The organism is Paenibacillus sp. URB8-2 (genome assembly GCF_013393385.1).
Lineage (GTDB): Bacteria > Bacillota > Bacilli > Paenibacillales > Paenibacillaceae > Paenibacillus_AQ.
Window position 1 is genome coordinate 2,362,338 of sequence record NZ_AP023239.1, and the last position, 115,343, is coordinate 2,477,680.

Sequence of the window (115,343 nt, forward strand, 5' to 3'; positions counted from 1 at the left end):
TTGCCGAATTATCCGATTTGGATGTGCCCAAAATTTATTTTCCGGGCGTGAGTTCGGGAGAATTGCTGCCCACTCTTTCCGGACTTCAAGCGGATGTGATCGGACTAGACTGGCGGGTGTCGCTGGATGAAGGCCGCCGCAGAACCGGAGGCAAATTCGCGGTGCAGGGCAATCTTGATCCTTATATCCTGACCGCTCCGATGGAACTGATCAAGGAGCGCGCCAAAGCGCTTATTGACGAAGGCATCCGTGAGTCCGGCTACGTGTTCAATCTCGGACACGGTCTGTTCCCCGAGGCGTCGCTGGAGAAGCTGAGTGAATTGACGGAGTTCATCCACGGCTATTCCAAGGAAGCGCTGGCGCTCCGGAAAGCCGCAAGACCGCGCTCTTAAATATCCGCTCATCATTAATCGCTAAGAGGTGATCCATACGTGACAACGAAAATCGGTGTACTCGTCATGTCATACGGCACTCCCGAAAGCCTGGAGGGTGTTGAGTCTTATTACACGCATATCCGGCGCGGCAATCCGCCATCGGCTGAACAGCTGAAGGAACTGAAGGACCGCTATGAAGCGATCGTAGGCGGCGTATTCCCTTTGCGAGAAAATACGGACCGTCAGACGGTGGCGCTTCAGGATGCGCTGAACCGGGATAATGAGGATAAAGATATCGAATATATTTGCTGCCAGGGGCTGAAGCACGCTCATCCGTTCATCGAGGACGGGGTGCATCGGCTGGCGGAGGGCGGAATCAAGCAGGCGGTAGGCATCGTGCTTGCGCCGCATTATTCCGCCATGAGCGTCGGAGGCTACATAAAGCGCGCCAAAGAACAAGCGGAGAGCCTTGGCATCCAAATGGTCTTTGTGGAAAGCTACCATCTTCATCCGCAGCTGATTGACGCTCTCAGCCGCCGCGTGTCGGCAAGGCTGGATCAGTATGAGGAAGCGGGAGCGAAACGGGAAGACGTACGGGTGCTCTTCAGCGCCCACAGCCTGCCGGAACGGATTCTCGCCATGGGCGATCCGTACCGGGACCAGCTGCTGGAAACCTCGAAGGCGATTGCAGAACAGGCAGGCGTAACCTCTTGGCAGTTCACCTGGCAAAGCGCTGGAAGAACGGCAGAGCCGTGGCTCGGGCCGGATATTCTTGATACGCTCCGCGAGCTGAGCAAGGAACAGGTGGAATACGTGCTGTCCGCCCCGATCGGATTTGTATCCGACCATCTTGAGGTGCTGTACGATCTGGATATCGAAGCACAGGCCATTGCGGCCGAGCTGGATATGCGCCTGCTGCGGATCGAATCGCTGAATAGCGACCCGGCCTATATAGCGGTGCTGAGCGACGTGGTGCGGACCCGGGCGGTCGAACTGAAGGCGGGACGCCAATGAGCGGAACTTCACGCAAGGTCGTCATTATCGGCGGAGGTCTCAGCGGATTAAGCGCCGCTTTCTATGTCCGCAAATATTATAAGGAAGCGGGAGTTCAGCCGGAGATCGTGATCCTCGAGAAAGAGCGCAGCCTCGGAGGGAAAATCGAAACCCTGCACAAGGATGGCTTCGTTATCGAAAAAGGACCCGATTCATTTCTGGCCCGCAAGAAGGAAATGAGCGACCTGGCGAAAGAATTGGAGATCGATCATGAGCTGGTGACGACGAATCCGAACGCCAAAAAAACGTATATTTTGCAGCGGGGCAAGCTGCATCCAATGCCGGCCGGTCTTGTGCTGGGCATTCCGACGGATCTTAAGCCCTTTATAGGGACGAGGCTCATTTCCTTTCCCGGCAAGCTGCGGGCGCTGATGGATTTTGTTATTCCTCCCCGGCGGTCGGAGGAGGACGAGCCGCTTGGAGAGCTGATTGAGCGCCGTTTCGGCACTGAGGTGCTGGAGAACTTGACGGAGCCGCTGCTGGCCGGTATTTATGCGGCGGATATGCGCAAAATCAGCCTACAGGCGACCTTTCCGCAGTTCGGCGAGATGGAGCGGCAGTACGGCAGCTTGATTCGCGGCATGTTGACGGGCAGGAAGCCCCAGGAAACGCATACCGGCACGAAAAAGAGCATGTTCCTAACCTTCCGTCAGGGGCTGCAAAGCCTCGTCCACACGCTTGTGCATGAGCTGCATGATGTGGAGCAGCGCACGGAAGCCGCAGCTGTGGCCATTCACGACCGGATTGCCGATACCTTCGCCGGAACGGCCGATATTAAGGAAGGCTCTCCGGGGTTGCCGGATTCTCCGCAGCCGCGATACGCGGTGGAACTGGGCACCGGCGAGCGGCTGCCTGCGGACGACGTCTATATCACGGTGCCCAACTTCACGGCGGCCGAGCTGCTGCGGCCTCATGTCGATGTATCTGCGCTGGACGCGGTGAATTACGTGTCGGTCGCGAACGTGGTTATGGCCTTTTCCGGCGATGAGTTGGACGGCAATTTTGACGGCTCGGGCTTTCTCGTTTCCCGCAAGGAAGGGCGCAATATTACGGCCTGCACCTGGACTTCGGTGAAATGGCTGCATACAAGTCCAGAGGACAAAGTGCTGCTGCGCTGTTATGTGGGGCGTGCGGGGGACGAGCAGAACGTCCAGCTGCCGGACGCTGCGCTGGAAGAACTGGTCCGCAAGGATCTGCGCGAGGTTATGGGTGTTACGGCGGAGCCGCTGTTCACGGAAATTACGCGTCTGCCGGACTCAATGCCGCAGTATCCTGTCGGACATCCTTCGGCAATCGCCGGACTCCGGAGCGACCTGGGCGCCATTCTTCCGGGTGTGTATGTATTTGGCGCAGGGTATGACGGCATCGGCATGCCGGACTGCATCAAATTTGCGAAGTTGACGGCGAAGGCGGCAGCCGAAGGCCTTCAAGGGAACTGATTTTCATACTTTTATCATCGGAGCATGTTGTCGGAATGACGGCGAAGCGAGGGTTAAGCCCGCGCTTCGCCGTTTATTTTTGCGGCTTTTGAGTGAACGTCCGGCCTCTATAGGCCAGATTCCTGCTTTTCGGGGAGGATTGATAGATATGATATAATAGAGCGAGTTTAGCAGGAAAAGGAGCCCGAACACCAATGTATTCCCCTAGATCCAGCAGAAAAAGGAACAAAACGACCAGAAAACAGAAAAGAAACCGCATCTGGTCATGGATCAACATCAGTCTGCTGTTGCTGATTACGGTTATGCTATTTTATTTCTTCTACAACGGAGAGGGCCGCGGAAGCGTTCCTCCATCCGCAGCGGGGTTGGCTTCGCCTTCGCCAGAGGCATCGGTGGAAGCGGGAACCGGCTCCTCCGCGGAGCCTGGAGCCGCTGGCGGAGCGTCGGCCGCTCCATCCGTGGAGCCGCTGCGGTCCGCTTCGCCGGAAGCGGCTACTGGCGCCACGCCGTCGCCGTTACCCGAAGCAGGCGCGGGCAGCGCGGCGCCCTCGGCCTCGGCAAGCGCCGAAGCTTCCAGCCCGGCCCTTGACAGCAGCCCCGCTGCCGATGGATCCGGGGACCAGACAGTCGGGCTGCCTGCCGGACAGGAGGGAAGCGGAAGCACGGTGACGCTGAATTTTGCCGGAGACGTCATTTTTGCCGGCAAGGTCGGCGAGCTGCTGAAGCAGAAGGGCTACGATTATCCGTACGCCCGCCTGAACGGCCTGTTCCTGAAGGACGATCTGTCGGTCGTCAATCTGGAAACGCCCGTCACTGTCCGGGGCGCTGAGGCGAACAAGACCTATGTGTTCAAGTCGACTCCAGAGGCTCTGGATGCGCTGAAGGCGGCTGGAGTGGACGCCGTCAATCTGGCGAACAACCATACGCTGGATATGGGCGAGCAGGGACTCCGGGATACGCTGGATAATCTGGACGCTAGAGGCATTCCGTTCGTCGGAGCGGGCGTGGACGCCGCTCAGGCGTACTCGGCGCAATATTTTACCCGAAAAGGAATAACCGTCGCCCTGCTCGGCTTTACGCGGGTCATGCCCGAAGCGGGCTGGGCGGCCGGAGAAGGCAAGCCCGGTGTAGCCTCCGTTTACGACAGCGGTCCGGCGCTTAAGGCGATAGCCGAAGCCCGGAAGAAAGCGGATATTGTCGCCGTTGTCGTCCATTGGGGACAGGAACGGATGAATGAGCCGAATGCGGTTCAGCAGTCGCTGGGCAGGAGTTTTATCGACGCCGGGGCGGATATTGTCATCGGTGGACATCCCCATGTCCTTCAAGGTCTTGAGCCGTATAAAGGAAAGTGGATCGCCTACAGCACGGGCAACTTTATTTTTACAAGGTCAACCTCGAAGAGCACCTGGGAAACGGCGATATTTCAGGCCGAATGCAGCGTTAAAGGACAATGCTCGATGAAGTTATCGCCTGTCGACGCCGAACTGGGCCAGCCGGTGCCGATGAGCGCACCCGATGGGCAAAAGCTGCTGAAGCGGATAGAATCGCTGTCTGCCGGCAAAGTCAGGGTCGACGAAGAGGGCAGAGTAACGGACGCCAGGCGTTAACCGAATTAGCTGTTGACTACGTGCTGACCTTTGACAAGGAAGTAATCCGCTTTTTAGATTGATTGGAAACCATAAAGCAACTTATTCGTTAATCGGGGTCCCCGCAAAGATTCTGGGCAGGCTTCGAAGCCGGCTGGACCTTATGCGGGGCTATTTTTACGGGAGGGCTGCTCTATGATGAACAACTTGTGCGTCGCCCATCGGGGGTTTTCCGGCAAGGCTCCGGAGAATACGTTTGCCGCAATCCGTATGGCGATGGAACTTCCGTATGTATCCTGGATTGAAATCGATGTTCAGCTGACGAGAGACGGGGTTCCCGTTGTGATCCATGATTACAGTTTGGACCGCACCACCAACGGCCACGGCAAAGTGAAGGATATGGATTGGAGCCAGTTGCGGCGGCTCGACGCCGGAGGGTGGAAGAGCCGTATTTTCCGAGGCGAAAAGATTCCGTCGCTGGAGGAAGTGCTGGAGCTGTGCAAAGAACGGCTGCGGCTTAATATCGAGCTGAAGAATGCAGGCAACCTGTATCCCGGCATTGAAAAGACGGTCACAGACCTGCTCGCCTCCAAGGGGATGACAGGTGAGGTCGTGCTGACCTCTTTCGATCCCGGGACGCTGCGCAGATGCCAAGAAGCCGATCCCGCTGTCCGCCGGGGACTGATCTTTGATTCAAGGTGGGGCGATCCGGCCGGGCGTGTGCGGGACCTGAACTGTTCTTTTTTGTCCATCGGCTTTTCCCGTCTGTCTCCAGGATTGGCCCGATTTTTGTCGGCCCGCGGAGTGGAAATCATGGCCTGGACGGTGAACAAAGCGAAGGAGATGCGTCGCCTTGCGGACATGCATTCTGATATAATGATATGTACGAACCGTCCGGATGTATGGGGCGATACGTTTTTGGGAGTATGAATGATAAACAAATCCAGTGGAAAGAGAGCTGAATGTCAATGTGCGCTGCTGTAAAGACCTTATACTGTGTGGGACGAAACTATAAACTCCATGCGGAGGAGCTCGGCAACCAAGTGCCGGCAGAACCGCTGATTTTTTTGAAGCCGTCCCATGCCGCCGTTCCTCTCGACAAAAAAACCATTCAGCTGCCTCAGGGTTCTGGACAGGTGCATTATGAAGGGGAGCTTGTGCTGCGCATCGAGCGCGACTACGTTCCGGGCATCAGCGTGGAAGAGCTGGTGGATACCATGGCATTGGGGCTTGATTTCACGCTTCGGGACATCCATAACGATCTGCAAAAAAGAGGACTTCCCTGGACCCCAGCCAAAGGTTTCCGGAATGCTGCGCCTCTGAGCCCTTACATCGCTTTTCCTTCCAAGGAAGAACTGGAAAATACCGATTTTACGGTCCGCAAGAACGGGGAAGAAGTACAGCGAGGGAATGTGAAGAACATGATCTTTTCGCTGCAGACGATTGTGGACTTTATCGGCACTCGCTACGGGCTGGGCAAAGGCGATGTGATCTTTACCGGGACGCCTGCAGGCGTCGGTCCAACCCTTCCGGGCGATACGTTCGAGCTGTATTGGGGCGATCGGCTGATGGGCACCTGCCTGATCGGCTAATGGGATCTTGGGACATATTACTGGAGCTGAAGCCATGCAGTGGGTAATCGGCATCTTGGGCGCATTGTTTGTTGCCGGAGCCGCGTATATCAAGGGATCGCTGAGCCTCTCCGGCACGCTTGCCGCCGTGGTCATGGGCGCTATTTATTTTGGAGCGGGCAACGCTTTTTGGTTCGGGATACTGCTGCTGTTTTTCATCTCCTCCAGCCTGCTGTCGAAACTCAGAGCCGAGCACAAGGAGGAGCTGGAACGGTCGTACGCGAAGACGGGCAGGCGGGACGCGGGCCAGGTATTCGCCAACGGCGGCCTCGGCATGCTGCTTGTTCTGCTGAACGCCTTTAATCCTCAGTCTGCGTGGGAACTGCTCTTCGTCGGCGTAATGGCGACGGTGACCGCAGATACCTGGGCGACAGAAATCGGCACCTTGAGCGGAAAGCCGCCGCGCTCGATATTGACCGGCAGAAAGCTTCCGACCGGGGCATCCGGCGGCGTTTCGCTTCCAGGCACACTTGCGGCAGCGGCGGGCGGCGTCATCATCGGCGCGGCTTCGTGGATTCTTCAGCAGCTGTCGGGAATGACAGGGCAGTCTTTCACTGCCTTGGCGGCAGCGGGCCTCTTCGGAGGATTCGTTGGCGCTTTTGCCGATTCCCTGCTTGGCGCAACGGTTCAGAAGATGAACCGCTGCACCGTATGCGGGCGCGAGGTGGAAAGCGAGGTCCATTGTGGCATCCCTACCGTGCATGCCAGAGGCTGGCGGTGGATGAGCAACGATACCGTGAACGCGATCAGCTCAATCGCCGGTGGAGCTGTGGCGCTGCTGATCGGCAGGCTGATTTGATTATCAGTTTCAAATATATAGGGAAGGCGAACAACAACCATGAATATTATGACCGTGGAGCACCTTGTCAAAAGCTACGGAGAAAAAGTGCTGTTCCAGGACGCATCCTTTGGAATGGAAGACCGTGACAAGATCGGCGTCATCGGCGTGAACGGGACCGGCAAATCGACGCTTCTGCGGATTATCGCCGGACTTGAAAGTCCCGACGAGGGGCAAATCGCCATCGGCAATGATGTGCGCGTACAATTTCTGGCGCAGAACCCGCCTTATAACCCTGAATATACCGTGCTTCAGCAGGTATTCGCCGGGGACAATCCGGAGCTGGCCGTCATGCGGCGGTACATGGAGACGACGGCCCGGCTGGAAGCCGATCCGGGCAATAACGAATTGGAGCAAGAGCTGATCCGCCAAGGTCAGGATATCGACGCCGCGGGAGTCTGGCATCTGGAGAGCGAAGCGAAAAGCGTGCTGTCCAAGCTTGGCATCCAGCAGTTCGACGCGAGCATGGAGTCGCTCTCCGGCGGACAGCGCAAGCGGGTCGCACTGGCGGCGGCCCTGATTACCCCGTCGGAGCTGCTCATTCTGGACGAGCCCACCAACCATATCGACACATCCTCGGTCGCCTGGCTGGAGCAGTATTTGCAGAAGCGGCGCGGCGCGCTGCTGATGGTTACCCATGACCGCTACTTTCTGGAGCGGGTGGCGGGTGTTATGCTGGAGCTGGATCAGGGACGGCTGTTCCGCTATGAAGCGAACTATTCCCGCTTCCTTGAACTGAAAGCCGAACGCGAAGAGCGGGAAGCCGCTTCCGAACAGAAACGGCAGAATCTGCTGCGCAGCGAGCTGGCCTGGATTCGGCGCGGCGCCAAGGCCCGGTCCACGAAGCAGAAGGCGAGAATAGACCGCTTCGAGAAGCTGAAGGATCAGCAGGGCGTATCCTCCGGCAGCCAGCTGGAGATTTCCGCCGCCTCGACGAGATTGGGACGGAAAATACTCGAAATTGAGGATCTGACGATGTCCCGGAGCGGACGGACACTCATCAAGAACTTGAGCTATATCGCCGTTCCCCAGGATCGCGTAGGCATCGTCGGCCCGAACGGCAGCGGCAAATCGACGCTGCTGAACCTGATAGCAGGCAAGCTTCAGCCGGACAGCGGCGAGGTTGTGCTGGGTCCGACCGTGAAGCTGGGGTATTTTACCCAGGAGCATCAAGACATGGACGTTTCACTGCGGGTGATCGAGTACATCAAGGAAGAGGCGGAGGTCGTGCGTACGGCGGACGGCACCGCCATTACCGCGGCCCAGATGCTGGAGAGGTTCCTCTTCCCGCCCGCAATGCAGTGGACGCCAATCTCGAAGCTGTCCGGCGGAGAGAAGAGAAGACTGTATCTTCTGCGCGTACTGATGAGCGCTCCCAATGTGCTGCTGCTGGACGAGCCGACCAATGATCTGGACATCGGCACACTTGCTATCTTGGAGGACTATCTGGATGAATTTCCGGGAGTCGTCCTGACTGTCTCGCATGATCGGTTCTTCCTGGACCGGACGGTGGACAAGATCATCGCGTTTGAGGACGGGGGGATCCGTGTTCATGTCGGCGATTACAGCGAGTATGAAGAGTGGCTGGCCAAGAACGCGCCGGCCCGCGGTTCAGCAGCCGTCGGGAAAGAGGATGCGGCGCCCAAACGGAGCGACAGCGGTCAATCTTCCCAAGGGAACAGCGCTCAGGCGCCGGCCCGGGAAAAGCTGAAATTTTCTTTCAAGGAACAGCGGGAGTATGAAGAGATCGACGGTCTCGTCGAGAAGGCCGAGCAGCGTTTAGGCTCCATTGCGGCGCAGATGGAAGCGGCTTTTGCCGATTCCGCGAAGCTGCAGGAATTGGTGGAAGAGCAGCGCGCGGCCGAGGCTGAACTTGAACGGCTGATGGAGCGCTGGACGTACTTGAACGAACTGGCGGAGAAGATCGCAAACAAATCGTAACGGGTCCGTTCGCGCAATAACGAAGGAGGCGGATTTATGCGATCGATGCTTGACGATGCGGTTCGGTTGCGCGAAGAAGGGCGGGCTGAAGCGGCGAAGGATAAGCTTCTCCTGCTGCTTCAGCAATATGAAAGCATCATGGCTGCCGGACACAATCCGTCCATTCGGCAAGCTCTTTACGAAGCCGAAACCGGAGCGGAGAAAGCAATGAACGGACAGGACCCGTTCTACGCCGAATTGCTCTATCAAATCGCCTGGACACATGATGTACTGGGATTGGAGAGCGCCGCCGTTCCTTTTTATGAACAAAGCTTGTCTGCCGGGTTGGCCGATAAATGGAGACCTGGCGCTCTTTTGGGACTGGGCAGTACATATCGAACGCTTGGCCAATACGAACAATCGGAGAATGTGCTGAGGCAGGCGATCGAAAATTATCCGGAGCACAAAGAATTTCAGGTGTTCTATGCGATGACGCTGTACAATTTGCGGCAAAATGACCAGGCAATGGGAATCCTGCTGCATTTGCTTGCAGATACATCAAGCGATCCAGGTATTACCGAATATGCCCGTGCCATTAACTTCTATGCCGATAAACTCGACTTGATCTGGTAAGAGAGGAATAATGGAAGCGGCGGATAAAGAAAATACGATAACTTAAAGATGGGGTGAGTGCATTGACAAAGTATGATTTTGACCGTGTCCTGGACCGTAGCAATACGCATTCCTACAAATGGGATCAGGCGGAAAAACTGTTCGGTAACAAAGATATTTTGCCGCTGTGGGTGGCGGATATGGACTTCGAGAGTCCTCCGGCCGTAAAAGAAACGCTGGTTCGCCGCGCCGAGCACGGCATTTACGGATACTGCGTCCCCAGCAGCTCGTACATAGAGTCGATTGTCGGATGGTTCCGCCGCCGACATGATTGGGAGATATCCAAGGATTGGATCGCCCAATCGCCCGGTATCGTGACTACACTCAGCCTTGCGGTCGAGCTGTTCAGCGAGCCGGGAGCCGAGGTTATTTTGCAATCGCCGGTATATTATCCATTCTATGATGTCATCAAAATGAACGGCCGCAAAGTTGCAGACAATCCGCTCGTGCTGCGAAACGGACGCTATGAGATGGACTATGAGCAGCTGGAGGGGCTGATGAAGGGCGGCGCCAAGCTGCTGCTGCTGTGCAGCCCGCATAATCCCGGAGGACGGGTATGGGAACGCGAGGAGCTGCTGCGGCTTGGGGAGTTATGTCTGCAGTATGGAGTCACCGTCGTTTCCGACGAAATCCACTGCGATCTGGCGCTGCCCGGGTACAAGCATATTCCGTTCGCTTCGCTGTCCAAGGAACTGTCGGACATTACGCTGATGGCGCTGGCTCCAACGAAAACCTTCAATTTGCCCGGCATTCATTCCTCTTTTATCGTGGCGTCGAGCCCGGAAATCAAGCGGAAATTTGAGACGCGGATCAAAGCGCTCAGTCTGCACATGGCCAGCTTTTTCGCCCAGGATGCGGTTGAAGCGGCCTATAACGAAGGCGCTGAGTGGGTCGACGAGCTGATCTCCTACATCAACGGCAACATCGACTACGCTACCTCGTATCTCGCAGAGCACCTGCCACAAGTAAAAGTCATGAAACCCGAGGCTACCTACCTGCTGTGGATCGACTGCCGGGCGCTGGGCCTTAACGGAGCAGGACTCAAAAAGCTGATGTATCAAGAAGCCGGCGTTGCCTTCAATGAAGGGTCGGTATACGGAAGCGAAGGGGAAGGTTATCTGCGGATCAATGTGGCCTGCCCGAGGTCGATTTTGGAGACTGCTCTGGAGCGTTTCTGCGCTGCGGCGGCAGCTTATCCCGTCAAATAATTTGAGATCCGTTCAAAAAGTAATAAGCCTGCACATCCCTACGGGGGTATGCAGGTTTTTTTATTAACCACGCTGAGTTTGTTTGAACGAGGAGCGCAGGAAGAAGTGCTGCCATGGTGCCAGCAGGAAAAGGTGACGACCTTTCTGTACAGCAACCTGTACCGCGGTTTGCTCTCCGGTTCAATGATGCTGGACCGGCAGTTTAAGGGTGTCGATATGCGCGGCGGGATGGACCCGAAATTCCAGGAGCCCAGATTCGGTCAGTATTTGGCGGCGGTCGACCAACTGACCCGGCTGGTCCGGGAAAAATACGGCAGATCGATGATCGAGTTGGCCGTTCGATGGGTGCTCGATCAACCGGGCACCGGAATCGCTCTCCGGGGGGCGCGGCATCCGGAGCAGCTCGAGACGCCGGGAAAAATCGACGGCTGGCATCTGACGGATGAAGATATGCAGGAAATCGATCAAATTCTCCGGCAGACGATTTCTGAACCGATCGGTCCGGATTTCATGGCGCCTTCGACAATAAAACAGATGAAGGCGATGGCACGTTGAGTGAGTCGAGTCAATGACAGGAAATAACCGCGCAAAAAGCCGGCGCCCGGAAAACCCGGACGCCGGCTTGCTGGAGTTCAATTAAATTCCGCTATACCGCAGCCTTCAGCAGTCTCTAAGGATTTCTTTCAGTTCGCTCCCACATAAGCCGCAAGCAGCTTGGCCGTATTGAATACGGCCTGCTTGTGCGTACGCTCCATGGAGTGGGATGCATGAACACCGGGGCCAATCAGCGCGGCCCGGATATTGGCGCCGCCATGAAGCGCCGCGGAGGCGTCGGAACCGTAATGCGGATAAATATCGACCGCATGAGGGATGCCGAGGCCCTGAGCCAGCTCGATCAGCCGTCCGGTCATCGTATAATCGTACGGGCCGGTGGAATCCTTGGCGCAGATGGATACATCGGTCTCCTTGCAGCTCAAATCGTCGCCCAGGACGCCCATATCGACGGCGATCAGCTCGCTGATTTCGCCGGGAATCCAGGACGCGCCGTGGCCGACCTCTTCATAATTGGAGATCAGCAGAGACAGGTTGTAGAGCGGCTTCCAGCCTTCGCGCTTGATGCTTTCCAGCAGGCCGAGCAGGGCGGCGACGCTCGCTTTATCGTCCAGATGGCGCGACTTGATATAACCGCTTGGCGTGAACACGGGCCGGGCGTCAAACGAGATGAAATCGCCCACGGCGATTCCCAGCTTCAGCACATCTTCCTTGCCTGAGACCACTTCGTCAATGCGGACCTCCATATTTTCTTCCACGCGCTTAATATCACGGGCATCGGCGGGGTAGGCGTGGGCGGAAGGACGCGTCGACAGAATCGTTCCGGTATAGGTCTTTCCGCTGCGCGTGTGAATAACGCAGTATTCATTTTCGATGCTGTACATCGTGAAGCCGCCGACGGTGGTCAGTCGCAGAGTGCCGTCCGGACGGATGGAACGGACCATCGCCCCGAGTGTATCGACATGGGCGCTCAGTCCGACGGTGCGGGAAGGATCAAGACCGTCTACACTCAGGATAAGTCCGCCTTTTTCGTTCCAGGACATGTTTACGTCAAGCGCCGCAGCCTCCTCGGCGACGAGCTTCAGAACGGCATGGGTGAAGCCGCTTGGGCTCGGCGTTTCCAGCAGTTTTTTCAGAGTGTTCAGAATGTAATCTTCATTGGGCTGAATCGTAAGGATTGGCAAAGGGGGTCCTCCTGTCTATTATCAATTAAACGTGGTCGTTCCTTCGGAAAGGGGGCTGTCGGGTACCGTAACCGCTGTGTTTGCCGCTTCAAGGCCGGCAATTCTTTCCTGCGCCTGCGCCAGCTCGGCAGTCAGCGATTTGATCTTTCTCTGCTGCTTGTACTGGCGGAAAATACCGTACGAGCCCACAATTACCCCGCCGATCAGCGCGCAGCTGAGTATAACCAGAATCAAGGGGAGCGATACGATGCTGAAACCGAAGTTCACCTGAACCGGATCTACGTTAATGACGGCAAAAAGGGCAATCAGCAGCGCAAAAATCAGGCCGAAAATTATAGACCATTGCATTCTCATAATAAACTTCCTCCTCGGGCAATTTGCGAACCACCGATCTAGGGGCCGCTTTACATTATAAAATCCCTTACCCCAAAAAGGGGCAAGGGACGACATGGACTTGCAACCGAAAACGCCTTGGGGCACACGTTTTACTTAGTTAACTGTTCCATCTGTTCGATCACATTCTCGAATACGCTCATAGCTTCGCGGATTGGCTGAGGCGAAGACATGTCAACGCCCGCTTTTTTCAGAATATTGATCGAATAGTCACTGCCGCCGCTCTTCAAGAAACCGAGATATCGGTCAACCGCCGGTTTGCCTTCCTCCAGAATCTGTTTGGAGAAGCTGGTGGCCGCCGAGAAGCCCGTCGCATATTTATAGACATAGAAGCTGTTATAGAAATGCGGAATCCGCGCCCATTCCATCTCGATGTCCTTATCCACGACCATGTCCTTGCCATAATATTTGAGGTTCAGATCATAGTAGATGGCGGACAAATCCTGCGGAGTGAGCGATTCTCCCTGCTCGGCACGTTCGTGAACGATTTTTTCGAACTCGGCGAACATCGTCTGCCGGAACACCGTTGTGCGGAATTGATCCGCGTAATAGGTAAGCAGATACATTTTTTCCTTCTTATCCGTCGATTTTTCCAGCAAATAATGCATCAGCAGCGCTTCGTTTGTTGTGGAAGCCACCTCTGCAAGGAAGATCGTATATTGGGCGTCACGGTATTTCAGCGTATTATCCGAATAGTACGAGTGAAGGGCGTGCCCCATTTCATGCGCCAGCGTGAACATGCTGTTCAGGTTGTCGTTATGGTTCAGCAGCACATACGGATGCGTGCCGTAGGCTCCCCAGCTGTAAGCTCCTGTGCGCTTGTTCTCGTTCTCGTATACGTCGATCCAGCTGTTGTCGTAGCCTTCCTGGAGCGCCTTCAAATAATCCTCGCCAAGCGGCTTGAGGCCATCCTTCGTGATTTTTTTGGCTTCGGCAAAAGGAATATCCATCTTGTATTCGTCCACCAGCGGCGCGAACAGGTCGTACATATGGAGCTCATCCACGCCGAGCAGTTTCTGGCGCAGCTTCATATAACGGTGCATCAGCGGCAGACTCTCGTGGATCGTATCGATGAGATTCGTGTAGACCTCTTTGGAAATATTGTCGCCGAACAGCGACATTTCCAGCACGGAAGGATATTTCCGCACTCGCGAATAAAAGACGTTCTTGTTCACGTTGGCGCTCAGTGTTGCGGCGATCGTGTTCTTTTGCTTGGCATACGTTTCGTAAACCGCTGTAAAGGCGTTCTTGCGGACTTCCCGGTTCGGGCTCTCAAGGAACTTTATGTAGCTGCCGTGGGTCAGTTCGACTTCCTTGCCGGATTCGTCCTTGATTTTCGGGAATTTAAGATCGGCGTTGTTCAGCATGCCAAAAATATTTTGCGGCGCCTGGGACAGCGTGCCGACCTGCGCGAGCAGCGCTTCTTCCGCTTTGGACAGGACATGGGCCTTTTGGCGCTTCATTTCGGTCAGCGTGAATGTGTACTCCGACAGCGCCGGATCGGCGATGAACTCGTCAAGCTTCTCCACGGGCAGCGCCAGGATTTCCGGCGTCACATAGGAGAGGGCTTCCCCAGCGTCCACACTGAGCTTCTTCGCTTTCTGGGACAGCGCCTGGTAGACCGGATTGGCGGTATCTTCATCCTGGCGCATATGGGCGTATACATACAGACGCTCGGTCTTGAGCGACAATTCGTCGTCCAGTTCAAAACATTCTTTCAGCGCGGAAGCAGTGCTCAATTTGCCCTGGAATTTGGAGGCTTCCTCAATCAACTGCTTCGTTTGATCATAAGTTTTGTCCCATTCCTGCTGTGAAGCGAACATATCTTCAAGCTTCCAGCGGTTCTCGACAGGCACTTCGTTTCTCTTCAATAATTGTTCCATGGGAATCCTCCTTAATAGATGGGATGATGATTGCGCGGGCTGCCGTCCGGCCGCGGCGGAGGACAAGACCCCCTGCAGCAGGCCAAGCGCGAGCAGCAGTGAAAGAGATCGGGCGGCGAATGGCATGGCTGCGGCCTCCTTAAACTAAAGGTCCGCCTAGTATTCCCCGGCAATCCATAATTATGAATCTATTTCTGCGCTGTTTGCCAACCGTGAACTCGTTAAAGTGTCAGGTCAGCAAGTCAATGATGACGAAAACAAACGCCAGCGCAATCATAATAACCGTGATAAGCGCCATGCTCCTTCTCATTTTGGGGGCAAGGCGGTCCTTGCCCATAATCAGCACGGCTCCCAGACACAGGACGGCGACGACATAAATTGCAAGACTCTCGTTGTTCACCAATTACACCTGCTTGAACGCTTCAATGATGCGATTATACTCTTCCTGATTATCTTTATAGGATTCCTTGTTGAACCGGTTATTCACCCACTGCATCATGGCAGGACGGCTCATGAAAGTGTGCGTTTCTTCGCCCCATTGGTCCGATATTTCCCGGAGAATGATATAGCGGCCCTGGACTTCAACAGTCATCATATTCCATTTGTCCGTTTTGTATATTTCGTGTTTTTTGATCATAGTAGTCCCACCCTGGCGATATTTGGTTTTGGGTAAATGATAACGCACCGGGGAAGGGAAAAGCAAATAATTCACGCTCAAGTAAAAGATGGATTGCATTGCCCGGAAGAGTAAAGTATAATGTAGATATTCGCCATATATGGCGGTATTTTTAGGAGGTTGTTCACTTGAAAGGTACAGTAAAATGGTTTAACGCAGAAAAAGGCTACGGTTTCATCCAAGTTGAGGGCGGCGAAGACGTATTCGTTCATTTTTCCGCAATCCAAGGAGATGGCTTCAAGACTTTGGAAGAAGGTCAAGCTGTTGAATTCGATATCACTGAAGGCAATCGTGGAGCCCAAGCTGCTAACGTAACTAAACTGTAATACAAAGCGGAAGGGATTAACTCTTCGCTCTGAATATACTTGATATGGTAAGCTTTTATTAAGGCGCTATCCAACAACGTATAACTCAAGACACAGTTCTCGAATGGGAGCTGTGTTTTTTATTGCTTCTAGAGTTTGATAGAAATATAAAAATCAGGGCACCGCCAGTCTCTTGAAGGAGACAGCGGGGCCCTTTTGTGTCCTGCGTTTTGCGGGATTTACTCGACAATGGTCAAAATCTCATCGATCTCTTTGCGCGCAATCATTTTTGGCTGAACGACGGGATGTCCAAGCGCAACGGCCATATTGATCTGACGGTCCTCGGGAATGTTCAAGTATTCTCTAAGATCCTGTTCCGCCAGCAGTACGGGTCCGGTCATCGGGCAGGTAGCAAGCCCTTTGGCGTGTGCGGCGAGCATCAGATTTTGAACGGACAGGCAGCTGCTCTTGATTCCTTCCTCTGCCCAGATCTCCGGACTGCCGAACTCGAGCGGGTCAAAGATACGTTCCCGGAATTTTGAAGTGTAGGGGGTGGCCAGGCAAATAATCATCGCCGGAGCGCTCCCGAAAGCAGTCGCGTAGGGGCCGAACGACTTCACCATCAGCTTGGCCTCCCGTGCCAGTCCGCGGGTTTCCGCCGCAGCCGCAATTTCGCCCAGCCGTTTCCAGGTAAAGGCTTCGATCGTTTTAATTTTGTCGCGGTTCATCACGGCGATAAATTCCCAGGTCTGCGAGTTGGTGTCGCTGGGAGCAAAGCGGGCGCAGTCGATAATATCCCTTACGTCTTCCGGAAGTACGTCTTCTTCGCTGAAATCCCGGATACTGCGGCGGGACTGAGCCAACTGCTTGAAATCGTCAAAAGTCATTGCGGAATGCCCCTTCCAATATTGTTACCAGGTACTAACACCTGCTGCTTAGTCTATTATAACGTAACTTCTTACAGGTGAGAAGCATCGGCAGGGGTATGTGAAGCAGGCGCTTCCGGACGCTTCGCCCGGCCGAGCCGTTTCCATGGAACAAGCGCGGACTCGCTGTCCGAATCAACCCAATATTTTGCAAAAAAACCGGCACAGGCAACGATAGAGAGCAGCATCGCTATCCGATAGAACGGCGCAAGTCCCGCTTCCTGAAAAATAATCCCTCCAAACGTTCCGCTGAGCAGTCCAGATACGCTCGACCAGATGACGGTGAAGATAGCCATTCCCGTCGCCCGCAGATGATCCGGAATAATGCGCGTAATATAGCGGACGGCTGTTACATAAAAGACTCCGAACGTGATGCTGTGCATCAGTTGAATGGCAATCATTCCGCCCGGATCGTGAACGGACGACATGAGCAGAAACCGGACGGCGTACATCAAGCTGGCCAAAGCGAGCAGAGGCAGCTCCTTGAAACGGTCTCCGTATTTTCCCAGCAGAAACAATACCGGAATCTCGCTTAGGGCTGAAAACAGCAGCGCCCAGCCAATCAGTTCCGCCCCGGCTCCGAGCTGCTTCATGCTTACCGTCAGAAAAGCCTCATTCATCCGGTGCCCCAGGGCAAGCACAAATACACAGCCGAAGAACCAGAGAACTTCCCTTTTAAAGAGAATCTGTCTTAAGCCGTCCGATTTGACGCCGGTCGGCGGTGCGTCTTCCATTGCGGATTTATTTGTTGTCCGGTTCTGTTTCTCCGGTTTCGTATCCTGAAGCATCCATGCAGTAAACAGAGACATTATAATGATAATGATACATAGATATACGCTCCACGACGTGCCGAGCGCTCGAAGCAGATAGCCGATTGATAGGGCAAAGAAAGCGTACCCTATCGAACCGAACACGCGTATCGAAATAAAATTCCGGCCCCGCCGCTCCGCGATTTTGATAGCCATTGTATCCGACAGCGGAAAAACCGGGTAATAGAAGAAATAAAAGAAGGACAAAATAACCATAACCGAAGAAAATTCGGACGCTTGGGACAGCAGCACTGCTGTGGCGAGCTGGCCGCCAAGCAGGATGACCATAATTTTTCGAATGGTACCGAGCCGGTCGCTGATCATACTCCAGAACAGGTTGGAGAGAATTGAGATAAGCGGGCCGAGAGAATATAAATAGCCGACCTGAGCGCTGCTGAATCCCAAATGGCTGTAAAAGAGCGGGAAATAGGATACGGCAAGTACGCTGGTTCCGTAAATGGTGAACATAAACGAACGCAGCCAGTTCTGATCGGTGAAACTTCCGTCTCTTTGCTTCATAGCTGCATTCCTCCCGATACTTGGCATAAGGACGGATGCACGCATAAGCTGACGGTTAAATTCATGTAAGCACTCCTCTGAAGATGAAATACGGATAGTATATCATAAAGTAATGATAGATTATGTAGTTAATTTGCCTTATCCATGAAAATTCATGGAAGTATCCGAGTGATTTTCTTGTTTGTACAAACGTTTGGATCATATTATAATAATTATGATTTGGATAAGGAGACAACAATGTGGAGGCACCGTCATTGAGTGAATTTGAGCAAGGCCGTTCCCTGAGTCCGCGCGGCCCGATTGGATTAATGAGCAGGGTCTACAAGTACGTGCTGCCAGAGGTAAGGAACTGCCTTAATGTCTGGCGCAAGGATGCGGAAGGGATTCCCGATCCCGAGCTTCGGAAGCAAGCGCTCGCAAGTATCGAAACGAAACAGTTTCATTGCGAAGGCGGAGGCATTTACGCCGCGGGCAATTTGCCGATGAGGCATATCCTCATCCCGCTGATTGTCGCCTATCAGACGATAAGCGATTATTTGGACAATCTGTGCGACCGCAGCACTTCTATGAACGCCGAAGACTTCAGGCTGCTGCACCAATCAATGCTGGATGCGATTACACCGGGAGCTGAACCGGTTAATTATTACGCGCTCCGCAGCGAACAAGATGATGGCGGATATTTGCACCGGCTGGTCCGCACTTGCCAGGAAATGATCTCAAGGCTTCCCGGATACGCGTCCGCGGCCCCGGAGATTTCTGAACTGGCCGGATTATATACGGATCTTCAGGTCTATAAGCATATTCGTCCCGATTTAAGGGAAGCTGCGCTTAAGGAATGGTGGGAGAAGAAGCGAAGCAGGGCGCCGCAATTATATTGGAATGAATTTGCGGCGGCGACAGGATCGACGTTGGGTGTTTTTATGTTGTTTTTGGCTTCCTGTGACTCCAGGCTGAGCAAGCCGGACGCTTCATTGATTCGAGCCGGGTATTTCCCTCATTTATGCTGTCTGCATATAATGCTGGATTATCTGATCGATCAGGATGAGGACCGCGCCGGCGGCGATCTCAATTTCTGCAATTACTACGACAATACGGATACCATGCTGAATCGGATTGCTTCAATCGTGGAGTGGGCACGAAAAGATGTTCGGAACATACCTGAGACTCCCCTGCACCGCATGGTCATCGAGGGGCTGCTGGCATTGTATTTATCCGATCCGAAAGTCAGCGAACAGCGGGAGGTTCGCTCTGTCTCTAGAAGGCTGATGAAGAGAAGTCCTCTTACCAGACTGTTTTTCTTTGTCAACAGCCGGTGGATACGCAAGCATTTGTATTAGCATTCTAAGGAGGAAACCATTCGTATGGCAGAAGTAAAGAAAATCGCAGTTTTGACAAGTGGCGGAGATTCGCAAGGCATGAACGCCGCTGTCCGCGCAGTAGTGCGCAGCGCTCTTTTTTTCGGAGTTGAGGTATTCGGTATTCAACGCGGCTATCAAGGGCTTCTGAACCGGGATATTTTCCCGATGGATATCCGCAGCGTAGGCGACATTATCCAGCGGGGAGGCACGATCCTGCAATCCGCGCGATGTCTGGAGTTTATCCAGCCGGAGGGACAACAGAAGGGTGCCGAAATTTTGCGTGAATACGGAATTGACGGCCTTGTCGTAATCGGCGGCGACGGTTCCTACAACGGTGCCAACAAACTGAGCAAGCTCGGCATCAAGACGATGGGGCTGCCAGGTACGATCGACAACGATATCTCTTTCACCGACTATACCATCGGCTTTGATACGGCTGTCAGCATAGTCGTTGACGCCATCAACAAGCTGCGCGACACGATGTCTTCCCATGAACGTTCTTCCGTGGTCGAAGTCATGGGACGCCATTGCGGCGATATTGCCCTGCATGCGGGACTGGCTTCCGGAGCGGAGACGATTCTGATACCGGAAATGCCATTCGAACTTGACGAGGTTGCCGACCGTATGCGGGAGAACTTTGCCAAAGGCAAACGCCACAGTATCGTTATTGTGGCCGAGGGCGTAGGTAAGGGTGAAGACATCGCCCAGGCGCTCAAGGACCGCCACGCATCGATCGATGCGCGCGTAACGGTGCTCGGCCATATTCAGCGCGGCGGCAGCCCGACTCCCGCCGACCGTAACCTGGCCAGCCGGCTCGGCGATTTCGCCGTACGCAAGCTGATCGAAGGCGAATCAGGTAAAGCATGCGGCATCATCAACGGCGAGCTTACCCTTACGGATATCGATAAGGTTGTCAATACGAAGAAGGATTTCGACCTTGAGCTGTACAACCTTGCTTCGCGTCTCTCCCAGTAATAATATACGGACAGGCCCTGCGTGTAATGCGCAGGGCTTTTTTTTGTGGCAATAAAGCCGGCTTCTATCGCCGGACAGGGTAATCAAGGAAGCGGTAGACTGCTGGTCAAAAGTCGTTGTTACCCTGTGTTGACGCTTAATGCCGCCAAGCGTGCATCCGCAGCGGAATGCAAAATACCGCCTCTTTCGCAGATGTTCTGCGGAAGAGGCGGTATTTTTTGTGCGGCATCGAAAGCATTGAGATGCACTTTATAGAAGCGGCATAAGGGAATCAACCTTCCGCTTTAGATGCGGTGTACTCGGCCGTAAAGCGGCGCTGAACCTTGACCAGCCGCGACAGCAGCAGAACCGCGCCGATGGCAAGACCGGTAATCAAGCCGATCCAGTAGCCGTACGCGCCCAGATCCGTATATTCGGCCAAAACATAGCCGACGGGAAGGCCGATAATCCAGTAAGCGATAAAGCAAATAATAAAGGCTGGATTTACGTCCTTGTAACCGCGCAGAACGCCTTGGATAGGCGTAGCGATGGCGTCGGATATCTGGAAAAAAATCGCAAAAATCAGAAAATGCCGGATTAGCCCGATCACTTCCGGATCGGTGGAGTATAAGCCGGCCACATGCCTGCCGGCAAAGAGAAGCACCATCGCAGTCGCCAGCGACATGGCGGCGGCTGAGCTTATCCCAAGAACACTGTATTGGCGTGCATCCTTCAACCTGCCCGATCCCGCCTCGAAACCGACCAGAATGGTTAGACTCATGCAGATGCTGAGCGGAATCATGTACAGTGTGGAAGCGAAGTTGATCGCGGCCTGATGGGCGGCAATCGTCATCGTATCGAATCGGCTCATCAGCAGAGTAACCGTGGAGAAGACGGCCGTTTCAAAAAAAATGGAGAAGCCTATTGGGACTCCGATTACGAGCTGCTCCTTGATGACTGCCGGAGAGAGCGAATGGAATTTACGGAGAATCCGCAAGCTTTTGAAGGGCTCCGCCCGGTAGATAAATAGAAGAGCAACACTAAAAATAACCCAGTAAGTGATCGCCGAAGCCACTCCGGCTCCGACACCGCCCAGGCGGGGGAATCCAAAGTTTCCGAAGATCAGCAGGTAGTTCAGTCCGACATTGACGGGCAGGGCAATCAGAGTAATAAACATGGACACCCGGGTTTGTCCGGTCGCATCAATGCAGCTTCGAAGCACCGTATATCCGAACAACGGAATTATGCCGAAGGAGATGGCGGCCAGAAAGCGAAAGGCGATGGTGCGTACTGCGGGTTCAAGGCTCATAAAATTGAGGATTGGCCCCAAAGACAGCGCTCCAAGCACCAGCACGAGAGCCGATACGATAAGCGACAGCCAGATGCCCTGCATGACTTTGTAGGCGACTTCGCCTTCGCGTTTTTTGCCTATCAGCTGCGAGACGATCGGAGTGAGGCCGATTAATATACCGTTCAGTCCGGTTTGGACGGGAATCCACAGGCTGGTTCCGATAGCGACCCCGGCCAGATCGGCGGTGCCGAATTTGCCGGACATGTTCATATCGAAGAACGCAATTGCCGAGAGGGCAATTTGAGTGACAAGAATGGGAAATAATATATGGAGGAACTGGATTGACTTCTGGCCTAATGATGTCGTTGGTTTCATGAAAGTTTGCCTCTTTATCTAATAGTTTGCAAAATGGTTAGCATGAACGGGCATGCGGCGCTTCGAGCGCGTTTTTCCAGCAAAGAACCCGGCCTCGGAGCCGGGTCCTCACTTAGCTGTATTCGGTATAGTTGAATGAAGCCGGATAAGTTCAGTATACGTTATTTCTCGTAGTCGACGCCCGATGTATAACGGTTGCTGGCGTTCCATAACAGGAATTCATCGACGTTCTGCTCTTTCAGAGCGCGGATCTGGTCTTCCACCTGCAGCTTGCCGTATTTGATATAATGCCCGCCGCCGAGCCAACTGGCGGTGAAATCCTGAATCCAGGGACGGATCACCGGTTTATAGCTTCCAAGCGGGTTCAGCTTCTTATGGGTGTCAACCATCGAGCCTTTTATAGTTGCATAAGGATTTTTGTCCGGATCTTTAACGTCAAACCAGCCGGTGGAATAATGGCTCGGGTAAACCATGGGACTGATGACATCTACGTTTTTGGAAATCTTTACAAAGTCCTGACCGATTCCCTCGGCTGCCGGAACCGATGCGGCATAACCGAAGATATCGACAGATACGCGCACGCCGAGCGGATTCAGCTCCTGCTTCGCATATTTGACGAAGTCCGAAACGATTTGAACCCGGCTTTTACCGGCGACTTTGGTATATTTCAGCGAATCCGCGCGCTTTTCAAAACCTTCGGGGAAGCGAACGTAGTCGAACTGGACTTCCTTAAAACCGAGCTTGACGGCTTCTTTGGCAATTTCGACATTGTATTTCCATACGTTCTCATTGTAAGGATTGACGAAGCTGTCACCGCCTTTGTTATGCCATACGGAGCCGTCGCTCTTTACGAAGGACAATTCCGGATGTTTCTTCGCGAGGACGGAATCCTTGAAGACAACGATGCGAGCGATGGGATAAACTTCATGTTTCTTGAGCCGCTCCATCAGCTTGCCTATATCCCGGATGAACGGCTGCGGCTTGCCCATTTGCTGCAGTTCGGCGTTATCCGTCTTGTAGGTAATATAACCGGCGTCGTCCTTGATATCGATTACCATTGCGTTCAGTTCCGTTTGATCAATCAAATTCATGAGCGTATCCATCCGCGAGCCGCCTGCGCTGTACGCTGTGACGTAAACTCCCTTGACTTTGGGAGCGTCCGGCTGAGGATCGGCCATTGGCGGCGCGCCATCGGCTGATGCGGTTGCACCGGGCAAAGCGGATGGAGCCGGAGTAGCTGTGCCGGCGGCTGTTCCGGTGCCGGAGGATGACTCCGGAGCCTCTGTAGTACCGTTCTGATTCGAGACGATGGCCGTGTTGGCGGCGGATTGAAGCACAGAGGCTACGTCAGCATCTGCCTGAACATTTTGAACGCCTACGCTTCCCAGGGCCATCATTAATATAGCCCAAGTGATGTTCATTGTTTTCTCCCCTTTTATGTACGTTAGCTTAAATTATATAAGAACGATAAATGTTAAAAAGAACAGGTTTGTAACAATAGTAGAACATTTATCTTTTCCTTTTGTTTATAAACAAAGACAGTGTGATTATAACGGTAAAATAAAAAGTAAATGCCGCCTGAACCGGTAAAACGCCGGTCCAAGCGGCAATCTAAAACCTTGTAATTCTTATTGAAGATACGCAGAATCCTGATGCTCGCAAATGCTGTACTGAATGATGTCCATCGCATCAGCAGAGTCCAAAATGCTCAGCCCGTCCCGCAGAACGATCATGGAATCGAGTTCGTCCTGCTTGAGAAACGGCATCATATCTGGATACCACTTCATGACAATTGCTGACAGTTTTACCGTTTCCATTTCCACAGTAATCACCCTTTCCTTTTTCGAATGTTACTGAACTTGCATTCAGGTTTCACCCAGAAAAACGACAAGTGCCTGGAAAAGAGGGCAAAGAAGAATCTTCATGAGCATTGTATTGACTTCTGCGCATCATTAATATATCACAATTTTAAAGTAAGTGCATCCTTTAACAATCATCTTTTGCGGAAAGAGCCCAGGATGCCAACGGTTTCCAAAATATTGACAAAAGCCTGCGGATCGCTTTCTTTGATTATCCGTTTGAGCTCGGCCAGCTCGTATCGGGTCGTTACAGTCATAAGCATATCCTTTTCCGTGTGGGAATACGCGCCTTCGGTCTTGATTTTGGTTACGCCTCTTTGGAGACCGAGCAGATGCTGAAGCATTTCGTCCGTCCGGTTCGTTACTATAAATACGGTCACTTTGATATGGCTAACATGGATGAGATCGACCACCCGGCCGGTTACATACATGGAGGCCATGGAGGCCAACGCGATATTCCAGTTGTTCTCAAGATAACCCGCGGCGAGGATGACGAGCGCATTCAGGGAAACGAGTACGTTGCCGATCGGAAAATCTCTGTGCCGGCTGATAATCGATCCCAGAATGTCGAAACCGCCGGACGAACCGCCGACACGGAACGAAATCCCGCAGCCGATTCCGACGAGCACTCCGCCGAATACGGAAGCGAGCAGCATGTCCGAGACGAGCGGTTTGACGGGAATCATTTCAATGAGCCATGTCGCGGCGGCGACCGACGCGATGCTGAAAACGATGAAGCGCCGGCCGAGCTGAAACCATCCGGCGATCAGGAGCGGAATGTTGAACAGCAGATACAGCGGACTGACGCCCAGCGGTGTAAAGTAGCTTGCCAGCATGGAGAGGCCGGAAACACCCCCGCTCAACAGACGGTGGGGAATCAGGAACAAATTGAAGCCAGCGGCAATCAGCCCGGAGCCGAATACGACGGCAAGAAGGTTTAAGCAGTATCTAAGCAAGCAAATCACCTACCGAAGTATAATGTAAAAAAGTATGCAAACGATGTAAAAACGAATGAAAGGAATACGCTGGTATTCCTCTTCGAGTTTGTGATATAATGTATAGGATATTCTTGAGTAGAGCGTTACAATGAACTTTTTGCATTGTTTCGAATGTGAAGCTACTGTTGTTCGGGCCAATTGGAGCACCTGATGAAAGGACGGCCTGCCGTCCCCTTACGCGAAACCATGCAGAGTTTTCGGCATGATTGGACACCATATAAATGTTTGCCGCTACTTAAGAATACAGACAAGCATGTGGAATGTCCACTGTATAGAAGGAGCATGAATAATTTGAAAACATTTGCAGAATTTGACTTGGAACCAAAAGTGTTGCAAGCCATCACAGAGTTGGGATTTGAAGAGGCGACCCCGATTCAATCGCAGTCGATCCCAATCGCGATGACAGGAAGAGACCTGATCGGACAAGCTCAGACCGGTACCGGGAAAACGGCAGCCTTTGGAATTCCTCTTATCTCTAAAATTTCCCGTGACGAAGAAAAAATCGCGGCGTTGATTATGACACCGACCCGTGAACTTGCCATTCAGGTGGCGGAAGAAATCGGCAAGCTCACCCGCTTCAAGGGGCTTCGTTCCCTGCCGATTTATGGCGGACAAGACATCGGCCGTCAGATCCGCGGTCTCAAAAAGAAACCGCAGATCATTATCGGTACGCCCGGCCGTCTGCTTGATCACATCAACCGCAAGACGATCCGTCTGGACGACGTACAGACCGTCGTGCTTGATGAAGCGGACGAAATGCTGGATATGGGCTTCATGGAGGATATTCAGTCCATCCTGAAGCTGGTTCCGGAAGAACGGCAGACGATGCTCTTCTCGGCCACGATGCCTCCGAACATCCAGCGTCTTGCCCAGCAGTTCCTGAAGAACCCCGAGCATGTATCCGTCATTCCGAAGCAGGTCAGCGCGCCGCTGATCGACCAGGCTTACATCGAGGTTCCGGAGCGCCAGAAGTTCGAAGCGCTCAGCCGTCTGATCGACATGGAATCGCCTGAGCTTGCGATTGTGTTCGGCCGTACGAAGCGCCGGGTTGACGAACTGTCGGAAGCTTTGCAAAAACGCGGTTATTCCGCAGACGGCCTGCACGGCGACTTGTCGCAGAACCAGCGCGACGCGGTTATGCGTAAATTCCGGGACGGCAGCATCGACGTACTGGTCGCTACCGACGTTGCGGCCCGCGGTCTTGACGTGTCGGGCGTAACGCATGTCATCAACTTTGACCTTCCGCAGGACCCGGAGAGCTATGTTCACCGGATCGGCCGTACCGGACGGGCCGGCAAAGAAGGCTCGGCTTGGTCGTTCGTGACTCCGCGTGAGATCGATCACCTTCGTCTGATTGAACGTGTAACCCGTCACCGCATTACGCGTAAACCGCTGCCGACGATGGCCGAAGCGATTGAAGGCAAGCAGCGCGTTACAGCCGAACGCCTGATGGACACGATGGAGAACGGTGATCTGAACGAGTACAAGGGCATCGCCATCCAGTTGCTTGAGCAGTACGATTCCGTTCAACTGCTGACTGCGGCAATCAAGCTGCTTACCGGAGAGAAGAAGGATTCCGAAGTCCAACTGACACCGGAAGAGCCGATCCGCGTCAAACGCCGCGGCGGCAAGAACGACATCCGCAGCGGCCGCAAGCCTAGCGGCGGTTACGGCGGTAACCGTGGCGGCTACGGCGGCGGCGGTGGCGGTGGCGGTGGCTACCGTGGCAACCGCGATGGCGGCAGCCGCGGCGGTTACAGCAGCGGCGGTGCTGGCGGCGCTGGCGGAGGCTACAAAGGCAACCGTGACGGTAACACCAGCCGCGAAGGCTCAAGCTACCGCGGGGGGGAACGCAAGTCCCAACGTCCGGGAGACGGCGAGCGCCGCACGGCAAAACGTGAGGACTCTTTCGACATTTAAGTCCGGACCGGGGTTGACAAGCCCTGGCGGCTAAGAAGACGGTGCGCATTGTTGCGCACCGTCTTCTTTTTAATTTATAAGAATTAAACGAACATAGTACGAGTGATGATTACATCTGAACTTGGGCTATGGAAATGGCCCGATAAAATAAGGTATAGTTAAGGTACGCAGTAGCGAAGAGACAGGAGGAAATAAAGTGGAGTTTAAAGGAGCAATGGGCGGGCTGTACCGCATTACGGAGTGGATTTCACGCATTGCGTTCAGCAATGTGCTGTGGACGATATGTTCGTCTCCGTTCTTATTTTTTATCGTTATGAAGTTCTTATTGATGGCGACGGGCCAAGGGGGAGTAAGCGAGCAGGTCACATTAAACTGGGGGCTTGCCATATCGGCTCCGTTTACTGTTTTTCCGGCAACGTCGGCGCTGTTCACGGTTGTCCGCAAGTGGGTGATGGGCAATACGGATGTCAGCACGTTCAAGACTTTTTTTAAAGGGTATAAAGAGAACTACCTTAAGAGCATGCTCGGCGGCTTGATCTATACGCTGCTGTTCTTCGTGATGTATTTCGATGTGACGATTTATATGACGCGGATGCCCGATTTTAAAATCGTCGGGATTTTGATGCTTGTTCTGATGATTGTGCTGATGGTATCGATGTTTAACTTCTTCTCCGTTGTGGTTCACTATCAGATGACCTTCAAGCAAGTAATGAGCAATTCCATTCTGCTGACCATCGCCCGTCCGATCCGGGTGTTTACAACTTTGGTGGCAGGTGTCTTGCTCGCCTTTATCGGATTGAAATATCCTGCGCTTTATTTTGTTTGTATTCCTTCGCTGATTGCAATGGTCGCTTTCTTTAATTTTTATGCTACCTACAACAAGCTGCAGCTTCAGGCAGAGCAAAAGAAACAGCGGGAAGAGGAAGCTCTCGAGGCTGAAAACGGCGAAGAAACGGAAGATTCGGACCGGCTATCGGACAAAGTCGACTTAACCAATGAGGCGCAGGATGAAGAGCGTACCCGTCCTTAATTCAGGACATTGGGCGGAGGCTAGTACTCCATTCGGTTAACGCAAAATATTCTCTATGTAAAATAAAGCGCATACAAGGTTTACTTTTTCGTTAAAACGCAATATAATAAGGCTAAATCCTGCGATGTACGTTATCGGCTGCTCGTTGTTTTGAACCAATGATAATGTCTTGGGAGATCTATATGAAGCGCAGCTGAAAGGCCCTGTCTATATGACATGGGGACTTCAAAAACGCAACTGCGGTCACCCACCTGCTATTGCAGGTTCAGAAGACACTGTAGCCGGACGGCATAGGCGGGTTTTTCCTTTAATCATTTACGAAGGCGCCATTTACCCTAACGGGAGAAGGGCGCTTTCTTTTTTTGTCGAAATGCAGTGGGAGAAACAAGCATTTTACTTTTGTTCCGGGAGCAACAGTGATACACTTGAAATAGTGAACTTGGGATATGAGGAGGAAGTATGTTGTCTTTAAAAAGAAACTTGGTAGGCTTGTTCCGCAGTCATGAAGGAACGAGCGACCGTGCCAAAGAACCTGCTCTGAAAACGCGGTATTACAACCTCACCAAAGAAAAAGGATGGGAGGAAGTGTCATCCACACTGAAGAAAATTCCAGGCTTTAAAGTATTGCATGAGGTTCAATCCGTAGGTGAAATCACCCTGGAGAAAAAAACGCCTTTCGGCCGGACGCTGGATATTACCGTTTCCGTGCTGAATACGTCGCCGACACGCTGCGCGGTCGATATTTATTCGGCATCCCGGGGCTCGCTCGGCGATTTGGGAGCCAACTATCGCGTCATTCAACGACTGTACGAGTCGATGGACAAGAAGATCGGCAAATTTAAACTCGATTGAATCCTTTTCCGGTATTTACCTTAAGCAAGCGTGCATTGTATGCGCTTATATTATGGATGAAGCGAATTTCCCCCGGGCTGACGGTGGAGGAAATCGTCTTGTTTTTGCTGTGAAAAAGCGGAAGAAGGTTGATCAGCCTTCTTCCGCTTTTTTAAACATGGATGTCTATTTTCTGCAGATTACAGCAAGCTCTTGACCGCGTCGATCGCAGCTTCGTAATTCGGGTGTTCAGCCATTTCGTTTAGATATTCCACATAAGTAATCTTGTTGTCTTTATCTAGAACGAAAATGGATCGCATGTCCAGTTTGAATTCTTTGATCAATACGCCGTAGGCCTCGCCGAAGCCGTTCGTTTTGTAATCTGAGAGGGTAATGACGCGGTCGATGCCCGCGGCGCCGCACCAGCGCGCCTGTGCGAACGGGAGATCGGCGCTGACCGTCAGAATGACGACACCGTCGCCCAGTTCAGCAGCTTCGCTGTTAAATCGTCGGGTCTGCGCGTCGCAAACGCCAGTATCAAGGGAAGGAACAACGCTGATCAGCTTTATTTTTCCACTGAAGTCCTTTAGTGTGGCTTCCTCGAGCAGATTTTTGCTGAGGACAAAATCGGGAGCCGAATCTCCTACTTGGAGCTGCGGCCCTACAAGAGTGATCGGACTTCCTTTAAAGGTGGCTACGCCAGTTCTTTCTTGAGACACTGATTATTCCTCCTTAAATTGGAAAATTGGATTGTTGCTGTTCCAATAAATTATAATCTTTTTAATGAGACCATGTCCAACCGGGGACGTACATAGAAGAAGTAAGAAGGAGAAGGAGGGTGAGCCATGATATTCATTCGGTATGAGAACTGGAAGAGCTATCTTAAGTTTTATCCCGTTACCAGCCTGATCCTTGTCGCCAATATCGTAATGTTTCTGGTGCTTACGTTGAATGGGGGTTCGACCAATCCCTATACGCTGCTGCGATTCGGAGGGATAGTGGACTCCGGACCGCAAAAATGGGAGCTGTGGCGGTTGGTTGCCTCTATCTTTCTTCATAACGGATTTACCCACCTGTTGTTCAACAGCTTTGCGCTCCTGGTGTTTGCGCCGCCGCTGGAACGGCTAATGGGCTGGTGGCGTTACGCGCTGCTGTATGTAATGGGCGGTGTTGTCGGCAATATTCTGTCCTTGGGAGCATGGGGAGGCGGTCCGCAGGATGTGGTGACCGTTTCGGTCGGTGCCTCAGGGGCGATCTTTGCCGTGTATGGCGCGTTTCTGTATATTGCCCTACTGCAGAGGTCCATGATGGACGAAGGCTCGCGCAAGACGCTTTACGTTCTGCTGGCGTTGGGGGTTATTATGTCCTTCACTAGGCAAAATGTGGATTGGATCGCACATATAGGCGGGTTGATCGGCGGATTTTTTCTCTACGGCCTCAGTATTCGTGTCTTTCCCAGCAGGCGGCAGCGATGACAAAGACAACCACGATAGAAAGAAGCGTAAGACGGAGGCGAATGCGGCGTGGAGCTTAGACAACTGCAGTACTTCTTGAAGGTTGCCCAAAAAGAGCATGTCACCCGAGCGGCAGAGGAGCTGCATGTGGCGCAGTCCGCGGTCAGCCGGCAGATTCGTCTGTTGGAGCAGGAGCTGGGTGTTGATTTGTTCATGCAAAAAGGAAGGAATTTGCAGCTGACTCCGGTAGGCCAGCTGTTTTGCAAGCGGGTAGAATCGATTCTTAAGGATCTGGACCGTTCCGTGGCCGAAATCCATGAATTTCTGGACCCGGAACGGGGAGAAATCCGGATCGGCTTTCCTCACAGCATGGGAACGCATCTGATTCCGGCCATCGTTGCGGAGTTCAGGCAGCATTACCCGCATGTTAAGTTCCGGTTCAAGCAGGGGACCTATCCCTCCTTAATCAAGGATGTGCTCTCGGGTGAGGTGGATCTGGCTTTCATATCGCCCTGCCCGGACAGCGACGATCAATTGACCGGAGATGTGGTGATGACCGAAGAGCTGTTCGCCATCCTTCCTCAGAATCATCCGCTTGCCGAGGAGAAGGTTATAAGGCTAGAGCAGCTCAAGGAAGAACAGTTCGTACTGTTCAGTCCGGGCTACTCGCTGCGCCCTATCGTATGGCAGGCCTGTCTGAAAGCGGGCTTTACACCGCAGCTTGCGTTCGAGGGCGGAGAGACGGATACGATACGCGGTCTGGTCGCCGCGGGAATGGGGGTAAGCCTGCTGCCGGAAATGGCGCTGTTCCAGACAAGCTCGCTTCAGCCGGCTCAGGTGAAAGTGGTGGAGCCCACGGTTACCCGCACAATCGGGCTCATTCACCGTTCCGACGGCAAGCTGCCGCTCGTCGCCCGCTCGTTCAGAGCTTTTCTGCTGACTTATTTCAGAGTACGGCAAAATAATACCCCGGTCGGCTCCTAGAGCCTACCGGGGTTTGCTATTTGCTATGTTTCACAAAGGTTATTAGCGGTTTGAGGGTCAGTCTCGGTTGCTGTTGTAAACCATAATCAAGCGGAGCAGTTCGAGCACGGAAACTAGAGCGGCGGCAACGTAGGTCAGCGCTGCGGCATTAAGCACTTTGGCGACTCCGCGTTCCTCTTCATTCCGGATAAAGCCTTCCTCGACCATAACTTGGCGGGCGCGGTTACTCGCATTGAATTCCACCGGCAGCGTCACAAGCTGGAATGCGACGGCCGCCGAGAAGAAGATGATGCCTAGCCCGATCAAGTTCAAAGAACTGAACAGGAAGCCGGCCAGCAGCATGAACGGAGCGACGCCAGAAGCGAAATTTACAACTGGGAACATCCGGTGGCGCAGCACCAGCATCGGATAGTGAACCTTATGCTGGATAGCGTGGCCCACCTCGTGACAGGCTACGGAGACCGCCGAGATGGAACGTTCGTAATATACTGGCTCAGACAAGCGGACAACCCTGTGAATCGGGTCATAGTGGTCGGTGAGGGCGCCCCGGACGGGTTCGATCGGAACATCCCCGAGACCGTTCGAATCAAGCATACGTCTCGCGGCATCGTAACCGGTCATTCCGCTCAGGTTCGCAACCTGTGACCATTTGTTGAACGTTCCTTTTACCCTGAACTGCGCCCATAACGAGAAAAGAAAGGCTACTATTATTAATAGGTACATCATGTTCATTCCTCCACTTTTTGATCAGTTGATTTACATTGGAGGCCCTTGCGCCAGCAGAATGCGGATCGCTTCGATGCAGGCGGCCCCTTGCGGGATCAAATGGGCCAGCGCCCGTTTGGCCTGTCCCGGCTTCAACTGGCTCAGCGCCGGTTCAAGCGCCTTGACCTCGCGCTGAAGCTGCTGCATATGGGCCTCAAGCTCCGCCAGCTTGCCGGATACATCGACGTCGGCTGTCGCCGCGTTCCACTTGGCTATTATGGACTTAATTTCTTCCAATGTATATTTTTCTTGTTTCAATTGATTAATACGTTCCAGGATACCCAAGGTTTCATGGCTGTACAGCCGGTAATTTTTCATACTCCTTGTTTCCGGATGGATTAGTCCGAGCTTGGTATAATAATCGATGGTACGCTCGCTGATACGAGCCGCCTTAGCCAGTTCGCCGATCCGATACAGGTTCATATCCCCATGCCGTTCACCTCGCAGTCGTATATTATTTAGGCCATGGCAGGAAAAAGGCCTGCTTTCTTGATGTATGATAATGATATCAACCGCAAACCGTACAGTCAAACGTCATACTTTCATAAAGTATATGTGTTAAACTTTTCATTGATGCTGCTAAATATTTACTGAAAATTTATTTCTCTTTTCGTGAAAAATACTCTTGTCAACTTTGATTCGTTTTGCTTATAATGACATTAAGAGTTTCATGCTTTGTTAGAATATATTACATAGGGGAGTGGGGAGTAATGAAGAGAAAGTGGTTATGTTTTGTGTTAGCGATGCTAACATTAACGATTTACCCGGTTAGCGCTTTTGCCGCTGACGGTCCTACGGCTCCGGACCTGCAAATCGGTCTGGACACAGCATTTACTTATTTGGCTTTTATCCTGGTATTCTTTATGCAAGCTGGCTTTGCCATGCTTGAAGCGGGTTCCGTTCGAATGAAGAACGCGGGCCACGTTGCCGGTAAGACCGTTCTGACGCTTGCGATTGCAAGCATTTGCTTCTGGGCTCTCGGCTTTGGCCTTGGCTTCGGCAACGGCAACAGTTTCTTCGGCACGTCGGGCTTTGGATACGGCGGTGATTCGATGGCTTCTTCCTTTGAATCGCTGGCATTCTCCGACGTAACCTTGAATGTGAAATTCCTGTTCCAAATGGCGTTTGCGGCTGTTTCGCTTGCCATCGTCTCCGGTGGTATGGCTGAACGCGCGAAGCTGAGCGTATACATTATCTTCGGTATCCTTTTCTCCATCTTTATTTATCCGGTTGTTGCTCACTGGGTATGGGGCGGCGGCTGGTTGGCAACGATGGGCATGCAGGATTATGCAGGTTCGACAGTAGTCCATCTGACGGGTGCAACGGCTGCGGTAGTAGCAACGATCTTGCTGAAACCTCGTCTTGGCAAGTTCAACAAAGAAGGCAAGCCGGTTATTATTCCGGGGCATAACCAAGTATTCACGGTTCTCGGCGTTATCATTCTGTGGTTCGGCTGGTTCGGATTCAACCCCGGCAGCGCACTGAGCCCGATGGGCGGATTCTTCGGATATGTAGCCTTGACCACCAATATTGCAGCGGCAGCCGGTGGTCTTGCGGCTCTGGTAGCTTCCTGGCTGTACTTCGGCAAGTCCGACATTCCTGCAATGCTGAATGGCGTTTTGGCCGCTCTCGTAGCCATTACCGGCGCCTGCGCCTTTGTTGAACCTTGGGCAGCCTTTGTTATCGGTGTCGTTGCCGGCGCCTTTACATTCATGACTTCGCAATGGCTGGAACGCGCGGGTCTTGACGATCCGATCTACGCGTTCTCCGTACACGGCATCGCCGGTATGTGGGGTGCGGTATCCACTGGCTTGTTCGCGACTCCTGAGCTTGTTGAAACCGTAGGTATCGGTAAAGCCGGTCTGTTCTATGGCGGCGGCGTACACCAGTTGGGCGTTCAGGTTCTGGGCGTAATCGGAACTTTTGCCTTCGTTGCCATCCTGTCCTTTGTCTTCCTGTATATCATGAAGCTGGTAAGCGGCATTCGCGTTACGGAAGAAGAAGAATTGATGGGTCTGGATATCAGCGAACATGGTACTTACGGATATCCTGAGCAAATGAAGCTGATTTCGGAATCCGAGACCTCGAAACGCTAATCATATTACGAATTACGAACATTTGGGAGGCGGACCGAGTGACACCGATGGAGTCTGACGATTGGGACTATAAAGCAATTTATAAGTCCATCGTAACTTCCGGTTCGCCGCAGGAGCTTAAGACAAGGCGTGTCGCCTGTCAAAGCAATCTCCTCAAACAGTTGAATGTTATCCCGATAGAGGAATGGATGCTGCGCGTCAATGCGATGCACGATGCTATTGCAGAAGCGGCAGTTGCTTTATCCGAGGCGCAGATGATTGAGGCGGGCCATGGCCCGCCTCCCTGCGCTTATTCCTTTATTGTTTTCGGCAGCGCGGGAAGAAAAGAAACGACGTTGTGGAGCGATCAGGATAACGGGCTGATTATTGAAGGGGAACCGGAGGAAGCGAAGGAGAAGTATTTTGAAGAATTCGGGATCAGGCTTTCCTTACTGCTGGCTGATACCGGATATGAGAAATGCGAAGGCAAGGTCATGGTTTCCGAGCCGATGTGGCGGAAGACTCTGATTGAGTGGAAGGAACAGCTGACGGGCTGGAGAACCCAGTTTGAATGGGAACCTATTCGATATCTTATTATCTGTTCCGATATGCGTCATATCGCGGGAGACCGCAGTCTCTCCGAGCAGTGGCTGGATTTTTATCATGAAGGATTCGTCGATAATCCCAAGCTTTGGACGGCTGTTCTTCGCAATACTGTCCGTCACAAAGCCACGCTTAATCTGCTAGGGCAGGTGCTTACCGAACGATTCGGGGATCATGCGGGCGGATTTGACGTTAAATACGGGCTGTATATTCCATTGGTTAACGGTGTAAGATACTTTTCTTTACAGCGTGGAATTCGCGAGACCTCGACATTGGAAAGACTAGAGGCGCTGAGTAAGGAATTCAATCATTTGCCGGAAGGTGTGCGGAGCGCGTTCCTGACAGCGCTAAAGATGAGGGTCAACACTCCCTATTCGGTTCAAGACGGTCTTTTGTCAAGCAGCGATTTTGCATCTGAAAATGAACTGAGGAACAGGCGGCTGATGTCAGAGCTGCGAGATAGCCTACTGCTTGTGAGACGCATACATCGCGTCCTGCAGCGCCAGCTCCGGTCAGCGGAAAGGAGACAGCTATGAAGGAGCCGAACAAAGGCGGCGGGTTCTGGAACAACCTAAGACACGGCGGAATGCCGTCTGCGATCGCTTCGATTCGTGGCGGAGAAACCGCGCAGCAGACCGCGCAGCAAATGGCTTTTATCCGCTCTCTGATGCGGGAGAAACGCCGTCCGGAGGTGCTGCATACACCCTTGTCCGAGCTTGAAACGGTTGTGTTCGATTTGGAGACGACGGGGTTTTCAAGCCAGCATGGGGATGAAATTCTGTCTTTTGGAGCCATAAAAGTTGTCGGAGAGGAAATCAAGGAGGAAGAATGCTTTCACACACTAGTGAATTGCAGTACCTCCATTCCTGCAAACATTACCGAGCTGACAGGAATAACCGAAGAAATGTGCAAAACGGCGCCTTCGCTGATGGACGGACTTCATAATTTCATGTCTTTTGTGGGCAAAAGAGTGCTGATCGCTCACGCGAGCGCTCACGACAAAGCTTTCCTAAATGCGGCGCTCTGGAAAACGTCAAAGGTCCAGCTTACCCACCGTGTGCTGGATACGATGATGCTAGCGCGCTGGCTAGAGCCAACCCGAAGCAACTACACGCTAGACGAGCTGCTGGCGGTTCATGGCATACCGATTCACGGAAGGCATAACGCGCTTGAAGACGCCAAGATGACGGCAAGGCTCTGGGTGGCTTATCTGCGTGAAATCGCCCAGCACAAGAAGGTAGAGACATTGGGAGAGTTATATGCCTACTTGAGCAGAAGCTGAATCCGGGACTGAATCAGGGAGAAGGATAGCGCTCCGTCTCCGATTCTGGTGCGTTGGATATTGTACCCGTTCAAATGAAAGGGATGCTCGGGTTCTGAACCGGGAGCTCCAATCAAATATACCGCAAAATGGTCGTCCAGTCCGCTCAGTCCGTCGAAATCGGCCGGAGAAGGCTGGGGGAGCGTCCGCGGATGGGAGTGGAACAGGCCAACTGGAGGCGGCGTCAAATATAGCGCCGAAATCCAGTCGGCCGGATGGGGAACGAAAGTATGCAGCGGGTCAGGCGCTACGTTGCGCATGGGCACATAGGTGTCGATGAGCATGCCGCCCGCTGCGGCAGCACCCAGCAGGAAGCCGCACGCTTCATGCGGAAGAGCGGATGCCAAATGCTTCCCCAGCGCTTGGTATACGGAAGGTTTCAGCCATATGGGCGGGACTTTTCCCTGGATTGTTGTCATTGTTCACCCCTCTCTCTTCATTGGGTTTCGTCCTGGACGAAATCCTCTTTTTTTGTCCGGATTCCGGATTCAAGTAAAGTAATCTTATTCATCGCATGGTTTGTTTAAAAATACACGTAGCTCTCGACTTGTTTAATTCCACCTTGGCGGTTTGAAACTTGCCGGGTCGGGGGTACAATAGGAGTTAACCACTCCACTTGCAAAGGATAAGCCGCGATGAAGATAGCAAACCGTAGAAACCTGATGATTGCCGTTATAGCGCTAATTGTGGCATCCGTAACGATGATGTCGCTGCACCTCGGGAAGAAGAATGAAACCGCCTTTCAGCAGAAAGAGGCGCTGCCGGCAACCCAGGTGACTCTTCCGGCAATCGCTACGGCTTTGCCGACCGAGAGCGGGCCCAAGGTCGGTCTTCTTGCGCCTTCCTTTACCATTCAGGGTGAGGATGGCACCACTTATGCCGTCGGGGGAGCAAGGAATAAGGCTGTCCTGCTAAACTTCTGGGCTTCCTGGTGCGATCCCTGTCAGAAAGAAGCGCCCGAGTTGAACAAAATAGCTGAAAAATACAAAGGTACGCTCGATATTTACGGCATTAACGTCACCAGCTACGATTATAAAGCCAATGCCCAGCGTTTTGTCAAGAAATACAATCTGGCCTTTCCTGTAATGTTCGACCTCAAGGGCGAGGCTTACGCCAAATATAATGGAACCGTATTCCCTACCAATGTGCTGATTGACCGAAACGGCGTGGTTGCCGAGATCATTCTCGGAGGACTGACGGCGGAGCAGATGGATGAGAAGCTGAAGAAGCTGGTGCAGCAGTAAGACTTATAAGATTAGCAAAGAAAAAGAGCCGTTCCCGCGCCGGAAAGCATAGGGGAACGGCTCTTTTGCCGGATTCAGCTTAATATTTTGAAGTTGACAGGACGAACCGGTTGTACTCAATGATTGACTAGCCCGCACTGGCCAAGATCCAGCAGATCGGTTGTCTCCGGTGACATTTGACCCAGCAGGGCGTAGCGCATACTGTCGACCAGCGCTTCCCAGCTTGCCTCGATGATGTTGGCGGATACGCCGACTGTGCTCCAGGTGTCCGTGTAATTTTTAGATTCGATAAGAACCCGAACCTTCGCGGCGGTCTGATCCTTTTCGTCGAGAACCCGCACCTTGTAATCGGACAGATGCATTTCCTTGAGCTGCGGGAAGTGGGCCAGAAGCGCCTTGCGAAGCGCATTGTCGAGAGCGTTGACAGGACCGTTGCCTTCTCCGGCGGTATACAGCGTTTCGTTTCCTACTTTCAGCTTGACGAATGCTTCCGAGACAACAGGTTTTCCAGCGGATTTCTCAACAAGCATTTTGAATGACTCGAAGGTGAACAGCTCGTTCATTTCGCCCGTCGCTTCACGAAGCAGCAGTTCCAGCGAAGCGTCGGCGCCTTCGAACTGGTAGCCTTGATGCTCCAGATCCTTGATCTTGTCGATTACTTTCCGCGCCTGCTCGCTGCTTGGGTCGAGATTCAGGCCCATCTCCTGAGCCTTGGACAGCACATTGCTCTGACCGGCCAGTTCGGAGACAAGCACGCGCTGCTTGTTGCCAACCAGTTCGGGAGAAATATGCTCATACGTGCGGGAATCGCGCAGGATGGCCGAGACGTGAATACCGCCTTTATGCGCAAACGCCGCGCTTCCCACATAAGGCTGGTTCACCGGCATGTTGACGTTAGCGACCTCACTCACGTAACGGGCCGTATTCGTTAGCTGCGGCAGAGAATCGCCTGGGATGCAATTGTAACCCATCTTGAGCTGCAGCGTCGGGATGATGGAACAGAGGTTGGCGTTCCCGCAGCGTTCGCCATACCCGTTGATCGTTCCCTGCACCTGGCGGGCACCAGCCTCAATTGCGCTGAGCGCGTTGGCTACGGCAAGCTCGCAGTCGTTGTGGGTATGGATACCCAGCGGCGCTCCGGGGAGCCTAAGGCCCAAAGAGGAGACGATGTCCCGGATCTCATGCGGTAGCGTTCCACCGTTCGTATCGCACATAACGAGCCAATCCGCCCCGGCTTCGCGAGCCCGCGACATAACCGCGGCGGCGTAATCGGGATTATTCTTGTATCCGTCGAAGAAGTGCTCGGCGTCGAAAATGACTTCAAGCCCTTTGCTTTTTAAATAAGCGATGGAATCGCCGATCATGGCGAGATTTTCCTCAAGGGTAGTTTGCAGCGCAGTATGCACGTGGAAATCCCATGATTTGCCGACAAGCGTGGCCGCGGGTACGCCTGCAGCCAGTATACGCTGAAGATTATCGTCTTGATCCGCTTGGGAGTTTTTGCGGCGCGTACTGCCGAATGCGGTAATTTTGGCGTGCAAATGAAGATCTTTTACTCTTTTGAAAAATTCAATATCCTTCATATTGCTTCCAGGAATGCCACCTTCAATATAGTGCACACCCAGATCGTCGAGTTTCTTGGCGATTTTCAGCTTGTCGTCCGCCGACAGACTGATACCTTCGCCTTGGGTGCCGTCGCGCAGCGTTGTATCGAAGATGGAGATGGACTTTGGCATGTGCGTCCTCCTAAAAGTTTTGATAGCATAGTCTACTTGAGCCGCTTCGCAAAACTGGCATCGGAAGCGTGAACTTAGTTTTGATAGCATAGTCTACTTGAGCCCGCTTCGCAAAACTGGCTTCGAAAGCGTGAACTTAGCGGGAATGAATTTTTATATTATAGCATTTTTGCGCGGGAATGTAACAGAGAACCTACACAATTATAATACATTTCCAGCGAAAAAAGAGCGGGAAATTCCGGCGGGGTACGCTTAAGGGCGCGGTCAGCTAAAGCGTCTCGTCCATTGGCTCTCCGGATTGACCTGCTGAGCGGGGAGCGTTATGCTAAAAATCAGGTGGGGAATAGGCGCATCAGCAGTATTAGATGAAGGAAGAGGGACGAGCATGAGCGAAAATGTGGACCGGTATTATCCCGCAATCGGCCGGGTCATTTTGCATGTGGATATGAATGCGTTCTACTGCTCCGTCCATGAGGCGGAGAATCCGGAAGCTTATAGAGGCAGACCGACCGCCGTAGCCGGAAGCATGGAGCTTCGCAAAGGAATTATCGTCACCTGCTCGTATCCGGCAAGACGGCGGGGCATATCGACAGGCATGCAGGTGCAGAAAGCCTTGAGGATATGCCCCGAGCTGATTGTCATTAAACCCGATTTTCATCTCTACCGACGCTATTCCGCCGCATTCATGCAAATCGCCTACAACTATACGCCGATGCTGGAGGCGGTATCCATCGACGAGTGCTACCTCGATATAACCGGATCGCGCCAGTTCGGCACACCGCCGGAGATCGCCGAGACGATCCAGCGCAGAATTATGGAGGAACTTGGACTGCCATGTTCAATCGGAATCGCGCCCAACAAGCTGCTGGCCAAGATGGCCTCGGATCTCAAGAAGCCGAGCGGCATTTCGATTCTAAGGCTGAGGGATGTGCCGAAACTGCTGTGGAACAAGCCGTGCGGCGAGATGTTCGGGATCGGCGGCAAGACGGCGGAGAAGCTGACGAAGCTGGGTATCTACAGCATCGGACAGCTGGCTGCAGCGGATGAAGGGATGCTGACGGACGTCTTTGGCGTTATGGGTTCCTGGCTCAAACGCGCTTCGAACGGCATCGACGACTCTCTCGTAAATCCGGAGCGTGAGCAGAGCAAGTCGATTGGACACACGACGACGCTTCCCGGCGACATCGAAGGGCTTGCCGAAGCGCGGCCGGTTCTGCTCGCCTTAAGCGACCAGGTGGCAAGAAGGCTGCGGCGGCAGAAGCTTGTTGCAAGCGGCGTTCAGCTTACCGTGCGAACACCGGATATGAAGACCATCACCCGCTCGAGGCAGCTGGAAGTTCCGACCGAGACGGCAGAGGAAATATATAAAGCGGCCTGCGGGCTGTTCCAAAAGCATTGGAACGAGGAGAAGCCAATCCGGCTGCTCGGAGTGACGCTGCACGGCTTGACTCCGAAGGAGGAGTCCGCCATTCAGCTTGATCTGTTCGATTACGAGCGACAGCCGAAAAAGGAATCGCTGAACAAGGTGATGGATATGCTGCGCAACAAATTCGGCGAGAATGCTGTGCTGACGGCCGGGATGCTGGGCGACTCGCATACCGCTCTGCTGCGGAACCATCAGGCGCGCGGAACCTCGCTGCAAAAGGATCAGCTGCGGCGGCCGTCTCAGAATGAAGAGTGACGGAATTCATGGCGGAAATCACAAAAGCGTGGGAATACGGATTGAAATTGCCGTCTTTTTATATTAATATGACAAGAAGAAACGACAACTCGTCCACAAGGAACGACAATCGTTATTATTACAGCCTGCCTTGAGCGGAGCTGATTGGTCAACAGGAGGCAGAGAACTATGGCTAAATACACTTGGGTCGAGAAAGACACCTGCATCGCATGCGGAGCTTGTGGCGCTACGGCCCCGGACATTTATGATTATGACGATGAGGGACTGGCTGAGGTCATCTACGAAGCGGACGCAAACCGCGGCGTAACGGACATCCCGGAAGATTTGTTCGATGATTTGCAGGATGCCGCTGACGGCTGTCCGACGGACTCCATCAAAATTGCGGATACGCCTTTTAACAAGGAAGGCTAACTTTTTCGCCGTTTCATGGATTGAGCTAATTCAGCTCATTAAGAGACATCCCGTTTCACAGATTTTATCGTGAACGGGGTGTCTTTTTGCCGTTCTCGGTCCGATATATAGTATAAACGTTGAGCCTGTTCCAACTATACGGAGGTAATGATGAAAAATTCGCAGTACCTCAAGCAGTATGTGCAGAAGCATCCTGAAAATAAAATGGCGTGGTATTTGCTGGGGAAAGAATATAAGAAGAACGGGCAGGAAGGGAAGGCAAACTATTGCTTTAATCAGGCTGGAGGCGTGTATGAAGCCTTTGAACAGAGCAAGGTGCCGGGAGATATGCTCCGTGAGTACGAGGAAGGGCTGCTCCGGACGGCCCGTGAGCGGGAGCGGCGGACAGGCGTGACACGCAAGCTGCTGCTGGCCTTGTCGCTGTTCCTGCTTGTTCTGATGCCTGCTGCGGCCATAGCGCCGGGTAAAGATTTGGGAGTGCCGGCCGAAAAACCTTACGCGGTTCAGTCTGCTGACTTGTCCGCACTTTCCGAAGGGCAAGCCGGCCGTGGGAAGCGCGGCGGATCAGAACCAACGGCGATTAATAAAGTTCTGTTCACTGCCAGAGAGGCGGGAAACGGGCCGTCAGCGCGCGATCTGGCCGGAATACTCGGAAGCGGAGGCGGCAAGGCTCATGCTTTGACTGCCGTGCTGGGCATGAAGCGCTCGGGGAAATGGCTCCTCTGGAAAGAGCGGCTTCCCGTGGCATATACAGTGGATCGGGGGGAGAACGGACGAACGACGATCCAGTCCTACGATGCAGCAGCCTGCGCCTGCAAGCCGCCGGATGCTGGGACCCTCGCGGAGCGCGCCGCCGGATGGCAGGAGCGTCAGGAGCAGCTGGCAGCTCTCTGGAGCGCGCTGGCCGGCTTCCGCGCGGCCAAGGGAAGGCTTCCGGAATCGCTCTCCGAGCTGGCTGGAGATTTTCCGGGTAATTGGCTGGCCGGGACGACGCCGCTGATGGAGCGTGCGTTCGGGCCGCTGAAAGCGATAGCGGCGGAACGGAGCCGGAAGGGGGCGCAAGGCGCTGCGGCTGGGTCGACGGCGCCGGACCAGGATGCGGAAGCCTCAGCAGGGGCAGCAGCATCGGCAGGAGAAGGCGGAATGGAGATGCCGTTCCTGTCCCAGCCGCTCGCCATTCTCATCGACAAACAAAAACACCGCCTGGCGGTGACCAGCGGCGGAATTATCGTACGAAGCTATGAAGTAGGTCTTGGAGGAAGCCGGACGCCGGAAGGCCGCTTCGTTTTTACCGACAAGGTCGTGAATCCGAACGGACATGACAATGGGGAATTCGGCAGTAGGGGCATGCAGCTGTCAGACACCAACTATGCGATCCACGGAACCAATGAACCGGAAAGCGTTGGCCAAGACGAATCTATGGGCTGCATTCGAATGAAGCGGGACGATATTGAGGAGTTGTTCAATCTTGTTCCCAAAGGAACAAGATTGCAGATCGTCAAGGGGGGTCTTCTGCCAGACGAAACGCTGAGTTCAAAGAAACCTTTCACCCTAAACGCCGCCGGGAACCAGTCCAACCCCCGTAAAGAGTACCATTGGCTGAATTAACTGCCTGTTACGATAAAGAGGACGATGAAAACAAGCACAAGCAGCGCAATACTAACGCCGACCCAGACAATCGCTTTGCGGTTGACCTCTTCTTTTTTCTGATGCATCGTAGGCGGTTTGCGTTTGGCTGACATAGGGATCGACCTTCCTTTTCTCTTATCGTTAATTCCAAGTACCCTTACATTGTAATGCGTTTACAAAAAAAATACTATACTCCTTGTCCATGACGGTCTCCTCGGGCTGAGGCGAAAACTTTTCTTTTCTCGCGGAAAAGGCTAAAATCATTATGAAACCTTATGCCTGAAGGAGCGAGAACGGTGCTATATCGAAATATTGCTAAACCTTTTTTCTTCAAAATGGACCCGGAAGCAGCGCACCATCTCGTCATCGGGGGACTGGAAAGAGCGGCCGCCCTGCCGGGAGGACGCTCTGCTCTGCGTCTGATGTACGGCGTCCCGGAGACGCCGGAGCTGGCTGTCGACCTGTTCGGTCTTCATTTTCATACACCTGTAGGACTTGCGGCAGGATTGGATAAGAACGCCCAGGCGGTTCCCGGAATTTCGTCAATCGGCTTCGGCTTCATGGAGGTCGGCACGGTGACGCCGAAGGGACAGCCGGGAAACGAGCAGCCGCGGCTGTTCCGGCTTCCGTCCGATGAAGCGCTCATCAACCGGATGGGCTTCAATAACGAAGGCGCGGAAGCTATGGCGCGGCGTCTGAAGTCGGAAACCGGACGGAGTATTCCGGTGGCGGTGAATATTGGCCGGAACAAGACTACCGGAAACGAAGCCGCGCACGAGGATTACCGGAAGTGCATTCGTACGCTGTATCCGTACGGTGATTTTTTTGTAGTCAATATCAGCTCGCCGAATACGCCTGATTTGCGCAGCCTCCAGCACGGAAGCGAGTTGACCCATCTGCTCTCCGAGGTTAAGGAAGAGATGGAGCTTCAGCGCAAGGCAAGCGGCGTCAAGAAGAGCATACTTGTCAAAATCGCCCCCGATGTCAGCGCATCCGAACTTGAATATATGGTGCACGCGCTGACAGAAACGGGAATGGATGGTATCATAGCTACCAACACGACGGTTCGCCGTGAGGGACTCACCCATGAAAGAGCATCGGAGACCGGAGGACTCAGCGGAAAGCCGCTGCGGGACAGATCGACGGAGGTTATTTCCGCGATCTACCGCCAAACGAACGGAAAGCTGCCGATTATCGGATCAGGCGGCATTTTCACCCCGCAGGACGCCTATGACAAGATTCGGGCGGGCGCAAGCCTGGTCGAAATTTATACGGCGCTGATCTACGAAGGACCTGAGGTGAACCGCAGGCTGCACGCCGGACTGCGGAATCTTCTGCGGCGGGACGGGTTCCGGCATATCTCCGAGGCGGTGGGCGCGGACGTCCAAATATAAGCAAAGGTAAGCTTTGAACGCTTATCCTTGGGAACTTATATTTCTAGAGAAACGGGTGCAGTCCTTAAAGAGGCTGCACGGCCGTTTCTTCTTGGCAGGAGCGGCGACGAGAGACAGGAGGAAGGACGATGGACGGCAGGGATTGGGGCACTTTTTTGCTTCCTTATGAACAGACAGTGGAAGAACTTAAGGTCAAATTCAAAACGATGCGCGCGGAGCTTAAAAAGCGCGAGGAATATACGCCGATCGAATTCGTAACCGGCCGGGTGAAGCGGCTCTCCAGCATTCTGGAAAAGGCTAAGCGCCTGAATGTGCGGATGGAGGATCTGGAGCAGGGGATTGAGGATATCGCGGGTATACGAATAATGTGCCAATTCGTGGAGGATATCCGGCGTGTGGCGGAATTTGTCCGCGCTCGCAAAGATCTGGAAGTGGTATATGAGAAAGACTATATTACCAATTACAAAGAGAGCGGCTACCGCAGCTTCCATATGATCATCAGATATCCGGTGCAGACGGCCCTCGGGCAAAAGATCGTGCTGGCCGAAATTCAGATCCGCACCTTGGCGATGAATTTCTGGGCGACTATCGAGCACTCTCTGAACTATAAATACCGGGAAAGCCTGCCGGATGAAATCAGGCTGCGCCTGAAGACGGCAGCGGAGGCCGCGTCGATATTGGACTCTGAGATGTCCAGCATCCGGGAAGAGATCCTGGAAGCGCAGAAGACGTTTGAGGAAAATTCCAATACGACGACCCAGGTGCTTCATGCGATACATCAATTGTATTTCTACCATCTTGTCAATGAAGCGATCCGCAGCCAGGAAGAGTTCAACGAAATTTGGCAGCGCCAGGACATGGAAGCGATGAAGGAACTGCTCCTGCGGGTTCGCGCGATGATTTCGCAGGCGAAGAAAGGCGATTTGCCGGATGGCTTATGATCGGTTGTATGTCGCATATCTGGTCTATTTCAACCGGGATCGCGATTTTTTTGAATGCCATGAGGTTCTGGAGGAACTATGGCTCTCCAAGGAACGCGATCCGCTGTATAAAGCGCTGCTTCAGGTTGCTGTGGGACTGTATCATTTCCGTAACGGCAACGTTCGCGGTGCGTTAATTATGTTGGAGGGCGCAGCGGCGAGACTCCGGCATTACCCGGATACGACGCTCGGCATTCATCTCGCCAAGCTGGTCCGCGAGACGGAAAGGTATGTCCGGCAGTTGAAGGAGTACGACAAGAAGCCGTTTCCTTATTACGATTTGACCATCGATATCGTGGATGGGGAGCTGGCGGTGGCGGTCCGTGCCGCCTCTCCCGGCATCAAGCCGAATATCCCTCAGCGGCGGGAGCCCCGCAGACAGCAGTCCTGCCGCCACTGATTAGGCAGGACTTAATAATTTACGGCACAGGGACACCCTCAAGGGGGTGTTCCTTGAGCTATTCAACCCTTTTGCTAAAGGGATTATCGGGAGGATGCAGCATGGCGGTACAACTTCCGCACTCCTTCTCCGAGCGGATGAAGGACCTGCTGGGACGGGAGTACGAAGCGTTTGCGGAGACGTATGGGGAGATTCCTCATACAGGTGTCCGAGTCAATACATTAAAGATTCCGGTGGAAGCGCTGCGACGGATTATGCCGTTTGGCATAGAGCCGATTCCCTGGTGCCCCACCGGGTTTTATACCCCAGAGGGAGCGAGACCCGGCAAGCACCCTTACTATCACGCCGGTCTTTATTATATTCAGGAGCCGAGTGCCATGGCGCCCGTAGAGCTGCTTGGCGTCCTGCCGGGCGACCGCGTACTGGATCTGTGCGCCGCTCCCGGCGGAAAGTCCACACAGATCGCCGCCAAGCTGCAGGGACGGGGAATGCTGGTCAGCAATGACCTGCATTCCGAACGGACCAAGGCTCTGGCTAAGAACCTGGAACTTTGCGGCGCGAGGAACGCGGTCGTCCTGAACGAGAGCCCGGAGAGAATCGCCGCGGCGTTCCCCGGGTTTTTCGACCGCATCCTGATTGATGCCCCATGCTCCGGCGAAGGCATGTTCCGCAAGGATGAGGATATGGTGCGGCAGTGGGACGAGAGCACGCCGGCCAAATACGCCGGCATGCAGCGCGAGATTCTGCAGGCGGCGGCGCGCGCGCTGAAGCCGGGCGGCACATTGGTCTACTCGACCTGTACTTTTTCGCCGGAGGAGAATGAAGGCGGCATCACCGAGTTTTTGGCCGGGCATCCGCAGTTTTCGGTCGTTCCGGTCGGAGGAACAGGCTCCTTTGCCCCAGGATTCCAGCCGCTTCCGGATACGGCGCGTTTGTGGCCCCACAAGGTAAAGGGTGAGGGACATTTTATTGCCGTCTTAAGGCAAGAAGCAACGGCTGGAGAGAATACCGCCGGAACGCGGTCCGGCGACCCGTCTTTGCCGGCCGCTCCGCGCCGGGAGATCGGCGGCCGGACAGCCGTCCCCCGCAAGGACAAGACTCCTGAAAGCCGTGTCGACAACCGCAGCGGCCGATCTTCCGGCAGGAACGGAAGCCGGGGACGGAGCGTGGCCGTTACGTCGGTGGGTGACATTATGGCAGCGTATGCGGAGTTTACCCGGGAACAGCTGGGCTGGCAGCCGGAAGGCTTCCCCATACTGTTCGGGGAGCATTTGTACATGTCTCCGCTGTCGCGTGAAGCGCTGGACGGCCTGAAAACGGTGCGTCCCGGCTGGTACATGGGACAGGTCCGGAACGGACGTTTTATTCCAGGCCATCCCCTGGCGACGGCGCTTGCTCCGCATGAAAGCCGGCGAAGCGTGACGCTTGCCGGAGAAGGGGCGGAAGCGGTTTCCTATCTAAAGGGGGAGACTTTGTCGATTCCGTCGGACCGTCTGAGACTTGCCCCGGGTGCAGCACCAAAGGGCTACGTACTCGTCTGCATCGACGAATACAGCGTTGGCTGGGCGAAATGGCAGGACGGCATCCTCAAGAATGAATATCCCGCAGGCTGGAGGTGGACATAGATGGCAAAGACGAAAGGCGGCGAAGGTAAAAAGCAGCGGCTTGACAAGGTGCTGTCCCATGTCGGCTTCGGCTCGCGCAGCGAGCTGCGGAAGCAGGCGAAGCAGGGGCTCATTACGGTAAATGGCGCGGTCGTTAAAGACAGCGGCGCGCATGTCGATCCCTACGTCGACAAGATCGAAGTGGCTGGCGAGGCGGTCCTTTACCGGGAGCATATTTATCTCATGATGAACAAGCCGCCGGGCGTGCTGTCGGCAACGGAGGACAAACGGGACCGGACCGTACTGGATCTGCTGGAAGAGCGCTATGCGATGTTCGAGCCTTTTCCGGTAGGGCGACTGGATAAGGACACGGTGGGATTGCTGCTGCTCACGAGTGACGGCAAGCTTGCCCATGAGCTGCTGTCGCCGCGCAAGCATGTGCCGAAGACGTATGAGGCTGTTGTGGAAGGCGATGTCGGTCCGGAAGACGTGGCGGCTTTTGCGGAGGGAGTGAAGCTGGACGACGGTTATATGACCCTCCCCGCGCAGCTGGTCATTCTTAGCAGAGATCGCGGAAAACAAGTCATTTCGCGAATTTCCCTGACGATAACTGAAGGTAAGTTTCACCAGGTGAAACGAATGTTTCAGGCTGTCGGGAAAAAGGTCGTCTTTTTAAAAAGAGTCTCGATGGGCAATTTGTCTCTGGACGAGAGCCTGGCCGAAGGAGCCTGCCGGGAGCTGACCGAGGCGGAGCTAAAGCTGCTTGGCGCGGAAATTTAACATTCATGGCAACATACCGTGAAGATGCTATTTTATAATAAAAAGACAGATAAAAAGAATTTCAAGGATGGTGGAGAATGAAATACAAGCTGATAGCGCTTGATGTCGACGGTACGCTGCTGAACGACGATCACTCTTTAAGCCCCGAGAACAAGGAGGCCGTTGCGGAGGTCACCAGACAGGGAGGCCGGGTCGTTCTTTGTACGGGAAGAAACCCGAAGAACGCCCTTCCGCTTATGGAGGAAATGGGACTGACCGGTTATGTACTTGCAGACAACGGCGCCGTCACTGTGCGGGTGGAGGATCAGAAGGTCATTCATCAATACGCCATGGACGGGCGAGGACTGGATCCATATATTCAGTATTGCCGCGAGCGCGATATCCATTTTGACGTAAATACCGCTTTTGAGCTTTACGTGGACAATGTTGAGCATTTGACAAAAGAAGCCCATTTTATGTATGAGCATCTCCAGCTTGTTCCCGCGTCGCTTCCGGCTTGGGAGGAGTTCCGCGAACCAATTGTGAAGTTCACCGTGTTCTCCACAGCGGAAATCATGGACGAAGCCCAGCGGGATTGGAGCACATGGATGCAGTCGTTCAATATTCAGCGCAGCGGAGAGTTTTTCATCGATTTAATGCACCCCGAGGCATCCAAAGGCAATGCTCTAAAGCAGTTGGCCAAGCAGCTTGGCATCCATCAGGAGGAAGTGCTGTCGATTGGCAATTATTATAACGATATTTCGATGCTTTCCTTCGCTGGCTTGGGAGTCGCTATGGACAATTCCCCGCTGGAAGTCAAAGCGGCGGCTGACGTGGTCACCGGCACCAACAACGAGAACGGAGTATCCAAGGCGCTCATCAAATACTGTTTGTCTTAAACCGGAAGGGAAATGGGCATCGCCGGTAGATTTCAATCTCGGGTGTAAAAAAGCAGGTAATTAAACAATTTGCTTATGGATAATCGTTCATAAAAGAGTGCTCTTTAGCCGCGGCCAAGAGCACTCTTTTGTTATCCAAGCGTATAATATAAGGTAAACTAAATGAACAACGAGCGGGAAATAATGACGAGCAGAATGAACAGAACCAAAATGGCTCCGGTCGAAGTGAAGCCTCCGTAAGCTGGGCCCATGCGGATTCCTCCTTTAAAGGGACTGTCTCCCCGCTGCCGCCTTATACCGCCTCGGCTTCATGGGATAGAACCATCGTATGTAGGAAGGGCCTCTGCCGCTCCGGTCAGCCGCCCAGCGGATTTAATATGGGCGGGCTTCTACGGAAGGCGCAGTCCTTTCGGGTAATGGTTCTTGAGCTGGCCGGCGCTTGCTTTGCCCCAGCCTAGCGGCAGGCGATCCACAGTGACCAGCGTCCAGCCTTGCAGGTTATCCGGCACGGCCAGGCTCTCGCCCCGCAGCCAGCTTCTTGTCTCGGGGCTGTCCGGGTCCAGATCGAACACGCGAGCGGCCTGCTCCGGACGAAGTGCCATGGCGAGCGCATGCGCCGGTTCTAACCGGTTTTTCTTCAAATGAGCCAGATGAAGGCCGGCGCGCGGAATGCGCAGTCCTTGGAGAAGTTCCGTAGAACAGGATGCGCCAAATGAAGAAGGCAGCAGGTAGAGGGAATCTCCGAACAGAATGGGAATTCCATCCGGCCGGAATCTCGGGGTTTCCACTGCAGCCCATTCCAGGAACTGCCGGAATGCGGCCTGCGCGGAGGCTTCCGGTTGTCCGGCGGTTCGGCCTTTGCCCGCCCGGCCTCTGCGTTTGACGGAACCCTGAGCGGAGATGACGGCAGAAGGCTTATCCAAGTCCAAGGCCCCGCCTTTGGCCAGCAGCGCCACAAAATGTCCTTCGCCTTTTTCGAGATGCGGCCACAGCCGTTTAGTCGCGAGCAGCTCCATATCAGGATAATTTGCCGTAAGCCGCGATACGAGTTCTTCATTCTCTTTCGTGTTAAACGTACAGGTTGAATAGACCAGCCGGCCGCCCGGCTTCAGCATCGTGTAGGCGTCCTGAACAATGTCCCACTGCCTCGAGGCGCAGAGTTCCACATGCTCCGGCGACCATTCGCCGACGGCGCCCGGGTCCTTGCGGAACATTCCTTCCCCGGAGCAAGGGGCGTCAAGCATAATCCGGTCAAAGGCTTCCGGGAAGCGGCGCGCCAGCTCGCCAGGGTGTGCGCTGGTAACGAGGGCATTCATGATACCTGACCGCTCCACATTTTCCGCCAGTATTTTGGCCCGTTCGGGGTGGATTTCGTTCGATACGAGCAGGCCGTGTCCTTCCATCAGGGAAGCGATATGGGTCGTCTTGCCCCCGGGAGCGGCGGCGAGATCGAGCACCGTCTCACCGGGGCGCGGGTCGAGCAATACGGCGGCGGACATTGCCGACGGCTCCTGGATATAATATAATCCGGCCTCATGGTAAGGATGGCGGCCCGGGCGCGCAGGATCCTCATAATAATAACCTTCTGAGCACCAGGGTATGGGCTGAAGGCCGAATAGACTCATAGCTTTTTCCGCAGCGTTTCGTTCCGATTCCGTGCCGGTTTTTAACCTGTTCAGCCTTAGGCCTTGGGTCCTCGGCGCTGTGTATGTACCCAGAAAGGCGTCCGTTTCGTTTCCCAGCATCTCTTTGATCCTGGCTGTAAAAGCGGCGGGCAGCATTTCCTTATTCATTGTTGCAATCTCCTTTGTTCATTTTAATCAAGTTGGATAAAGCCTTGCGGCGCAAGGCCAAACGGCCCCACCCGTCGGACGATGACGGTTTTGTGTGTTGCCGTTTCAGACGTATGCCGATAAAATCTAAGTAGGAACTTTAACAGTGTCTATGTACATATGCTCAACTATAACATAATTGCCATGCAAGGCCGTTTTTTGAAGGATAAGAATTTATAGGCTCACCCGCTTATAAAATGTTCTTCTATTTCTGCGGGAAACGGCACCATCCCTGAAGGGGCGGGTGAAGTTGTTTCTTCCGGTAAAGGAAGGCGCAACCGTTTCATCTTAGGCAATAGAAAAGGGGACTTACTATATGAATTTGCTGCAAGCGCTCTTCTTTCCGCCGGAGCAGCCCGGCGGTGTATCCTCCATGATTCCGTATTTGCAGGAACGTTTTCGATCTAGCCGCTGGGAGATGGAGCTCTTCTGGCTGCCCAAGCGTATCCGCGGTAAAGGCAGCGACGAAATCGTCTTTGAAACTTTCGATTGGACACCGTACGGCGAGAGCCCTATCGTACAAAAATACATCCAAACCTACCGGGATTATTTATGGTGGACGAAGCTGCGCCTGAACAAACGGTACGATCTGATTCATGCGCATCATCCCATAGCCGGCATGGCGATGAAGAAAGTGTTTCCAGATGTGCCTCTCGTTCAGACGTTCCATTCCAGCTACGAACGCGAGCTGATCCTGAACGGAAAAATTGCCGAGGATGGGCTTGAACATCAGTTCCTGACTTTGATTTACCGGGAACTGGAGTACGTGAGCGACCGGCTGATGACCGTGTCACAGTCCTTTGCGGATTATATGTCCCATTATACAAAGGACCCGTCCCGCATCCAAATCATCCCGAACGGATTTGACGAAAAACGGTTTAAGCCGGTGGCTCATGAAAATGATGTCCCACAGTTGGTAACCGTTACCCGTCTCGTTCCGGCAAAAGGGATCGATGTGCTCTTCAAAGCCTGCGCCGAACTGAAGAAACGCGGACACGAATACGTGCTGCATATTATCGGCGACGGCCCGTTCCGCGCCGAACTGGAAAATCTCGCGAGATCGCTTGGAATATACAATGAAACGATTTTTTACGGGTACACGCTGCATCCTGAAGAATTTATGCCGTTCTTCGATATTTTCGTGTTGCCTTCCCGCGCGGAAGCATTCGGCTCCGTATTTGCGGAGGCTGCGCTGAGCTGTCTGGCGCTCGTCGGAACGGACGTCGGAGGCATTCCCGAGCAAATTGAGGACGGCGTTAACGGTCTGCTCGTCAAGCCCGACGATGTAGGCGCTCTGGCGGATGCGCTTGAGAAGGTAATCACAGATCCCGCTTACCGCTACGAGCTGTCCCGGTCGGCGTGGGAAAAAGCCAAAAATCTGTACTCGCTGACCCGCATCGCCAATGAACTGAAGAAGACGTATCTGCAGCTCCAAACCGATAGTAAAGGGTGAACCGGATGGTTCCGTTTCGTTTTGTGCATGCCGCGGATTTGCATCTGGATAGCCGGTTCGCCGGCTTGTCGCATATCCCGGTACCCGTTAGAGACTACCTGCGCGAAGCCGCATTCGCCGCCCTCGGGCGGCTTGTTGCCGTGGCGGCCGAGGAAGAGGCCGATTTCGTCGTCATCAGCGGCGACGTCTACGATTCCGCCGATTCTTCGCTTCAGAGCCAGTTGCGTTTTCATGAAGCGCTGCTGGAGCTCTCCCGCAACGGAATTGCCGTCTTCCTCATTCACGGCAATCACGACCCGCTGGACGGTCCGCGTCTTCATATGGAGCTTCCGGACGGCGTTACGGTATTCGGCGCCGACACGCCGGGGCAGGTGACGGTGGTGCGCCGCAGTGACGGACGGGAAGCGGCGGTCGTCAGCGGATTATCCTACCCCACATCCAAAGTGACGGAGAATACGTCGCTGCGGTATCGGCGGAAAGAGGGCAGCGGGCTGTTCCATATCGCGCTTCTGCACGCCAATGTCGATGGCGATCCGGCCCATGAGACTTACTCTCCCTGTACACGCAGGGATTTGATTGACTCCGGCTTCGACTATTGGGCTCTCGGTCATATTCATAAGCGCCGGATTCTTCATGAGCGTCCTTATATCGTATATCCGGGAAATATCCAGGGACGCAGCGTTAAAGAGACCGGACCAAAGGGCTGCTACGTTGTGGATGTGGACGGCAGCGGCATCGCCGGCCTGCGCTTCCGGGAGCTGGATGAAGTCCGCTTTCTGATTCGGGATATTTCAATTGACGGAATGGTCCGGGAAACGGAATGGATCGAGGCGGTTGAGCAGTCGGTCGAGGAAATTCGGGCCTTGCATCCGGAGATGATGTCCGTCGTGCGTTTCCGTATCATCGGCCGAGGCGTGGTTCACCGCGTTCTGGCTGAAAAAGGAGCTTCGGGAGATCTGCTGGACGAGCTGCGTCGGCGTGAAGCATTAAGGGCGGAACAAGGGCTGTTCCGCGGGCTCGTCTGGACCGAAGGCTTCTCCCTGGAATCCGGAACGGAGGTCGACCGTGAACGCCTGCTTGCGGAGGACAGCTTTCTCGGCGAAATGATGCGAATGGCGGCAGAAAGCGCCGAAGACGGCAAAGCTCTGGACGAGCTTGCCCGGCCGGCGCTGGCGCCGCTTGCGGAGAACCGTGAGCTAAGACGGCTGCTTGCCGAAGTCGGGGAGGACGACATGCGCGCCTGGCTGATGCGGGCGGCCGAAACGGCCGTGACGCTGCTGAGCGATGTTATGGAACCGGAAGAAGAGAGCCATCCATTCCTTGAAAGCCGGAACCGGCAAGGAGGTCGGTAAGATGAGAATACAGCGGCTTGAAATCGGCGGCTTTGGCCGTCTTCACAGCAGGGAACTGGAGCTTGCGTCGGGACTCACGGTATTGTACGGTCCCAATGAGGCGGGTAAATCCACGCTGCTGCAGTTTATCCGCGCCATGCTGTTCGGCATTCCCGGCCGGAACTACCCTGCGGAAAGACTTGAGCCTGTACATGGCGGCCTGCACGGCGGCATCTTGACCGCCCGGGACGCCAAGGGAAACGCCTGGAGCATCCGGCGGTACTCCGGAGGTGCGGAGGGCGGCAAGGGCGACAGGCTTAAGATTACGGTAAGCGGCATCAACGGCACCGTAGAGGAGCTCGGACAGGACGAGCTGGAGAAAATGCTGCTGGGCGGTGTGTCCCGAACGATGTTCAGACAGCTCTTTGCGGTGTCGCTGGACGAGCTTCAGGAACTGGGGACCCTGCAATCCGAAGAGATGAACAGCTATTTGTTTCACGCCGGCATCGGTGGCGGCGGGGATATTCTAAGGGCGGAGCGGCGTCTTCAGCAGGAGGCGGAGAAGCTCTACAAGCCGCGGGGCAAGACGCAGGAGGCGGCCAAGATTCTCCAGTCAATCGAAAAGCTGGAGAGGCAGATAACGGAAAGCCGTTCCTATCTCCCTCGCTACAACGAGAATACCGCAGCGATGCAGGCTGCGGAAATCGAGCTGGAAGAGCTGGAGAACCGCCGCCGGGAGGAAGGCGCCCGGCTGGAGCGTCTGACCAAGGCGCTCGACATTCGCGAGCTTTGGCTGAAATGGGAAGCCGCACGCCAGGAACTGCGGGAACTGCCGGATCTCCCGTATTTTCCAGAGGATGTTCCGGAACGCTGGAAGGATTTTCAGACACGGACCGGAAATGCCGAGCAGGCGGTGGCCCGTGCCGAGCGAATCGCCTCGGAGCTGAGGGAGGAGCTGACCAGGACGGTCCCCGACCGGCGGCTGGAAGCGCAGGGCCCCCGGCTGGAGCGGCTTCTCCGTGCACAGGGCGGATATGAGAACCGGAAGACGGAACTGCGGCGGCTGGAAGAGGAGCAGAAGTCGCTGCGGGAGCATTTGCGGCGCATTCTGCGCGGCATCCATCCCGGCTGGAGCGCCGCGGAGCTCGCGGATTTCGCCGGAGCCGCCGCAGACCGCGAAGCGGCGCGCCGCTTTTGCCGCCTCATTTGCCGCCTACGACCGGCAAATGGAGAGCCTCGCCGCCGGGCGGCAGGCGCTGCGCGTACGCCTTGCCGCGGCGCAGGCGGCGCTGCAGCAGGCCGAGCGGTCGCTCGCGCGGGAGCAGCAGGAAGCCGCCGCCTCCTTTGCGGCGCTGCGGCCCATGAGCCCGCGCGAGACGGCGCGGCTGTGGGACGAGCTGCAACACGCCGCGGAGCGCTGGCGCGAGGCCCAACTGCAGCAGCCGCCGGGCGAAGCGGCGGGCTCCGGCGGCCGCACCGCCTGGCCGCTGCTGGCGCTGGCGGCCGCGCTGACCGCGCTGCTGCCGGCGGCGCTGTGGCTGACCGGAGCGCCGCCGGTCAGCGCCTGGATCGCGTTCGGCGTGCTGGCCGCCGCCGATCTGGCCCTGCTCGCCGGCGGGCGCGGCGGGCGCCGGCAGCGTGGAGCCCCGCCCGTCAGCGGCGGGGCGGAGGCCGCAGCCGAGATGCTGCGGCTGCGGCGGCTGCTGCTCGCCGAGCAGCAGCCGCCGTCCAGCCCGGATGCGGGCGGGCTGGAGGCCGGCATGAAGGAGCTGCGGCGGCTGATGGACGCCTGGACGGCATGGCGCCAGCGCTCCGAGCGGCTGGCCGGCGAGCGGGACCTTCGCCGGACGGAGGCCGAGGCGATGGCCGGCCAGGAGCAGGCGCTGGTCCGCGAGATGGACGCGGCGGAAGAAGACTTCCGCGGAACATCGGCTCGCTTCGAGGAATGGCTACGCCGCCGGAGCCTGCCGGAGGATTTGTCTCCGGAAGGGCTGCCCGACATTTTCGCTCTGGCGGAGCAGGGGAATGATCTGCTGCGCCGGGAGGACGGGCTTCAGCAGCGCATTTCCGAGCTGAAGCGGGAGATCGAAGCGTTTGAGGAGGAATGCAGGGTCTTGATGGCGGAAGCGGGAGAGGCTGTAGATGAAACGGCCTCAGCTGCCGAAGAAACCGTGCCAGGAAAGAAGATGGCTTCCTCCAGCGCTTCCTCCGCACTTACCGCCTCCTCGGCCGTAAGACGGCCCGATGATCCGCCCACTTTGCCGGCCGGCGTTCCGCAACCGGATCACACATTGCCCGTAGAGCCGCCTGCGGGCGTTTCGCCTGCCGGTGTATTGTCATCAGCTCCCGCTCCTGTGCCTCTTTCGTCTTCCCCTATCCGCTGGCTGGAAGACCGGGCCGCCGCATGGGAGATGCTGAAGGCGGCGCTCCTGCACCGGAAAGACGTGATGTCCCGGCTGCGCGGGACGGAGGAGGAGCTGGAAGAGTACACACGTGAACGGGAAACGCTGCGTCAGATGGGTGACCATCTGCTGAGCGAAGGCGGGGCGGAGAATGGCGAAGATCTGCTTCGCCGCGCCGCGGCCGTTACAAGGCGCCGGGAACTGGAGCGGTCGCTCCGGCACTGGGAACTGGCTATGTTCGGTGGCAGGGACGGAGAAGAAAGACAGGGGCTTTTGGAGCTGCTGGAGCAAAGGGATGCTTACGCGCTGGAAGAAGAGAAGAGGCGGATGGAAGTAAGCCTGGCCGAACTGGAGGAGAGAAGAAGCGGGCTGCTTCAGCTTCGGGGCAGATTGCTGCAGGAGAGGGAGAACCTGAAAAAGAGCTGCCGGGAGGATACCGCGCTTCAGCAGTTGGAGGAGCAGAAGGCTGCGCTGCGGAGTATCGCGGAGCAGTATGCCGTGTCCGCGCTCGCCGCGGAATTAATCGGCCGGACGAGGCGCATTTACGAGCGCGAGAAGCAGCCGCAGGTTCTGACCCTGGCTTCCTCGTACTTCGAGAGGTTGACTGAAGGGGAATATCGGCGGGTCGTGATGACTTTGGGGAAGAAAGAACTGAAAGCCGAGCACCGGAAGACGGGGCTGCTGGACAGCGGATTGCTGAGCCGGGGAACGGCAGAGCAGCTATATCTGTCCCTGCGGCTGGCGCTTGCGGGAACGATGGACCGTCAGGACCCGCTGCCTTTGCTATTCGACGATCTGTTCGTCAATTTCGATGAGAGACGTCTGCATGCGGCGCTTTCTCTGCTTGGCAATCTGTCGTCTTCACGCCAGGTCGTTATGCTGACCTGCCACAGGCATGTAGCGGAAGCCGCCGCCAGACTGGTGCCTGAGGCCTCCGTTATTTCCGTGTAGACCGTGGAACCGATTTGGGGGAGGGGATTGTTGTCGATTTTGTAAAGGCGATTGCTTTGCCTGGCGGAACCATGGGTGTAAGGATCAATCTGACCGCCCAGACAAGCGACAACGCGCCGAACATGGGATAGAACAGCCCCAGCAGCGAGCTGAAACCGAATTGGCTGAAGACATAGCAGGTCAGCATCACCAAGGCGGTAATGACGGAGTGTGAGATCGGCAGGCGCTGCGCCAGTTGAAGCGTGACGCCGTAAATGTCAGCCACAAAGGTGCTGAAAATTTCCAGAAAGATCAGCAGCAGATACACAAGCTGAACCAGCGTTCCGAGCCGGAAGGCGATGCTGCCCATCGGAATCTCGAACTGGAGGATGCCCGGCATGTGCGCGCTCATCGCAAAATGAGCCGCCATCAGCATAAAACCGATGCCCAGACCGCCGATAATACCGCCGAAGGCAAGTGTCCGATCGTTCTTGGTATGACGCGCCATAGGGACGAGGACGGCCTGCGCCATACCCAGATTGAACGCCGTATACAGAAAAGGCGACAGCCAGGCCGCAATTGCGCTGCGTTCAGTAACAAGCGACATGAAGCGGTGCGCCTCCGGATGTTCAAGCGTGTTGAAAATGATGATGAGCGAAAGAGTCAGCATCAGGGGAACGACAACGCTGTTCATCTGCATAATGCCGGTAATGCCCCGTTTCAGCAGAAGATAAGAGCCGACCAATGTCACCAGTAGCCCGGTTTGATAATGAAGTCCGAGATGCTCCTCAAAAATGGCTCCCGCACCCGCCAGCATAATGCTGTTGACTCCGATCAGGATGAGCAGCGTGAACAGGCTGATAATGGCACCCGTGCTTTTTCCGAACAGGTGGCGGTTGAAATCTTCATACGATTCGGCCCCGATCCGGCGGGCGAGAATCATCATTTTGGTGCCGAGCCAGATGAAGACCCCTGTGGAGAGGATAATGGTCAATGCAGCCCAGCGGCCATACTGCGTGAAGAACTGGAGAATTTCCTGGCCGGTGGCGAACCCGGCTCCCACTATGGTGCCTATATAAGTAAAGGCGATTTGCAGCGTGCGGAGCGTCTGTCTCATGGCTCTCCTCCTAAAAGTTTTGCAAGCATAAACCGCGTTGATCATTCTTCGGCAAAACTGGCATCGAAAGCGTGTGCTAAGTTTTGCAAGCATAAACCGCGTTGATCATTCTTCGGCAAAATGGGCTTCGAAAGCGTGCGGTAACCTTTCTGGCGAAGCCCAAAATAGGGTCTTTCGGCGAGTCATTGCCGGACAAGCTTGTGTACTGGCATAGTACAGGTTATGATGTTGAGCAGAAGGACATGACTTCCGCCTGTTTTGCATTGCAATAATTTTACAGTGGAACGTCCGAAGAGAATGGATAATGGAGGCGTAAGCGTCATGGAAATATTGAAAAAGAGAATTTTGGAGGAAGGGGTTGTCATTTCCGATCAGGTGCTTAAGCTGGACGGACTCCTCAACCATCAGGTCGATCCCGAGCTGACGATGGAAATGGGACGGGAATTTGCGAGGCTTTTTGCAGACCAGGGGGTGACTCGCGTCGTTACCGTGGAATCCTCGGGTATTGCCGTGGCATTTGCCACCGCTTATGAACTCAAGGTGCCGCTCGTTTTTGCACGCCGCAAAAAAACGCTGCTCGCCGATCCCGACGCCTTGTGCGAACGGGTTCCGTCCTTTACCAAAGGGATCGTCACGGATATTATGATTTCGCGCCAGTATATCTCGCCTGATGACAAAATATTGTTCATCGACGACATTATCGCTAACGGCGACGCCGCGCGCGGTCTGATCAAGATCATTAACCGCTCGGGAGCGGAACTGGTCGGACTCGGGGTCGTTGTGGAAAAATGCTTTGAAGCCGGCGCACGGACGATCCGTGAACAGGGCGTCCGTCTGGAATCGCTCGCAAAGATCAAGTCCCTGGCTGATGGCAGAATCGAGTTCGAAGAGTAACTTAACGAGTTACAAATCGTGACGAAAATGAGAACAAAGCCTATTTTTATAACAATTGCTTTCCACCCCATACATTTTCCTTTATAATAAGGTCAGATATAGGAGAGGAGGCGTCACAATGGGGAAAGAACCGGTGACAGAGCAATTCTTTATTGATAAATTAACCGAGGCCAAGGATCACTTCGAGCGTGCGCTCGATTGCAAGCACACGGAGTTTGACGATCTGTATCCCTATATGATCGAACATCCTCAATTCTTTTGGTACAAACGCTATGTTGCCTGGTCGGAACTTCTGACTATTGCAGGCTTGTGCGAAGAACTGGATTTCGCATGGAGAGAGAAGTTTACAACCAAACAAGTGGAGTATCTGGAAACACGGGTGATGTCCGCTAAAGTGCTGGACTTCTGGTTCGAGAAGAACGAAGCACTGATATAGGTCAAACACAAAGAGATGCATACCAAGATGCATATCTCATTATTTAAATGAGACCCAATGATTCGTCATTGCGGTCTTTTTTATTCAAATATAACAAAATATTGGCTTCGCAACGGTGCAGCCGTTTCTTCATCATTCGGAACAATCCGGTTCAGGTGCAGGATGCGCTTGTCCCGGGAGAAGGGAGAATTCTGCATGATCAGCGACGAACAGCTGAATGAATACCGTCTCTCTGGCGAGAAGGTTCGGGTCGTTCGCGATGCCCTGGAAAGCAACGATGTGATCGGTATCGTTATTGCGTGGGACGGCAGTCAGGTTATGGTCCGCAGACCCAACCGGCGGGTAGTCAAGCTGGACCGGAATTATATGTTTCAGCCCTATGCCGAGCCGCGGCGCCATATTTTTGGATAATGCAGGCAATAGACAAGCTTTGTATGGTTCTGCAGCGAAGACGACTTCCGAGATAAGTCTCGAAAGCCGTCTTTTTCACGTGCACATATTCGATTCGATCAATCTCTCGGGTCCGGGGTTTGTTCGCTTTTTGGCAGGAGTCAGTTTGTTGCCTTCACAATATCCATGAGCGCATCATAAAAGATATCCATTTCTTCATCTGTCCCGATTGTCACACGCAGGTAATTGTCGATCCGGGGTTTGGGGAAAAAGCGCACAAATATATTTCTCTCCCGCAAAGTTTCATATAGCGTCTTCGCCGGAATCATCGGATGAGACATCATTAGAAAGTTTGCACTCGAATCAATGACACGGAATCCCGCATACCGGAGATGTTCAGTCATCCGGCTCCTGGTTGCAGCTATCCTGTCGATGTAATGTGAGAACGTCTCCGTATCTTCAAGCGACGCAATGGCTCCCGCCTGGGCGATCCAGTCGACGGTGAAGCAGTTGATGCAGTCCCTTACGCGTATGAGCGCTTCAATCAAACTGCTGTGCCCCATGGCCAGGCCGATTCGCAGACCCGCCAGCGACCGCGATTTTGAGAATGTTCGGATTACGAGCAGGTTGTCGTATTTTGGAATCAGTCCGATCGAAGATTCTCCCCCAAAATCAATGTACGCCTCATCCACAATAACCACCGCCTGACGATTGCGTTTTATAAGGGACTCAATGTCCTCCAGGGAGATCGTTTTGCCTGTTGGGGCGTTCGGATTGGCCAGAATAACGCCGTCATTGCTGGGGATGAACTCTTCGACCGGAACATCGAAGCTTTCCGTCAGCGGAACCGTTCGGTATGACACTCCGAACAACTCTCCATACACTTCATAGAAATTATACGTAATATCGGGAAAAAGGATAGTATCGCCCGGATCGAAAAAAGCCTTAAAGCAGAAAGCCAAAATTTCGTCGGACCCGTTGCCGGCAAAGATCTGCTCTGCCGGGATGCCATAGTGACGGCTTGCCGTCTCCCGCAAACGGGAGCAGTTCGGATCGGGGTATAGTCTCAGCTTGTCGGTAACAGCTTCTCTCATTGCCTCCAGCACTTTGGGCGAAGGCGGGTAGGGATTCTCGTTCGTATTTAATTTGACCAGCCGGCCAGCCCGGGGCTGCTCGCCCGGCACATACGGGGCAATCCCCTTGATCGTCTCACTCCAGTATTTGTTCATTGCCGTTCCTCCAATTCCCATCATCTGGCGACGATGCCGTTCTTCTTTATGTATATGTGCCGGGCAGACGCGGAGGAACAGTTAAAATCGATCTTGTCTTGACGAAAGCCCGGAAGAGATTGGGCCTGTGGATCGGACAGAAGGGAGTACCGCTTTAAGGCAAACAAAAAACAGCCTGGCACATTCATGCCAGACTGGAGCGGTTGCAATCCATCATTTCTCTCGACTATTCGGTTTCCGTCAGATGGACAAAGCCATCGGGGTGGATGTTTCTTCCCGGGCAAGAATGGGGAACTCTCCCGCTAGTCCGAGGTAGGCTCGCATGCGCAGCGTCATCTCCCGGCGGAAGCTCGGCCACTGAATATGCAACTCTCCTGCGATTCCCCGGCACTTGAATTGGGCTTCGACGCCCTTCTGATCCTGCCGGATCGTTGAAATGGTGATATTCTGCGACTCCAGCTCGCGTTTGACCTCCTGCAGCATGAGGGCTGTCTTCTTGGCTCCGATGGAGACCAGTTCCATATAGAGCTGGGGCATCTTGAACAGACCGCTCTTGCCGATGGCCCGGCAGTCGCGCTCGAATACTTTATGAATGAACGTTAGCAGCAAATAGCTTCTGACAAGGGACAATTCTTCCTGAGTTGCTTCACGGTTACGCTTTGCAATCGTCGCCATCAGAATCACCTCAATTGTAGTATGCGAACCTTTGTTCTTATTATACATCCGATATAGCAGTGAAAGCAATATTTTTGCAAGCAATTTATGAAAAAAATGTTATTTAAAAAATCGTTGACTGATATTTAGCGTCATGGTAAGATATATCTTGTGGCCGCGAAAGCAAGCCATTGCAAAATACGCGGTCGTGGCGGAATTGGCAGACGCGCACGGTTCAGGTCCGTGTGGGCTAACCCCCCGTGGAGGTTCGAGTCCTCTCGACCGCATCCCTAAAATGAAAAGGTTCATAAAATTGCTCTTGCAGCAGTTTTATGAACCTTTTTTAGGTTGTTGTTCATGGCCCTTATTGTCAACCCTTAGACAAGTGCGGAGGGAAATGAGGAAGCAGGTATTCACCCAGCTCCTGAATAACTTCACCGGCAGGACGATCACTGTCAAACAGAGCGAAGAAAAGGTGATTGACGCCAATGGAACGGTAGATTTCTAGTAATTCAACCAGTCTGTTCCGGCCTACGCGATATCCAAGCCGGATGGGGCTTTCTCTTTCATCCGGGTTATCCGCCAAATCAAGATGCATGGGCATGGAGAAAGGGCGGAAGACCTCGTTCCCTTGGCGGACAGCCGAATCACGCCATGCCGCTATAACTTCTTGCTGACGCGCGGGTGCTTGCGGGTAATACATCCAGCCATCACCATTCAGTCCCAGCCAGTCCAGGTCTTGCTGCGCAAAGCCGGTAACAAGGGTAGGAATCTTGTGGTCAAGCTTCGGAACAAGCGTGGTTTGTTCCATATGGCCATAGCTGGAATGAATCAAGGGATAGTTCTCATACAACACTTTTTGAAGATAGGAGAAAGCTTCCCGAAATTGAGTGCCCCGGCTAGGGTGATCAACTCCAAGTCCTTGGAAATCTGCTCGCCGGTCTCCAGAGGAGATTCCCATAATCAGCCTTTGGGGAAACAGCGCTTCAATTGTAGCTGCCTCTTTCGCCAGCCGAAGCGGGTGGCGAAGAGGCAGTACAAGAGCGGATGTGCCGAGAGCGATTTGTTTGGTCTGACTGAGAAGATGTGTGCCGTAAATTAAAATATCATAAATTTGTCCGACAGCCGGGTCCAGGAAACTGGGATCTTTCAAGATAACGTCCCGAAGCCAAAGCGCGGTAAAGCCGTAGTTTTCAGCAGCTTGCGCCAACTGGGCCTGATGCGCCATCGTCGGTGCCGTCATGCGATAAATTCTCCAGCGGGATGTGAAGGCCGAGCGTTAGCCTGCCTTCTTGATACATCCTTTGGTAACTCTCATGAGATTCAAATATATGCGCGCCCCCGATCAATTCCGCTCAAGCTTGGCCGAAACAGCGGTGAGTATAATCGCAACGATAACCATTAAAGAACCGATCCACGGGGTATGCACAAGGCCCATCGTATCGACAACAACGCCGCCGACAAAAGCGCCAATGGCAATACCGATGTTGAAAGCGGCAATATTAAGCGCCGAAGCAACGTCTACCGCCGATGGAACGTATTTTTCAGCCAACTGGACAATATATAATTGGAGACCGGGAACATTCATGAATGCAAACAATCCCATCAAAATGACTCCAATCAGACCAACCGCTTTAAAGGGAATGAGGAACGTTAGAAGAATCAGAACCGCGGCTTGTATAATAAACATTATGAGCAGTGCGCGGATCGGGTTTTTGTTGGCCCATTTTCCGCCAAAAGAGTTGCCGAATGCTACAGCAACACCATAGGCGATCAGGATAATGTTAATGGCGCCTTGGCTGAATCCGGTAACGTCGTGCAGGAGCGGGTTTAAAAAAGTGAAAGCGACAAACGTGCCTCCATAACCGAGCGCAGTGATCAGAAAGCCCAGTAACAGCCGTCCGTTCGTGATCAACCGGAACATGTCCGAGAATTTGGCGGGAGGTGATTGCTTCAGATCACGTGGGATAAGTATGGAGCTGGAAATGATCGCAATGACACCCAGCAGGGCGACGCTCCAGAATGTCGCTCTCCAGCCGAAGGCTTGCCCGATAAATGTCCCGAGCGGAACGCCTGTAACGATAGCTATCGTAAGACCGGTGAACACAAGCGCGATGGCGCTGGCTTTTTTTTCCGGAGATACTAACTGGACGGCAATCGTCGATGCAATGGAGAAAAAGACGCCGTGAGAGAAGGCTGTAACGAAACGCGCAATAAGCAGCAGTTCAAATGAAGATGAAAGCGCGGCGGTCGCGTTGCCGATGATGAAGATAACCATTAGCCACATAAGCAAAGACTTGCGGCTCATCCGATTGCTGAGCGCAGTTAGAATTGGGGCTCCCACAGCAACCCCGATGGCATAACCTGAAATAAGAAGACCGGCCAGCGTAATGCCGATTTTCAAGTCGCCGGCGATGGCTGCAAGCAGACCTACCGGAACAAACTCGGTTGTTCCGATACCAAATGCGCTAATGGCAAGAGCTAGAAGTGCCCAGTTACCCGATTTTTGCATCTCTTTTGACTGAGACGCGGATTGTGCATAGTTGCTCATTTGTATTTCCTCCACTTTAATTATTTGCATTGAACAGGACTCCAACGCATTTGTCATCTGTAGTGCATGGGGTTATTATATAGATGTACAATCCTCATGATAAGTACGTACTTTTAAGTAATGTAGGCACCGAAAAGTACCCATAAAGAAGAATCCTTCATGTTTAAGGAGAGATACTGAACATAATCTTCGAACTTAAGGCTCCGCTTTGCTGGGCTTTTTTGCGCTGTCGTAAGGAATCCTCCCCAAGAGCTTTATAGGTACTTATAAGTACCTGTGGTACTAAAAAGTACGTACTACACTAAATGAATGATTAAATCTATAATGATACCTGCGCCGGGTCAACGACCCGAATGAACTAGATATCAGAATGGAGGAAAGAAGCAATGGCGAAGAATTTACAAGACACAACTACTCTGCATAATGGTGTAAGCATGCCGTGGTTTGGTTTGGGTGTATTTAAAGTAGAGGAAGGTCCCGAACTTGAGAATGCTGTAAAAGTGGCGATCAAACATGGATACCGCAGCATTGATACGGCAGCCATTTACGGAAATGAAGAAGGTGTCGGACGGGGAATCCGCCAAGGGCTTGAAGAAGCGAGCATTGGCAGAGAAGAACTTTTTGTGACATCTAAAGTATGGAATGCCGATCTGGGATATGAATCAACGTTGGCTGCCTATGAGACCAGCCTGCAAAAACTGGGCCTGGATTACCTGGATCTGTACCTGATTCACTGGCCGAAAGAAGGAAAGTTTAAAGAAGCCTGGAGAGCGCTGGAAACCATTTATAAAGAAGGCCGTGTAAAAGCGATTGGTGTCAGCAACTTCCAAATTCATCATCTTGAAGAGTTAATGGTTGACGCGGAGATTAAACCTATGGTGAATCAAGTGGAGTACCATCCCCGGTTAACCCAAAAGGAATTACAGCAATATTGCCAGCAGCAAGGCATTCAATTTGAAGCGTGGTCGCCGCTCATGCAGGGTGAACTCCTGGATAATCAGGAACTTAAAGAAATTGCGGATAAATACAATAAATCCATTGCCCAGGTTATTTTGCGCTGGGACCTGCAGAACGGTGTGGTGACGATTCCTAAGTCTACAAAAGAACATCGAATCGTAGAAAATGCCAGCATTTTTGATTTCGAATTAACGCAAGAGGATATGAAGCAAATCGACAATCTGAACCAAAATCATCGGGTCGGTCCGGATCCGGACAATTTTGATTTCTAAACGTAATAAGACGATCCATCCCTTGAATTTTTTGAGGGGTGGATTATTTTTCAGAGGGAAAGGGGCCTGAGCGATGATTGGAATTGGAATTGAGGAATACGGCGATGAACAACAACTGAAGAAGATCGCTGTACCAACTGAACCTTTGGGACCGGAAGACCTGCTGATTTCCATAAAAGCAAGCGGTGTAAACCCCGTGGACTGGAAAGTGCGGGAAGGACTTTTGCGCGAAGCTTTTCCATACCGGCTCCCCCTGATTTTAGGCTGGGATGCGGCGGGAACAGTGGCGGCGGTCGGTTCGCAGGTGACCGGATTTAAAGTCGGAGACGATGTCTTTTTCAGACCGGAGATGGAAAAACAGGGCACGTACGCCGATGAAATTGTGGTGCCAGCCCGCCTTGTCGCGCCAATGCCCCGTGGATTAACCTATGTTGAAGCGGCTTCTCTGCCTTTGGTGGGCCTTACCGTCTGGCAAGCTTTGGTGGAAGTGGGGAATGTTCAGCCAGGGGATAATGTACTTATTTTAGCCGGAAGCGGCGGGATCGGTTCGATTGCCATTCAGTTGGCCAAAGCACGCGGCGCCTACGTGGCAACGACGACAAGCTCTAAAAACAGTGAATTTGTACGCGATTTGGGCGCGGATGAAGTTCTCGCTTATGACCTTGGCAGTATGATTACAACAACGGAATTTGACTTTATGCTGGATACGCTTGGGGGTCCGTCTTATGGGGATGCTCTGAAATTTATGAAGAAAAATGCCACGGTGGCTACCATCATTAGCGAGCGGGATGCCATACGTCCCGATTATGCAGATACATTGGAAAAAGAACGTCAGTTGACGGTTACGTTTGTCTTTACTCGTCCGGACGGAAGGAATTTGAACCATATTCGTGAGCTTGTAGAAGCACGGCAAATAAAGCCGGTTGTAACCGAAGTCTTGCCGCTTACAGTTGATGGAGTCAGACAAGCCCACCTTTTAAGTCAGACAGGGCGGACACGTGGAAAGATTGTTTTGAGCAATATGCAAAACGAAAAAGCCTCCTGGTGAAGGGGGCTTTTTCATTTATTATCGTTGAATGCTGGCTGCTTTTTTGTTATGATCCCGCCATTTTTACGCCTTTTTAATTTGTCCGCGGATTTCTCCGTCCGGATGTTGTATCGTGTGGACATTCGCGTAAGCATTGTCACGTTTAATTTCATTGACTAAGGATCTTAGAGTCATCCCACTCAGAGGCCCGACTAAGTCCGCCGCTGTTAGGGTTCCCCGCACAACCCCTCTCCTTACTGAGATGCCAAACTTGTTTGGGCCGAACAGAAATGCGACAACAGGACCGTTCTGCCCTCTCCGGCCCAGATGGATATGAGCTTGAGTGACCCGGGAAATGTTTCTTACGGTAAGAACGAAAAACAATCTTCTGCCGTCGCGGCTAAGCTTGAAGATAGCGGTTCCGAAAGCTTGCGTCCGGACCGGAGGCACTTCATTTCTGCCAGATAAAATAGCTCTGAATGTTCTCATAATATTCTCTCCTTTCGGAATAGATGAAATATCTTATTCCGGTTAAGAGAGAATGACATGTTCATAGGCCTATTTTATTGTCAATTGTTGACTGCCGTCCGCCCTACATAAAATCCCCTTTGCCATCAAACAATTAAACTATATACCCCATGCTGGCAAGGGAGATGAAATCATGAACAAGAAACGTTTATGTCAACCGAATAGGGTCGGATCGAAAGCTGCCGTCCTCCTGATTCTGACCTTGAGCTTAGCCATTGGCGGCGGCAACGGAAAGGCAGCGGCCTGGCAGTTTTATGAATCCGTGGGACAAGGACCAGCAGCCGATCCGGCGCGTGATTATTCACTTGATAATCGGCAAATCCTGCCCGGCCGGGTGAAGACGAATACTCCGGTGCCGGCTGAACAGACAGCCGGGAGCGGAAATCCGAGTGTTGCCGTTATTATCGACGACTTTGGAAACGGTATGCGGGGAACGGAGGAAATGTTCGAACTGCCGATCAAGCTTACGGTTGCGGTGATGCCGTTTCTGTCCACCTCGGAGGCGGATGCCCGGCGGGCGCATGAACGGGGATTTGACGTTCTGGTGCATTTGCCGATGGAACCCCGTAACGGCAAGCCGGAATGGCTCGGTCCGGGAGCCGTAAGATCGGACTTAAGCGATGAAGAAATCCGTAAGAGGGTTGAAGCGGCGGTGGACAATGTGCCTTATGCGATCGGCATCAACAATCATATGGGCTCCAAAGTTACGGGAGATCAGCGGGTCATGCGCACTGTATTGTCCGTCTGTAAGGAAAGGGGCCTGTTCTTTGTAGACAGCCACACCAATTACCGTTCGGTAGTCGGCCAGATGGCCGTACAAATGGGCCTGCCGCGAGTGGAGAATCATGTCTTCCTGGACGACACTCATACGGCCGGTCACGTCGCCCGTCAGCTGCAATTGGCGGGGAAACGGGCGCTGGACCAGCATTATTGCGTAACGATCGGTCATGTCGGCTTACAAGGCAAAGAGACCGCCGCAGGAATCCGCGGCGGCATCAAGGAATTAAAGAACCGTATTCAGTTCGTCGGAATTTCCGATCTAGTGAAGAAAGAGTGGAATTGGAACCCGCGGCCTACAATTCCATGAGATAAGCGGCAATGCCGCTAGATATCGCTTCGGCGATTTTCTCCTGGCCTTGCGAAGTGGTCAGCATGGCACGGTCAACCGGACTGCTTATAAATCCCGCCTCCACGATAACCGTGGGGGCGGTTATTTTGTTAAGCAGGTAGAACGGCTTTCCGGGCCGGGTATCGGACTCTACGCCGTAGAGCCCGTTCAGCTGATCCTGAATAGCTTTGGCAAGGATGAAACTGCGGCCTTCCTGGCGGTAGAGCACAATTGGTCCGTGCTTCGAGGAAGATGGCGCCCAATTAATATGAACGCTCACGACGACAGCGGCGGGCAGCGTCTCGGCAAGCTCCTTGCGCTGGGCGAGATCGCGCTGATGGCGGGAGCGGCTGCGAAGCCACATATTCTCCTCGCTGGGCGCATAATCGCCGAACCGGTTCAGGACGGCGTCAAAGTCATCCGCTCTCAGCAGCATGAACAGCTTGCGGGAAATGGCGAGCGTCAAATCTTTTTCCAGAATGTCTCCATGCGAGGTCCCGCCGTCAATGCCCCCGTGCCCGGCGTCGATCAGGATGATGCGGTGACCGTGCCCAATCAGTGTTTGACGTTGTTCAGGCTGTCCATCCGGTGAGGCAAAGGACGCGTTGGCGTTACCAGCCAGCAGGGTTTCGACAATGAGCAGGACCAGCACTCCTCTTGCCGGCACTCTCCATTTGTTATTCGGAATCAAGAGATAACCCCCTTGTGTAATTTGAAGCCGGAAGTGGCTGAGCTTTGCTTCAGGGCTGTTCTTTTTCGGTTAGATTGTGCTTCAAAAGACAGATTTATGCGGATGAGGCCCGTTTAGAGCGGAGAGAAACGGTGCAAACTAACCAATAAGGAGAGGATGACAGGAGGAGGTGAGTGCAGTGGCCTCGGACGGTGAAGATCTGGTCAAATACATTACTGAAAAAGTGGTCGTTTACATGGAAAGCCCGCGCGAAAGCCGCGGCCGGAACCGCGCCGGAAGACAGCCCTGGAGCCAAAAATGGTTCGGGATGCTGCCGGTCGGCTTGTCAATTTGGCGCAGCAGCCGAAAGGTTAAGGACAAAGGGTAGATGAGAGAACAAATAACGAAAAAGCCCCATTCTCCGAAAAAATCGGAGTATGGGGCTTTATTGCTTTCAATTCATGCGGTGTGCTTAGCGCTTTGGTAGTGCCGCTACACCGTCGCCGGAGATATAGACTTGGAACTTGCCGCTGTGCTGAAGGGCGTCAAGCGGAAGGAAACGCCGTCCGCCAATGCCTGAAGCGGCATAGGCTATCGTACCGCCGCCGGAAGCTTCCGGTCTTGCCCACAGCTGGTAACCTAAAACCATCAGCGGGGCGCCTAGCGTGTCGTTCGCTCCGGCATTTGACCGCAGCACAAGTCCGGGATGCCGGTGAAGCAGCTCGGCAAATTCTCCGGCTGCCAGCGGAGCGAGCTTCGGAGACGTCAGCCACAGCAGATTATCGTACGGATCTCCGGTATGTCCGGTCTGGAACATCGGCTTGGCCGCAAAGTCTGTCAGCGAACCGTAGGCCGTTAAGCCGTAGCGCTGGTCTGCTTCAGCGCTTCCGGCGACCGCTTCGGCCTTGCTTTTGTCCCAAGGAAGGATTTCCGGGACGATGGCGTTTACGTACAGCGTTTGGCCGTTCAATGTTTGGCTATTCAATGTTACTTTCCAATAAGGCAGAAGCGGCGCATAAAGCGGAATCTGTTCAATAATTTCATCGGAAGAATGGATAAGGCCTTTCTGCGCCAAGAACAGGCGCAGCTCGGTTGCGGAGTAGGGAAGACTTTCGTCGGTACCTGCTCCGTATTCGCTTAATGTATATCCGCCGTTGTCCGAGGCGGTGATGATCATATATCCGATCCGCTTATCGCCGCGGAGGAGGTTGACGAGCCATCCGTGAGTACCGGGACCGAGCGGATAAATCGATTGCTCTGCCGTCTTCCATTCCTTGAATGGAGCTTCGACGGCGAGCTTGTCCACCGCTTCACGGACAAAGGCCTTCAGCGAGTCCGGAATGGCCACATCCTGCCGTTTAGGCAGCGGCGATAGGGCTGAAGACGCCGATTGGCTAGTCCCGGCATCGGCTGCGTCAACGAATCCGGCGACCCGGGAGGAGGCAGCTTGGTCCGCTTGCTTGTCCGTCAGTCTGACGACAGGAGCGCCCGCCGCCGGCGGTCCCAAGGGAAATCCGGGAAAGGCTGCCGTCAAAGCAAGGACAAAAATGAAGAGAAAGCAAACGCGCATCGCCGAAGCGATCTGCCTTACCCTGCTGTTGTGTTCCATTAGCGTTAGTTCACCTGTCTTTCTGTTTCGTGCCGGATTTGTCCAAATGTATGGTTCATCGTTCTCACTTTCATTGTAGCGGACAAGCGCTGAAAAGGTTGTTGCAAGCTGTCGGGCTTCCGGGCGGCGGATTTCGCTTTTTTTGGCCGCTTTTAGCGAGCCGGGTCGCTTCTACTGCTTTCGAAGATGAAACAGGCCATAGATGACCGGCGATACGGAAATATGCGGCTCATACTGCCAAATCGTTTCCTTTCTTCGGCCATTGTACTGCTCTTCGACGGCTAGGCGCTGTTCTTCGTCGGGTTCTTTCAGCAGTTCGCCGTAGTAGGCGTCTATAATTTCAAGCTCGCCCTGCAGACGCCGCCTCGCCGCCTCGGCCCAGCCGTAATCCTGTCCGGAAAGCTTGGAAACGATACGGCGCTCCAGCAAATCGGCGCCCGTAGAGACGGTGAGTTCATAAGGCTGGATATGGACATTCTCCGGCAGCCGGGGAGACAGCTGGATGGAATTCAGCCTGGAGCCGAAGTTCTCCCGAAGTTCCCCGGTGAGAAGGGATACACCGATAAAATGCAGTTCCTCCCGCTTCAAATCGCAGCGGAGCTCCACCTTGAAGCAGACGGCAAGCCATGGCTCGTAAGCGGCTGAAAATAGCGTCATCCGTTGAAGGCTCCCCGGGACTTCGAATAGATGCAGGCATTTGCCTTCGGTCTGCGCCGCGCTCCAAATCTGGCGCAGCCGCCTGCTGCCGTAAGTGACATCCTCCCGGCGGATCAGGCCGGGACCCAGACGCGGCAGCATCGGCGTCACTCCGAAGTAACGCGAGAGGATGCTGTCATTCGGTCCTGCGTTCGCCGCCGGCGCGTTCCCGGCGCCAACTGCTGCGACGCCGGCGCTCGGTGCGGGACTACTCCCGGCGCCCGGTACGGGATTGGCGCTGGCCTGGCCGGGGCCGGTGTCTCCCCCGGCGCTCAGACCCGGGCTCGCGGCGGGGAAGGCTCCCCCGGCGTTGGGCGCCTGGCCCGGCGCTGCTCCTCCGCCAGCCGGTATCGGTGGGGCCGGCCTGCCTGATGCCGTTGCGCTGCTGGCTGTACCCGGTGCGTCCAAGCCGCCGTCTGCCGCTGCGTTGCCGATCCCGCCCGCTCCGTTTAACCCGATGCCGCCGCGCCCGCCGCCCGGAGCAGGGGCATTCGCCGCGTCGTATTTTTCAGGGTCGAACACAAAGGTGAAGGACAGCGTCTGCGGCTCCGCGCCGGTGCGCTCGACGAATCCCCAGTAATACGGCCGGTCGGTCAACATTTGATCGGCCCGGGGGGACAGCTTTACGGTCACATGCGCCGGCGATTTTTCAATGACCTGACATTCTGTCGCTTCCAAGTAGTCCATTACATGCTTCTGCACCTGCTGGGGGGTCATGGTCATGGCGCGGCCTCGCTTTCATTAAGCATTCCGTCCTTCAGATCGGCCAGCGTCTGGCCGAGATTATCCACTTTGCTGCGGATTTCTTCGTTGCTTCCGGCTTCAAGCATGATTTTGTAGAGGCTTTTTTCCAGCGACTCTTTCTTCTCGAAGCGTTCCAGAATCGTATCCAGACCGCCGATTACCGTCTCGAACAGATTAATCTTCTCATGCAGCAGATGCAGGATATGCTCCTCGATCGTTCCGTTGGTGGAGAGGTTGTGGATGACGACATCGTTCTGCTGGCCCAGCCGGTGCACCCGGCCGATCCGCTGCTCGACCCGCATCGGATTCCACGGAAGATCGAAATTGACCATATGGTGGCAGAATTGCAGATTGATTCCCTCGCCGCCCGCTTCGGTGGCAATCATCACCTGGGCGCGGCCGCGGAACAGGTCCATCATCCAGTCTTTTTTGCCGCGGTTCATGCCGCCGGAATAAGGGACGGATTGGATGCCGTGCTCGCGAAAGTATTGCAGCAAATATTCCTGCGTCGCCCGGTACTCGGTGAATACAATTACTTTTTCGTTCATCTCTTGGATGAGCGAGATGGTCTTCTCCGCCTTGGTGTTCGCCTTTACTGTCCGGATCAACTGAAGGAGCTCGATCATCCGGTCACGGCGCGGCGAGTCCTCGGGCAGCTTTTTCGTCAAATTGACCAGGGTTACGAACACCGCGTCCCGGCTGCTGCACACCTCCCGCTGCAAGGTGACAAGCGACAGCATGCTCCTTAAATTGCCGCCCGATTCCTGATATTGATCTTTGACAAAAGAGGTAACGCCGTCATATAATGTTTGTTCTTCGGGTGAAAGAGTAAGCGGGACATTTCGCACTTTCCGCTTCGTAAAGGTCACCGGTCCTTCGCCCCTGCGGTTGCGGATCATGACCTTGGACAGCTCGCCCCGGAGCTGATCTTCGTTCTTGGCTACGCGCTTGTCCACAACGAAATTGGCGGCAAAATCCCCCTGATTTCCAAGCTGGCCCGGCTTCAGCAGGGTAATGAGATTGAACAGCTCGCCCAGATCGTTCTGGACCGGGGTGGCGGTGAGGAGCAGGCAGTATTTTTTGCGGAGCTGCTGGACAAATTGGTAGTTGGTCGTCTTCTTGTTCTTCAGCTTGTGGGCTTCGTCGATGATAAGCATGTCGTATTCGTCCGAGATCAGCCGGTCCTTGTGGGGACCGCGCTTGGCCGTATCCATGGACGCGACGACGATGTCGTTGTCCCAGGAGTAGGCTTTTTTTTGCGCCACGGCCGATATGCCGAACTTGGTGTTCAGCTCGCGTACCCACTGCAGCACCAGCGATGCGGGAACAAGAATTAGCACTTTGGAGACCAGCCCGCGCACCAGATATTCTTTCAGCACCAGGCCCGCTTCGATCGTCTTGCCGAGGCCGACCTCGTCCGCCAGAATCGCGCGTCCCGACATTTCAAACAGCACTTTGCGCGCCGTGTCGATTTGATGGGGGAGCGGCGACAACGATGACAGATGCTTCATGCACTGCAGTTCCTCGAAGCTTTCCACCAGGCCGGAGGCCTCGCCTTCCATTGCCAGCCGCGACAACCTCCAGTCGCCCCAGGGGCCGCCTTTGTCCAATCGGGACTCCAGATCTTTCAGCCATTCACGTTCGAAGGAGATAGGCACGGGGAGCGCGAAATCCTGACCTTGTTCTTGCTCCGTGTTATTGCGGGGTACCTGAGTCATGAGAGCTGTCTCCTCCTGCGAGCCTAAAGTTTAAAATCTCAGAAAGTATAAACTCCGGTGATTGTTCGATTTCTGGGTAAACGCACGGTGCCATAAGACGCCGTTAGGCGTTTATCCATGCATAGTGAATTGTATAAGTAGTATGCGCGCAAAAGAGAGAATTCATAACTGCTATTTTTCGAGTCAGCCTTTAAGAACGAGAGAAACAGGGAGAAAATACGGGATGTTGCCGTGATTTTTCGGCATGGGCAGCGGTATTTCGCCAAAGACTCTTTCTACAATATATGGTATAGTTTAAAGGCTGCTTCACACAATATATTGTGACAAATGCAGTGGAAGCCGTTTTAATCCGGAATGACGCGGTTATTTGTAATTGACAAGATGAACTTCCGGCTGGGACGGCAAAGCCGCCATAGGGTGGCAGGGAAGCTCATGTTGTGGGTGACAAAATGGAAACCCGCCTGACACATACATCGGAATATTAATCATACTTACGGGAGGTTGTTTATATTGAGTACAGTGGAGCGCAAGCAGCAGCTGGAGGGGCTAAGCGAGAAAATCTTTTTGGACCGCTACGCCTGGAAGGACGCCGACACAAACAATGCCAAGGTGGGGGACGTGGTGCTGGTCCTGACGAAGGACGATCCGAAGTTCCCTACCAAGGAAGTGGGGGAAATCGTGGAGCGCAGCGGCAAGACCGTAACGGTCAAGACCCGCCGGGGCGAACTGGTGCAGTCCGACGTGGAGAAGCTGACGCTCAATATTGAAAAAACACCGGAAGAAATGTGGGACCGCCTGGCGGGAGCGATGGCTTCCGTTGAGAAGACGCCGGAGCTGCAGCGCGAATGGACGGATAAATTCCGCAGCATTCTGGATGACTGGAAGCTCGTTCCAGGGGGGCGGATCGCGGCCGGAGCGGGAGCGAGCGATGAGCTGACGCTGTTCAACTGCTATGTCGTGCCTTCGCCAAAAGACAGCCGGGGCGGCATCATGGAAACTTTGTCCGAAATGACGGAAATTATGGCACGCGGCGGCGGGGTCGGCATCAACCTGTCTTCGCTGCGCCCGCGCCGCGCCGTAGTCAAAGGCGTTAACGGTTCTTCCAGCGGAGCGGTATCCTGGGGCGGACTGTTCAGTTACACGACAGGTCTAATCGAGCAGGGCGGAAGCCGCCGTGGGGCGCTGATGCTGATGATCAACGACTGGCATCCGGACGTGGCCGATTTCATTACCGTCAAGCAGACGATGGGTCAAGTAACGAACGCCAACCTGTCGGTATGCGTCAGCAACGGCTTTATGAAGGCGGTCAAAGAGGATCTCGACTGGGATCTTGTATTCCCGGATACGACAGAGCCGGATTACAATGAAGTCTGGGATGGCGACCTCGATAAATGGAAGGCTGCCGGCCGCAAGGTCAATCATTACCGTACCGTAAAAGCACGGGATATCTGGCATACCATCATTGAATCCGCATGGAAATCGGCCGAGCCGGGCGTCGTCTTCATGGAATATTACAACCAGATGTCCAACAGCTGGTACTTCAACCCAATCATTTGTACGAATCCTTGCGGCGAGCAGGGGCTGCCCGGCTGGGGCGTCTGCAACTTGTCCGCGATCAACCTCTCCAAGTTCTACGACGCGGAGAAGCATGATGTGGCTTGGGACGATCTCGCTACGACGACCCGCTATTCCGTGCGCTTCCTGGACAATGTCATCGACAAGACGCCGTACCATTTCCCGGAGAACGAAGCCAATCAGAAAAAAGAGCGCCGCGTAGGCCTCGGAACGATGGGTCTGGCCGAGCTGATGATCAAGCTGAACGTCCGCTACGGCAGCCCTGAATCGCTGGAATTTCTGGACAAGCTGTATGGCTTCATGGCCCGCGAAGCTTATCTGGCTTCTTCCGGGATCGCGGCGGAAAAAGGTTCTTTCCAGGCATTCGACGCTGAGAAGTATGAGCTGAGTGGCTTTATGAAAAATATGACCGAGGTGTACCCCGAGGTCGGCGAAGCCATCTCGAAGCAAGGGATGCGCAACGTTACGGTTATAACCCAAGCGCCGACAGGCAGCACGGGCACGATGGTCGGCACATCGACCGGCATCGAGCCGTACTTTGCCTTCAAATATTTCCGTCAAAGCCGCCTAGGCTTCGACGAGCAATTCGTACCGATTGCAGAGGAGTATCTTGAGGCTCATCCGGGCGAAGAACTGCCGGACTATTTCGTAACTTCGATGGACCTGTCCGCCAAGGATCATATCCGCGTACAGGCTGCCATTCAGCGCTGGGTGGACAGCTCCATTTCCAAGACGGCGAACTGCCCGAACGACTTTACGGTGGAAGAAACGAAAGAACTGTACGAATTGGCCTTCGACCTCGGCTGCAAAGGCGTCACGATCTACCGCGACGGCAGCCGCGATACGCAGGTGCTGCAAACGGAGAAGAAGGAGGACAAGAAAGACGCTTCGCTGAAGGAGACGGCTGCTCCGGCGGTTGAGGCTGATGCGGCTGTTCCAGCGGTCGAAGCAGTACAGGCTTCAGCGACGGCATCTTCTTCCGACTCCGCAGCTACGTCTTCCGCTCAGGCAGGCAGCGCATCCAATGCAGGCACGGTTGTCGACAAGCAGTACAAGAAACGCCCGCAGGTGCTGCGCGGCGCGACATACAAGATCAATACGCCGTTCGGCATGGCGTATATTACGATCAACGATCTGAACGGCACGCCCGCCGAAATCTTCCTGAATGTCGGCAAGGCCGGTTCCGACGTGTTCGCGATGGCGGAAGCGCTCGGCCGCGTCTGCTCCCTGTTCCTCCGCTACGGAGACCACGGCGAGAAGGTAGAGCTGCTGATCAAGCATCTCAAAGGCATCGGCGGCTCCGGCGCCATCGGCTTCGGTGCGAACCGCGTCGAGTCCATCGCCGACGCGGTGGCGAAGGCGCTGGAAACTCATGTGCAGCAAAGCGCACACGAAGACCACGCGCCCGCGCCAATCGCGGCAACGCTCGCGCTCGAGGATTTCGAGAGCGCGCTGAACGCCGAGCTGAAGTCTGGCGGCGCTCCGGCAGCTCCCGCCGAGGCCGATCACGGCCACGGCGGACACGGGCACAGCCATTCGTCGGCGACTTCCCGCGACTTGTGCCCGTCCTGCGGCAGCGCCTCGCTGATTAACATCGAGGGCTGCAAAACCTGCGGGAATTGCGGGTACAGCCGGTGCGGGTAAGGGGAAGAACGAATAAATCGGTATCAGTCAAGTTTTCTAGGGTTCCGCAGTCGCAAGATGTTGACCGTCGAGCGGATTGAGATAGTGATCAAAACGCTTGAGACAAAAAACTAATAAAAACCGCATTATAATGGGGGCTGTTTCAGAAATATTGAGACAGCCCTTATTTTGACATGTTTTCGTCAAAAATCATTTCAAAAATATTGATATAGATTTTTTCGAAAATATTGAGACATATTATTAAACTTTGATTTAAAGCAGGTTGGGCAAAGGAAGAAGTCTCAAATTTGGATAAAAGTATTATGACCCTAATTTAAATCAATAAAAGGCACAGAGGTTTATATCAGCAATCTCTGTCACTCACGACTCACTCCCCTAATGATAACCCCACTTTTGCAAACACTCATGCATATCCCCTGGTAACATCCATATCTCCTATACGTTTATTCGACCTCAATGTCTAATTGCAATAAAAGTAAAAAGATGCTGGTGACGTCGAGTATATCAAGATCTAACCATGTTTTGAAATTTTTCGTTCTAAACAGAAAGGGGAGAATTTTTATTTCAATTCCGCTAGGGTAGAAATCAGATTGGATACTTCGCCCAATAAATTCTATAATAATCCTAAATAAGATTATACCTGAAGGGATGATTTTAATGGGTTTCTTCGGAAATGAAATAAATGAACAGCTAATTAATGAAATTATTGAACATGAAAGTTCTAATGATTTTGTCGGATTTTTGAGAAATGAATTACATATTGGGGGTACAAGAGAGCAATACCCAATTACAACAGCGGATCATCAAGTTGGTACCGATAATTACAAAGTACAAGACACTTTTGGAGCGTTGTTGTTTACTCCCTCATATAGAGAAATATTAGGAATTGAATTATACGTAAAATCAATAGTCGAAAGAATAAATGCAGTTTTTTCTCATCGAATGCATAACCCTCATACCATGGAACTAATCACTAGAATTTTTGTGTTTAATGCAGTCGCGCATGAATATGTACACGTGCAACAATTTGAACAAGGAAGAATTACAGCAGAAATAATAGAAGTTCAAAATCAATTGAATTACGAGCAAAGAGAAATTGAAATAGAAGCGTCTAATGTAGCCAAAGAACTATTAATTCAATATACAGGTTTGGAAACTCAAAGAGTAAATCAAATACTAAGTGGGAACAGCGATAACGATTCAGCGGCTGAACTTTCCGAATATTTAATAGAATGGGAAAATGCGAAACAATTAAAGATGATGAAAATAAAGAAAAGACTCCAAACTCATTTAAGTAATTGAGATGGAGTCTTTTTTATTAAATTTTTTGTACATAAAATGCTCTCTTCACATGATCTGATTGTTACTAATTATCATCATCGGCGTCCTTTTTTTCTTTGGTTGTTGAAGTAGTTCTCGGCTTTATTAGGTTTGTTCATTTGTTTCGAACGAAATATTTCATAGTAGTGATTAAATGAGAATCCTAATTTTTTTGATATCATCCATAACTTAACTTTTAGCATCTCATCATCTACAGCGTAAATGTCGCCTATCCCGCTATATTTACCAAAAATCATTGTACCGAGCTTGGGTTAGCGGAAGATTTGAATACAGGATACAAAATTATCTTATAGTAAATCATTAATCGAGAAATGTAACAATTCTTCCTTAAATGATTGATTGAGATTTCCAGTTTCTAGAGATAATAGTATAATGGAACTAATTTTGAAAAGAAACGTGAAACATGATTATGGAGGCTGAGCCTGTGGAATCTGAACAGAAATTGAAAGAATTGCGCCAAGAGCTGGGTTTAACGCTGCGCAAAATCGGTGAGAAGGTAACTACTTGTCCCTGTTGTAATCGTTTGGCTGAATGCACACATGAATTTGAAAACCAATTTTATTGTTCAGATAATTGTGTGAAAGAACATATGGTCTTCGTTAATCAAGTGACTACTATTTGCAAAGTCACAGGTCTTACCCCAATAGAAGTGAAGAAAACAATGTCCGTGAATAATTGGTCTCTTTATGATTTTACGCAAAGTATAGATTATTGTTTAGATGAACTTTCATCAGACTCTTCAATTCCATTTGCAATTGGGACAGCATTTAAGAATGCTGGTGTTTATAATACATTAAGCAAGAATTTAGCCCTTCTTAATACTAATCGGGGGGGAACAAACTTTAAAGGGTTTGTATTTGAGCATTTACACGCAACCAATGCTACGGTCTCTAGAACACCAACAACGGTGATAGCAGATAACGGAATTGCCGATTTTATAATAGTTCAAAAAGATGGTACAAAGGTATTAGGACAAGCAAAAGCTGGTTACCAAAATACGGGTATTGATTTTCAGAAGTATAAAGGACAAACTATTGTTGTAGATAAGGGAAATACACAATTAATAAAACGTGCTCAGGCTACTGGGCTTGATGTTATTGAATCAGATATCAGTCTCAAACAATGCAAAAGCTTATCAAATATTATGAAGTTGGAAAGTCAAATCCTTCGTACTTCAAATGCTTCATTAACGTCCAAATTATATGCTTTAAATCAGGCAGGTGTTGCTTCTGCTAAAGTTGGTAGCGCTGCTGGAGCTGGATTTAGTATAGGCAGTAACATTGTGGATGTATTTTCAGGTGACAAAAATTTAAATGAAGCAACCAAAGCTGTTGCGCGGGATACAGCAATTGCTACTGCCTCAAGCTATGCAATTGGTGTAGCTGCAGCTACTCCTTTGGGTACTGCTATATCCGGTACAGTAGCTTCAACAGGAGCCGCAATTGCAGGAACCTCAGTAGGTGGAGCGGTTGTAGCAGGAGCAGGTGCATTAACAGGATTGGTAACTACGGCAACAACTGCTGTGACGGGAGCTGTTGCAAGTTCGGCTGTTGGTGTAGGAGTGGCAAGTGCAGCCACAGCAGTTACAACAGCCGCAACCGGTGCTGTAACTGCTGTGGCAGGAACAGCGGTTGGGACGGCTGTTACAGGTTTAGCGACAGCAGCTGCGGGTACGACTGTCGGTGCTGCTGCAGTAGCTGGAGCTACTGCGATTGGTGCTGCTGCGGTTGCTGCTGCTCCAGTCGTTGCAGTAGCAGCGGTAGCTGGAGGACTCTTTGCATTGGGTAAAAAAATCTTTGGTAAATAACAAATCATTTGTGAACGATGCACAATCTTTTGTTAAACGCATTATTAGAACAATGGGGATGATTTAACAAAGCTTAGAAATTAACAAAAAGACATCCTTTTTTAGGTGGATGTCTAACCACTGATAACCATTATGGAATCTTCTGATTTTTCTCATCCTAAATGAAAAATCACATTTCATCATAGTTGAGAAATTATAGTCACCTGAAAACAAGCGATCTCGAGAAGAAGGGTAAACCTTTATTCTCGATGGATCGCTTGTTTTGTTATGATTGATGATGACTACAACCTAGTTCTTTTTCCAAGTTATACATTTGACTAAAGGTATCCTTCAAGGATCTATACAGTAAAGTATATTGCTGAAACCGCTTTTGATAAGCCTTATGTCTTGTCTTATCAGGCTCAAATATATGATTCATGCCTACAGGAGCATGTTTAAAGGCAGCAAGCCCCTCCGTAGCTCTTAAAGCAAGCAGCGCAACACCCAAAGCTGGTCCTCCCGATGATACCCAATGCTCTACCGGGAGGCCAAAGATGTCTGCAATCATTTGAAGCCAAAGAGGGCTTTGCGCTCCTCCGCCAATGGCACGTACGCTGTTGACGGGGATTTGCAACTGCTGTGCAATAACGATAGATTCATATAAAGAGAAGCTTACGCCTTCAAGAACAGCTCTGGTCATGTCGCCTCTCGTATGCTGGTGACTTAAACCCAAGAATGTACCTCTCGCATAAGGGTCATTGTGAGGTGTACGTTCACCGGATAGGTAAGGGAGGAAGTACAGCCCTTTTGAACCATTTGGTATCTGTTCAGCCTCGGCTAAAAGTAAGTCATAACGGCCATTTTGGATTTCTTCTACCCACCATTTGAGGGAAGCGCCTGCTGACAAAGTAACACCCATTACATGCCAACGTCCGTTGGCATCACAAAATGAATGCAGCCGTGCGAATTCATCCGGAAGATAAGTGCTTTGTGGAGCTAACACAACACCGGATGTCCCAAGAGAAACCATCACAGTGCCTTCTTCGGCAATTTGGATTCCAACTGCTCCTGCCGCATTATCCCCAGCCCCCGCCACAACAGGAATGCCAACGGGAAGTGCCGTCTCTCTTTCCGCTGCTTCATTTACTTTTCCTGCTGCTTCGTAAGATTCATAGACTTTTGGCAACATGTCTGGATGTAACTCAAGGATCTTTAGCATGGGTTCAGACCATTTTCGATTTCGCACATCAAAAAATAGCGTTCCTGACGCATCGGAAACATCTGTAACTAATTCTCCGACAAGCTTGTAGTTAATGTAATCCTTGGGAAGACAGATGGATTTCACCTTTGCAAAAATGTCGGGAAGGTGTTTTTTTAACCATAATATCTTAGGAGCTGTAAAACCTGGAGAAGCAATATTTCCGGTAAGTTCGATTAAGGTCTCTTTACCTACCACATTATTTAAATAGTCTGTCTCCTCATGGGATCGCTGGTCGTTCCACAAAATAGCTGGGAGAAGGGGAGTTCCGTTCTCATCCAACGCTACCAGGCCATGCATCTGACCGCTCACTCCTACACCTTTTAATTGGGAAGGGTCAAACGTTTGGAACAGTTCCTGAAGTCCATCTTTTACAGCTGTCCACCAATCCTCCGGGTCCTGCTCACTCCAGCCTGGGTGAATGTGATAAATAGGATATGCTCTGATTGCCTCTGCCACAATTTCACCGAACTTATCGACAATTACCATTTTTGCCCCTGATGTTCCTATATCTATCCCAAGTGTGTACGACATATAATGTCCTCCTTTATTTGTTAAAATGAATGTGCTAGAATACGTTGAAAGTTCTTTAAGAAGGAGTAAGAAGTGTATGAAATTAAGAGATAGCCAGCTTCAGGTATTATGGACAGCCCGTGTGGACTATTCCAGAAACAGCGGTATAAAAGAGCACTCTCATGATTTCTACCAGCTTCTTCATATCATTGACGGAAAAGGGTCCGTTTCACAGGAAGGGCGGTTATATCCCGTGCTTTCAAATCATTGTTATCTTTTTAAAAAAGGAGTTTCTCACAGCTTCCACTTTACAGAAGAAACCATCACATTTGACATTAAGTTCTCCTTGGCCGAAGAATTTGCAAAGTATATTGCGAATTATGATTGGTCTGGAGGATTAGCATTTAATAATATTGCTCAGTTTAAGGAATTATTTCGACTTTCAAGCATCAATCTGAAAGAAACCCATGATCTCCTGCCTTTTCGGATTGATGTGGGATATAAAGGAATTTTATTAGAAATTGTTCAGGACAGGAATTCACAGAATTCTAACCCCCATATTACAACACCGGTTACGGAAACAGACGAAGGCTATCCAATGGTCCAATATTTAAAGCAGAATCTGTCCTCCAAAATCAACCTGGAAGAAATGGCCGAATGTTTCAACTTTAATTCTCATTATCTTATTGAACTGTTTAAAAAGAACTTGGGTACTACACCGATGCAATATCTGCAAGCCCTTCGGCTTGAAAAGGCAAAGGAATATCTTGAATTTACATCCTATTCTGTTTCGGAAATTGCTGAACTAATCGGATTAACTCCCCAGTATTTCTCTAGACTATGTATGGAGCGGCTTGGAATGTCCCCAAGTAAGATCCGTGAACAAATGCGGACCGTAGTAGGGAAAGATATTATACTGGAAGAAGATTTCAGTATTGATGAACAGCCGACTCTCACCAATATAGAAGGCAGCTGAATTTTGTTGGACAAAAACCCCTGTAAATATGTTACAGGGGTTTGGTTTGAATTTCTACCTGAGCAACTTTGCTTGGATGAGCTTTATGGTCTCTTGATACCCTAATGGATCTAACATTTTTTTTGAAGGAGGAGCATTTAGGAAAGCTTCTCCCCATTCCGCAGATTCTTTATATTTTGGAACGAGATGAACATGCAAATGGGAGACCAGATCGCCGTAAATGCCATAATTCATCTTATCCGGTTGAAAAGCTTCATGAAGAGTTCTGGCCGCCTGGGAGACATCCTCCATAAATAGCTGCAGATCGGTTGGATCCAAATGGAAAAGTTCCCTGACATGCCGGTTATACGCGACAATGCATCGACCTTGATGTGTTTGGTCTTTGTTTAGATAGAGGGTGGATACTCTTAACTTGGCCGCCTCGATCATTAAACGTTCCAGTTTATGATTTTTGCTGCAATAAAAGCATTCCGGATCATCTATGCTAACATTGTCAGCTTTATTTGGCATATTAAGAATTTACCTCACAATCTATCATAACGTGAATAATATCCCCACTGCGTTGGTTGCGAAGCTTAAACGCTTCTTCAATTTTTTCCAGAGGGAAGATGTGAGTAATCGTCTCTTTTGTATTCACTAATCCGTCCATGACCAGACGCAGACCTTCTTCGAAAAATCTACGATTATCAATGTCGCGCTTCGGTTCAGTAGATAAAATGTCTAGACGTTTTTTATGAACTTTAAAGAAATCGATGGGCTTATGACTCGTTCCAATGCAGCCATACATAACAATCCGGCCGTTCTGTGCAGCTGCATCGATGGCGTCTACCATACCGGAGCCTTCAAGAAGACACGGGATAACCACATCAAAACCGTCAGGAAAGTCTTTACCAACGACGTCCATCGTTTTGGTATCGGGTGATGGCAGCTTATAGGTATGCGTTGCTCCATATTTTTTGGCAAGCGCTAATTTTTCATCGAACAGATCAGTAACTACAAGATTCTTTGGGCTAAAAAGGTTAATAACCTGTGTCATAGCAAGTCCGCTAACACCTTGGCCCATAATCAGAACATTTTTAGCAGGAGAAATTTCAGCCCTTTCCGCCGTATGTAGCAGAGGAGGAAGCACCTCAATAAGCGAACCTTCAATTAACGGGAAATCTTTGGGCAGAACCTTTACCGCAAAAGGAATGCAGCATACATATTCTGCAAAGGCTCCCCATACATAACGTAAAGCAACATGATCACCTTCTTTTAATCCAATAACATTTTTTCCAACTTTGTCGATAATACCGGCTACTTCATGACCTAAACGGGTCGGATAGGAAAGAAACTCAGGTTCACGCGCTCCCCGGTACACTTCAAGATCACTCCCACAGATGCCAACCCACTTCACTTTAATTCTAACTTCTCCCTCATTCGGCTCTGGAATATGAGCTCTTCTGATGGAGACGGACCCTATATCCTCCATCACTGCACACATTTGAGTGCCAGGGCCGTCTCCTTCAACTAATTCCATAGGGGGGACTGTCATTTTTCGTACCATCTTTAAAACCTCCAATATCGAAATCACATCGGTGTGATGCGTTACACAAAGTGTATGGTAAACGCTTTCAGGTATCAATATCGAAAATTCATGTAAACTTAATCAAAATTCATAGGTTGACAGTTATCTGTAGAATCTGACTTTTGGATAAATATCTATGGGTTTTCGATATGGCTTTGTCTGTCATGGGGGGATACAATGGTCACAACAAAATGAAAGGGGTTGCAAAAAAGTGATCAGTAAACAAGAATATAAAAATGTAAAGAATGAATCGCTTCGCTATCTAAAGGAGGCGGGTATCAAGCTTTCTTCTCAAGAAGCGGAAGCTTTGGAAATCGCTGATTTTGGCTTAGGCCGCATCCGCGAACTTGGGTTGCAGTTAGTAACCTATGTGAATACATCCAGATATTGTGCGAAAGAACTTGTATTATTGCCGCGTCAGACCTGTCCTGAGCATTATCACCCACATGTAAATGGAAATCCGGGAAAAGAGGAAACGTTCCGCTGCCGCAAAGGAATAGTCTATTTACATGTGCCGGGTACTGCAACTGAACATCCCCAAGCTGTCATCCCCGAAGGATATGGAGAGCATTTAAGAGTTTGGAAGGAAATCGTGTTGAAGCCCGGTGAGCAATATACGATTCTTCCAGAGACGCCGCACTGGTTCCAAGCTGGAGATGAGGGGGCGGTTGTATCGGAATTTTCATCAACGAGTACAGACGAGAATGATATTTTTACAGATCCAAAAATTATCAGAACTCCAATTCTCCAATAAGCCAAAAAAAATGAGAGGGTGAGAAGAAAATGAGTATTTCATCTGTCGAAAAATCCGCGACGAAAAAAATAACATTACACATTGTCCCTTATTTGTTTATTGCTTATTTGGTTTCTTTTCTGGATCGTGTAAGCATCACGTATTCTTCCTTAGGCGGTATGGATAAGGCATTAGGCATAACAAGCAGCGCTTTTGGTCTGATCTCGGGAATCTTCTTTATTGGGTACTTTGTTTGCACAGTACCCAGTAATATCATGTTGAATCGCTATGGAGCCAGAAAGTGGATTGCCCGCATCCTTGTTGCCTGGGGGATTGTAACCGTTATCACGGCATGGTCCAACAGCGTCAGCCATCTTTATATTCTTCGTTTTCTTCTAGGAGTAGCGGAAGCCGGCTTTTTTCCGGGAGTAATTCTTTATATCACCTTCTGGTTCCGATCGAAAGAACGGGCCAAAGTCGTAGCTTTGTTTATGACTGCGCCACCTCTTGCGAACGCTTTAGGTGCTCCTCTTTCCATATGGGTTGTGCAAAATATTCATTGGGCAGGAATGCCGGGGTGGCGCTGGCTCTTTATTTTTGCGGGAATTCCTGCCGTTGTTCTAGGAATTATTACTTTTTTCTATCTAAGCGATAAACCGAATCAAGCCAAATGGCTGAGCTGCGAAGAGAAAGAATGGTTAAGCAATGAACTCAAGAAGGAAAGTTTAAATAAAAGAGATACGAAAGCGCTGTCATTCAAGGGAGTATCTAAAGATAAAATAGTGTGGAAGTTTGCCTTTACAAACCTGACCTATGTCATTGGACTTTACGGAATAAGCTTCTGGATGCCGCGGATTATAAAATCCTTATCTGATGTTCTAACTGATACGCAAGTTGGTTACATCACTATGGCTCCTTATATTTGCGGGGCGATCGCCATGGTCTTGATGGGAGTGCATTCCGACCGTACGAGAGAACGTAAATATCACGCTGCTTTTGCACCATTATTGGGAGCCATCGGCCTAATAGGAGCGCTGATCGCTCCAAGTCCCCTTGTCGCAGTCCTTATGATTTGTGTGACCACAGCGGGGTTATACAGCTTTTCCGGCCCATATTGGGCATTTACTTCAGCCACACTAACAGCGGAAGCCGCTGTTGTAGGTATTGGGATTATCAACTCGTTAGGAAATTTCGGAGGATTTATTGGACCCTACGTCATCGGTATTTTAAATGATGTAACAGGCACAGTTTCATTCGGTATTGCCTTCCTGGCACTGATGCTGATTCTTACTTGTATTCAGGTATTGGCAGTAAAGAGCGGGAAGAATCGTACGATCGTGGAGAACCAGGAGCCGAGGAATGCAGTTTGAGAAAAGCTGCCTTCTTTGAAATAACAGGCTTATTAAAGTTAATAAGGGTTATATACGATATTTAAGTCTTAGACGGAATTAGCCGACGAAGATCGGCCAGCTTGTTAACTGCCACATTTCAGGATTCGACAAGTATATGTCCTTCAGAGGATTTTGGATTAACACAAAAAAGGTTGGGTCAGAATTATCTTCTGCCCAACCTTTCTATTTTTAAAAACCACCTGCTGTTTTATCGTCAGCTTCAATTGACATCGATGGAAACAGTGATAAAATATAGGATAATTAAAAAATAACATATATTATACCATAATATCAAGAGGAAGTCAACTGTTTTTTTAATTTTTTCTCGAAGAAATTAATGGTAGTGGGAAAATGATTGTTCATTATTTAAAGAGCAGAAAAAGGAGGATAACAGCATGTATTTCCCCCGCATTTTCAACTCCCTGAACGTATCTATGCAGGTACAGTATATGACCGAATTACTGGAATTGAACGAGAAAACCAAAGAATACGGCCTGGTTCTGACCCCGAAGGATGTTGAGCTGATGATGGCGGCGAGAAACGAGGTCCTGCACAGTTACGGGCGGGTGGAATTGAGCATCGAAGTGACCAAGGCGCTCATCGAGGTATTCTCGGCGTCCTCGTTCATTCAGCAGGAGAACTATGCGGATACGCTGAATGAGCTGCATGAGATTTTTTATGATCTGAAAAATGAAACCGAAGACCGGATCAGCGACATGAAGCTCCTCCACAGGATGAAGGAAATGTTCGAAGAGGATTGCGAGGGCTCACTAGGCTTGTTAAAAAGCAGGCTCGAAGAATATGCCGAAGAATTCCGAAGAGAATTGCAGAAGAACGAGTCTCTAACTGAAGGAGAAGAGGACTATTGGGATCTGAAAAACTGAATAACGGGCGGGAGCTAACCATTCAGGGCGGTATTCGAAAATCTCGGCTGCAGCGAAATCAATATACGATTTCGTTAATGAACGCAGGCTTGCGAGCGGGGCTGCTGACGAGACAGGAAATAATGCGCATTCAGAATGCGTTCATGCAGATCTTGCAGATGCTGATCAAAAAATACACCCGGGGCGAAAGCACCTCGGTCACCATGGAAACCGCCTAAAGCCTCCTGACCTCTATCATGTATGCGGCCGATGCGTATCTGTACAATTTTGAGGAGCCGGAGATGGCGATCACTTGTCTTAAAACGATTGATGTTCGCCAAATTTATGAACGAGGCATGAAAATGGTCGGTCAATGCTTGGAAGAGTCCAAGCAGCTATATAAGGAAATCGTTGCTAACAAGCTGGGGGTTCCGGTCGACGCCTATAACATGACCATCGATGAGTCCCTGCCTGTCTTTCTCAGGAAATACGGCATCATCTTCGATGCCCACAATACGATGGCCAGTATCGATTACCCGCTAGCTGTGGATGATATGCGGCTCCAGGGCGTTTTTTATATGAAGCAGTATCTGGAGCGGCTGAAGCTGGAGACCGAGTTCTGCGCGATGTTCGATCAGCGGGAGCTGCTGAATTTGCTGGCCTACTACGGAAGGGAATGCAGGTTTAACTACCGGATCGAGCTGTTCAATATTTATGAGGTAGTGCTGAATCATGCGATTTTCTCCGTTTTATCAGGAGGAGATGCCTATCAAATCAGAATTTCCGAGAGTCAATACCAAAGGTTAGAACAGCAATTCATGAGCCTTACTGAACCGCAAATCAGGTCCGTCATCTCCGGTGCGATGGGTAAGCTTCAGCAAGAATTGCCAATTCATACCCGATTGAAGGAGTATATGGACGGTTGCATGGAAGACATCGTTCAGCGAGTGACGAATGCCGCAAAGCATGGCAGCTTGCGGGCTGTCATTATTACAGAGCGGGAGGCGGGAGTGAAATCCATTGTCCTTTTCTTTAACGAAGAGGACAGAATGAGCGATGTAGAGTTAAGAAGACGGCTGGATGAGATTATGGCCTGCGAGCGGAAGGAGGACAAGGTCAAGCTGATCTTATCCAGCTTCCATTCCTTCCATGACTTCCTCGATATGCTTGAATCCGACTGCTTGTACGGGGATGAGCATGATGCCCTTTTCCATGCGTCTGGCGATATGGAGCTGGCTATTCTGGCGAAAATCGTTTTCTATGAAGAGTTGCGAAGCGAGTCTCTGGATTTGCCGTCCATTCTGTTATTGGAGAATGAGCATAGGGTGGAGTGGCAAATGCAATTTGTCCAGTCCCTGAAGGGGAAGAGCCGGGAGCGGCTGCAAGCCGTCGAAAAGTATATGGATGAGATGGACTATGAACAAATGAAATTCTATTGATCAGCCATTTTAGTCTGACACTTTATTGTTTCGAGACAGCAAGGGTAGAAATATGAAATGGCTGTGATCGTGTAAAATGCGGTACGCCAAAAAACGACAATTCCGTTTTGAGATCAAATATATATTTAATGAGAAATAAATTGCATTCAATAAGCTGAATATTCATGCACTAATCTACTTTGATACCAAACAAAACAGTCCTGATGGAGAGCTTTAGCATCGGGACTGTTTGTGTTTGAAGGGTTCTGGCACTTATCGAATCAAGCCATATTGGGCATTGAGTACCCGTGGCGTTAAGCACAGGAACGAACGCAGTCGATATATCGGCTGCTTGTTATGTCCACCGGGCAAAAACTAAGAGAATCCCCGTACTGTTTCAGGACTAACTCGCTTTCTCGTTTTAAAGGATGATCCTCGGGAACAATGCTACCAATGATCATGGTGCACCCAATTTTAACATGAGATTACTTACAATTTATCCATCAATGATTTAAAAATAAAAAAAGTTGACATAGTCCACTAAAAGGAGGGTTACAATGACCCTAAATGATAATATCATAGCCGATATACGGCAATTTAACCGGTTTTATACGAATATACTCGGCTTATTGGATAAGCACGTATTGAATACCGGATATTCTTTTACAGAGGCGCGGGTAATTTTAGAGATTGGTTTTCTGGAACAGTGTATCGCCAACAATTTAGTCGAAAAATTGGATATTGACCGCAGCTACATGAGTAGAATTATTACCAAGCTCAGTAAAGATGGCCTGATTATTAAGGAAAACTCCGCCTCGGACAGCAGAACGAGTCTGATTCGATTGACACCCAAAGGGATCGCTCTTTTTAATCAGCTGAATGAAAAATCTGATGAACATATAGTGAGATTGCTGAAAGGATTATCACAAAAAGAAATTAAAGAATTACATACTTCTATGTTGTTTATTCAGAAGAAATTAGAAATGCCGGAGGGAATTTGAATGATACGATTTGAAAATGATTATACAGAAGGTGCTCATAAGCGAATTCTGAAACGAATAAAGACAGTGATTTATCCTTGGCAGATATTGCAAGGCTTTGTGATGTGTTCTATATCGGGGGAACGAAAATTGGGGCATTGTTTGGGGAAGCAGCAGTCATCATAAACGATGACCTGAAAAAAGATTTTCGGTATATGATCAAGCAAAAGGGAGGATTACTGGCTAAGGGGAGATTACTCGGAATCCAGTTTGAAACTTTGTTTGAAGATGGCTTATACTATGAAATTTCTAATCATGCCGTGGAAATGGCGATGATGATTCAAGAGGCATTTGTTGAAAAAGGATTTTCATTACGATATGATTCCAAAACCAATCAACAGTTTCCCATTTTGCCGGAAGATGTGTTAATGAAATTGGGCAAAAAGTATTCTTTTTCCTTCTGGGAAAAAGTCGATACTACCCACAGTGTTGTGAGATTTTGTACCAGTTGGGCTACAAAAAAAGAAAATGTTGAAATGCTGATAGAGGATATTAAGGAATTAAATTAGGGATGCCTGAATGGTGTATTGATTATAATGGCCTTCGATCCGGTAGGATCATAAATGTTCTTCAAGAGGCCGCCTTAATGTAATCTTAATGCTGCGGTCAAAGTTATAACGCGATGCTGATTTTGCACATGATATACTAACAACTATAAGAGGGTGCAAGAACATGCGGATTGTTGCACAATCCGAGGACATTGAGAAAAATCAAAGATTAACAGAAAGCAGGCTTGGGATGGCAATAACACAAATCGATGCCGAGTCTTTGCTGGAGCGGATTATCGGTATACCGGTGGAAAAAAAACGAGGAAAACTGAAAATTTTTATTGGATATGCGCCAGGTGTCGGCAAGACCTGTTCTATGCTGAGCGCCGCCCATGAGGAGCAAAAAGATGGGATGGATGTGGTCGCTGGATATATTGAACCCCATGCCCGGCCCGATACGACGGCTCTCCTGGAAGGACTCGAACTTTTGCCTTCTATGGAAATCTTCAATGAAGGATCTGTCATCAATGAATTTGATCTGGATGGTGCGCTCCAAAGAAGCCCTGACCTTATTTTATTGGATGATCTGGCTCATGCCAACGCGGCAGGATGCCGTCACAAAAAAAGATATCAGGATGTGGAGGAGCTTCTCCGAGCAGGAATTCATGTATATACGACGATTAATGTTCAGCAGATTGAAAGCCTGACGGATATTGTCTCCTCCATTACCGGGCTCCCTGTTCACGACCGCATTCCGGACAGCGTATTTGACAGTGCCGATCAGGTGGAATTGGTCGATATTGAACCCGATGATTTGATAGACCGTTTGAACAAGGGGAAGATCTATGGTGAGGATCAGGCTGAACAGGCGCTTGCTGCGGATTTGTTTACCAAAGAAAAGCTCACCGCCCTGCGTGAAATTGCTCTACGCAACACGGCAAGTCAGTTAAACCGAATTGCGATACAAATCAGTGAACAGGCGAAAAAAAATGAACACTATACGAAAGACCATATTTTGGTCTGCCTGTCTTCGGCGGCTTCCAATAAAAAAGTGATTCGCACAGCGGCGAGAATGGCCGAAGCTTTTCATGGTTATTTCACGGCCCTATTTGTGGAAACACCGGAAATCAAGGAATTAACGCCAAAAAACAAAGCGGAACTAAGGGAAAACCTGAGACTGGCCGAGCAACTGGGCGCACAGATTGCGACGGTTTACGGAGAGGATATTCCGGGACAGATTGCTGAATATGTCAAAACAAGCCGGGTATCAAAGATTGTCCTAGGGCGCTCCCCCAACAAAAAGAGAGGGCTTGCAAAATCCAATGTTGTGGATAAACTGACTGCCTTGGTCCCTAATATTGAGACCTATATTATCCCCTACGCTCAGCCCTCAATTTATAAAAGGGTGCCTCTATACGCGAAATCCTCAAAGCTGTCTCTGATTGACACTGCCAAGACCTCCGCAATTTTGGCTGTCTGCACAACAATAGGAATATGGTTTAAGTATCTGGAGCTTAGAGAAGCTAATATTATCACCGTGTATATTCTAGGCGCCCTGTTAAACGCGATGGTTACCAAGGGCAGGCTGTACAGCGCTGTTTCTTCGGTTATGAGTGTGCTTGTATTCAATTACTTCTTTACCGAGCCGTATTATTCGTTGCGGGCGTATGATTCAGGTTATCTGGTTACCTTTTTGGTTATGCTGGCGGCCTCTTTCATAACGAGCACACTGACCATGCGGGTAAGGGAACAGGCTCGTCAATCTGCGGAAAAAGCGTACCGGACGGAGGTGCTTCTGGAAACGAGCCGGAAATTGCAACAGGCAAAAGACTTTTCGGCTATTATTGATGAAACAGCGCATCAAATGGTGAAGCTGTTGGACAGAACGATTATTTTTTATTCGATACAGGATGATGCCCTGTCGGCGCCGCTGATTTTCCCAAAAAAAGAATCAACGGTCGATAAGCAAGCTTATACAGGAGAGAACGAACGTGCGGTCGCGGAATGGGTGTATAAGAACAATAAGCGCGCCGGAGCTACCACGGATACTTTTTTTGGCGCGAATTGCCTGTATCATGCTGTGCGTGGAGGCAATGCGGTTTTTGCAGTGGCGGCCATTGTTATGGACCGGGAAGACCCACTCGATGTTTTTGAGAAGAGCCTGATGATTGCCATGCTGGGAGAATGCGCGCTGGCGCTGGAGAAAGAAAGACTGAACGAGAAGCAAAAAGAAATCTCCATGCAAATCCAGCAGGAGCAGCTCCGCGCCAATCTGCTTCGGGCGATCTCCCATGATTTGCGAACCCCTCTGACCAGCATTTCAGGCAATGCGGGAATTCTCATTGGAAACTCCAAGGTGCTAAGCGAAGAACAGAAAAAGGGGCTGTATACGGACATTTATGACGATTCCATGTGGCTGATCAATTTGGTGGAAAATCTGCTTTCCATTAGTCGAATTGAAAAGGGTACTTTAAACCTGAACTTGCAGGCTGAGTTAATGGAGGAAGTCATTTCGGAAGCTCTGCTTCATGTAAATCGAAACAGCGAGAAGCATATCATCCGAACGGTATTGGATGACGAGCTTCTCATGGCTCGGATGGATTCCCGGCTTATTGTTCAGGTTCTGATCAATATTGTTGATAACGCAATCAAATATACCCAATATGGTTCGCACATCACGCTTTCGGCAAGACGAGACAAGCAAAAGGTGGTTGTGGAAGTCTCCGACGATGGCCCGGGTATTTCAGAAGAGGCCAAGAGCAGACTGTTTGAGATGTTCTATACGGCAGATAATATTCGCGGGGACGGCCGCCGCGGTTTAGGATTGGGACTTTCTCTGTGTAAATCGATTGTGAATGCCCATGGTGGAACTATTGGTGTTAAAGACCATTTTCCGAAGGGGACGGTTTTTTATTTTACCCTGCAAGCTGAGGAGGTGAATGTCCATGAATAAACCTTTCATTCTTGTCGTTGAGGACGACAAGCCCATCCGCAAGCTGATTACGACAACCCTAGAGACGCAAGGTTATAAATATCATACGGCTGAAACAGGCGAAGCATCAATTTTAGAAGCGGTATCCAAGCAGCCGGATATGATGATTCTGGATTTGGGACTGCCGGATATGGACGGTGTGGATATCATAAAGAAGGTACGGGAATGGTCTAATCTACCCATTATCGTGGTCAGCGCTCGCAGTGAAGATCGGGACAAAATAGAAGCGCTGGATGCGGGCGCAGACGATTATTTGACTAAGCCCTTCAGTGTGGAAGAACTGCTGGCAAGGCTTCGGGTCAGTTTGCGGCGAATTCGATATGACAGCGATAAGCTCCTAAAAGATGCATCCAGTTTCACCAACGGGAATTTAAAAATTGATTATGCTGCAGGGTGCGTGTGGCTCAGTCAAGAAGAGGTTCATCTGACGCCAAGCGAATATAAACTTCTATGCCTGCTGGCAAAGAATGTGGGTAAAGTACTGACGCATAATTACATCCTGCATGAAATCTGGGGTAATCATACCTACGATATTCCTGCCCTGCGCGTGTTTATGGCTACCCTAAGGAAAAAAATAGAAAAAACAGCTTCACAGTCTAAATATATTCAAACTCATATCGGTGTCGGTTACCGGATGCTGCAAGTCGGCGATGATGGCTAAGCGATCTGAAACAAATGGTATTAGCGGCCATGCTCTTTGGAGCATGGTTTTTTTGTGTTAAACAGGCATCTTAAGATAATCTTTATTCTTTCATTCAAACTCTAATCCTAAACTAATGGCGGGAGTGATACGCTGAAATCGGAAGCAGCAAGGATAAGGAGGATTTGCATGGACGTGGAGATGGGCATTGGCTGAATGATGAGGAAAGAGGGTATGGAGATGGGTGGAATTTTAACAACCGTGGTTTTGATCTTGATTCTGCTGGCGGTGCTGTATTCCGCTAAAAAAATATACGATTTTATCGATAAGCAGAAGGTGACAAGGGCGGGCTACTATGAAGACTATGGTATATATAAAGCGGCTCAAATGTTTGCTAATGGAGCGCCTGCCGATGAAATCAGAGAAATTCTGTCAAACAGCTATGAGTTTGATGATGGGCGGATAGAGCAGACGATGCTTCTGGCACTTCCTCATCGGAATGATAGCGATGGAGGCTATAGCGCCTTTATCAAGGCTGTAAATCAGGTGTTGGCAGAAGAGGTTTACAGCTAAAGATCAGAGCTGCATTTCTATGAACTGGGATTAAAATCATCATCAAGGTCAATATTAAGGAAAATCCTTGATATACTCGCCGGAAAATGAAATTCAGCAAAGTGTATATTTTTGATTGTCTTTTTTGATTGACAAATGAAGCGTTCTGAAGGAGGAAGCTTTACAGTGCAAGATCTTTTAATGATTGCCATCTTATTGCTGCTTACTTTACTGATGATTGGACTTGGAAAATGGGCGTCCGGAACAATAGATGAAGGAAGTGACCAAGGATGATATGGGTACTTGCAACGATAGTGGCGGCTCTTTTTGTGTATTTGACTTACGCGCTAATTAATCCGGAAAAATTTTAGTAATGATTTCAGGAGGGATTCAAGTGACCACGATTTCTTTATTCGCAATTGCAGTAACCTTATTGCTCTCCTTGCTGCTTGCCCGCCCTACGGGGCTATATATTGCTCAAGCATTCAACTACGAGAGAACGGGACTTGACCGCTGGTTTGGCTGGCTGGAACAACCCTTTTATGCAGTTGCCGGTATAGGGCGGGAACACCAAAGCTGGAAGCAATACGCACTGGCTGCGGTCCTCAGTAATTCCGTAATGATTTTGCTTGTATATTTAATTTTCAGATTCCAGGGGGTGCTGCCATTAAATCCAGGCGGTATGGCTTCCATGGAACCCACTTTAGCTTTTAATACGGCAATCAGCTTTATGACAAACACCGATCTTCAGCATTACAGCGGCGAAAGCGGCTTATCCTATCTGTCACAAATGATGGCTGTCGTATTCATGATGTTTACCGCCCCTGCCTCTGCACTTGCGGTTGCCATAGCCTTTATTCGTGGTTTGTCCGGCAAGCCGCTAGGCAACTTTTTTGTTGATTTGATTCGGGGAATAACTCGTATTTTGCTGCCGGTATCCTTTGTACTGGCTTTGGTCTTTGTTGCTCTCGGTGTACCGCAAACACTGGAACCAACAGCTATTGCTACTACGCTGGAGGGTGCCAAGCAAGAGATTGCCCGTGGACCTGTGGCTTCGTTTCTATCTATTAAAGAACTGGGCAACAACGGCGGCGGATTTTTTGGAGTCAATTCAGCCCATCCGTTTGAAAATCCGGGCGGCATCAGCAACTTGCTGCAGGTTCTGATGATGCTGCTGCTGGGTACCTCTTTGCCTTTCACGTATGGGAAAATGGTGGGCAATAAAAAGCAGGGCCGTGTTCTGTTTGTATCTATGGCCATGATGCTTATCGTCTTTCTTGGGATCTCTCTGGCCAGTGAAAATGCAGGGAACCCTATCATTAACTCCCTTGGCATTCAACATCAGCAGGGGTCAATGGAGGGGAAAGAGGCACGGTTTGGTGCAGCGCAGTCTGCTCTGTATTCAGTGGTTACAACAGCTTCCGAGTCAGGCGCAGTTAATACGATGCATGACACCCTCACTCCAGTGGGCGGGTTAATCGCAATTGTGAACATGATGCTTAATACCGTGTTTGGCGGTGTAGGCGCAGGCTTTATCAATGTGCTTATGTACGCCATGATTGCCGTCTTCCTCTCCGGTCTGATGGTAGGCCGAACACCGGAGTTTCTCGGTAAAAAAATTGAGGGGAAGGAAATGAAGTTAATTGCAATTACGCTGATTATCCATCCATTGCTGGTTCTCTTTCCCACGGCGGTGGCCCTGTTTGCCCATGCAGACACCATATCCAATCCTGGATTTCACGGCCTGACACAAGCGTTATATGAGTTCACTTCTTCTGCTGCCAACAATGGCTCCGGATTCGAGGGGCTTGCAGATGCGACGCCGTTCTGGAATATCTCCACCGGCATTGTAATGTTCCTTGGACGATATTTTCCAATCATTACCATGCTGGCTGTAGCCGGTTCCCTGGCTACCAAGAAGAGCGTACAGCAAACGGCAGGAACATTCCGGACGGATAATGCTTTGTTTGGTGCTGTTTTTCTTGGCGCTGTATTGATTGTCGGAGCGTTGACGTTCTTTCCGGCTCTCGCACTCGGACCGATCGCTGAATATTTGACACTGAAACCATAGCTGGATATGGATGGAGGAGAAGTTATGAGCACAAGAAAAAGCGCAATGACAAGAAATATCATCAATCAGGCGATTAAACAGGCATTTATTAAACTGGACCCGCGGATTATGGTGCGAAATCCCATCATGTTTGTGGTTGAAATAGGCTTTCTCATTACTTTGTTTTTAATCTTTATGCCGAATGCATTTAACGGAAATGTATCGGTTGGCTTCAATATTTCTGTTGCATTCATTCTGTTGTTCACCGTGTTGTTTGCCAACTTTGCCGAAGCGCTGGCTGAAGGAAGAGGCAAGGCGCAAGCGGATTCGCTGAAGAAATCAAAAAAAGAAATTACGGCAAACAAGGTAAGCGGAAACGGCATCAAGCAGGTGCCGTCCACGGAACTGCGCAAAGGTGATGTTGTGATTGTAGCCCTGGGAGAGATGATTCCGGGCGACGGAGAAGTTATTGAAGGATTGGCTTCTGTGGATGAATCTGCAATTACCGGTGAATCCGCTCCGGTCATTAAAGAGGCGGGCGGCGATTTCAGCTCAGTAACCGGAGGAACGAAGGTCGTTAGCGACAGGATTACGGTTCGCATCACCAGCGATCCGGGGGAATCCTTTCTGGATCGGATGATTTCTTTAGTTGAAGGGGCAAAACGCCAAAAAACGCCCAACGAAATTGCCTTGAATACGGTTTTGGTCAGTCTGACAATCATTTTCCTGATTGTGGTGACGGCCCTCCCGTTCTTCGCTAATTATCTGGACATACATCTGGAAATTCCCGTCCTGATTGCGTTGTTGGTTTGTCTAATCCCCACTACAATTGGGGGGTTGTTGTCAGCGATCGGAATCGCGGGCATGGACCGTGTGACCCAATTTAATGTATTGGCGATGTCCGGCAAGGCGGTTGAAGCATCGGGAGATATCAATACCATTATTTTGGATAAAACCGGAACCATTACCTATGGAAACCGCATGGCCAGTGAGTTTGTTCCTGTAGGAAATCACAATATCCAGGAAGTGGCGGCATGGGCGGCGATAAGCTCAGTTCGTGATGAGACACCGGAAGGGCGTTCTGTGCTGGAACTGCTGAACAAGCAAGGGCTATCTTTTGAAGAGAAGATTGCGGCCGGCGCGGACTTTATTGAATTTAAAGCAGAGACCCGAATGAGCGGCGTTGATCTACAGGATGGACGAAAGGTCCGGAAAGGGGCCGTGGATGCGGTCAAGCAGTGGGTTGCGGGCCAAGGCGGCAGGATTCCCGAGGATTTGCTTGCTAACAGCAATGACATTGCTTCGGCAGGGGGGACGCCGCTGGCTGTAGCTGTCGATCAAACGATCTATGGTCTTATTTATCTGAAAGACACCGTAAAACCGGGGATGAGAGAACGTTTTGACCAAATGAGAGAAATGGGCATTAAAACCATTATGTGTACAGGCGACAATCCGCTGACGGCTGCAACTATTGCCGCGGAGGCCGGTGTAGACGATTTTATTGCCGAAAGCAAGCCAGAGGATAAAATCGCCGTGATTCGCCGCGAACAAGCGGAAGGAAAACTGGTAGCCATGACGGGTGACGGGACAAATGATGCTCCTGCATTGGCTCAGGCGGACGTGGGAATTGCCATGAATAGCGGAACGGTTGCAGCCAAAGAAGCGGCCAACATGGTGGATCTTGATTCTGACCCGTCCAAAATCATTGAAGTTGTGGCTATCGGAAAACAACTGTTGATGACACGCGGAGCACTAACGACATTCAGTATCGCAAATGACATTGCGAAATACTTCGCGATTATCCCGGCCATGTTTATGGTGGCGATTCCTGAAATGGAAATTTTGAACGTCATGAGATTGCATTCGCCACTTTCGGCAGTCCTTTCCGCCTTGATTTTTAACGCCGTCATTATTCCGCTACTGATTCCATTGGCCATGAAAGGGGTGGCCTATAAACCGATGAGTTCTTCGAAGCTGCTAAGCCGCAACTTATTGGTTTATGGGTTAGGTGGAGTGATTGTTCCTTTTATCGGAATTAAGGTAATTGATCTGATTGTCCAATTTTGGTTATAGAAAGGGATGTCTTAGGCATGAAAACGATAACTGTTACTCTGAGAACAAGCATTGCCTTAATGATCATCGTCATGATTTATCAACTGGTTGTTACGGGAATTGCTCAAGCCGTTATGCCGGACCAAGCCAATGGAAGTCTGGTTTATAATAGTAATAACGAAGTGGTCGGTTCCCGGTTAATCGGTCAGACGTTTAGTGCTCCCGGATACTTTCACAGCAGAATTTCCAGTATTGAATATAATGCCGCATCGTCCGGTACCCCCAACTATGCGCCTTCCAATCCCGATATGCTGAAGCGAACGAAAGAAGCGGTAGAGGTTTGGAAACAGGAAAACCCGAAAGTTGCCATATCGGAAGTTCCGGTCGATCTGATTACAAACTCCGGTTCAGGACTTGATCCGCATGTAAGTGTTGCTGCCGCGGAAGTCCAAATTCCGCGTGTTAGCGAAAGTACCGGAATACCTGCGGATCAATTAAAAGGGCTTGTAGCCAAGCACACAAAAGAGAGAGAGCTTGGCCTTTTCGGTGAACCTGCGGTCAATGTTCTCCTGTTGAATATGGATGTGCAAAAAATAGTCAGTGGACAATAAGACTGAACAGTCAAAAGGATAATGAAACAAGAAAGAGCCGGAAAATATCCCGGCCTTTTCTTGTATTGAACGGAGGATTGGCGATGGAGAATTATAAGAGGAAAAGTCCGGAGGAAATATTATTATCGATTTCCAAGCTTCATCGCGGACGTTTAAAAATATTCATTGGCGCGATAAGCGGAGCGGGGAAGACCTACCATATGCTGCGGGAAGGAGTCGCGCTCAAGCAGCAAGGGATTGATGTCGTGATATGCGCAGTATCCACTTTGCAACGGCCAGAAACCATTGAACAATTGGGTACCCTGGAAAGGGTGCCAAGCATTCATTGGGACTGCGGGGGAACGGAAAAAAAGGACTTGGACGTGGAAGCATTGCTCCAGAGAAACCCGGAAGTGGTTCTCGTTGACGGCTTGGCCCACCGGAATCGGCAGGGCGCGGCACGTCCGACAAGATGGGGAGATATACAGTATTTACTTGATAATGGAATTAGCGTCATGACAACCGTGAATGTATATGAACTGGACGGTGTCCGAGAAATAGCGCAGAAATATATGAAAATTAAAGTCGATGAGACCGTTTCTGCAAATCTATTGGAACTGGCTGATGAAATCCGCTTAATCGATGTGACCCCGGAAACGTTACTGCAGCGTTTTTCTGAAGGACATGTTCGCAACAGTAATGCCGCACCATGGTTTAAACGGGGGAATTTGGGCGTATTGCGGGAGATCGCGCTTCGGCTCGTTGCGGAAGGTGTTAACGATTCGCTGGAAAAACATCGGGAGCAGATGGGGATGATTGGGCCTTCAGGAGCGACAGAACGGATTCTAGTCTCGACTCAATATCATTGGAACGGCTCCATCTATGTGCGCCGCGGCCAACAGGTAGCCAAGCGCCTGAACGGAGAACTTTTAGTGATCACATTTGTCAAGAAAAACCGTCCTCTATCGAAAGAACAGTCTGCTTTTAAGCAGTCGTTAATGAAGCTTATTGAAAAAGTGGGTGCGGAATTTGCGGAACTGCCCCTGCATTCTCGAAGGAAATTGCCAGACAAACTCATTGAATATGCACTTGATCATAGTGTTACCCGAATTCTGGTAGGGCACTCCCGTCAAACACGTTGGCAGGAATTGTGGCAAGGCTCAGTCGTTAATCAAATTCTCAGAAAATCGCGAAATATGGATATCTTTATTGTGGCAGATCGTGCTGCACATCAGGGAGAGCGGATTATGCCAGCCAAGATGGTAAACTCCGGAGAAAGTGCGCTCTATCATCGATTAAGCAGCCAGGAAGTCGATGAAAGAATAGGAAGGATTAAACGAGGAAAGTTCAAAGTTTTTATAGGCGCGGCTCCCGGAGTGGGTAAAACCTATACCATGCTGCGTGAAGGCAATCATTTGTTAAAGAAGGGGACGGATGTCGTCATCGGCCTTCTGGAGACACATGGGAGGAAAGAAACCAGCCAGCAAGTATTGGATCTGCCTACGGTGGAGCGGGCAAAAATTCAATATTCAGGAACGGAACTGGAGGAAATGGATACGGAGGCCATCATTCGGCGAAACCCTGATCTGGTGCTTGTCGATGAGCTAGCCCATACCAATGTTCCTGGAAGCAAGAACAGAAAACGCTATGAAGATGTGTTGGAGATTTTAAATGCCGGAATTTCCGTCATCTCCACTGTTAATGTGCAGCATTTGGAAAGCTTGAATGACGCAGTCGCTCAAATTACAGGGGTGCGGGTCAGAGAAACGGTTCCTGATTCTATTCTTCGTATGGCAGATGAGGTAGAACTTATTGATGTAGCGCCGCAGGCTCTTCAGTCCCGTATGAAAGAAGGGAAGATCTATGCCCGGGAAAAGATTGAACAAGCACTGGGCAACTTTTTTAAAATGGGGAATTTAATTGCGCTGCGAGAACTGGCACTCCGTGAAATTGCAGATGATGTGGACGAACGACTGGAAGCATGGGAGCGAAAAAGTTCTTTGCGAGGTCCATGGAATAAACGGGAGCTTATCTTTGTCTGTGTCAAGCTAAGTCAGGATGCAGAGAAGTTAATACGGCGAGGATTTAGAACTGCATTTCGTTTAAAAGCGGAATGGATTGTCATGTATGTGCACACTACAAAAGTAATGAATGAAGAGGAGTTGAAGAAAACACAGATGCTTGAAAGTCTGACCAATCGTTTAGGCGGAAAATTTGAAATTGTCTCCCCCGGACATTCTGCAAAGCTTGCAGATATTCTTCTTGCCAAAGCCAATGAGCGCCGGGCTACCCAAATAATTATTGGCCAATGTGATCGGCCCTTTTGGAAACGTTTATGGGGAGGCACTGTCATCAAAAAATTACTTCGCACGGCACGACACATGGATATTCTTATTGTCGCCAATTATGATCCCAATATCAAGCGAGATTCATCCTCCTGAGGATTCACACATTTTTTTGCAAGATCACAGAAAAACAGACCTGATGCGGAAACTCTCGATCAGGCCTGTTTTTCTTGTTAAAGGAGGCGCGAAAAATGATCGGCAGCCGAGCTAAGTTAGCAGGCATATACTTACAGCATCAAAATGCAAATTTATTCTTACGCACTCGCCAAGTCTTTGGCTTCTCTTTCAAAGGTTCGAACCAATTCCGGATAAAGGTCGCCTTCTCTTAGCAGCTCCTCATGCGTGCCTTCCTCGACGACCTGCCCATCTTTCATGACGAAGATGATGTCTGCATTCATTACCGTGGACAACCGGTGCGCAATGATGATCGTTGTTCGCCCCGAGCGCTTGTCATCCAGCAGTTGCTGCACCTTCCTTTCCGTCTCCAAATCAAGGGCGGATGTGGCTTCATCCAGGATGAGAATATCGGGATCTCTCAGCATCGCTCTCGCCAGGGCTAGACGCTGACGCTGGCCTCCGGAGAGCTGAATGCCCCGTTCCCCTATGGTTTCATCCAGCTTGTTCGGCAGCTTCATTACCGTATCAAGAAGCTGCGCGTCCTGCAGCACGCCGGCAAGCTGTTCATCCGTGTCTTCCCGGCCGAACAACAGGTTCTGCCGGATCGTGTCGGCGAGCAGGTAAGGCTCCTGGAATACGATCGCAATCCTGCTCATCCAGTCCTGCCGACGAATATCGGTAAGCGGAATCCCGTTCACCAGAATTTCGCCTTTGCTTGGGTTGTAGAAGCGGGTGAGAAGCTGGGCCACGGTCGATTTGCCACCGCCGCTTGCTCCGACGAATGCGATCTTCTTTCCGACAGGAAGGACGGCGGTGAGGCCGTTAAGTATTTTTTTATCCTCATAAGCAAAGCTGACGTTCTGGAATTGGACGGATTGAACCTCGCCGCTGAGGGCTTCCGTCCCGTTATCGATTTGCGGAATACCATTGAAAGCTTCGATGCGATCGATTAAAGCGAAGCGCGCGATCATCATCATGGCGTAATCGAACAGCCAATGGATTTTATCCATTACCTGCAGTACCAATTGAAGGACGACCACGAAGGTGCCAAGGCTCAGTCGGCCCTCAATCAGCTGATAGCCGCCTACGGCTACAACCGAAACGGCAACCCCCCACCGCAAGGGCGCGCTGAACAGCATCTGAAGGTTGACGGTCCGCCCTTCCTGCAGGATCGCGTCAAAGTATTTTTTAAACAAGGCTTGATAGCGGTTCGACTCCCATTCAGTTCTGTGAAAGGCAACAACCTCCCGTGTCGAGGAGATCCCTTCCTCCAGATGAACCGTCAGATCCGTCCGCTTCTCCAGCACGACGGCTGCCGCTTTCTTGATCCTTTTCGCAAAGAAACAGGCATTTCCAATATACAGCAAGCACACGGCCAGGACGCACACCATGACCCAAATGCTTGAATAGCCGACAATGGCAAGCATGATGAGTGCTTCGAACATACTCCTAATCCCGGTGGGTGTAAGGTAACTGACCAGAGAACCCGTATCCAGCACATCGCTGTTCAGGTTTTGTACGAACCTGGCGGCTCGCTCTTTTTGGAAAGTGGAGATTGGAAAGCGGAATAACCGGGTGAACATGTTTTTGGTCATGATTTTCGTAATAATATATTCGTTTCGGACAAACGTATACGGCGTGGCGACGAACAAGATGGCACTACAGATGAAAATAATGGCGTACACACTAAGTAGAACGGGCAGAAGCTCGAACTTTTGCTGCATGAACAGATCATCGATGATGTACTTTTGCACGTAGACGGATGCGACGCCGAAGAAACTTTCCAAAACGAGCAGCACAATGGCCAGCTGGAAGCCGGCTCGGATCATCATGAGATGATCCCATATCCATTTCACATATTTCACAGCGTATCCTCCGAATCACCGGTAATAGCGACCGTTTGCCCCTGCCCCTGGGCCAGATTATAGAAGATGCCTTCCCGGGCGATTAGCTCTTCATAGGAACCGATCTCTGCGATTGTCCCTTCATCCACGACCACAATCCGGTCAAAATCCTTTATAGTCGATAATCGGTGTGCGACGGCAATCATCGTACGGCCTTGAAAGAGACGATCCAGCGCCGTCTTCACTTCTCCCTCGGACACATTATCCAGCGCGGAAGTTGCTTCATCCAGCAGGACGATTCTCGGATCTGAGATCAGCATGCGGGCAATCGCGATTCTTTGCTTCTGTCCGCCAGACAGCTTCATGCCGCGGTCGCCGACCAAAGTGTCATAGCCCTGCGGAAGCTGAAGGATGAATTCATGCGCCATGGCCGCTTTCGCAGCCTGCTCAATCTCTTCGTCCGACGCCTCCGGCCGTCCAAAGCGAATGTTCTCTCTGACGGAGAAGCCAAACAGATACGACTCCTGAAAGACATAACCAATGCTTCCTCTTAAATCTTGAAAAGACAGGCGGGTGATGGGGACCCCATCCAGCTCGATCGTTCCTTCCTGAGGATCATAGAAGCGGTTAATCAGCTTGAGTAAAGTCGATTTTCCGTTGCCGCTTGTGCCGACAAAGGCCAGCCTTTCACCGGGCCGGATGTCGAGCGAGAAGTCTCTGATGACCGGCGGGCGATTCGGGTAATGGAAGCCGACGTCCTTGAAAGTAATTCGGCCGTTTACAGTTCCCATGGGAATGGGATGCTCCGGTTCCTCCACAAGTGGTTTCAGCAGCATGAGCCTGCGAATCGGATTGGCCTGCTCCAGCATCATCCCTTGCTGCGCAAGATTGCCGATCAGCATGGATAATTTGAACATGACGACAGAGTAAATGAGGAAAAAGGAAAGGAAAGCGCCTACAGTTAACGTCTGATTACGAATAAACCAATAGCCGAATATGAACAGCGCGACCGCGCCGGCGTCGAAGAACACCCTTCGGATGCTCCAGCGGGTATGTATGAAGAATACCCATTTCAAGGTGGTGTCCGTGACGGTCTGATACAGCCGAAGCCCACGCTGCAAATCCCAATTCTCAGCGGAAAAAGCCCGAAAGTCGCGGATGCCTGACACCGATTCATGGATTTTGCGGTTATAGTCCATCCGCTGTGTATTCATGCGCTCATTCCACTCCGTGGTCTTTCGATCAAGACTCGGCCCTACGGCATAGTAGATCAGGAAGAACGGAACGGCAACCAATGTCAATTTGAGACTGCCAGACACCATCACGGAAACGGCGAGAATGACGAAGAGCGCAAGCTCCAGCATATCGGGAAAAAAGCTGGTGTACAGCTCCTGCACCGCGTGCACCTGATTGTTCATCAAAGAGAGCGTTTCGCCTACGGGACGCTGTTCATAGTAGGAAAAGCCAAGCTTCCGCAGTTTCTGGAGAACGGAGAACTGCAGATCACGCGCGGCTTTGCTTCCGACCGCTCTTTGAAGCAAATTGCGAAGAAGAGAAGCGGAGACGGAGAACGCCACGATTCCAATGAGCAGGAGAAGCATACTTGTAAAAGCGCTTTTATTTTTGTCCGGAATGATGTTGTCGACCAGATGCTCGATCATCTTCGGAATGACCAGCTCTCCCGCGGCGGCAATCAGTCCGCACAGCACGATCACCGTAAGTTGGCCCGCGTAAGGCCGAAGATAGGATACAACCCACAGATAAAGCCTGAAACGGTGCTCTTGCGGATATTCTGCCTGATTTACGGTCACAGCTTCAGAAACTTGGCTCAAGCTTAAACACTCCTTATTCATAAAAATATTTCCAAATTTGGTTACGCATACTGAGTTCAATTACACCATATACAATAGATTTTTTGTTCACAACTACTTTTATCGGTTATTTTGTTTTAATTTCATCTGATCAGATGGAGATTAAACTCCGTCTCCGAAAAGTGTTACCTTTCCATAGCAGGAGGGTGATAGAAAATGGGGGGGACCGTCACACACTTTAAATGTTTGGCAGTTTTTGTATAGGAAAACCCCCAGTTCGACTGAGGGTTCACGAAACCTTTAAGGTATAAACAGTCATCTTATAAGATTTTGAAAGGCTTCCTGATAGGCGGCCAATTCCAACTCGGTAAACAATGAAGCGTTATCTGGGGCATTGTGCCGCCCTGACGAATCTGCCTGAGTGCTGAAGGGGTAAAGCTGCACTTGTTTTACACCTATACGCTGGAGCAGTCTGGCAAATCCTTCCGCATCTTCCGGACGGTCGTTCAATCCGGGAATAAGGTTAAGCCGCACCTCAACCTCGCTTGGACTGGAGAGAGAGTTCCGTAAATTTTCAATGATCAGATCATTGTAAACTCCGGTTATTTTTCTGTGCGCTTCACGTTCATAGTGTTTTAGATAGAATATCAGATGATCGATTAGAGGAAGCAGTTTGGCAAACTGAGCCTCTGGCACATATCCGGTAGTTTCAACGGTCGTATGTACTCCGAGCTCTTTCAAGCGTGACAGCAGTTCATGGAGAAAGGTGTGCTGCATCAAGGCTTCTCCGCCGGTCAACGTGACCCCGGACACTGTCCTTCTGGCTGGATCATGATTATCGAGGCATAACTCCAATACCTCCTGAACGGAATAAATCCGTCCGTCTTCGAAATGTTTAGCTCTGATCGGGTCCCATAACAACCTGACATCGGGATTGCGGAACTCCGGATTGGGGCACCAATTGCAGTACAGAGGACAGCCCTTTAGGTAAAGAATCGTTTGAGTACCGGAACCGTCAGGGGTGCTATGTTTCTGAATTTCACGAATGCAAGCGCTTACGTTTCTCGTTATCAAAGAATATTCCTCCTTATAATGTTGACAAGCGTGGGCTTAACATTCACTGCAATTGATCACAAAAATCCCTGGACAACCCAAACTGCGCACACGTCCGTTATTTAACCAAAGATCAGTTCACAAAACCCGGATAAAATGAAAATAATGTGAAAATTCAGAATTCAATCGTCATTCCAGGGAGAACAAGGTTTGTACGATAACTTTTACAATATATATTCATGAGACCGTGAAATATAATACAAACGCCTTTAGGGCTTTTATTTTTAATTCATTATATTGTGAATTATGGATATATCTTTATGATGGCACAACCGTTTTTTGTACCTGGACAAGCCGACTATTGAGAAATATGATATATAGAAATATATGTAAATGTTTTTCAATAGGAGGGCAAGACGATGAAGCAAAAAGAAATTATTTTGAAATATGGAATTAATCCATACCAAAAGCCGTCAAGGATTTATTCCGAAACAGGTCAATTGCCTATTGAAGTATTAAACGGGAATCCGGGATACATCAATTTTATGGATGCTATTAATTCTTGGCAGTTGGTTAAGGAGCTTAAGATTGCCTTGAAACTCCCTGCGGCAGCTTCCTTCAAACATGTAAGCCCGGCAGGCAGTGGATTAGGGCTGCCACTTGATGAAAACCTAAAGAAGGCTTATTTTGTTGAGAATATGGAATTAAGTCCATTAGCTGCCGCGTATGCCAGAGCTAGAGGTGCGGACAGGATTTCTTCTTTTGGAGATTGGATCGCTCTAAGCGACAAGGTAGATGAGTCAACTGCTTTGCTGATCAAAAAGGAAGTATCAGACGGTATCATTGCCCCTGATTATTCCGTCGAAGCCTTGAAAATTCTTAAAGAAAAGCGCAAAGGCAGCTTCAATATTATTAAAATAGATCCGGACTATGAACCTGATGCCTTAGATTCAAGAAAAATGTATGGAATTGTTTTTGAGCAGCACCGGAATAACCTAATTCCCAATACGGATTTACTACATAATATTGTAACTGAAAATAAGAATCTGCCTGATGAAGCTGTCCGCGATTTGATCGTTTCAATGATAACTTTAAAATATACCCAGTCCAATTCCGTTTGTTATGCCTTGAATGGACAGGTTATTGGATGTGGAGCTGGGCAGCAGTCCAGAATTCATTGTACTCGTCTCGCTGGAGAAAAAGCGGACCTCTGGTTCCTTCGTCAGCATCCAGCGGTGGTGAACTTACCGTTTAAAGGAGGCGTTTCGAGAACAGAAAAAGATATTTCAATTGATCAGTTCCTGGGGAACAATACAACAGCTGAGGAAATGAAAGGTTGGGGAGATGTCTTTGTAAATATTCCAAAAAGACTCACCCAGGAAGAAAAAAACGATTGGCTGAAGAATTTAGATGGCGTTTCCTTTGGCTCTGATGCATTTTTTCCTCAAAGGGACAATATCGATCGCGCCCAAAAAAGCGGTGTAAAATATATTGTCCAACCAGGCGGCTCAATTAGGGACTATAAGGTTATTAACGCGTGTAACGAATATGGAATGGTGATGGCGTTCTCCAACACTCGGTTGTTTCATCACTAATTGTTCCATATATTGGTTCAAAGGGGCTGCTGGAATGTCAATTCGCACTACCAAATATAAGGTACCGAATCTCTTGAAACAGATTCAAGCTTTTGAGGAATTGATCCAAAAGGAGACGGGCAAGGATCTCGATCATTACATGGGTGTTCAATTCCACTACGATAAAGCTCAGGAAGAATGCGACTTTGCCTATCACTGTGACCCGATTGACGGCATCGAAATGGCTTCAACAGGTTTCGACGGAATCCATTTTTCCTTTCTAACCGACCATGGTGCGGCTAAGGATTTGGATCATGCAGCAATCGTATTGGTAGATCCCTCTTGGCATGAATATCATGTCTCACTTGTTGCATCCAACTTAAAAGATTTCCTGCGGTTGTTTATTACGACGAAAAATGTCTTTTCTCTTCAACCGGAAGATGACTCCTATAAAAATGGTGAGATTAACGAAGATACGGATTACATATACCGCAGGCTACTGGAGTATTTTGAACTTACGCCGTTCGAAGATCCAGTTGCCTACCGTAACGAAATGATAGATGCTCGTAGTCGTTCAGTTATGCTCCCCACCAGAAATGGGCTTGGTGTTGTGCAAGTCTCATCGGATCAGCATCATGCTTCATTTGACGTCGATGAAGATGGAGACATAGACTTAAGCGAACTCCAGACCTTTTTTGCCAAAGCCAGTGTAGAGAGTAAACTCGCCAGCATTAGGGACTTGCAGGAAGCTACAGTGCTAACCGATGATGAGTTGACGGATTTTCCGGTGGAGGACCTTCAGAACGCCGGTTTTATTGAGGAAGCTAAGATGTTGAAAGTTATTGCGACAGATTATTGATATTCATTTGATGATGAAGAATAGATTGACCAAAATAGGGGGGGAGGGGACTGCCCGAAAGTAAAATTCACTTCTGGGCAGCTTGCTTTTTATAATAATTCCCTAATACATGTGCGGAATAAATGGCGTGATATAGCATATCTTCAGTCAGGTCAAGCGGTTCGCGCAAAATAAGCGGAGAATGCAGTGCAGCTTTCGCGGCTGTTCGGATAACCGAAGGCTCAGGCTCAGCAATCCCGATATCCTGCAGGGTTACAGGCAAGCCAATGCTAAGATTGAACCGGATGACCTCTTCAAGCTCGCCCTTGTCCCGATTCTCCAGCACCAGTTGGCACAGCACTCCAAAGGCTACGCGCTCCCCGTGCAAATACGGCTTGCATTCTTCCACAGCGGTAAAGCCATCATGAAACGCGTGGGCTCCCGCCGCTCCGTTGCTTTCAGCCCCTATACCGCTTAAAAGCGTATTCACCTCGATAATATTCTCCACGGCAGGGGAGCAGATGCCCGCTTCCGCATCCAGCTTCGCGTGCAAGCCTTCCCGCATCAGAACGCGCAAGCATTCCTTCGCAATCGCGTAAGAAGCCAGCGTCCGTTTAAACTCTCCCTTGAGATTGTTGAACGAATCGGATTCCCGGCAGGCCCGTGCTTCGTAGTAAGTAGCCAGCGCATCGCCCATCCCGGCAACCAGCAAGCGGATCGGAGCCTTGGCGATGATTTCGGAATCAACCAGCACAATGTCAGGTCCTTTGTCATAGAACACCTCGCGGATGTGTTCCCCCGCCGGTGAATAAATGACCGACAATGCGCTGGTGGGCGCATCGGTTGCCGCGGAAGTCGGAACGATGATTAAAGGCAGTTTGAGCATATGGGCTACCAGCTTGGCCATATCCAGCGTTCTTCCTCCGCCAATGCCAATTATGGCGTCATAGTTCCCGCCACGGGAAATTTCAATATACCGCTCCGCATTTTCATCGGAAACCTGCCCCTCAAACCGTTCACAGCGGATTGAAGATGACGCGAACACGCCGGACAATTTGGCCGAGAACGTCTCGAACAGAAAAGTGTCGATAAACGCGATAAAATTCGAGCCGAACGAACGGGCGTAGCCTTCCAGCTTGTTCAGTTCCCCATAGCCTTGAATGTATTTTCCCGGAGCCAGAAAACCTCGTATACTGTTTCGGATTTGTCCCACTTTATATCCTCTCCATTAACCAGATTCAATTTACTGTCATCGTAAATCAACCCCGGAACAGATTCAAATAAACAAAAAAAGTTTCTATTACAGAAACTTTTTTGCCGTCAGATGGGAAGAGTTTTTCTTAATCCGAAATATCCAATAAGAGATCCGTATCCGCCAGCGTCTGGGAGATTTCGTCGGCGCATTGTCGGACCAGCCGGATATGCGTTTCGTCTTTCTCCTTCGAGAGTCGGACGGACGGCCCGGACAATGCCACGGCCGCGAACACTTTACCATTTTTCACGATTGGAGCGGCTATGCAGCGGACGCCGATTTCGCCTTCCTCATTGTCAAGCGCATATCCGGACTCCTTGATCCGGCGCAATTCTTCCTCAAGCTGATGTCGGTCAATGATGGTATGTTCCGTCCGCTCTACGAAAGGCATAGCCTGGATGATTCGCCGCTGAACGTCTTCTTTCTGAAAAGCCAGGATGCACTTCCCAATGGCGTCATGATTAATGTTGCTCTTGCTGCCAATCTCCGAGTGGGATCTTGTCGTGTATTGGCCGCTTACCACCTGGGTAGTCATAACCTCGGTTCCCCTTAAAATTCCGACATATACCGATTCGTTCGTAATCCGGCTTAAATGGGACATCGCCGGTACGGCGACCCAATTGAGATCATTCGGCATCGGCTGATTCCTTGCCATCAGGCTGAGAGTGAAGCTATCGGAAATTTGATACCTGTGATGCTCGTTCCGGGCGATAAATTCGTTTTTCTCCAGTGTGCTGACCAGCCGATAGGTTGTACTTTTGTTGCATCCAAGCGCGTCCATAATCTCTTGGACCGTCAGAGACGGGTACTGAATCAGCAGCTTGATAATATCCAATCCTTTTTTTAACGTTCCGACTTCCGCAGTAATAACCTTTACCCCCCAAAAAACTTTCCAAAATATATAAAGGATAAGCTTCATGCTTATCTTTCTTGAATATCGGGAACCGATTACATCTAGTCTCATTATAAGAAAGTTGATTTGTAATGTCCAATCTGGAAAAAACAAGTGAATGGGAGATTGCCTAACACATAATGAATGAATTCCGCCTAAATATTCCTCTGTTAATCAATTTATGCAAAAAAATTATTCATCAAATAAATTATCTTTACATACTTCAAAATTGAATGTTATAATTCCTCACAAGATTCAAATAATGAGAATAAAAATTAAAATTCTCTAATATAGGGATTTTATGAGGTGGGTGATTGAATAATTCAATGAAATTTGAGGATGGAGTGTAGCGACTGATTCAAAATCCATTATTTTGCAGGAGGCCATACGAATGAGACCTTACGAAAGACTGAAAGCCATGCTGGAAGGCAAACAGATTGACCGGCCGGGTGCGGCCCTGTGGAAGCATATTTCTCTGGTCGACAGGGACCCGGTTGAATTCGTCAACCACACCATTCGGTTGCAGGAGAGCAATGACTGGGATTTTGTCAAATTGGGCTATAACGGTTTCTACTTTGTTGAAGGCTGGGGCGCTCAATTGAAGTGGCCACGGACGGAAGTGGAAGCTAATAACATGTACAATTCCCCGCCTTACCTCAAATACGTCATTGACGATCCTTGCGAGTGGGATAGCTTTAAGCCGATTTCAGTGAAAACAGGCCCTCTAGCGAGGGAGATCGAAGCAACCAAACGAATTGTGGATCATTTCAAGGGAGATGTGCCGGTGCTGCCGACGATATTCAGTCCGCTGACATCGGCGCAGGAGATGACGGGGTCTTATGTAAGGCCGCATATGATTATGGCGCAGCTCCGCTATCATCCGGAAAGAGTGCATAAAGCGCTCGGGATCATTACAGAAGTAACCTTGGAATTTATTGAAGAACTGATTAAAGCCGGCGTTGACGGGATTTTCTTCGCAACGCAGTTCACGCTTGCGGATTTGATCTCCCCGGCGGCCCACAGCGAGTTTGGAAGAGCATACGATCTTGCCGTACTAAACGCCTTGAAGGGAAGAACATGGTTCAATATGGTTCATCTGCATGGTACGGGTGAATTGATGTTCGATGAAATCAAGGACTATCCGGTACAAGCCTTCAATTGGGAGGATAGAAGAACGAGTCTCAGCCTGAAAAAAGCCAGAGAGAAGACGGATAAAATTCTCATCGGCGGAATCGAGCAAGTGGAGGATTTCCTTCAGCCGGACCGGGCCGTGCTAAAAGAACGAATGAGAGGCCGTGTACGGGACGTGCTGGAGCAGACGAGCGACAACAAGGTCATCATCGCTCCCGGGTGTACTGTTCCGTCGCATGTGCCGGAGAGCAGCTTCAGCGTGTTAAAGGAAGCGGTGGAAGAGTTTGGATATTAGACATTCTGGACGCTTAGACGATCTTGAAGAAAAAGGAGGGAGGGCTTCGTGGTAAGGATAGGGATTATCGGCTGCGGATCGATCACCCGGAACAGGCATGCTCCGGAATACTCCGCTAATCCCCAGGCGATCATCGCAGGCTATTACGACCACAACCGGGATCGGGCCGAACTGCTTGCGGAAAGCTACGGCGGCAAGGTCTATGATTCCGCAGAGGAGCTGCTCATGAGCGATGATATCCATGCGGTAAGCGTCTGCACCTCCAATGCGACCCACGCCGCGATTACGATACAGGCGCTTGAATCGGGCAAGCATGTCTTGTGTGAGAAGCCTATGGCTGTAACGCTGGAGGAATGCGCGAGAATGGCGGAGACTTCGGAACGCACCGGCAAGTATCTGATGATTGCCCACAACCAGCGGCTGACCTATGGCCATGCCAAAGCGAAAGAAATCCTGCAAAGCGGTGAAATGGGGAAGATTCTCTCCTTCAGTACGGTGCTGGCACATCCCGGACCGGAGCATTACAGCGCCGCTCAAGGAAAGCATACATGGTATCTCAAGCAATCACTTGCTTCACTCGGGGCAATGGGCGATCTGGGCATCCATAAGGCGGACCTGATCCGGTGGCTGACCGGCGAGGAAATTACGGAAGTGTCTTCCTTCAACGCCACTCGCGACAAGACCGATGAGAATGGAGAATTGGCGGAGGTGAACGACAACGCCGTCTGTCTGCTGCGGTCGGAAAGCGGCATAATCGGCACGCTGGCGGTCAGCTACAGCAATTACGGTGATTGGGACAGCCGCACCGTCATATACTGCGCCAACGGCGTGATGATATGCGGCGGCAACCCGGATTCCTCCGTCGAAATCGTCCGAAGAAACAACGAGCGAATCCTATATAAGCCGGAAGTTTCGCCCGGAGGCCAAGCGCGGATCAATTCTCGCGTGATCGACACCTTTGTGGATTGCATCGTGAACCGCAAGCCGCCTGAAATTTCCGGCAGAGAAGGGATGGCGGCGATGAAGATTGTCCTGGGCTGCATGGAATCCGCCCGGAAAGGGAGTTCGGTCCGTATCTGACTAAAGCTTTCAGAAGGAAATAAGTGATGTGGGAGAATGCCTTGAAACCGAATCGCGCGATTGAAAAATATGTGCCATTGGTCGATTTTATCGCAATTATGCTGGGAGACAATTGTGAGGTCGTTCTTCACGATCTGACCAACCCAGAGGCGTCGATTGTCGCCATCCGCAACGGACAGCTAAGCGGACGAAGAGTAGGAGGGCCGTCGACGGACCTTGTATTGAAGGTGATGCAGGACAAAATTTATAAAGACCGGGACTATATTGTGAATTATAAAGCTTCCGGCAAGTTCACGACCTTCCGTTCTTCCAGTTATTTTATCCGGGACGATCAAGACGAGATTACCGGAATGCTGTGCGTCAACATCAATATAGAGCCTTATGTGAAGACGAAAGAGCTTCTCAATAGCATGGCATTTATTTCTCAGGACTTGGCTTATGGTGCGGAGGCCATGCAAGATCATGCGGTGGAACCGCCGGTCAAGGAGCAGCTTCATGAGAACGTTGACGATCTCTTTGCAACATTAATCACGGAGGCCGTCGACACGATCGGAATCATCACGGACCGGATGAAGAGCGATGAGAAGCTGGATGTGATTCGGCACTTGCTGGACAAAGGATTCTTTCAATTAAAGGGTGCGGTAAAAGAAGTAGCTAAAGTGCTGGAGATTTCCGAGCCTACCGTCTACCGTTACCTGAACAAAATTAAGGAATAATCTTGCTTTATTAAAATCAGGAGGGAAAAAGAATGAAGAAAAAAAGTAAAATGCTCGGCTTGTTGATCAGTATCTGCTTAATGCTGTCCGTACTGGCAGGCTGCGGCGCCAATTCCGAAGCCAACAATGAACAGGCCGGATCGGATACGGGCAAGTCGTATAAGCTGGCCTTCTTCGGACCTTTGTCGGGGGATGCGATGCAGTATGGAGTTGCCATTAAAGACGCGGTCGAGCTGGAAATCAAAAAAGTGAACGACGAGGGAGGTATAAATGGCGTACCGGTCGAGCTGAAAGTCTTCGATGACAAAAATGACCCCAAGGAATCCGTGAATATCGCCAATAAAATCGTCTCCGACCCCGAAATTCTTGTTGCAATCGGCAGCTTCTCGTCCAGTTGCAGTTTGGCGGCGGCGCCGGTCTTCCAAAAAAATCAGGTTCCCCTGTTCTCGCCGACCGCTTCGCATCCCGACTTCCCGTTCGCGGGTGACTATATGTTCACCTTGGCTATGACCCAGAAGCTGGAGTCCAAGAAGTTCGCGGAATTTGTCATTGACCAATTCGGTCAAAAGAAAGTGGCCACCATTTATCAAAATACGGATTACGGCGTAACGGCCAACGAGATCTTCGTGAACCGGATTAAAGAGCTTGGCGGCGAAGTGACCGGCTCCGAGCAATTCATCTCCGGCCAAACGAAGGATTACAGTCCACTCATTTCCAAAATTAAAGCCCAACAACCGGATATTTTCTATGTCATCGGAACCTATTCGGAAGCCGCGCAGATTATCCAGCAAGCCAAGGCGCTTGATCTGAAGGCGCAATATATCGGAAACGGCCAACTGATCCGGGAAGATTTCCTGAAGCTTGTCGGAGCCAACGGCGAAGGTCTGGTCGTTATGAGCAGCATCCCGGTATTTCTGTCGTCAACGCTGAAGAATCAGACACTGGATGCCAAAACGGAAACGTTCGTTACCGATTTCAAGAACGCCTATCAAGCCGAAGCGGACGGGTTCTCCGCAATGGGCTATGACTCGGCTTCACTCATTGTCAATGCGATTCTGAAGGCCGGAGATGACAAGAAGGGCATCCGGGACGCGCTTGCCCAAACGAAGGAATACGCCGGTGTCTCGGGCAATCTCTCGTTCATGGATACAAGAGAAGTGGAAAGAAGCCTGATCAATTACAGGATTAAAGACGGAACATTTATTCCCTACGTCCGGGAATAGCAGCCCGCTCAGCTATATACGACGAGCTTGAAAAATACTTTTTCTTTTATTAATAAGGGGGGGACGGATTGTTTATTCAACAATTGGTGAATGGACTCACAATCGGAAGCACCTACGCGCTCGTCGCCATAGGGTTTACGCTGATCTTCGGCGTGCTTGAGCTGATCAACTTTGCCCACGGTTCCTTCTATATGGTCGGCGCTTATTTCACGCTGATGCTAACGCTTGCCATGGGAGGGAATTTTGTTCTGGCTTTTATCATCAGCCTGGCGCTTACCGGCGCGCTGGGCGCCATGATGGATCATTTCGCGCTGCGGAGAATCCGTGAGCGAAGAGCGACGAAGGACGCGGCGCTAATCAGCACGATCGGGATCGCGACAGTCATCGACCATTCGGTGCTGGAGTTCTTCGGAAGCGAAACGAAAAGCTTCCCCGCTGTTCTTAATCTTGGAAAAATTACAATAGGCAACACAATCATCAGTTACATGCAGATCATCATATTTGCCGTTGCCGTCGTTCTGATGGGCTTGCTCACCTTTATTCTGTACAAGACCCGGATCGGCAAGGCCATGCGCGCGGTCTCGCAAAATATGGATGCCGCCAAGCTGATGGGGATCAACGTGAATTTTGTA

General features: G+C 51.2%; 103 protein-coding genes, 1 tRNA gene, 1 other RNA gene and 2 pseudogenes (2 of these 107 cut by a window edge). 70 read left to right on the forward strand and 37 right to left on the reverse strand.

Features of this window, described 5'->3' with window-relative positions; translation table 11 throughout:
* From hemE to PUR_RS10785, 11 genes are all read left to right on the forward strand, one after another.
* Positions 1-392 carry the 3' portion of a uroporphyrinogen decarboxylase gene (gene hemE, locus PUR_RS10735; protein ID WP_179035240.1) on the forward strand. 676 nt of this gene lie to the left of the window's left edge, so the window shows 392 of its 1,068 coding nt (coding positions 677-1,068); the start codon falls outside the window, past its left edge; it ends in the stop codon at positions 390-392.
* A gap of 39 nt (positions 393-431) precedes the next feature.
* Positions 432-1,388: a ferrochelatase gene (gene hemH / locus PUR_RS10740; protein ID WP_179035241.1), complete on the forward strand. Its 957-nt coding sequence runs from the start codon at positions 432-434 to the stop codon at positions 1,386-1,388.
* A complete protein-coding gene (gene hemG / locus PUR_RS10745; protein WP_179035242.1) occupies positions 1,385-2,866 on the forward strand; it encodes a protoporphyrinogen oxidase in 1,482 nt (493 codons plus the stop codon). Before hemH ends, hemG begins: the two co-directional genes overlap by 4 nt.
* A 194-nt stretch (positions 2,867-3,060) precedes the next feature.
* Positions 3,061-4,473, forward strand: a complete 1,413-nt coding sequence (locus PUR_RS10750) for a CapA family protein (RefSeq protein ID WP_179035243.1) — start codon at positions 3,061-3,063, stop codon at positions 4,471-4,473.
* Positions 4,474-4,650: 177 nt separating this feature from the next.
* Entirely contained in the window at positions 4,651-5,382 is a 732-nt protein-coding gene (locus tag PUR_RS10755) for a glycerophosphodiester phosphodiesterase (protein ID WP_442953836.1), read from the forward strand.
* 38 nt (positions 5,383-5,420) lie between these two features.
* Entirely contained in the window at positions 5,421-6,044 is a 624-nt protein-coding gene (locus PUR_RS10760; RefSeq protein ID WP_179035245.1) for a fumarylacetoacetate hydrolase family protein, read from the forward strand.
* Positions 6,045-6,078: 34 nt separating this feature from the next.
* Positions 6,079-6,882, forward strand: a complete 804-nt coding sequence (locus PUR_RS10765) for a DUF92 domain-containing protein (RefSeq protein ID WP_179037855.1) — start codon at positions 6,079-6,081, stop codon at positions 6,880-6,882.
* Between the two features lie 39 nt (positions 6,883-6,921).
* Positions 6,922-8,862, forward strand: a complete 1,941-nt coding sequence (locus tag PUR_RS10770; protein WP_179035246.1) for an ABC-F family ATP-binding cassette domain-containing protein — start codon at positions 6,922-6,924, stop codon at positions 8,860-8,862.
* A 36-nt stretch (positions 8,863-8,898) separates the two neighbouring features.
* On the forward strand, positions 8,899-9,474 hold the full coding sequence (locus tag PUR_RS10775; protein WP_232101807.1) for a tetratricopeptide repeat protein: 576 nt from the start codon (positions 8,899-8,901) through the stop codon (positions 9,472-9,474).
* A 62-nt stretch (positions 9,475-9,536) separates the two neighbouring features.
* Complete coding sequence (locus PUR_RS10780; protein WP_179037857.1) at positions 9,537-10,721, forward strand: MalY/PatB family protein; 1,185 nt, start codon at positions 9,537-9,539, stop codon at positions 10,719-10,721.
* Positions 10,722-10,769: 48 nt separating this feature from the next.
* The gene (locus PUR_RS10785) at positions 10,770-11,276 is read left to right on the forward strand and encodes an aldo/keto reductase (RefSeq protein ID WP_232101808.1); all 507 of its coding nucleotides are present in this window, start codon (positions 10,770-10,772) and stop codon (positions 11,274-11,276) included.
* Between the two features lie 128 nt (positions 11,277-11,404).
* On the opposite strand, the gene PUR_RS10790 is transcribed toward PUR_RS10785, so the two are convergent.
* From PUR_RS10790 to PUR_RS10810, 5 genes are all read right to left on the reverse strand, one after another.
* Positions 11,405-12,451, reverse strand: a complete 1,047-nt coding sequence (locus PUR_RS10790; RefSeq protein WP_179037858.1) for a M42 family metallopeptidase — start codon at positions 12,449-12,451, stop codon at positions 11,405-11,407.
* 27 nt (positions 12,452-12,478) lie between these two features.
* Positions 12,479-12,811: a LapA family protein gene (locus PUR_RS10795; protein WP_124696012.1), complete on the reverse strand. Its 333-nt coding sequence runs from the start codon at positions 12,809-12,811 to the stop codon at positions 12,479-12,481.
* 131 nt (positions 12,812-12,942) lie between these two features.
* On the reverse strand, positions 12,943-14,733 hold the full coding sequence (gene pepF / locus PUR_RS10800) for an oligoendopeptidase F (RefSeq protein ID WP_179037859.1): 1,791 nt from the start codon (positions 14,731-14,733) through the stop codon (positions 12,943-12,945).
* 229 nt (positions 14,734-14,962) lie between these two features.
* Positions 14,963-15,133, reverse strand: a complete 171-nt coding sequence (locus PUR_RS10805) for a hypothetical protein (RefSeq protein ID WP_179035248.1) — start codon at positions 15,131-15,133, stop codon at positions 14,963-14,965.
* 3 nt (positions 15,134-15,136) lie between these two features.
* Positions 15,137-15,370, reverse strand: a complete 234-nt coding sequence (locus tag PUR_RS10810; RefSeq protein WP_179035249.1) for a hypothetical protein — start codon at positions 15,368-15,370, stop codon at positions 15,137-15,139.
* Between the two features lie 167 nt (positions 15,371-15,537).
* On the opposite strand from PUR_RS10810, the gene PUR_RS10815 reads away from it, so the two are divergent.
* Positions 15,538-15,735, forward strand: a complete 198-nt coding sequence (locus tag PUR_RS10815; RefSeq protein ID WP_179035250.1) for a cold shock domain-containing protein — start codon at positions 15,538-15,540, stop codon at positions 15,733-15,735.
* Positions 15,736-15,953: 218 nt separating this feature from the next.
* On the opposite strand, the gene PUR_RS10820 is transcribed toward PUR_RS10815, so the two are convergent.
* Positions 15,954-16,601, reverse strand: coding sequence for a nitroreductase family protein (locus tag PUR_RS10820; protein ID WP_124696008.1), 648 nt, complete (start codon positions 16,599-16,601; stop codon positions 15,954-15,956).
* Between the two features lie 71 nt (positions 16,602-16,672).
* Complete coding sequence (locus PUR_RS10825) at positions 16,673-17,968, reverse strand: MFS transporter (RefSeq protein WP_232101809.1); 1,296 nt, start codon at positions 17,966-17,968, stop codon at positions 16,673-16,675.
* A 254-nt stretch (positions 17,969-18,222) separates the two neighbouring features.
* Here PUR_RS10825 and PUR_RS10830 point away from each other — a divergent pair, with 254 nt between their 5' ends.
* Together PUR_RS10830 and pfkA are read left to right on the forward strand one after the other, a co-directional pair.
* Entirely contained in the window at positions 18,223-19,305 is a 1,083-nt protein-coding gene (locus PUR_RS10830) for a tetraprenyl-beta-curcumene synthase family protein (protein ID WP_179035251.1), read from the forward strand.
* A gap of 24 nt (positions 19,306-19,329) precedes the next feature.
* Positions 19,330-20,301, forward strand: coding sequence for a 6-phosphofructokinase (pfkA, locus tag PUR_RS10835; protein ID WP_124696007.1), 972 nt, complete (start codon positions 19,330-19,332; stop codon positions 20,299-20,301).
* Between the two features lie 271 nt (positions 20,302-20,572).
* Here the strand turns inward: pfkA and PUR_RS10840 are convergent, their stop codons facing one another.
* The 4 genes from PUR_RS10840 to PUR_RS10855 all read right to left on the reverse strand — a co-directional run bounded on the left by PUR_RS10840 (position 20,573) and on the right by PUR_RS10855 (position 24,761).
* Positions 20,573-21,946 (reverse strand): MATE family efflux transporter, encoded by a 1,374-nt coding sequence (locus PUR_RS10840; protein WP_179035252.1) that lies wholly within the window; start codon positions 21,944-21,946, stop codon positions 20,573-20,575.
* A 161-nt stretch (positions 21,947-22,107) separates the two neighbouring features.
* Complete coding sequence (locus tag PUR_RS10845) at positions 22,108-23,367, reverse strand: putative glycoside hydrolase (RefSeq protein WP_232101810.1); 1,260 nt, start codon at positions 23,365-23,367, stop codon at positions 22,108-22,110.
* 207 nt (positions 23,368-23,574) lie between these two features.
* Positions 23,575-23,763, reverse strand: coding sequence for a hypothetical protein (locus PUR_RS10850; RefSeq protein WP_179035253.1), 189 nt, complete (start codon positions 23,761-23,763; stop codon positions 23,575-23,577).
* Between the two features lie 176 nt (positions 23,764-23,939).
* Positions 23,940-24,761, reverse strand: coding sequence for a YitT family protein (locus PUR_RS10855; RefSeq protein WP_179035254.1), 822 nt, complete (start codon positions 24,759-24,761; stop codon positions 23,940-23,942).
* 333 nt (positions 24,762-25,094) lie between these two features.
* Between PUR_RS10855 and PUR_RS10860 the strand changes: the two genes are divergently transcribed.
* The 4 genes from PUR_RS10860 (at position 25,095) to PUR_RS10875 (ending at position 28,605) form a co-directional block, all read left to right on the forward strand.
* A complete protein-coding gene (locus PUR_RS10860; RefSeq protein ID WP_269474717.1) occupies positions 25,095-26,723 on the forward strand; it encodes a degradosome RNA helicase CshA in 1,629 nt (542 codons plus the stop codon).
* A gap of 196 nt (positions 26,724-26,919) precedes the next feature.
* Positions 26,920-27,753, forward strand: a complete 834-nt coding sequence (locus PUR_RS10865) for a YesL family protein (RefSeq protein ID WP_179035256.1) — start codon at positions 26,920-26,922, stop codon at positions 27,751-27,753.
* A gap of 113 nt (positions 27,754-27,866) precedes the next feature.
* Positions 27,867-28,058: non-coding RNA, 6S RNA (gene ssrS / locus PUR_RS10870), on the forward strand.
* 157 nt (positions 28,059-28,215) lie between these two features.
* Positions 28,216-28,605 carry a DUF1499 domain-containing protein gene (locus PUR_RS10875; protein WP_124696001.1) on the forward strand — a complete coding sequence of 130 codons (390 nt, stop codon included), beginning with the start codon at positions 28,216-28,218 and terminating at the stop codon, positions 28,603-28,605.
* A gap of 179 nt (positions 28,606-28,784) precedes the next feature.
* Here PUR_RS10875 and tpx read toward each other — a convergent pair whose 3' ends face one another.
* Entirely contained in the window at positions 28,785-29,303 is a 519-nt protein-coding gene (gene tpx / locus PUR_RS10880) for a thiol peroxidase (RefSeq protein ID WP_179035257.1), read from the reverse strand.
* Positions 29,304-29,429: 126 nt separating this feature from the next.
* On the opposite strand from tpx, the gene PUR_RS10885 reads away from it, so the two are divergent.
* Both PUR_RS10885 and PUR_RS10890 read left to right on the forward strand, forming a co-directional pair.
* Complete coding sequence (locus PUR_RS10885; protein WP_179035258.1) at positions 29,430-30,059, forward strand: rhomboid family intramembrane serine protease; 630 nt, start codon at positions 29,430-29,432, stop codon at positions 30,057-30,059.
* 48 nt (positions 30,060-30,107) lie between these two features.
* Positions 30,108-31,022 (forward strand): glutamate biosynthesis transcriptional regulator GltC, encoded by a 915-nt coding sequence (locus PUR_RS10890; protein ID WP_179035259.1) that lies wholly within the window; start codon positions 30,108-30,110, stop codon positions 31,020-31,022.
* Between the two features lie 57 nt (positions 31,023-31,079).
* On the opposite strand, the gene PUR_RS10895 is transcribed toward PUR_RS10890, so the two are convergent.
* Together PUR_RS10895 and PUR_RS10900 are read right to left on the reverse strand one after the other, a co-directional pair.
* Positions 31,080-31,754, reverse strand: coding sequence for a zinc metallopeptidase (locus PUR_RS10895; RefSeq protein ID WP_179035260.1), 675 nt, complete (start codon positions 31,752-31,754; stop codon positions 31,080-31,082).
* Positions 31,755-31,778: 24 nt separating this feature from the next.
* Positions 31,779-32,210 (reverse strand): MerR family transcriptional regulator, encoded by a 432-nt coding sequence (locus PUR_RS10900; protein ID WP_179035261.1) that lies wholly within the window; start codon positions 32,208-32,210, stop codon positions 31,779-31,781.
* A gap of 287 nt (positions 32,211-32,497) precedes the next feature.
* Between PUR_RS10900 and PUR_RS10905 the strand changes: the two genes are divergently transcribed.
* The 3 genes from PUR_RS10905 to PUR_RS10915 are packed head-to-tail and all read left to right on the forward strand — an operon-like array spanning position 32,498 to position 35,747.
* Positions 32,498-33,883 (forward strand): ammonium transporter, encoded by a 1,386-nt coding sequence (locus PUR_RS10905; protein WP_179035262.1) that lies wholly within the window; start codon positions 32,498-32,500, stop codon positions 33,881-33,883.
* A 47-nt stretch (positions 33,884-33,930) separates the two neighbouring features.
* Entirely contained in the window at positions 33,931-35,001 is a 1,071-nt protein-coding gene (locus PUR_RS10910) for a DUF294 nucleotidyltransferase-like domain-containing protein (RefSeq protein ID WP_179037862.1), read from the forward strand.
* Complete coding sequence (locus PUR_RS10915) at positions 34,998-35,747, forward strand: exonuclease domain-containing protein (RefSeq protein WP_179035263.1); 750 nt, start codon at positions 34,998-35,000, stop codon at positions 35,745-35,747. Before PUR_RS10910 ends, PUR_RS10915 begins: the two co-directional genes overlap by 4 nt.
* Here the strand turns inward: PUR_RS10915 and PUR_RS10920 are convergent.
* Positions 35,729-36,205, reverse strand: a complete 477-nt coding sequence (locus PUR_RS10920) for a M67 family metallopeptidase (RefSeq protein WP_179035264.1) — start codon at positions 36,203-36,205, stop codon at positions 35,729-35,731. The two genes, PUR_RS10915 and PUR_RS10920, sit on opposite strands and share 19 nt — an antisense overlap.
* A 216-nt stretch (positions 36,206-36,421) precedes the next feature.
* On the opposite strand from PUR_RS10920, the gene PUR_RS10925 reads away from it, so the two are divergent.
* The gene (locus tag PUR_RS10925; protein ID WP_179035265.1) at positions 36,422-37,030 is read left to right on the forward strand and encodes a TlpA family protein disulfide reductase; all 609 of its coding nucleotides are present in this window, start codon (positions 36,422-36,424) and stop codon (positions 37,028-37,030) included.
* 116 nt (positions 37,031-37,146) lie between these two features.
* Here PUR_RS10925 and cimA read toward each other — a convergent pair whose 3' ends face one another.
* The gene (gene cimA / locus PUR_RS10930) at positions 37,147-38,766 is read right to left on the reverse strand and encodes a citramalate synthase (protein ID WP_179035266.1); all 1,620 of its coding nucleotides are present in this window, start codon (positions 38,764-38,766) and stop codon (positions 37,147-37,149) included.
* A gap of 385 nt (positions 38,767-39,151) precedes the next feature.
* Here cimA and PUR_RS10935 point away from each other — a divergent pair, with 385 nt between their 5' ends.
* The 3 genes from PUR_RS10935 (at position 39,152) to PUR_RS10945 (ending at position 42,466) form a co-directional block, all read left to right on the forward strand.
* Entirely contained in the window at positions 39,152-40,447 is a 1,296-nt protein-coding gene (locus tag PUR_RS10935) for a DNA polymerase IV (protein WP_179035267.1), read from the forward strand.
* Positions 40,448-40,615: 168 nt separating this feature from the next.
* The gene (locus PUR_RS10940) at positions 40,616-40,858 is read left to right on the forward strand and encodes a ferredoxin (RefSeq protein WP_124695989.1); all 243 of its coding nucleotides are present in this window, start codon (positions 40,616-40,618) and stop codon (positions 40,856-40,858) included.
* A gap of 147 nt (positions 40,859-41,005) precedes the next feature.
* Complete coding sequence (locus PUR_RS10945) at positions 41,006-42,466, forward strand: L,D-transpeptidase (RefSeq protein ID WP_232101811.1); 1,461 nt, start codon at positions 41,006-41,008, stop codon at positions 42,464-42,466.
* Here PUR_RS10945 and PUR_RS10950 read toward each other — a convergent pair.
* Positions 42,463-42,600: a hypothetical protein gene (locus PUR_RS10950; protein WP_179035268.1), complete on the reverse strand. Its 138-nt coding sequence runs from the start codon at positions 42,598-42,600 to the stop codon at positions 42,463-42,465. The two genes, PUR_RS10945 and PUR_RS10950, sit on opposite strands and share 4 nt — an antisense overlap.
* 183 nt (positions 42,601-42,783) lie before the next feature.
* Between PUR_RS10950 and PUR_RS10955 the strand changes: the two genes are divergently transcribed.
* The 6 genes from PUR_RS10955 to PUR_RS10980 all read left to right on the forward strand — a co-directional run bounded on the left by PUR_RS10955 (position 42,784) and on the right by PUR_RS10980 (position 48,523).
* A complete protein-coding gene (locus tag PUR_RS10955; protein WP_179037864.1) occupies positions 42,784-43,881 on the forward strand; it encodes a quinone-dependent dihydroorotate dehydrogenase in 1,098 nt (365 codons plus the stop codon).
* Between the two features lie 128 nt (positions 43,882-44,009).
* Entirely contained in the window at positions 44,010-44,822 is an 813-nt protein-coding gene (locus PUR_RS10960; RefSeq protein WP_179035269.1) for a GTP diphosphokinase, read from the forward strand.
* The gene (locus PUR_RS10965) at positions 44,812-45,261 is read left to right on the forward strand and encodes a DUF309 domain-containing protein (protein ID WP_179035270.1); all 450 of its coding nucleotides are present in this window, start codon (positions 44,812-44,814) and stop codon (positions 45,259-45,261) included. The genes PUR_RS10960 and PUR_RS10965 overlap by 11 nt, the downstream gene beginning before the upstream one ends.
* A 101-nt stretch (positions 45,262-45,362) precedes the next feature.
* On the forward strand, positions 45,363-46,886 hold the full coding sequence (locus PUR_RS10970) for an RsmB/NOP family class I SAM-dependent RNA methyltransferase (protein WP_179035271.1): 1,524 nt from the start codon (positions 45,363-45,365) through the stop codon (positions 46,884-46,886).
* Positions 46,887-47,645, forward strand: coding sequence for a pseudouridine synthase (locus PUR_RS10975; protein ID WP_179035272.1), 759 nt, complete (start codon positions 46,887-46,889; stop codon positions 47,643-47,645). It abuts the gene before it with no gap.
* 77 nt (positions 47,646-47,722) lie between these two features.
* Complete coding sequence (locus tag PUR_RS10980; RefSeq protein ID WP_179035273.1) at positions 47,723-48,523, forward strand: Cof-type HAD-IIB family hydrolase; 801 nt, start codon at positions 47,723-47,725, stop codon at positions 48,521-48,523.
* 158 nt (positions 48,524-48,681) lie between these two features.
* On the opposite strand, the gene PUR_RS26020 is transcribed toward PUR_RS10980, so the two are convergent.
* Together PUR_RS26020 and PUR_RS10985 are read right to left on the reverse strand one after the other, a co-directional pair.
* Positions 48,682-48,774, reverse strand: a complete 93-nt coding sequence (locus tag PUR_RS26020) for a YjcZ family sporulation protein (protein ID WP_232101812.1) — start codon at positions 48,772-48,774, stop codon at positions 48,682-48,684.
* A 138-nt stretch (positions 48,775-48,912) separates the two neighbouring features.
* Positions 48,913-50,316 (reverse strand): RsmB/NOP family class I SAM-dependent RNA methyltransferase, encoded by a 1,404-nt coding sequence (locus tag PUR_RS10985; protein WP_179035274.1) that lies wholly within the window; start codon positions 50,314-50,316, stop codon positions 48,913-48,915.
* A 355-nt stretch (positions 50,317-50,671) separates the two neighbouring features.
* On the opposite strand from PUR_RS10985, the gene PUR_RS10990 reads away from it, so the two are divergent.
* The 3 genes from PUR_RS10990 to PUR_RS11000 are packed head-to-tail and all read left to right on the forward strand — an operon-like array spanning position 50,672 to position 55,168.
* The gene (locus PUR_RS10990) at positions 50,672-51,808 is read left to right on the forward strand and encodes a glycosyltransferase family 4 protein (RefSeq protein WP_179035275.1); all 1,137 of its coding nucleotides are present in this window, start codon (positions 50,672-50,674) and stop codon (positions 51,806-51,808) included.
* A gap of 5 nt (positions 51,809-51,813) precedes the next feature.
* Positions 51,814-53,160: a metallophosphoesterase family protein gene (locus tag PUR_RS10995; RefSeq protein ID WP_179037865.1), complete on the forward strand. Its 1,347-nt coding sequence runs from the start codon at positions 51,814-51,816 to the stop codon at positions 53,158-53,160.
* Between the two features lies 1 nt (position 53,161).
* Positions 53,162-55,168, forward strand: coding sequence for an AAA family ATPase (locus tag PUR_RS11000; RefSeq protein WP_179035276.1), 2,007 nt, complete (start codon positions 53,162-53,164; stop codon positions 55,166-55,168).
* 1,310 nt (positions 55,169-56,478) lie between these two features.
* Here PUR_RS11000 and PUR_RS11005 read toward each other — a convergent pair.
* Positions 56,479-57,588 carry a YkvI family membrane protein gene (locus PUR_RS11005; protein WP_179035277.1) on the reverse strand — a complete coding sequence of 370 codons (1,110 nt, stop codon included), beginning with the start codon at positions 57,586-57,588 and terminating at the stop codon, positions 56,479-56,481.
* 321 nt (positions 57,589-57,909) lie between these two features.
* Here PUR_RS11005 and PUR_RS11010 point away from each other — a divergent pair, with 321 nt between their 5' ends.
* The 3 genes from PUR_RS11010 (at position 57,910) to PUR_RS11020 (ending at position 59,329) form a co-directional block, all read left to right on the forward strand.
* Positions 57,910-58,482 carry a xanthine phosphoribosyltransferase gene (locus PUR_RS11010; RefSeq protein ID WP_179035278.1) on the forward strand — a complete coding sequence of 191 codons (573 nt, stop codon included), beginning with the start codon at positions 57,910-57,912 and terminating at the stop codon, positions 58,480-58,482.
* 118 nt (positions 58,483-58,600) lie between these two features.
* Positions 58,601-58,918 (forward strand): hypothetical protein, encoded by a 318-nt coding sequence (locus PUR_RS11015; RefSeq protein WP_179035279.1) that lies wholly within the window; start codon positions 58,601-58,603, stop codon positions 58,916-58,918.
* Between the two features lie 195 nt (positions 58,919-59,113).
* On the forward strand, positions 59,114-59,329 hold the full coding sequence (locus PUR_RS11020) for a hypothetical protein (RefSeq protein ID WP_179035280.1): 216 nt from the start codon (positions 59,114-59,116) through the stop codon (positions 59,327-59,329).
* Between the two features lie 140 nt (positions 59,330-59,469).
* Here the strand turns inward: PUR_RS11020 and hisC are convergent, their stop codons facing one another.
* Entirely contained in the window at positions 59,470-60,537 is a 1,068-nt protein-coding gene (gene hisC / locus PUR_RS11025) for a histidinol-phosphate transaminase (RefSeq protein ID WP_179035281.1), read from the reverse strand.
* Between the two features lie 240 nt (positions 60,538-60,777).
* A complete protein-coding gene (locus PUR_RS11030) occupies positions 60,778-61,212 on the reverse strand; it encodes a YhjD family protein (protein WP_179037866.1) in 435 nt (144 codons plus the stop codon).
* 181 nt (positions 61,213-61,393) lie between these two features.
* On the opposite strand from PUR_RS11030, the gene PUR_RS11035 reads away from it, so the two are divergent.
* A tRNA-Leu gene (locus PUR_RS11035) sits at positions 61,394-61,478 on the forward strand.
* Positions 61,479-61,561: 83 nt separating this feature from the next.
* Here the strand turns inward: PUR_RS11035 and PUR_RS11040 are convergent.
* A pseudogene (locus PUR_RS11040) lies at positions 61,562-62,492 on the reverse strand (TIGR03571 family LLM class oxidoreductase).
* A 44-nt stretch (positions 62,493-62,536) separates the two neighbouring features.
* Positions 62,537-63,742, reverse strand: coding sequence for an MFS transporter (locus PUR_RS11045; RefSeq protein WP_179035282.1), 1,206 nt, complete (start codon positions 63,740-63,742; stop codon positions 62,537-62,539).
* A gap of 386 nt (positions 63,743-64,128) precedes the next feature.
* Between PUR_RS11045 and PUR_RS11050 the strand changes: the two genes are divergently transcribed.
* Both PUR_RS11050 and PUR_RS11055 read left to right on the forward strand, forming a co-directional pair.
* A complete protein-coding gene (locus PUR_RS11050; protein WP_179035283.1) occupies positions 64,129-64,971 on the forward strand; it encodes an aldo/keto reductase in 843 nt (280 codons plus the stop codon).
* A 73-nt stretch (positions 64,972-65,044) separates the two neighbouring features.
* Complete coding sequence (locus PUR_RS11055) at positions 65,045-66,019, forward strand: NADP-dependent oxidoreductase (RefSeq protein WP_179035284.1); 975 nt, start codon at positions 65,045-65,047, stop codon at positions 66,017-66,019.
* A gap of 63 nt (positions 66,020-66,082) precedes the next feature.
* Here PUR_RS11055 and PUR_RS11060 read toward each other — a convergent pair whose 3' ends face one another.
* On the reverse strand, positions 66,083-66,487 hold the full coding sequence (locus PUR_RS11060; RefSeq protein WP_179035285.1) for a CHRD domain-containing protein: 405 nt from the start codon (positions 66,485-66,487) through the stop codon (positions 66,083-66,085).
* A 172-nt stretch (positions 66,488-66,659) separates the two neighbouring features.
* Here PUR_RS11060 and PUR_RS11065 point away from each other — a divergent pair, with 172 nt between their 5' ends.
* Positions 66,660-67,613: a divergent polysaccharide deacetylase family protein gene (locus PUR_RS11065; RefSeq protein WP_179035286.1), complete on the forward strand. Its 954-nt coding sequence runs from the start codon at positions 66,660-66,662 to the stop codon at positions 67,611-67,613.
* Here PUR_RS11065 and PUR_RS11070 read toward each other — a convergent pair.
* Positions 67,600-68,325, reverse strand: coding sequence for an N-acetylmuramoyl-L-alanine amidase (locus PUR_RS11070; protein ID WP_232101813.1), 726 nt, complete (start codon positions 68,323-68,325; stop codon positions 67,600-67,602). The genes PUR_RS11065 and PUR_RS11070 overlap by 14 nt on opposite strands.
* A gap of 178 nt (positions 68,326-68,503) precedes the next feature.
* Here PUR_RS11070 and PUR_RS11075 point away from each other — a divergent pair, with 178 nt between their 5' ends.
* Entirely contained in the window at positions 68,504-68,692 is a 189-nt protein-coding gene (locus tag PUR_RS11075; RefSeq protein ID WP_179035287.1) for a YqzE family protein, read from the forward strand.
* Between the two features lie 84 nt (positions 68,693-68,776).
* Here the strand turns inward: PUR_RS11075 and PUR_RS11080 are convergent, their stop codons facing one another.
* The 3 genes from PUR_RS11080 to PUR_RS11095 all read right to left on the reverse strand — a co-directional run bounded on the left by PUR_RS11080 (position 68,777) and on the right by PUR_RS11095 (position 73,071).
* A complete protein-coding gene (locus PUR_RS11080) occupies positions 68,777-69,913 on the reverse strand; it encodes a hypothetical protein (protein WP_179035288.1) in 1,137 nt (378 codons plus the stop codon).
* A gap of 171 nt (positions 69,914-70,084) precedes the next feature.
* Positions 70,085-71,332: a YqhG family protein gene (locus PUR_RS11085; RefSeq protein ID WP_232101814.1), complete on the reverse strand. Its 1,248-nt coding sequence runs from the start codon at positions 71,330-71,332 to the stop codon at positions 70,085-70,087.
* Complete coding sequence (locus PUR_RS11095) at positions 71,329-73,071, reverse strand: DEAD/DEAH box helicase (RefSeq protein WP_179035289.1); 1,743 nt, start codon at positions 73,069-73,071, stop codon at positions 71,329-71,331. Before PUR_RS11095 ends, PUR_RS11085 begins: the two co-directional genes overlap by 4 nt.
* 510 nt (positions 73,072-73,581) lie before the next feature.
* Here PUR_RS11095 and PUR_RS11100 point away from each other — a divergent pair.
* The 3 genes from PUR_RS11100 to PUR_RS11110 all read left to right on the forward strand — a co-directional run bounded on the left by PUR_RS11100 (position 73,582) and on the right by PUR_RS11110 (position 79,438).
* On the forward strand, positions 73,582-76,290 hold the full coding sequence (locus tag PUR_RS11100) for an adenosylcobalamin-dependent ribonucleoside-diphosphate reductase (RefSeq protein WP_179035290.1): 2,709 nt from the start codon (positions 73,582-73,584) through the stop codon (positions 76,288-76,290).
* A 657-nt stretch (positions 76,291-76,947) separates the two neighbouring features.
* Positions 76,948-77,592, forward strand: coding sequence for a hypothetical protein (locus PUR_RS11105; RefSeq protein WP_179035291.1), 645 nt, complete (start codon positions 76,948-76,950; stop codon positions 77,590-77,592).
* Between the two features lie 463 nt (positions 77,593-78,055).
* Positions 78,056-79,438, forward strand: coding sequence for a hypothetical protein (locus PUR_RS11110; RefSeq protein WP_179035292.1), 1,383 nt, complete (start codon positions 78,056-78,058; stop codon positions 79,436-79,438).
* 265 nt (positions 79,439-79,703) lie between these two features.
* Here the strand turns inward: PUR_RS11110 and xylB are convergent, their stop codons facing one another.
* A complete protein-coding gene (gene xylB, locus PUR_RS11115) occupies positions 79,704-81,209 on the reverse strand; it encodes a xylulokinase (RefSeq protein WP_179035293.1) in 1,506 nt (501 codons plus the stop codon).
* A gap of 76 nt (positions 81,210-81,285) precedes the next feature.
* Between xylB and PUR_RS11120 the strand changes: the two genes are divergently transcribed.
* The gene (locus PUR_RS11120; RefSeq protein WP_179035294.1) at positions 81,286-82,164 is read left to right on the forward strand and encodes a helix-turn-helix transcriptional regulator; all 879 of its coding nucleotides are present in this window, start codon (positions 81,286-81,288) and stop codon (positions 82,162-82,164) included.
* A 54-nt stretch (positions 82,165-82,218) separates the two neighbouring features.
* On the opposite strand, the gene PUR_RS11125 is transcribed toward PUR_RS11120, so the two are convergent.
* A complete protein-coding gene (locus PUR_RS11125) occupies positions 82,219-82,674 on the reverse strand; it encodes an HIT family protein (protein ID WP_179035295.1) in 456 nt (151 codons plus the stop codon).
* 1 nt (position 82,675) lies between these two features.
* A complete protein-coding gene (locus PUR_RS11130) occupies positions 82,676-83,710 on the reverse strand; it encodes a zinc-dependent alcohol dehydrogenase (RefSeq protein WP_179035296.1) in 1,035 nt (344 codons plus the stop codon).
* A gap of 232 nt (positions 83,711-83,942) precedes the next feature.
* Here PUR_RS11130 and PUR_RS11135 point away from each other — a divergent pair, with 232 nt between their 5' ends.
* From PUR_RS11135 to PUR_RS11205, 15 genes and pseudogenes are all read left to right on the forward strand, one after another.
* Entirely contained in the window at positions 83,943-84,485 is a 543-nt protein-coding gene (locus tag PUR_RS11135) for a D-lyxose/D-mannose family sugar isomerase (protein ID WP_232101815.1), read from the forward strand.
* A gap of 29 nt (positions 84,486-84,514) precedes the next feature.
* Positions 84,515-85,834, forward strand: coding sequence for an MFS transporter (locus PUR_RS11140; RefSeq protein ID WP_179035298.1), 1,320 nt, complete (start codon positions 84,515-84,517; stop codon positions 85,832-85,834).
* A gap of 416 nt (positions 85,835-86,250) precedes the next feature.
* Positions 86,251-86,739, forward strand: a complete 489-nt coding sequence (locus PUR_RS11145; RefSeq protein ID WP_179035299.1) for a DUF6323 family protein — start codon at positions 86,251-86,253, stop codon at positions 86,737-86,739.
* Entirely contained in the window at positions 86,721-86,957 is a 237-nt protein-coding gene (locus PUR_RS11150; RefSeq protein ID WP_179035300.1) for a hypothetical protein, read from the forward strand. Before PUR_RS11145 ends, PUR_RS11150 begins: the two co-directional genes overlap by 19 nt.
* A gap of 6 nt (positions 86,958-86,963) precedes the next feature.
* Entirely contained in the window at positions 86,964-88,157 is a 1,194-nt protein-coding gene (locus PUR_RS11155; RefSeq protein ID WP_332107950.1) for a DUF6179 domain-containing protein, read from the forward strand.
* A 536-nt stretch (positions 88,158-88,693) separates the two neighbouring features.
* Positions 88,694-89,137, forward strand: a complete 444-nt coding sequence (locus tag PUR_RS11160) for a MarR family winged helix-turn-helix transcriptional regulator (protein WP_179035302.1) — start codon at positions 88,694-88,696, stop codon at positions 89,135-89,137.
* 62 nt (positions 89,138-89,199) lie between these two features.
* Positions 89,200-89,685 (forward strand): annotated as a pseudogene (locus tag PUR_RS11165) (threonine aldolase family protein); the annotation flags it as partial.
* A 229-nt stretch (positions 89,686-89,914) separates the two neighbouring features.
* A complete protein-coding gene (locus PUR_RS11170) occupies positions 89,915-92,617 on the forward strand; it encodes a sensor histidine kinase (protein ID WP_179035303.1) in 2,703 nt (900 codons plus the stop codon).
* Positions 92,610-93,317, forward strand: a complete 708-nt coding sequence (locus PUR_RS11175; protein ID WP_179035304.1) for a response regulator — start codon at positions 92,610-92,612, stop codon at positions 93,315-93,317. The genes PUR_RS11170 and PUR_RS11175 overlap by 8 nt, the downstream gene beginning before the upstream one ends.
* Positions 93,318-93,536: 219 nt before the next feature.
* The gene (locus tag PUR_RS11180) at positions 93,537-93,869 is read left to right on the forward strand and encodes a hypothetical protein (protein ID WP_179035305.1); all 333 of its coding nucleotides are present in this window, start codon (positions 93,537-93,539) and stop codon (positions 93,867-93,869) included.
* Between the two features lie 269 nt (positions 93,870-94,138).
* On the forward strand, positions 94,139-94,219 hold the full coding sequence (kdpF, locus tag PUR_RS26535) for a K(+)-transporting ATPase subunit F (protein WP_179037869.1): 81 nt from the start codon (positions 94,139-94,141) through the stop codon (positions 94,217-94,219).
* A 32-nt stretch (positions 94,220-94,251) separates the two neighbouring features.
* Positions 94,252-95,919, forward strand: coding sequence for a potassium-transporting ATPase subunit KdpA (gene kdpA / locus PUR_RS11190; RefSeq protein ID WP_179037870.1), 1,668 nt, complete (start codon positions 94,252-94,254; stop codon positions 95,917-95,919).
* A gap of 24 nt (positions 95,920-95,943) precedes the next feature.
* A complete protein-coding gene (gene kdpB, locus PUR_RS11195; protein ID WP_179037871.1) occupies positions 95,944-97,971 on the forward strand; it encodes a potassium-transporting ATPase subunit KdpB in 2,028 nt (675 codons plus the stop codon).
* A 17-nt stretch (positions 97,972-97,988) separates the two neighbouring features.
* Positions 97,989-98,561 carry a potassium-transporting ATPase subunit KdpC gene (gene kdpC / locus PUR_RS11200; protein WP_179035306.1) on the forward strand — a complete coding sequence of 191 codons (573 nt, stop codon included), beginning with the start codon at positions 97,989-97,991 and terminating at the stop codon, positions 98,559-98,561.
* Positions 98,562-98,644: 83 nt separating this feature from the next.
* Entirely contained in the window at positions 98,645-100,981 is a 2,337-nt protein-coding gene (locus PUR_RS11205; protein ID WP_179035307.1) for a histidine kinase, read from the forward strand.
* 158 nt (positions 100,982-101,139) lie between these two features.
* Here PUR_RS11205 and PUR_RS11210 read toward each other — a convergent pair whose 3' ends face one another.
* The 3 genes from PUR_RS11210 to PUR_RS11220 form a co-directional block, all read right to left on the reverse strand.
* Complete coding sequence (locus PUR_RS11210; protein ID WP_179035308.1) at positions 101,140-102,867, reverse strand: ABC transporter ATP-binding protein; 1,728 nt, start codon at positions 102,865-102,867, stop codon at positions 101,140-101,142.
* Positions 102,864-104,678 (reverse strand): ABC transporter ATP-binding protein, encoded by a 1,815-nt coding sequence (locus PUR_RS11215; protein WP_179035309.1) that lies wholly within the window; start codon positions 104,676-104,678, stop codon positions 102,864-102,866. The genes PUR_RS11210 and PUR_RS11215 overlap by 4 nt, the downstream gene beginning before the upstream one ends.
* 294 nt (positions 104,679-104,972) lie before the next feature.
* Positions 104,973-105,731, reverse strand: coding sequence for a radical SAM protein (locus PUR_RS11220; protein WP_179035310.1), 759 nt, complete (start codon positions 105,729-105,731; stop codon positions 104,973-104,975).
* A gap of 398 nt (positions 105,732-106,129) precedes the next feature.
* On the opposite strand from PUR_RS11220, the gene PUR_RS11225 reads away from it, so the two are divergent.
* The gene (locus tag PUR_RS11225) at positions 106,130-107,305 is read left to right on the forward strand and encodes a phosphoribosylaminoimidazolecarboxamide formyltransferase (protein ID WP_179035311.1); all 1,176 of its coding nucleotides are present in this window, start codon (positions 106,130-106,132) and stop codon (positions 107,303-107,305) included.
* Positions 107,306-107,339: 34 nt separating this feature from the next.
* Entirely contained in the window at positions 107,340-108,143 is an 804-nt protein-coding gene (locus PUR_RS11230; RefSeq protein ID WP_232101817.1) for a hypothetical protein, read from the forward strand.
* Between the two features lie 67 nt (positions 108,144-108,210).
* Here PUR_RS11230 and PUR_RS11235 read toward each other — a convergent pair whose 3' ends face one another.
* Positions 108,211-109,335, reverse strand: a complete 1,125-nt coding sequence (locus PUR_RS11235; RefSeq protein WP_179035313.1) for a glycerol dehydrogenase — start codon at positions 109,333-109,335, stop codon at positions 108,211-108,213.
* Positions 109,336-109,462: 127 nt separating this feature from the next.
* Positions 109,463-110,293 (reverse strand): IclR family transcriptional regulator, encoded by an 831-nt coding sequence (locus PUR_RS11240; protein ID WP_179035314.1) that lies wholly within the window; start codon positions 110,291-110,293, stop codon positions 109,463-109,465.
* Positions 110,294-110,657: 364 nt separating this feature from the next.
* Between PUR_RS11240 and PUR_RS11245 the strand changes: the two genes are divergently transcribed.
* The 5 genes from PUR_RS11245 to PUR_RS11265 all read left to right on the forward strand — a co-directional run.
* Complete coding sequence (locus tag PUR_RS11245) at positions 110,658-111,692, forward strand: uroporphyrinogen decarboxylase family protein (protein ID WP_179035315.1); 1,035 nt, start codon at positions 110,658-110,660, stop codon at positions 111,690-111,692.
* A gap of 48 nt (positions 111,693-111,740) precedes the next feature.
* Complete coding sequence (locus PUR_RS11250; protein ID WP_179035316.1) at positions 111,741-112,772, forward strand: Gfo/Idh/MocA family protein; 1,032 nt, start codon at positions 111,741-111,743, stop codon at positions 112,770-112,772.
* Between the two features lie 41 nt (positions 112,773-112,813).
* Positions 112,814-113,488 carry a helix-turn-helix transcriptional regulator gene (locus tag PUR_RS11255; RefSeq protein ID WP_197970137.1) on the forward strand — a complete coding sequence of 225 codons (675 nt, stop codon included), beginning with the start codon at positions 112,814-112,816 and terminating at the stop codon, positions 113,486-113,488.
* A gap of 32 nt (positions 113,489-113,520) precedes the next feature.
* Positions 113,521-114,711: an ABC transporter substrate-binding protein gene (locus PUR_RS11260; RefSeq protein ID WP_179035317.1), complete on the forward strand. Its 1,191-nt coding sequence runs from the start codon at positions 113,521-113,523 to the stop codon at positions 114,709-114,711.
* 68 nt (positions 114,712-114,779) lie between these two features.
* A protein-coding gene (locus tag PUR_RS11265) for a branched-chain amino acid ABC transporter permease (RefSeq protein WP_179035318.1) crosses the window boundary here: on the forward strand, positions 114,780-115,343 show its 5' portion. 312 nt of this gene lie beyond the right edge of the window; 564 of the gene's 876 nt are visible here — the first part of the coding sequence; it begins with the start codon at positions 114,780-114,782; its stop codon lies off the right edge, out of view.

Excerpts from the sequence above, each read along its gene's own strand:
- PUR_RS10755 (WP_442953836.1), top strand. The coding sequence starts at position 4,651 with ATGAACAACTTGTGCGTCGCCCATCGGGGGTTTTCCGGCAAGGCTCCG.
- kdpB (WP_179037871.1), top strand. The coding sequence starts at position 95,944 with ATGAGCACAAGAAAAAGCGCAATGACAAGAAATATCATCAATCAGGCG.
- PUR_RS10760 (WP_179035245.1), top strand. The coding sequence starts at position 5,421 with ATGTGCGCTGCTGTAAAGACCTTATACTGTGTGGGACGAAACTATAAA.
- PUR_RS10840 (WP_179035252.1), bottom strand. The coding sequence starts at position 21,946 with ATGAAACCAACGACATCATTAGGCCAGAAGTCAATCCAGTTCCTCCAT.
- PUR_RS26020 (WP_232101812.1), bottom strand. The coding sequence starts at position 48,774 with ATGGGCCCAGCTTACGGAGGCTTCACTTCGACCGGAGCCATTTTGGTT.
- PUR_RS10905 (WP_179035262.1), top strand. The coding sequence starts at position 32,498 with ATGAAGAGAAAGTGGTTATGTTTTGTGTTAGCGATGCTAACATTAACG.
- PUR_RS10900 (WP_179035261.1), bottom strand. The coding sequence starts at position 32,210 with ATGAACCTGTATCGGATCGGCGAACTGGCTAAGGCGGCTCGTATCAGC.
- PUR_RS11230 (WP_232101817.1), top strand. The coding sequence starts at position 107,340 with ATGTCAATTCGCACTACCAAATATAAGGTACCGAATCTCTTGAAACAG.
- PUR_RS11095 (WP_179035289.1), bottom strand. The coding sequence starts at position 73,071 with ATGACTCAGGTACCCCGCAATAACACGGAGCAAGAACAAGGTCAGGAT.
- PUR_RS10765 (WP_179037855.1), top strand. The coding sequence starts at position 6,079 with ATGCAGTGGGTAATCGGCATCTTGGGCGCATTGTTTGTTGCCGGAGCC.
- kdpF (WP_179037869.1), top strand. The coding sequence starts at position 94,139 with ATGATATGGGTACTTGCAACGATAGTGGCGGCTCTTTTTGTGTATTTG.
- PUR_RS10935 (WP_179035267.1), top strand. The coding sequence starts at position 39,152 with ATGAGCGAAAATGTGGACCGGTATTATCCCGCAATCGGCCGGGTCATT.
- PUR_RS10970 (WP_179035271.1), top strand. The coding sequence starts at position 45,363 with ATGGCGGTACAACTTCCGCACTCCTTCTCCGAGCGGATGAAGGACCTG.
- PUR_RS11245 (WP_179035315.1), top strand. The coding sequence starts at position 110,658 with ATGAGACCTTACGAAAGACTGAAAGCCATGCTGGAAGGCAAACAGATT.
- PUR_RS11130 (WP_179035296.1), bottom strand. The coding sequence starts at position 83,710 with ATGGTACGAAAAATGACAGTCCCCCCTATGGAATTAGTTGAAGGAGAC.
- hisC (WP_179035281.1), bottom strand. The coding sequence starts at position 60,537 with ATGAACAAATACTGGAGTGAGACGATCAAGGGGATTGCCCCGTATGTG.
- PUR_RS10975 (WP_179035272.1), top strand. The coding sequence starts at position 46,887 with ATGGCAAAGACGAAAGGCGGCGAAGGTAAAAAGCAGCGGCTTGACAAG.
- PUR_RS11050 (WP_179035283.1), top strand. The coding sequence starts at position 64,129 with ATGGCGAAGAATTTACAAGACACAACTACTCTGCATAATGGTGTAAGC.
- PUR_RS10775 (WP_232101807.1), top strand. The coding sequence starts at position 8,899 with ATGCGATCGATGCTTGACGATGCGGTTCGGTTGCGCGAAGAAGGGCGG.
- hemG (WP_179035242.1), top strand. The coding sequence starts at position 1,385 with ATGAGCGGAACTTCACGCAAGGTCGTCATTATCGGCGGAGGTCTCAGC.
- PUR_RS11225 (WP_179035311.1), top strand. The coding sequence starts at position 106,130 with ATGAAGCAAAAAGAAATTATTTTGAAATATGGAATTAATCCATACCAA.
- PUR_RS11060 (WP_179035285.1), bottom strand. The coding sequence starts at position 66,487 with ATGAGAACATTCAGAGCTATTTTATCTGGCAGAAATGAAGTGCCTCCG.
- PUR_RS11045 (WP_179035282.1), bottom strand. The coding sequence starts at position 63,742 with ATGAGCAACTATGCACAATCCGCGTCTCAGTCAAAAGAGATGCAAAAA.
- PUR_RS10770 (WP_179035246.1), top strand. The coding sequence starts at position 6,922 with ATGAATATTATGACCGTGGAGCACCTTGTCAAAAGCTACGGAGAAAAA.
- PUR_RS10940 (WP_124695989.1), top strand. The coding sequence starts at position 40,616 with ATGGCTAAATACACTTGGGTCGAGAAAGACACCTGCATCGCATGCGGA.
- PUR_RS11080 (WP_179035288.1), bottom strand. The coding sequence starts at position 69,913 with ATGGAACACAACAGCAGGGTAAGGCAGATCGCTTCGGCGATGCGCGTT.
- PUR_RS10990 (WP_179035275.1), top strand. The coding sequence starts at position 50,672 with ATGAATTTGCTGCAAGCGCTCTTCTTTCCGCCGGAGCAGCCCGGCGGT.
- PUR_RS11020 (WP_179035280.1), top strand. The coding sequence starts at position 59,114 with ATGATCAGCGACGAACAGCTGAATGAATACCGTCTCTCTGGCGAGAAG.
- PUR_RS11010 (WP_179035278.1), top strand. The coding sequence starts at position 57,910 with ATGGAAATATTGAAAAAGAGAATTTTGGAGGAAGGGGTTGTCATTTCC.
- PUR_RS11000 (WP_179035276.1), top strand. The coding sequence starts at position 53,162 with ATGAGAATACAGCGGCTTGAAATCGGCGGCTTTGGCCGTCTTCACAGC.
- PUR_RS11125 (WP_179035295.1), bottom strand. The coding sequence starts at position 82,674 with ATGCCAAATAAAGCTGACAATGTTAGCATAGATGATCCGGAATGCTTT.
- PUR_RS10950 (WP_179035268.1), bottom strand. The coding sequence starts at position 42,600 with ATGTCAGCCAAACGCAAACCGCCTACGATGCATCAGAAAAAAGAAGAG.
- PUR_RS10920 (WP_179035264.1), bottom strand. The coding sequence starts at position 36,205 with ATGACAACAATCCAGGGAAAAGTCCCGCCCATATGGCTGAAACCTTCC.
- cimA (WP_179035266.1), bottom strand. The coding sequence starts at position 38,766 with ATGCCAAAGTCCATCTCCATCTTCGATACAACGCTGCGCGACGGCACC.
- PUR_RS10985 (WP_179035274.1), bottom strand. The coding sequence starts at position 50,316 with ATGAATAAGGAAATGCTGCCCGCCGCTTTTACAGCCAGGATCAAAGAG.
- PUR_RS11015 (WP_179035279.1), top strand. The coding sequence starts at position 58,601 with ATGGGGAAAGAACCGGTGACAGAGCAATTCTTTATTGATAAATTAACC.
- PUR_RS11160 (WP_179035302.1), top strand. The coding sequence starts at position 88,694 with ATGACCCTAAATGATAATATCATAGCCGATATACGGCAATTTAACCGG.
- PUR_RS10895 (WP_179035260.1), bottom strand. The coding sequence starts at position 31,754 with ATGAACATGATGTACCTATTAATAATAGTAGCCTTTCTTTTCTCGTTA.
- PUR_RS11240 (WP_179035314.1), bottom strand. The coding sequence starts at position 110,293 with ATGAAGCTTATCCTTTATATATTTTGGAAAGTTTTTTGGGGGGTAAAG.
- PUR_RS11055 (WP_179035284.1), top strand. The coding sequence starts at position 65,045 with ATGATTGGAATTGGAATTGAGGAATACGGCGATGAACAACAACTGAAG.
- pfkA (WP_124696007.1), top strand. The coding sequence starts at position 19,330 with ATGGCAGAAGTAAAGAAAATCGCAGTTTTGACAAGTGGCGGAGATTCG.
- PUR_RS11105 (WP_179035291.1), top strand. The coding sequence starts at position 76,948 with ATGGGTTTCTTCGGAAATGAAATAAATGAACAGCTAATTAATGAAATT.
- PUR_RS10910 (WP_179037862.1), top strand. The coding sequence starts at position 33,931 with ATGGAGTCTGACGATTGGGACTATAAAGCAATTTATAAGTCCATCGTA.
- PUR_RS10750 (WP_179035243.1), top strand. The coding sequence starts at position 3,061 with ATGTATTCCCCTAGATCCAGCAGAAAAAGGAACAAAACGACCAGAAAA.
- PUR_RS11260 (WP_179035317.1), top strand. The coding sequence starts at position 113,521 with ATGAAGAAAAAAAGTAAAATGCTCGGCTTGTTGATCAGTATCTGCTTA.
- PUR_RS11145 (WP_179035299.1), top strand. The coding sequence starts at position 86,251 with ATGTATTTCCCCCGCATTTTCAACTCCCTGAACGTATCTATGCAGGTA.
- PUR_RS11170 (WP_179035303.1), top strand. The coding sequence starts at position 89,915 with ATGGCAATAACACAAATCGATGCCGAGTCTTTGCTGGAGCGGATTATC.
- PUR_RS10810 (WP_179035249.1), bottom strand. The coding sequence starts at position 15,370 with ATGATCAAAAAACACGAAATATACAAAACGGACAAATGGAATATGATG.
- PUR_RS10995 (WP_179037865.1), top strand. The coding sequence starts at position 51,814 with ATGGTTCCGTTTCGTTTTGTGCATGCCGCGGATTTGCATCTGGATAGC.
- PUR_RS11005 (WP_179035277.1), bottom strand. The coding sequence starts at position 57,588 with ATGAGACAGACGCTCCGCACGCTGCAAATCGCCTTTACTTATATAGGC.
- PUR_RS11180 (WP_179035305.1), top strand. The coding sequence starts at position 93,537 with ATGGGTGGAATTTTAACAACCGTGGTTTTGATCTTGATTCTGCTGGCG.
- PUR_RS10915 (WP_179035263.1), top strand. The coding sequence starts at position 34,998 with ATGAAGGAGCCGAACAAAGGCGGCGGGTTCTGGAACAACCTAAGACAC.
- PUR_RS10845 (WP_232101810.1), bottom strand. The coding sequence starts at position 23,367 with ATGAACATCACTTGGGCTATATTAATGATGGCCCTGGGAAGCGTAGGC.
- pepF (WP_179037859.1), bottom strand. The coding sequence starts at position 14,733 with ATGGAACAATTATTGAAGAGAAACGAAGTGCCTGTCGAGAACCGCTGG.
- PUR_RS10945 (WP_232101811.1), top strand. The coding sequence starts at position 41,006 with ATGATGAAAAATTCGCAGTACCTCAAGCAGTATGTGCAGAAGCATCCT.
- PUR_RS10960 (WP_179035269.1), top strand. The coding sequence starts at position 44,010 with ATGGACGGCAGGGATTGGGGCACTTTTTTGCTTCCTTATGAACAGACA.
- PUR_RS10925 (WP_179035265.1), top strand. The coding sequence starts at position 36,422 with ATGAAGATAGCAAACCGTAGAAACCTGATGATTGCCGTTATAGCGCTA.
- PUR_RS11030 (WP_179037866.1), bottom strand. The coding sequence starts at position 61,212 with ATGGCGACGATTGCAAAGCGTAACCGTGAAGCAACTCAGGAAGAATTG.
- kdpC (WP_179035306.1), top strand. The coding sequence starts at position 97,989 with ATGAAAACGATAACTGTTACTCTGAGAACAAGCATTGCCTTAATGATC.
- PUR_RS11065 (WP_179035286.1), top strand. The coding sequence starts at position 66,660 with ATGAACAAGAAACGTTTATGTCAACCGAATAGGGTCGGATCGAAAGCT.
- PUR_RS11175 (WP_179035304.1), top strand. The coding sequence starts at position 92,610 with ATGAATAAACCTTTCATTCTTGTCGTTGAGGACGACAAGCCCATCCGC.
- PUR_RS10785 (WP_232101808.1), top strand. The coding sequence starts at position 10,770 with ATGCAGGTTTTTTTATTAACCACGCTGAGTTTGTTTGAACGAGGAGCG.
- PUR_RS10980 (WP_179035273.1), top strand. The coding sequence starts at position 47,723 with ATGAAATACAAGCTGATAGCGCTTGATGTCGACGGTACGCTGCTGAAC.
- PUR_RS10885 (WP_179035258.1), top strand. The coding sequence starts at position 29,430 with ATGATATTCATTCGGTATGAGAACTGGAAGAGCTATCTTAAGTTTTAT.
- PUR_RS10795 (WP_124696012.1), bottom strand. The coding sequence starts at position 12,811 with ATGAGAATGCAATGGTCTATAATTTTCGGCCTGATTTTTGCGCTGCTG.
- PUR_RS10965 (WP_179035270.1), top strand. The coding sequence starts at position 44,812 with ATGGCTTATGATCGGTTGTATGTCGCATATCTGGTCTATTTCAACCGG.
- PUR_RS11205 (WP_179035307.1), top strand. The coding sequence starts at position 98,645 with ATGGAGAATTATAAGAGGAAAAGTCCGGAGGAAATATTATTATCGATT.
- PUR_RS10820 (WP_124696008.1), bottom strand. The coding sequence starts at position 16,601 with ATGACTTTTGACGATTTCAAGCAGTTGGCTCAGTCCCGCCGCAGTATC.
- PUR_RS11085 (WP_232101814.1), bottom strand. The coding sequence starts at position 71,332 with ATGACCATGACCCCCCAGCAGGTGCAGAAGCATGTAATGGACTACTTG.
- PUR_RS11120 (WP_179035294.1), top strand. The coding sequence starts at position 81,286 with ATGAAATTAAGAGATAGCCAGCTTCAGGTATTATGGACAGCCCGTGTG.
- PUR_RS11140 (WP_179035298.1), top strand. The coding sequence starts at position 84,515 with ATGAGTATTTCATCTGTCGAAAAATCCGCGACGAAAAAAATAACATTA.
- PUR_RS10850 (WP_179035253.1), bottom strand. The coding sequence starts at position 23,763 with ATGGAAACGGTAAAACTGTCAGCAATTGTCATGAAGTGGTATCCAGAT.
- xylB (WP_179035293.1), bottom strand. The coding sequence starts at position 81,209 with ATGTCGTACACACTTGGGATAGATATAGGAACATCAGGGGCAAAAATG.
- PUR_RS10825 (WP_232101809.1), bottom strand. The coding sequence starts at position 17,968 with ATGAAGCAAAGAGACGGAAGTTTCACCGATCAGAACTGGCTGCGTTCG.